The organism is Legionella genomosp. 1 (assembly GCF_900640215.1).
GTDB lineage: Bacteria > Pseudomonadota > Gammaproteobacteria > Legionellales > Legionellaceae > Legionella_C > Legionella_C quinlivanii_A.
This window is the reverse complement of the sequence record NZ_CAAAJH010000002.1, coordinates 1-115343: the sequence shown is the minus strand read 5'-3', so window position 1 is coordinate 115343 and position 115343 is coordinate 1. Positions and strand designations below refer to the sequence as shown.

Sequence of the window (115343 nt, the reverse complement as noted above, 5' to 3'; positions counted from 1 at the left end):
GCTCCCAGAATAATAATACTCGAAATGGCATTTGTAACCGACATAAGCGGTGTGTGCAGCGCGGGAGTAACTTTCCATACGACGTAATAGCCGACAAAGCAGGCCAGAACAAAAATAGTGAGTGTAGCGACGTAGGGGTTGTTAATAAAAACGGCACTAGGCATTTTGAGCCTCCTTCGTGGATTGAAATGGCATATAGGCACCCTGATGACATAGCAAGGCCTGTTTCATAATTTCATCCTGATCATTAAATGACAGGGAGCCTGGTTTATCAGCCATCAGGCGAATCAGATTAAGGACATTGTTTGCATACAGTTCACTGGCTGTCGCCGGTACCAGGCCGGCCATATTGCTGATTCCGACGATGCTAACGTCATTCACTTTGACAACCTGATCTTTTTGACTGCCCTCACAATTGCCCCCTCGTGAGGTAGCCAGATCCACTATCACGGAGCCTTTTTTCATATGCGCGACAGTAGCAGTTTTAATAAGAACAGGGGCTTGTTTTCCGGGGATTAACGCGGTGCAAACGACAATATCAGCCATTTTGGCATACTTATCTATTAATTCTGCCTGGCGTATTTTGTATTCTTCACTCATCTCACGAGCATAGCCGCCGCTGGTCTCCGCATCAGAATCATCGCTGACTTCAATAAATTCAGCACCAAGGCTTTCTACCTGTTCTTTAGCTGCTCGACGAACGTCAAAGGCATAAACGACGGCTCCAAGCCGCTTGGCTGTGGCAATCGCCTGCAAGCCTGCAACCCCTGCACCAAGAATCAATACTTTTGCAGGGTGAATCATTCCGGCAGCAGTCATCATCATCGGAATGGCTCGATGATAATATTGTACCGCTTCAAGAATGGCGCGGTAGCCTGCCAGATTAGCCTGTGACGAGAGACTATCCATGCTTTGAGCACGGCTGATACGCGGAATCAGATTCATGGAGAAGAGGCTCATTTGCTGCTGAGAAGCCCAGCTGATCACTTCGCTATTGGCCTGATTATCATAGGGTCCGACAATGAGAGAATTGGTTGGCAGGCCCACCATTTCCGCAGGAGGCAATTCACTGACACAAACCAGAATTTTAGTCTGTTGCAGCAGCTCCTGGCGGTTAGCGATAATCCTGGCTCCAGCCTGAATGTAATCATCATCGGTAAACCCGGCAGCAGCGCCGGCGTTGCTTTCGCAGCAGACCTCTAATTCAAGCTTGTTGTAATGTTTAACGACACTGGGAGTAATCGCTACTCGCGTATCATGGCTGTTTTCATTTAAAGCGGTAATTATCATAGTAAAGATCCTTTTTACCAGCAGTATTGAAGTCTCTCAATTTTGGAGCATATCCCAGGTAATTGAGCAGTCAGAAACTATTCCTCTTTGATGATACTCGATTTTGTTATGGGTTGACAGAATGATGGCAAAATTTGAGTTTGCAGTTTTATTTGAGTTTCGATAAAGTAGGCGCCAATGGAAGTCCAAACTCAACCTTATGGAAATTCTTTGTTTTTATGCAGGGATTGCGTTTTTCTATACGCATTCTCCCTATGCGGTATTATTTATGCTCATTGGCTTATTATTCAAGGCAAGCCGATGGGTACTGCTTTGGTTTATTGCGGCTATTTTATGGTCATTAATACATCAATGGTGGGTTGCCGAGCAGGGTATTCCTAACACTGACCTGATTGCTAAAGCGACTGTGCGTGGAAAAGTCGTATCGATTCCTTCCGTATCTGAAGAAAAAGCTCAGTTTCAGTTTCTGATAAGTGAACTGGATGGAAAAAAGGCCAGTGCTTATGCCATGTTATCCTGTTATCAGCATTGCCCTGAAATAACCACCGGACAGTATTGGCAGTTCGATGTCAAATTAAAAAAGCCACAGCCGCCGGGTAATCCGGGAGCAATCAATTATCGTCAGACTTTGCAGGCTCGTCATATTCACTGGACAGGTTATTTAAAAAATAAAAATCATAAGCTGCTTCGGGACGAATCAAAATCCTCAAGCGTTTTAAATCTGCGATTCTACCTGTCCGCATTAATCCAGAAATATCTGAATGATCCTGTCTGTGCCGGCATCGTACAAGCCTTGACACTAGGGGTGACGAATCATATTGACAAAGCGGAATGGGATCTGTTTCGCCGTACTGGAACTACTCATTTGATGGTCATATCCGGGGCACATATCGGCTTGGTTGCGGGGTTTATCTATAGCTTATGCCGATGGATTTGGACAAGATTTCCTGGTTTATGTCTTTATCGACCTGCCCAGCAGGCTGGAAGCATTGGCGCTATTCTGGCGGCTTTGGGTTATTCCTTATTGGCAGGCTTTGCAGTACCCGCGCAACGATCGCTCATTGCCTGCACCCTGATGTTAAGCAAAAATTTTGGCAGGCAGCGATTTACCGGCTGGCAAACCTGGCGTTATGCGCTGCTGATTGTTTTGCTTATCGAACCGCATGCCGTGTTATTACCCGGCTTTTATTTGTCCTTCATTGCGGTTGCGACTCTGATTTCTACCAGTCAGCGAATCAGCCATTTGAGAGGCTTGAAAAAAATAATGGCCTTACAAATTGCCTGTTTGCTTGGCTTGATGCCATTGACTCTATTCTGGTTTTCTTATGGCGCAATCAATGGATTACTAGCTAATCTGATTGCTATTCCCCTGGTTGGTTATGCAATCGTCCCTTTGGGATTACTCGGCGTCTTGCTATTGCTTTGTTTTAAAACGGCCGTGGTTTTATGGCCGGTTATTAGTGTAATTCATCTGCTGATGTGGTATTTGCACACTATTAATTCCTTGGCGTGGATGAATTTTGAGTTTGGTCTTAATAATATACTGCAACTGTTTGCCTTGAGTCTCGCCATCAGCCTCGCGGTGTTTCTACCCGATAAAAAACTGATTCTGGCCTTAAGTCTCTTTGTAGTCTGCACAATATTTCCTTACTATCCCAAAGTAAAAGAAGGTGATTTTATTTTGAATGTACTGGATGTGGGGCAGGGCTTATCGGTTGTGCTCAGAACAGCCAATCATACTCTTGTCTATGATACCGGTATGAAGTTTTTTCGGGGAAGTGATATGGCAGAACTCGCTATTAATCCGTATCTTCGTACAATTGGCATTAAGAAAATTGATAAAGTAGTCATTTCTCATCCAGACCTCGACCACCGCGGAGGACTCCCCAGTCTGGAAAAACGCTTTCCCATCGGTGAGTTAATTGTCGATAATATAAAATTTTACAAACGCGGCATGAACTGCCATCTCTATCCTGACTGGGATTGGGATGGTATTCACTTTCATTTTTTTTCTATACAACAAACATTCAGAGATAAGAATAATTCATCCTGTGTATTGCAAATAAGCAGTCGCAATCGAACCATATTATTGACAGGGGATATTGAAAAGAGAGCAGAAAATTATTTAACAGAAACCTATGGTAAGCATTTGGCGGCGGATTTACTGGTCGTGGCTCATCATGGCAGTAAGACGTCCTCCACAAAGGAATTCATTGAGCAGGTGAAGCCCCGGTTCGCAGTAATTTCTGCCGGTTTTGATAACCGCTATCATTTTCCACATCCGCAAACCTTGCTTACTTTAAAGAAGGCCGGAGCCATTATTTATAATACCATTAATTGCGGAATGCTTGAGTGGAATGATACAGAAATGCCAGTTTGCTATCGTAAAGAGGAACTTTCAGAAAAAATTCCTCTACGTAAAACTTAAACGGTTAATGCATGGCTTCTAACGAATTCAGTTTCCCAGGAAGTTATATCATTGCGAAGTGATGTCGTTGTGGGAAATTGTTCGTGCCAGACCAGAGGAAGTCGAGGTTTAGACATTTTATCTATATAGCGATCTAAATCATTTAAATAGCTTTTGACATCAGCAATAGGAATGTCGCTCAGTTTGTTAAATTCGTAAGTTTTAAAGATAACTGAGGCAAGCGCTGAATTGGCTATCTTTTCCTCATTACCCTTATATTCGGCATCAATTTTGATCAACGCATAAATACAGGCACCAGTGATGACGCGAGCCAGAAAAGCCTCTTTTTTATCATGGCGGTCAAACTTTTCCTCTTGTGACATGTCCGGAGTAATTTTGAACTCTTCATCCAAATTACCATAGCCTCCTTTATTGGCCTCAATGCCATTTGCAAGCGCCTCAATAAAGTAAGAGTCTTGTTTACGTTTTTTATTATCTGTTTTGCCGAGAGCCCATCTGGTGATGAAGCTACGATTGTCATCTCTTTGAGAGCGCTCTTCTGCATATACTTCGGAAATGCTTTTTGTTCGAGAGATGAGAGTGGCTAATTTTGGAATATTAAATGGCATAATAACCTCACTGTTAAAAAATACCAGACGGACTGTGTATAGTTTTCCTTCACAGTTACCACATTATGGAAATAGTGTTTTATAGTCAAGTTTTATCGGTGGATGAGGGGAAAACGATACGCAACGAGTTAATAATTGACAATTTAATGGACATATTGTATCATGCGCCAACTTTATGCTGACTGGTAAAATAGAATGCGAGTAGTTTTTTTTCTGCTGGGTTGTTGTCTTTTTTTCAATTCCACTTATGCAGCACAGGAAAACTGCAAGCAGCAACAGTGTATAGCCATTGTTGATGCGGGAAGTACCGGATCGCGCCTGCATGTCTACTCCTATGATTTGGAAGGTAAAACTCCGGTGAATATCACGGAGCGATATTCCAAAAAAATCAAACCCGGTTTAGCAACCATCGAAGCCAACGAACCGACCGTAGATGCCTACCTGACTACTCTTTTTTCCGGCGCCCCGGCTTATCAGATTCCTGTTTATTTCTACTCCACAGCGGGCATGCGCTTGCTGCCACAACCCAAACAACAGCAGATGAATAATTTAGTGCAGCAATGGTTTACCCATCAAAGTCAATGGCAGCTTGTCGAAGCAAAAACCATCACTGGTACGGACGAAGGAATGTATGGCTGGCTGGCAATCAATTATCAGCTCGATACGTTAAAGAACGGCAGCGAAACTGTAGGTACAATGGATATGGGGGGCGCTTCAGTACAAATCGTTTTCCCAGTGAGTGCATCAGAGGCAGATAGCAAGGATATTCGTGAGCTTGATATATACGGACGCCACTTCAAATTGTTCATTCACAGTTTTCTGGGCTTAGGACAAACTGAAGTAACCCACCAGTTTCTCGATGATTCAGTATGCTTTGCGAACGACTACCAAATGCCCGCAGGCGAAAAAGGGCAGGGCGACGCCTATGTGTGCGAGAGTGAAATATCCAGCTTAATGAATGCAGTGCATCACGTAAACCGCGTAGTTCAACCTGCCCTTCAAGCCAATCCAGTAAAAAACTGGTATGTAATGGGCGGCCTGGTTGATTTGGCAAAAAGCCAGCCATTCAGCTACACCGAACAAGAATTCAACAATCAATCCCTACTCGAGGAAGCCAATTCTCAAATATGCCAACAACAATGGGGCGCAATAAACAGCCAGTTCCCAGGCAATGAATACCTATACGGCTACTGCTTATTTCCAGCGTATTACTACGCCCTGATGGTAGACGGATACGGCCTGAATTCCCAACAACCCCTTCACTATCTAGGCGCCGACAAATCCGGCGACTGGACCATCGGAGTAGTCCTGCAACAACCCCAACAGGGCTCGCAAACCGCTTCAAATTAAGTAATAATCATCTGAATGCCGTTGTAGCTCAGTCGGTAGAGCAATTGATTCGTAATCAATAGGTCCGCGGTTCGATTCCGCGCAACGGCATCAGTAAAATCAATTGGTTAGAGTAAATTATCGTTGGGATGAGCTGACTTTATTTTTAAAACGTTCCTATAAACGTTCCTTTTCTCTCTCTGCTAGGCTATTAGTCGTGACAATAACGTATAATTAACGAACAGTCTCAATTTATTGTTTTTTTCAAATTTTGATAATGAGTATAAAATTAAAACAATCTTCAATTTAAAACTTTTACGGAGCAAAATACAATGATTGAAAATAAATCTAATTGTATTTTTGTTTAACTTAAAAAATAATTCAGATAAAAAATAAGTTTTTGGGCCTATCACCGCTGTCACTTTCGTCACTTATCGAATACAGAATTATCTTATATACTTAAGTTATTTATCGCACTGAGAATAATTGAATGGAGTCATTATCAGTTGTCAAAATAGTAAAAGATGCTTTTTTAAAACTTCATGCATACGTATTAAGAAAATTAGGTAAAAAAATTGTTAATTTACATGAGTACAATAATGAAGAGGTTAAAGTGGATATTAATTATCCGACTATTTCTATAAAATGTATTGAAGCAAAAAATAATGGTGCTGCATTTCGCTGGTCAAAAAAAATGAATCCAGGTTATGAGAAATATTTTGAGATTGAAGATAATACGCGCAGATATTTTACTTGGGGTGGTCAGTATTTGTGGATAAAAAGGGAAAAATGAAAGTTTATCAAACGATTTTATGTTTAATGCTAACTGTCAATTTAATGCTTTTTTCTTTGAATAATTATGCATATAGTGAAAACTGTAGCAGAGGGTGTAAAGATTGCTGTTATAGTGAGTATCAATTTTGTACACATCTTCCAGATGCAGCATATGCAATGGCATTTAATTCAACTAAAGAACCTGAAGGGATTAAAAATTTTTTAGAGAATAAATTAAGTAACTCAACTTTTCTTGGCGTAAAAATAATAGATAAGCCTAACATAGATATTTCTAAAATTGATGGGATTTATTATTTGGCTATAAATGATCAAAATGGTGTAATTATTAGAAATAAATTACCTTTGAGATATGTTTGTTCAAAAATCTCCTTCCATTGCAGGTCAAAATGTCTAAGCTAAACTGTTCTTTTCATAAGTGCTGGATTAAGTTTTGTAAGTGGAGTGCTCCTGCTTTAACTTTAATAGGAGTATTTTTAGCAGCATATCTTAATTTCTATTATTTAAATAAATTTGAATTAAATAAGAATTTGTATAGCTTTATAAAAGATTATGATGAAAATTATGAAAAGCTGCTGAGTTGTAAAGAGGAAATAAAAACGAATACTCAGAAATTGGCTTCAAGCTTCTTTTTGAATGCTTCTGATACTATGCTTAACATTAATCAATTAAAAAAAGCTACGAATAACTTTAAATCTGCATTGTTATCACAGGTTATTCACTCTGGTTTGTCTTGCGCATTAACTCAACTTATTGCATATGACAGAAAAACTAGAGAAGGGATAGAAAAAATTTTGCTACACAGCAAAGAAAATCCTCTTGAGCTTATAGACAATCTAGATACATTTGGACAACAGTGGGATAGCTGTTTAATTAAATTTACTAATGATTTTGAGTCTCTCTAAAACAAGCTTAGGGTAGGGAAACATTGGAGCTGTCATCAGTTTCGAATGCTATATCTATTACACCTCTAGGTTCAAACATAGCTATAAAATGTTGGTACATTTCTGACCTTTTTTTACCTCCTGCCAAGCTCAAAAGTAACTCTTGTCCATATTCAGCTATATCTTCAACAATTCGTTCATGGCGATAATAAGCTAAAATTGTTCTGTTTACTTCAGTCTTTCCGTATCCTTTATAGAAAAGGGCCTCTTCGTGTGATTTATTCCAAACATTAGCAACACCACCACCGATAAACATGAGGTCGCGTTCTTTCGGTGCCATGATTGGATCATCCCAATCCACTATATAAATAGTATTATCATTATTCATAAATACGTTACCACCATGAATATCCGAATGGCACAGTACAAATTGAGGTGATTCATTTTGAAGAATCTGAGCTAACTGTTCTGCTCGATCTACCAACCGCCGGATTGTAAGTATATTTTTCTTCATAAAAGCCATCAGATCCAGAGCTACCTTGTCACCTGTTGGTTTAGCTTCAATGTGGGCGTAAAGAGATCGAACAATTTCTCGCCATTTTGATGAAAATAACTCTTTCCTTATTTGTTGCTTGATGGATAAAGGCACATCAATTTCATGAACCTGCCTTAGAGTTTTACCGAGGATTAGCCATTGCTCGTCTGTTAAAGCACGAGTAAAACCATCCTCACCTTCAATGAATGGATACAAAATAAGAGTAAATTCACCAATACTTTGAGTTAGGGATCCCTCGATGGTTTTAATGGGCGGGATAACCTGTTCAATTCCAGCTTCGTGTAATAGCTGCAAAATGGCGATACCAATATTGTGATGGTGGCCACGTTTTAGCTTTACGAAATAAGAGGGGTTATCTTGTGCCTCTGCTTTATATACAGATGCGTTGTTATCTGCACCCAGAGGCAGAAATGTAAGCGTAATAATATTTATGCCGTAATGAGCATGAAGGCAATCAATAATGTATTGATGTGAAAGGAATTGTTCTATGGGCACAGTGAAAACCTTGTAATAATAAATTAAAACTTATTGTTTTTTTTAAATATTCATCACCAGATCTGGGATAATATTATATCTTTATTGAAGTTTGTCGTGATACCACTCCAATCCAAACAGGCATTAACGATTTCTTGGGTAGGATTTAGCTTCCGCGCGCATTCCCAGTCAATCAAAATCGGACTATTGTTTTTATCCCATAAGACATTTTTTTGATCTAGATCCCCATGACTTACAACAATCTGTGTTTTTAGAAGGGAAACTGTATTTTGAAATGCTGTATTGATTCCAATGATATCGTTTTGCAGCTTGATTAGTGAGGTTGCAAAAGGACATTGATAATACTTAGCTTTTTGGAACAATTCTATAAGGCTAGCGTTCGAATGAATATCAAATTCAGGCTCAGTAATTTCTGGTACAGAGAGATTAATTGCGTGCATTTTTGCAAGAATTTCAGCAATTTTCAAAGCATGGTACTTAGAAACCATATCCTTATGGAGAGGAGCAGCATCCACCCATGGATAAATTAAAAAACCAGTATCTTCAAAAATAGTGAGATAATTTTTATTGTGGCTCAAAGCGTATATGGCAGGAATTTCTTGAGCAGAAAATCGAGAAGCAATCTCTTCTGTTAAATTATAATTTTTTACAATAGCTTTATTTTCCAGATCAATATTTGGCGAAAGTTGTTTAATAGCAAGTGGCTTTTTCCGTGTTGGTACGCCACATGGCATGTAGCAATCCTCCATGAATTCTTTCTGGTTCACCTATAGGAATGCCTAGCTTAAACACATCACAAAGGTTTACAAGATGAGTAGTATTCATTTGTTGCCCCGGTGATCCGAAAGGACTTCACCAATGATGCTTAAAGCTTGCTTGGCTTCAACAGCATTTGAGTTAGTTAGGTTTGCAGCACAGATTAATGCTTTCCATAAAGTCCAAGCTCGGCCACGAGCCCATGTGCCTGTATCAAGGTTAATCGCTGAACGAAATGCTTCGCGACTCTTATCTTTAAATAGTGTCCATGAAATAGCTAAATCACAGGCTGGATCCCCTACTGCCAACTGTCCAAAATCAATTACAGCGTTTAATTGCCCATCTTTTACTAGCAGATTCCCCACGCTAATATCACCATGAATCCATACTGGTGAAGTATGCCAGCTAGTCTCAAGAGCTTTTTCCCAAACTTCAGTCGCAGTATTCACATCAATTATGTCTTTAAGAATTCCAAGTGCTTGCCGCGTTTCAGCATCATAGGTTAATAGTGGGCCGCCACGATAGAAACTGTGAGGGCCTGCCAAGGGTCCGTCATTTGAATTAATTTGTTCTAATGCAGCAAGAAACTGTGCCAAACCAATCGCGAAATCCTTTAAATTCTTTATTGGAGCAGATGCTGCTGCCTCACCCTCAATCCAGCGATAGACAGACCAGTGCCATGGATATTCTGCTGCGGGTTTTCCTAACGCTATAGGGGATGGAATTGGTAAAGGTAACTGCGGTGCTAATATAGGAAGCCATTTTTGTTCTTTTTCTACTTGTAAAACATATTCAGCATCACTTGGCATACGCACGAGCATTTCATTGCCTAGATGGAACGTTCGGTTATCCCATCCACTGCGATCAACAGGCCGAATAGGAAGATCCTTCCATTGAGGAAATTGAGTTGCTACTAAATGGCTTACAAGGACATTGTTTATTACTAATTCTTCATTATGACTCATTTAAATTTTGGCCTAATTAAATTTATTTCTAAGGGATGCAAGTTGCAATTTCCCAGCCCTGTAATATAACAATTTCCCTTAAAGAAATATCATAAAACTTCGCTGTCTTATCATTATCAAACGTAACAAAGGCTGGTTGGCAATGTTGTCCATGATCTTTCACGCCAGTTGATAATCCGCTCGTCAGATTTATAAGGCTGGCGTGTTGATTTGATAAATCTTTCCAATGCCAAATTGGTTCATGATGAAAAATAGGGTTACGTAAAAACCTAATGCGGTTTAATTCACGTGATAAATAAGTACGTGTCCTTTGTATTCTTGATAGACCCGGGAAGGTAGGTTTAAGTAATTTGGGCCACAAAACTTGCCCGTGCTCATACCGTACATCAAAAAGTGATGTCCAGAAACCAAAAGATAATTTAGCAACCACATGACCTGCTTTAACTTTTTTATTTTCTTTTCTCAAATCCTCTTTAGCTTGTTCAATCTGTTTTTTCTCTCGCTCATGCAAAAAAGGTAAGTTAAACCAACACTCTGTATTAAAATTTATACTTAGCGATTGGTGCAGAGAATTTCGTAGTGTTATCTCTAATATTTGTAATGCAGGATATAAGGATTGGCTTAATTCAATATTCCATGAGTAAGCGATCAATGCATCAGACTTATTATTGTTGCACTGAGCATGGCTGAGATAACCATCCAATCGCTCTTCGGAAAAGATGATTGATAATTCCTCAAAAAAAATATGATTTGAATCCTGCATTAGTTTTGTCCTATAATATACTTACTGTCCCTGGGCAACTCCTCTCCTTATCTAATAGGTAGGTGATGAATCCGGGGTTTTTCTTTTTTAGTTCCCTATTTTTAATATCCTACATAAAATCTATTAGCTGGTTTAATGTCCTTTTCCATTCTGCAAGTTGTCGGGCTGTCTCTCTAACTTCTGCACAACGAGCACCGTGCTTATAGCTATTCATTCGACTGATAGCTTTTCCTTCTGGAGTTTTTACACCGGCTGACTTCCACGGTTGCCATGTTTAGATCAACTGTGATTGACGAAGTCGTCGCTCTGGCGTCCATCCGTTGCTCATTTTTAACCTCCAATAATTCGTTTGCAAGTTTTCCAGAATTTTTAAATTCAGTTGGTTGGCTATTATTGACCTGCTGATTTATAGCATTGTTCTGTTGTTTTATAAATGTTGCTCTACGTGGATTTTTCAACTCAGCCAATGCCAGCAAGGTTTTTCTTGATTGATTTTGTGCTCGAAACGCTATATTTGCATATGTCTCAATTTGATTTATCATGCTGCAGTCAGCCAGCTGACTTAGCGCATCATAAAATACATAATCAAGGATTTTTGCGTGGGTATAGAGCATCTGCTCGATCTCTTTGGTGTTACCATCAGTAATTTTTTTAGCACCATCAATGTATCCCTGCATTACTGTGGGTACATCAAGTAAACTTCCGCGCCCATGTAGCCTATCAATTGCAAAGGCCGCTTTTGCAAAGCAATTGATCTGAATTTTAGATCTTTTTTCTGCCTGTTCTAGAGCTTTCTCCGTTTCTAATTTTTTATCCACTTTTTTCGTCATTTCAAACTCCATGTATATCATTTAGCAAGCGAATATGGTGATGAAAAAGGCTCGATCAATCATAATTTTTATACTCAATCTGATTGGTCAAAAAAGCCACTTTCCCCACATTCTTTTTCATCACAATAATTTTGCTCATGCCAAGTCGTTTTTGGAAATTTAATTGATTGACTGGGATGAAGCCTCCTTCCTGGCAAAAGTCGCTTGATCTCATTGGGGCTAAAGAGCAAGCAAAGAAAAATTTTAATAACCGGCTGGTCCATAAAAATGCTATTGCCACTAACAACATTCGCTCAGATAATTTTGATATGGATAAAGCGAAAGAGAAAAGTAAGGAGGCATTGACTGCTTTGAATACACAGAGCGGGTTACAGGCTATGCTCGCCTCTCAGATGCTGTCAATTCATGAATTACAGCAAACCACTATGGCTTTTGCGATGGGATGTACCGATCTTGAGACAAAAAGATTTTACACCAATTCTGCAATGAAATTGGCCAATTGTTTTACTCAACAAGCTAACATTCTTGCAAAACTACAAGGCGTTGGTGGGCAAAAGATCACTGTTGAGCGGGTGGATATTCACCAAGGTGGCCAAGCTATCGTGGGTAATGTTCAAGGGGGTATGGGAAATAAGGATAAAATATGAAAACAACCTCAAGAACCGAGAAAAACTATGCGTTTGAATCTGCCCCTCGATGTGGCGCACGAACAAAAAGCAATAATGGTAAGCCTTGTCGCTGCCCAGCTATTAGAGGTAAAGTTCGTTGTCGTGTACATGGAGGAGCCAGAGGCTCAGGAGCTCCACGATATAATCTGAACGCCTTAAAGCACGGAGAAACAACTGCTGAGACTAAAGCCTTTAGAAAAGAGATTAGACTGACAATTCAGCGGGGTAAAAGCTTTGTTAAGAGCTTATCTAGCTAAGTAAAAATGAAATTCAATTCCAAACATTGTCGGATGGTGGGAGGGGTACCCGGGTTTTTTACACTGGATTGGTCATCCGGTAGCGCACCACTCTTCGAAGTTCTCTGCCAGTCAATTTTTCAGGGTAATGGATAATATATTGAAATATAACTACTTTAGACATAAGTTTCGGTAGCCATGAAATTGGTTAGCATTAAATCGCTTACCTTCGCCATTTGAGAGCTTTGTTCTCTTCCCGTCTATTAAAACTACCATGCTACCTTGAATCACTACTACAAGCTCAATAACCTCGTGCTTAGGAGGTGGTGATAAATATTCACGGCTTGGAAGAGATTGGCTAGCCAAAAAGTTGTGATTTCAATTTTACTTTCATTAAATTAAAGAAGAAATGATATCAAAGATTTATCTCTATTCTCTGTTATTTACTGGTTTTTATCAAAAAATACTCCGATACTTAGTATAAATTCTTTATTAATTTGATAATTAGATGGATTAACATGAGAAAAAATGAAACCTTAGGGAGGTATCGTACTATTTTCGAAGATGCCCTGATGGTATGTATATGTTTAATTCTGAAGGCAATTTTTTATTGGTAAATAATCATTTTTGCCAAACACTTGGATACTCATGTGATGAATTATTGCACATGAACATTCGAGACACATATCTTGAATCAGAATTAGATATATTGGAGGAACGCACCAAAAAATTGCATAGTCAAAAGACGGCTATCATAGAACGTTCAGTAAAACGAAAGGATGGGACTTCATTGTACGCACAAATCCATCTTAAAATTATGGATAATGGATGTATACAAGGTATCCTTCGTGAAGAAAAGTCACAAAAAGACATATTAGAGCAATTAGATAATAATGAAGAACGATTTCGTCAAATTACAGAGCATATTCGAGATGTTTTTTTTCTTATTGATTTAAATACGTCTAATTTTTTGTATATAAGTCCAGCTTATGAAAAGATCTGGGAACGACCCATTGCTAGTCTACTAGCCGATCCAACTGCTTGGATGAAATCTATTCACCCTGATGATAGTGAGCGTATGATGTACTTATATCAACAACAGATGAAGACTGGGGTTATTGATACACGTTATCGTATTCTTCTCAAAGATGGCTTAGTACGGTGGATTCATGCTAGAACGTTTCCAATTTATAATAAACATAATCAATTATATCGCAGTGCGGGGGTAGCGGAAGACATTACAGATCAGGTGAGCATTACGCAAGAACGCTCTGATTTTGCCTCAAATATTCAGAGGGGCTTTAATGAACTCATAGCTGCAATGTCTATAGCACTTGAGCACAGAGATGCATATACCGCCGGCCATCAGAATAAAGTATCCTATTTAGCAAAAGCTATCGCCCAAGAGTTGAATTTGTCTCCTAATCAAATTCAATGGATAGAACTCGCTGCTCAAGTTCATGATATAGGAAAAATTGGCATCCCCATTGAGATACTTACAAAACCTACTAAGCTAAGTAAACCTGAGTTTGAATTGATTAAAACTCACTCGGAGGCTGGGTACGATATTTTAAAAGACATACATTTTCCGTGGCCTATCGCAGAAATTATTTGGCAACACCACGAAAGATTAGATGGAAGCGGATATCCTCGTGGACTTAAAGAAAACAAAATTTTACTTGAATCAAAAATAATAGCTGTTGCGGATACAGTAGACGCAATGTCATCTCATCGACCCTATCGACCTGCATTAGGGATAAACGCAGCGCTAGACGAAATTCAGAAGTTTAAAGGAGTTCTATTTGACCCTAGTGTAGTAAATGCTTGTCAAAAATTATTTCTAGAAAAGAAAATTGATCTTTATATGTGAAATTAAATTGGGATATTCTCTTTAATTTAGGGGTACTAGATTTATGTCGGATAAAATTTATGCTAAGAAAATACCATTTAAATCTGTTCTTGATCAGGCAGATGATGTAGTTATTATAACTGAAGTTGAGCCTCTAGATGAACCCTTTGGTCCAAAAATCCTTTATGTAAACCATTCATTTACAACACTTACTGATTATACACAACAAGAGGTTTTAGGTAAAACTCCTCGAATCTTACAAGGAGATAAAACAGATAAAGACACCCTCAAACGAATTAAGATCGCTTTGGAAAAAAAAGAAGCTATACATGTAGAATTATTAAACTATGCCAAAGATCAAACAGAATATTGGCTTGATTTTACTATTATTCCTATTAAAGATAGTAAAGGAGATATTAAGTATTTTGCTGCGATTGAGCATGATATTACTGAGCGAAAAAAACTGGAAGATGCCCAGGCTATGCTTTCTGCTCTTGTGGAGTTTTCCGGGGAAGCAATCATAGGAAAAAACTTGGAAGGGACCATACAAAGCTGGAATAAGGCAGCCGAAAATCTTTACGGCTACTCTGAAAAGGAAGTCATTGGTGCCAATATAAAAATGTTATTTCCAAAGGAGAAGCAGGAAGAATTTCAAGATATCATTCATAAAATCGCCAAAGATGAACACATTAAAGACTTTGAAACCCTAAGGGTACATAAAGATGGCCATGCTATCCCTGTTTCTATTACGATAGCTCCAATAAAAAATGCTCAAGGAAAGGTAATAGGAGCATCAACAACGGCCCGGGATATTACACAACAAAAAATAATCGAAGAAAAATTAAAACACCTCGCGGAGCATGATGTTTTGACAGGATTGATTAATCGCCCTCTATTTGAAGATCGCATGGTTCAAGCACTTGCTATTGCAAAAAGAACAAATTGTAATATGGCAGTGTGTTTTTTAGATATCGATAGTTTTAAAAATATTAATGATACTTACGGCCACCATATTGGAGATTTGTTATTGTGCGCTGCATCTAAATGTATGCAAAAATGTATACGAGACGTTGATACTATAGCGCGGTTTGGGGGAGACGAATTTGCATTAATATTATCCTATCTTAATGAAGAAAATGATGTTATTAAAATAGTGAAGAAGTTAATTCGTTTGTTCTCAAAAGGATTTGTGATTGAAAATTATAACCTGAAAGTTACTTTGAGCATTGGTATTTCATTGTACCCTAAAGATGGCATGAATGATCTTCTTAAGAAAGCTGATACTGCGATGTATTACGTGAAAAAACACGGTAAGAATAATTTTATTTTTTTCAATGCGATTTATAAGGACTAAGTAAGGTTGGTTGCAATATTTTCCTGTAATTATGGATAAACATTCTAGTGGCATTCTAGTGGCACTAGATGACAAGAAACTATGATTTATGGCAACAATCGACAATCATTGATTAGAGTTAATTTATTGATTTTATGATCGTTATTTGTCATGTATCATTGCCATTAATAGCGCAATCTGGGATTCGTAATCAATAGGCCAGCGGTTCGATTCCGCTCAACGGCATAATAAAATCAATGGGTTACATAAAGATCTGAAAATCTCAAATTGTTGTGTCGAATATGTGTCGAAGTTTAAAAACCATCATTAATCGAAATTAAAATAAATAAAAATGTAGCCTTGATGGAGCCGACGGGCGCAATCAAGGTTTTCATATGTCAAAATATTGAGGCAATAATCAGTCGCAAGATTAACTCGCACAAACTCACATTCAGAAGAAAGCAGTAGGTTCTAAAATGGAACCTACTTCAAAGCAAAGAGATGAAATATGACAAAAGAATTAGCAAGACCAGATTGGTATAACGATGAATTTTACAATAAAACCAGAACACCTGAAGAATGGCTATATGAACTTTGGAAGAGAGATACATTTAATCGAGTTAAAACGGGGCTTCCACATTCAATTCGCAAACTTCCAATAAAGGAGCAAGAACAATATTTTATTGATGTTATATTTGAACAAAAAATTGAAAAAATGTTAAGTTTTTTGAAACCCACACCCCCTAAACCAATTAGAGATGTATCAATCAGTGATGTATTCATAATGTATCATCTAGTCACAAATACAGACTGGTATAAAAACAATCCACATCGTGAAGCCTTTGAAAGTGCTATATTTGCAATCACTAATAAAGATAGCTTATCTATGGAACAAAAGATCGCTTTTCATGAAATGCACGAAACACCTTGGTGCGTATTCTATGAAAACTATCAGCAAGATACTTGGTGTCCAAAAAAGGAAATGGAGTATTTGAGCGGTCTTCTCTTCTCCCTTGATCCTGCATATTCAAAGAAAGACATTCTTGCTGTTTTGAAAAAGAAACTTAATGCATCGGTCGGAAAGCTTCAAGACATACAAGTTCAATTCGATCGCTGGCAAGAAAGTAAAATATTAGCAGTTTTTGATTTAATGCTTTGGTTTAAAATACAAGGAGTCAGATTTACAAACATAGGTCTCCATAAGCTCATATGGCCTAAAGGTCGAGTTTCTAGCTCCACCGGTCAGGAGGTAAATCCATATGACGATATTGATCACAGCATAGAGTTGGCGAATAAAGTAATTGATAGAAGCTCAATAAGTTCGCTTTTAATTATGTGTGAAGCCAGGAAGTACAAAAAAGAATCGGTTCTTTAATTGGTCATTAATCTTTCGGAATAAAATCTGTCAGTTTTGATTCCGATATTAATCCATTATTTTTTTGCAAAATTGCCATATGTTCAAACAAAAGGAAAACATTATGGCAGTTATTGATTTAAATGATTTTAACCGATTAGATAACTATTATTTCCCTCGATGTCCCAAAGAATTAAAGGTATTTCCTATTGAAGATTATTTTCAAAACTTAAAAACTGGGGCGGTGTTCGCATGTAATGATGATTCTCCAAAATTAATAATTTTAGAATTTGTAAAAACCAAGAATAACTCTTCAATTTTGGTAATGTGTGAGCGTGAGGGGATAATGTCTGAAAGAGAAGGCTTTAAGCCATGGTTAATAGCTCAAATTAAATTTGAGAATGGCTCTTTTGTTCATTCTAATTTAGGCTCATATTTTGAGAAAGATGAAGTTGACAATGAATTTTGTAGCCTGCAAGGATAAGATTAAGGGGAGCCCATTTGCTTGCAAACGGGAGCTAATTCACCTTATTCATTTGAAAAAATATAGGGTTTTAAAAGCCCAACAAGCCTATGCCTATCCAAAACCCCTGATGCTGCCTGCTCAATAATATCCGGCAAATCACTATTTTCTTCTAAAGCATACCCATTCAAATCAAGAAAATAAGTAGCACTCAAAAAAGCAGTTCGTTTATTCCCATCAGGAAAAGCATGCGCTTTAGCAATACCAATAATATAAATAGCTGTTAATTCAACAATATCATTAATGTTTTCATAATGATGATACTGCTCAGCACGTTTAAGCGCTGATTCAAGTTTCCCTATATCAGTAACAGAAGCACTAGATAATATTTCACCTTGAATAAATACTACATCTTCTACAGTTAAAAAAATTAATTCCATTACTTATCCGCTAGAGCCTTAATGGTTGCAGCATGCCGTTCTTTTAATTTAGCAACAGCCTGAGCACGTTTTTTATGTTTTGCTTCTTCAAGTTGAGCCTCAGTTGGCGTGCCAACCTTTCCTATAATAAAAGGCTTTTGACCTTTACGAGTAAAGCAAATTTGTTCACCATTGGCTATTTTTTCCATGATTTCGCATAAATGTTCGCGCATATGAGTATAAGATACTGTTTGCATGGTTTTCTCCGCATTTCCTGTACATGTACAGTATAGTCTATTTTATATCCTCGTTTCAAGGAAGGAACAAATCGCATCAAACAATATCATTTAATAACAATAAAAATTCTCTATTGACACCCATTTTAAATCAAGCTAATAATCTCCACAGACTTTGAGAAAGCTTTAGTTACACTGATAATGCTTTCAGGAGATTTAAAGTCACCCAGTATTCAGAGCTTGTTGTAGAGTTGTAAGAATGACAACTTTTAAGTTCTGAGTAGTTATCTATCCTAAAATAGATGAACTATAGATATGGAATCGACTGGTTTTCAACAGCACGGATGCTGCTGGCCGGCACTTGAGCCGATTGAAACATCAATTGAAGAGGTATTTCTATGTCCATCAACACACATCTCGGCTACATCTTTTAAGCGAATTTGAATCTGCACCAAATTCAGCGCTTTTTAATCAAAATACCATTGCTGCTGTTCTAAATTGTTCAACGCAATTACTGGAACGCAATCGCTGGGCTGGGACGGGCATTCCTTACATTAAAATGGGAAGGAAGGTTTTATATCGAAAAAGCGAGGTATTAGATTTTCTTCAACGACAAATAACCTATCGGGCAACTTGTGATCAAGAGCAATCATTGACTTTAGTAAACAACTGATAGAAATATAACCGTTCAAGGAGGGTTATTTTTCTATCAACGATCATTAACCTTCTGTGAACTCTCGTTGGAAAGCGTCATGCAACAAAATCAACAATTAACAATAAATCACTCTCAAGAAACCCGCTCTGCCACTTATGGTTACGCAGGCAGGCACTTCCAGTTAACCACTAAAGGTATTTTCTTTATTGGTAACGATAAAGAAGGCAAGTCACTACCGCCACGTTGGATTTGTTCACCCTTGCATGTGGTCGCTAAAACACGTGATGCCAAAAGTGGCGAATGGGGCCGTCTGTTAGAATGGCAGGATGATGATAAAGTAACCCATCAGTGGGCAATGCCTTTAGCACTATTGCAAGGCGCAGTATTGATGTCAGACGTGAATTAGCCCGTTTGGGTTTAAGTATTTCACCAAGCAAGTCAGCTCGTGATTTACTGGCATCTTATTTACAGATTGTCGCAGTGGAAGATAGGGCAAGATGCGTAGATAAATTAGGCTGGCATCAAGATGTCTATGTCACAGCCTCAATGTCTATTGGTCAAAGTAGCGAAAAAGTGGTGTTTCAAAATACCAACAGTATTGAACCCGCTTTGACTGTATCAGGAACAGTAACTCAATGGCGAGATACTATTGGTCGTTTGGCCAGTGGCAATTCACGTTTGGTGTTTGCCATTTCTACAGCATTTTCGCCAGTATTAGCGAGTATGGCCGGGGAAGATTCAGGCGGTTTTCATATACGTGGCGCATCTTCATCAGGTAAAACTACTGCTTTAAAAGTAGCAGCCTCTGTTTGGGGTGAACCCGATAACTATACTCGCCTATGGCGCAGCACAGTGAATGGTTTAGAGGGCTTGGCAGCGGTACATAATGATGGGTTATTAATATTGGATGAGTTGAGCCAGATTGATCCCAAAGAAGCAGGTGAAGCAGCCTATCTGTTGGCTAATGGCCAATGGAAAAATCGAGCATCCAAGCTGGGAGCAATTAAACCATCAAATCGTTGGGCATTAATTTTTCTATAAAATTTGGGATGATGAATAAAATATCTGGGACACGTGGGACAAATTGGGACATCAAGCCCATCAAGGGTTTGCATTGTCCCAAGCGTATAAACTTTTTGGGACAATCTGGGGCAGTAAGAATTAGTACCAGCACGCTGTCCCAGATGTCCCAATTGTCCCAGTGTTTATTTATTCAAATACAACCAAAGCGTGTTAGGAGATTTAATCCCCATTTCCTGACGAATCATCTGACAAGCCTGAGTATATCCGACCTCAGGTAATAAGAGTTATTGTCAAATCTGGTGTATGCCATTAGGCGGCCACTCTGTCTGACTGTTTACTAATTTGTACTCCATCTACAAATTTCACATTATTAATAACCAAAGTTAATAAGTTAAACCCTCTGATTTTAATCCAGCGTTTTTGATTCCCATTACGAACAAATAAAACCTTAATTTTGATTTGACCTTTATCGATGAAGTTTGCTCTCCAATACGGCGTGTAAGTACTAGCATGGTATAGCTCCGGTTATTATTAATTTTTCAGCATCTGCTTCATTGCAGCGAGGTGCAGTTTTGCAGTTTCGAGACTTGATGGGCGTCTTTCCTCTCTCATTCTTTCAGGTTGTGGTACTCTGCGTGCCTGTGCCGCTCTACAACTTTCAGCAAACTGCGGTAGGGAAGGGGGGTAGTTTTTTTGCTCGCGATATACCACCAATACGTCTTTGAAAATTTGGTTATCGAATCGCTTTAAGCCTTCGGACCATTCCTGTTTGGCTAGTAATAGCAACTCTTCATTTCTATAGTTGTTCCACCAAAGTTGTCCATAAATAGCGCCCAAACGTGTGAATAAAATATCTATTCGCAAATCGTAAGTTGATGACGTTTGTGAGTTAATGTTCATGTTATCCCTCTTACTGAATTGCGTTGATGTCATCGAAGTCGAGGTGGGCTCCTTGACCGCAGGATGCCCAGAAGATATCGAAAGTATTTTTTGGTGTATGATTTCGTTGGCTCTTTTCATTTCTTGCTGACTCCCTTGTTGTTTGTACTGTTAGAACCTGATTCCAGCTTTCCTGAGCTAACCAATTGGCAGGGTACTTCCAATTTGGAACCCATTCTCCTTGCTTCTGTAGTTGCTGATGGGCAACGATTTGTTGCTTGAGGGCGTCCATCATTTTGGCGAATAAAACTTTGTCAGGATTGATTTTCAGAAATGCATACCAGGTTTTAAGTTTGTCTGCGGGTTGTGGATAACTTTCCCAAAATTTCTCAAATTGTTCGCCTAAACAAACAAGATTAAGATCTGAGTTATGAGGTGTGTCGGGTTTTACAATTCCACCTGTGTTGGGTTTTGCTGATTGTTGAGTGTAATAACCTGAAATATCGTTATTTTTTCTCTGGTTTACTGTGCCTGATTGCTGTGTCGGCTTTGTGTCGGGTTTATTTTGGTCAGGAATATCTGAATTGGCTAAAAGACACTTTAAAATGAGGTGCATATCAGCAGACTGAATCTGAATTAATTCTGCTTTTTCAAGACCTTTAATAATCCTGCGTAATTGTTATCGACTTGGACTGCCAGAGTTGGTAATGCCTTGATGCGGTTCAACATAAAGAGCTTCAGATAATGACTGATAACTTATTCGCCGTTTAACCCCACCAACAATTAAGGTTTTACGATCCATATAGGGTCTAATGCCAGTCAAATAAGCGACCTGTTGAACATAAGGAAGGCCAGCTAATGCTGATAATTCCTGAGGGTTTATAAATAAAAAATCCATATTTAATCCATCTTTCTTGTTGTTACATTTGATATCAATCAGCATCAATCGATATAAAATAATTAAACATATTGTTTAATTTGTGATTTATATTCGCGTGTTTGATTGCTAGAGTCAATGGATTTTTGAAGGTGTAATTAAATGAACTAAATTGAACTTGAAATTTAGTTCTACGCTGCTAAAGCGAGAAGTAAAAGCCTCAGCATTAAAGTGGAATCCTATAAATCCGTCATTATTAGAGCAAATGGATTATCTTAAAAACATAGGGGATGAAAAAAAGTGGAATGTCGATGGATGGAAAAGTACAGTAAATGCCCATCCAGAGTGCAGGAGTATTAGCAAATTAGGCAGTCCCATAGCATTCGCGTGTGGTTAAGCATAATTTTACTTTGCCATATGAAGATATCAATCCAGTAGAAAGCCATGCCTTATAATGAGTATATCTTTAGAGCCATTTACATATTATGCCTACACCATCCAAAGATAAATTAAAAAATATAGCTGAGCCTGCTCATATTCCAGGCGTAAGTTATGCTTATGTCGAACCCAAAGAAGGAAGCGGGCATGAATTTTCAAGCACTTCACTCGCTGTTGGGAAAACTACAAATGCTGGTAAGGATGAAGTAGATAATGATACTCAATTTCCAGCATCGTCACTTAGTAAAATTGTATTTACATATTTAGTGTTACAGTTGGTCAAGGATAAGCAAATCGATTTAGATGAACCATTACTTTCTATAATGCAACGGAAAGAACAGGAATATGAAAGATTAAAGGTAAACGGTGCATATCCTGAGAAAGCTATGCAATTAACAGCCAGACATGTATTGTCACACACCACTGGATTGCCCAATTTTGGGTCAGGGTCGGATTTATCTTCTCCACTATCCTTTGATGATAAATCAGTTCTAGGCAAGGGATATTCTTACTCAGGCGAAGCTTTTCTTTACTTACAAAAAGTCATTGAAACAAAAACAGGTAAAGATTTAGAAACCTTAGCTCATGAGCATGTCTTTGAGCCTTTAGAAATGAAGCACTCTACGTTTTTACCACAACCAGATAGCAGGGCCAATATTGTATCAGTTCATACTGAGTTAGGAGAACCGACATCAATCTATGAGAGCATCCCAAACCTTAGGTATGATCTTAAATTAATGTCATCATTGTCTGATCTCAGCCAATCTGAAAATGGTAAAATTTATTTATCTGAAAATCCACGAATGTACTATGTAAAAGGCATGAGTGAACTAAAACCCATTCCTCCAGAGATTGATTTAACAAACTTGGCAACAAAACTTAATAATCTTTTATTCAAACGCAATATCTTGGCGATAACATCAAAAGCAGGTCATACCCCTCATCTTAATGCCGCAGGTACACTACTTACAACGGCCGAAGATTTTTCAAAATTCATGACCGCCTGGTTAAAAAATATGGACGATCCTACCTTCCAACAAGCATTTGAGTTTGAAACGAGTTTCGCACTTTCAGATTTGACACTCGAAGAGTTCAAGCGTCTAAGCAAAGCTGAGAGCACTCCAAAATACCTCAAGAATGCAACAGATGATAATTATAAGCATGTTTCTTTCAGCAAAACGGAATTTAATGACCTAAAACGTGTAATAGACGAATCTACACAAGCAGAAATCAAGGCGTTTAGTGGGAAACTTGTGCCAACAAGGATTTACAGCATTACGGAAACCTGCGGGTTAGGTTGGCATATATATAAAAATACAGATAATAAGGTAATCGCTTATCAATATGGTGAAAACCTTAATACACGAGCTTTTATGGCTATCAATGTCACAGATAAGAAAGGTGCGGCATTCTTTACAAATTCTGAACAGGGGATGAGTATTGCAACTCAAATATTGAGTTCTCCTGATTTAGCACCTATTGGTGAGACACAAGCATTATTTGAAAAAATGCCTCAGTATCCCCAAAGTAATGAGCCAGGATGGAAAGAAACGCTAGCGGGTAAAATTGCTGAAGCTAAGGCTAAGAATCGTATTGATATCATGAAAACTAGATTTTATTTTGACAAAGCCGCTAAGCTAGCACCTGACGACGAATCCAAACAACGACGTTTAGAATGGTTCGATTTGGTACAGGAATCCGAGCAAAATAAGAAAGAATTTACCCCTCCATTAGAAACATTTGCGGGAGTATATAAGAACCCTTTCGGCGAGAAGCGAGAAATATACAGCAAAGAGGGCGCTTTAATATGCAAAGAATTCGACCGTGAAATAAAACTGGTGCGAATCTCTGACACTGACTTTTTACCTGAAAAGAATCAAGATTTCAAAATTAGCATTAAGGGAGAACAAGTGACCATCCATTTTATCCATAGCGATCCAAAATTCTTATTTGAACAGTCTTTACCAGAATCTCGAGAGCACTCTTCATTTTTTGCTGCTCTTTCAGAATTGTCAGACCATCAGCCTGCTCATGGAGTGCCGGTACAACCTACTGATAGGGTTGATGTGCCTATTCATGAAACACAAGAAATGGCTAATTTAGAATCCGCTCGGGATTTAAATCAACGATTTCGAGAAGCTGTGGGCAATATTAGATGTGAGGAGGTAAAACCTTCGGCAGCTGAAGAGGTATTAGAAACAAATAGTTCGCCATCCTTCTCTTAGATACTGGAAGAACCTTAAAATCAGAGTGAATGAGCATCGGAAAACTGCCCCAATCAATAAGTAGTGAATTTGTGATTATTTAGTATACTGCCACCGTTTAGTTGATAAATATTTAAACATTTTCTATACTAGTTAAGCAAGATATCTTGCTACAGGAGATACTTATGTCAGAAAAATCTACACCAAAAGATAAAAAACTGGATAAAGTTTCAGATACTGAACTGGAAAAACTCTCAGGGGGGGTTGGCGGAGGCGACCTGGGGGTTGGCGACATGGGGAGTAGCGAGATGTGGCTGAAGACTGGTGGCGGCAAACAGAAAGACAAGAAAAAAAACAAAAAGAAACACAAATAAGCCCCTCTATCCATATTCACTCTTTTGCTTCCGGATTAAGCAGCTCCCGGAGCTATAATCAGATCACTAAAATTCAGGCTAATTACTTACGCGATGACTGAGTAAGCCTGGGTGATCATAAATTGATCAATAAGGCCGCTTATGGTATATTAACCGCTCTTTTTTGACAAAAAAACATCTTAAAGGAAAATTGTTTTATGCCTGAAATCGAATGGTTAGTAGAAGAAAAGGCATTTGAATGGGATTTTGCCAAAAAAATATTAATGCCAGAAGGGAGGCTGTTGCCGGACGGTAATAAACTGCGCAGGAAAGATTATTCCGATATTTTAAATCACTCATTTATAGTTATAGATCGTCAGATTGTGGCTATGTCAGGGAAAGGGAGCTATTTAGGGGCAGGAATAAATGGGCATGCCAAGCTTGCTGAAGAGGAGAGCGGCCATTTAATTGCCTTAAAAGTAGTTACGAGTGAAAAGGAAGCTGCTAATTCTGCTGAGGAGTCGAAAGTGGCTCAGGATTTAAGAATAGCTGGTCAAAGAGCGACACGGACAAGTTGCTCAAAGAAATGCCCTCTAAAGCATTATATTGCCTATCAATTTCTCGGCATCCGTTTATTTGAATACCTTGACAGGCATAAGGCTTCGCTCGATCAGCGATATGAGCTAGCCATTAAAATTGCGCTTGCTCTGCAAGAAATACATACTGGAAAAAACTCTCTTTCACAGACAGCTTATATACATGGTGATATCCATGGAAAAAACATTGTCGTTGATGAAGAGGGTACTCCTCATTTAATCGATTACGGAAGAGCCAGGCGTTATGATGTTGCCGATGCTGAAGCATGGCGAGATGATATTGTTAAAATGCTGCATGTGTTTTTTACCCCTTTTCGAGATCGTATTCGCTGGTATACAGACTGGATTTTCGGGGACTGGCTGGGCGAGTATCAGTTTGAATTTTATCCTCCACCAGAATCCCCCTCAAAACAAACCATATACGTTTACTTAAACCCCAAAGATGTAAGCAAGAGTGGCTACTATTCCTCTGTCTGTTATGCCGTTTATGATTCATGCGGAACATTTCAAAGCAAAATAATTCAACTGGATGCTTTAGGACTTCATCCTTTGGCGCCTCATGATTTTAAAGAGGAATGTCGTTTTGAATCGATTGATGATGAACTAAAAAAAATGGTTGAAATAAAAGTTAGGGAATTAACGGATAAAAGTGGCTATACCACCAGTGTAAAAGATAGGAATAATGTTTTATTTGATCTGTTAAAAAAGCCCAGCGATTTTTATCAAGTCAGGAGTACTCCTACAGCACTTGATGTTGCTGAAATTCTTAGTTTATGTCGTGTTGAACTAGAAGAATATCAGGGACGATTTACGGGATTGTCTGCTGGTGCTCGACTGAGGATTATTCATAATTTAAATGAAGCTGCTGCGGCTATTTTAGCGTTATATAAAATTTTGAATTCCTTATCTGGGCCTCATGATCACATTCATTCGATATTAAAAAAACTTATCGTATCCTGTTGCCTTGTTCAGGATGAAACAGTTTTTAAACATGCTAAAGATAAATTAAATGTCGAACTTGCAACCCTTTCTTATGAAGATGCCAGCAAAATAAAAAACAGTTTAGATGCGATTATCATGTTATTTACGAACAAAAATAGCTGGGTCAACGAGTTACAATCGCCAACAAGTTCTAAAGTAGGGGAGAATAATTGTGCATTTTTCCAAAAAGATAGCTCGACAATGACTAGCGAGGCGCGTTTGTCTATCGTTAAACGGGATAGCCATTTTTCAGGATATGTACAACAACTCTAAAATCAGGTCCAAGACTTGATAACCAGAAAAATTGTTTTTACCAGGGAGACGCTTTTGCCTACCGCGAAACAAGATAGTAATTTTGCAGAGTCTGTTTTGCACGTTATTAAAGATGATGCTGAGAGTAAAATAGAGATTGCGAACGCAGCTCAGAAATTGAGAGCCGTAGTTATTACTCCCATTCTAAATAAACTAGAGACAAGTGTTAAATTGAATGCGTCTGAGGAGAAATCACTGGATTTTCTTATCTCTGAACATTCAGCGGATGATCCGCAGTGGGAAGGGGTGATGCAGGACTATTCTACTGCTGAAATCAAGAGTAGTAAGGAGTTGCTGAAAAAGCTTTTAATAAGATTCTCGGCAATTATGGAGCCCGAAAGAATAAGGAGAACTACCGATGTAAATTGCTTAAGCAAGGTGGTGAAGATGATCACTGATTGCTCTTTCTGCTATGTAGAACAACTGGCACGGACTAAGACTGGTGAAAGCAAACTGGAGTTTGAAAGCATTTACAGGTGGATAATGCCGACCCAGGCAGAGCTCGATATGCGAGTACGCCGCACCCCGGAGCATCTTGCCATAACCCGCGGCCTAGGTATGGAGATTGGCACTGACATCGCTCCACGTGCGGCTCTTCATACTCGGGCTTATAGATCTGGAAAAGCTGCTTTTGTCGCTGCGGATGTTTATCAGAAGGCAAGGGTGGTCGTTGAAAAATATGATGCCGCAGTCGCTGCTGGAAGATTTGAAAACGATATAACTGCCTCTCATAGAACCCTTCCAGAAGCGAACCAGGCGCTGAAAGCTCTTGAAGAAAAAATGGCCTTTTACAAAATCCCTTTAAACCCTGCGGACCGTCCAAAAGATTTTATAAAACGAGTGCCGGTGCCCTATATCCAACATCTCGCAAGCTGGGGTGCAGGAAATGGGTCTTCTTTACCCTTGATTGCCAGTGCGTCATCAACTGCGGCTAGAGTATTTGTTGCGCTGCTTGATCTCGGCTTTTTTCATGATTCATTGGGAGTTTTCCAATCCCGTCCAGCAGGTTATCTAGCGATAGTTTTATGTGGAGTCATTGTTTATAACGGCCACCATTCCGTAATTGAAGTTGGAGAAATATATAATCGTCTAATTGACTACGAAGCTGTTCGGCATCTTGAGACTCTAGCCCCTGGTGAAAATACAGGATTAAGTGAAGAAAAGATGCCCTATTATCATATCGGCGTTTCGGCTACTTTAGTTCCAGAAGCCCTACGAGAGCGTGTTTCTTCTGAATATCACAGAAGAACCCAGACGGATTTAAATGGGGCTATTAAACTAGCTCCTGTTTTGTCTCGCTTCTATGCTTCCAACTCTATGAACAAGAAACACAATACGAGTGATGATTCTCTGGTTGGAAGATTTATGATAATTGATAGCTAGGAATTTTTAGAGAGGGTTCATTAAACTGTGTCATTACTCACAGGCACGCCGTCATCTTGAACGCAGTGAGAGATCTCCCAAATCCTGGTTTGTGCCCGCATTCGGAGATCTCTCACTGCGTTCGAGATGACGTGACACAGTTTGATGAGAGCTTGTTTTCAGTTTTATCTGTCTCCTCATCTTCCTGTTTGGCATGTCGCTCAATATTTAATGCCTTTTCAAGCACTCTCACAACCTGAGCCGTCACGCGCATTGGATCATACATTGTGGTCATTACCCGTTCCAGATTTTTCAGAATCCGCTGTCTTGCAGGTACATCTCTTTTTAAATAAAAGATGGTTTGAAAAAGAAGTTCTGCCTCGGGTTCAGTCGTTTCCAATAAAACTAAAGGCAATTCCTCTGCGGGACAATCATCGAAAACAGGATTGAGCATACGGGTCTTGTTTGAAATCACAATCAATCCGAAACCCATCATGTTAATGATAGTTGAGGCATTATCGCAAAACCCTTTTTTGTCGAATTTAATACCGTAGCGAGATTGATGGCACAATGTTCGGAAAGCCTCCTCACTCACATCGATATGAAATTCAATGGGTAGGGCTTTAGGTCTTTGTTTCGTGACCTGCGACTCCAAATCATTGACTATTTCTCTACATAAATTATTGAACTCGTTTTCATAGTTATCTAAGGATGATAATTTTGCTATTCTGTGCTCTTTTTCAGCGAGCATGCGTTCAAGAGGCTTAAAATCAGCACAAAATCCCAGGCGGTCAGGAAAAGTGGACAATACATATTGTCTGAAGGAACTAAAACCATTCATATCAGCAAGTACTTTACCTACAATTTTAATCTGAATAGTTGATATTCCTTTCTCAGCCAGCAATCGGGCTAAATTTAGCGTGGCGGTGTTTCCCTTGTTTCGTCGGATAGTTCCAAACATCAATATATTATCTGGTCTGTCTGCAGGACCAGGATCATATTTTTTAGCGCTTAGTATAGGGGCTGGAATAAGAGATATTCTTTCTTCCAATGAGAATTTTGCAGGGTATTCATCACCGACCTGAAAAAGAGTCCATGCATTGCTTTTAGCTAAAGACATCTTGTTATCTGTACAGTGATAAAAATTTTTGGTTTCTGCTGTCTTAAGTAAGCCTGCTTTATCTATAGGGTTAAATATAATAACTTGATCAAAAAAAGGAATTAATTGGGCTGTCTGATAATTTCTATCTATCTCGGTAGGTTCCTCTCTATTGCAGCTATGTTCATTAATCAAAGCACATATTTTATATCCTGCTGCTTTTAGCTGAGAAAGATGCTTTGCTGAGAAGCTAAATCCAGTATGAGGAATTCTGAAATGCATGAAAAGAACCGTGTCTTTGGGGATTGTGGTCAAGATATGATGCAGTAATGAGTCGCCAATTTTTTTTAGTGCAGCGTAGATTTCACTTAATCTAATAGAGGTATCAAGCGCTTTACTCACTTCGACGGATAAGCCAAGCTCTTGAGCACGCAGATAAGTTACTTCATGTCCTGAATCTCTTAAACATCTCTCCATCTGACGCGCGTAGCTGATGTCGCCTGTATTTTCGGCCTCGAAAGGAGCGGTAGTTATTAATATTTTCACATATATCGATTTAGTTAACAGGTCTTATTTCTATAGTATATATAATAATCAAGCTGCTGACTTTATTTCCGGTTTTCTCTGCAGGTTGAATTAAAAAAGCGGGCTCTGGCTTTTAATTCTTCTAATTGTACTTGAGCATGTAAGGTATTAAGTTGTATTTGTGTTGTCATTTGCTCGCGTTGATTGACTAAAAATAAAGTACTGTCGCCGCCATAAAATTTTTTTGTTTCTCCTTGCTGCACCTTTTTAGCCAGACGTAACTCTTGTTTTAACAGGTTGACTTGCTGTCTGCTCCTATTAATACCAATCAGTATATTTGCAAATTCATTGTTAAGTTGTTCATAAAAAAATCGCTTTTCTGTTTGAATTTGTCGCAATTCACTTTCAGCCTGAATCAGGTTTCCCCTGGCTTCTCTTTGTAATAAGGGAAACTTAAACGATAACCCGACCATTGCGGCTTGCGGAATTAATAAAGGGTATCCTCCTGTTCCATTTTGTTTGAAGGTGTACGCAGTTGCATCTAATTGAGGCAGGAGTTCGTTACGTGCCTGATCGCGTTTGAGCCTTATCATATTGGCATAATGGTTAAGCTTTTTAATACCAGGGTGTTCTCTGAGCGATGTTTGGATTTCTGTTTTATTGTTTGAAGTGCTGCTCAATGCAGGTAAGGATTGTTCCCCGGGGACCTGCGGGTTTCCCTGTGGGTCCCGAAAATATAGAGATAAATTAATGCCTGCTTGTTCAAATATCATTTGGCCTTGATTGAGTAATTGTTCCCTTTGAATAATTTGCTGTAAATTTTCACTGATGGCAAGTTCTGGCAAATCCCCAAGACGAGCCTGTTTTTCAATTGCCTGTTGCCGTTTTTGTGCTAACAGAAGGAGTTGCTTAAAGGTTTTTATTTGAAGTCCTGCTTCTACCCATTGCCAATAGGCTTTAATTCCCTCCTGGTAAATTTTTATTTTGATTGCTTCGGCGTCCTGTGCCTTCATGAGCATCAATTGAGCAGAAGAAAATAATCCGGTGCGCTCTTTATCGATTAGCCGGTCGCGAAGTAAGGGAAGTGATAACCCAGCTCGATATTCTCCACCTGAGTTCGTCAAATAGTTTTGATAATAAATGGGCCAGTCGCCTTGACCGTTCCGATAGCCTGCAAAAAGTTTCAAACCGTTGTAGAGGGTTGGGATGGTGAGTTGAGTATCGCCAAAATTATTAATATAACCACCGGCGGGTTGTGAGCGGGTACTAACTTCCAAGACGGGGTCAAACTTTCCATTGGCATTAACAAATGCACCACTGGCCTTTATGACTTCGAGACGTGCTATTTTTACTTGAGGGTAGTGAGTGTCAATACTTTGCAACACTTGCATTAAACTCAATTCCTGCGTTTTGGGGGAGGCATAGGACCATGAATACCCCAATAAGAGGCCGATGCCAGTTAGTATAGTGAAAAGCCCGTTTAATGCTAATACCCTCATGAATTCGCCTTTTGTGCTATGCTTTCAGGCGGGAAGCCGTTAAATTGACGCCATAGCTCGTACCATAAAGGTACTTCACCCAATTGAACCCAACCATGAACACGAACTCCCTGTCTTAAAAAGTTTGGATCAGGCCAGGGTTCATCAGGTACAATTACGACGCGAAATAATCCCATGCCATTATCTGTCGGATCTATAAAGGCCACTTTTCCCCCAAAAGTGCCGACGGCGATCTGTGGCCAGCCTCTAAATTGAATCGCCGGCCATCCTTCAAATTGAAGACGTGCCTTTTGATTGAGGGAAACGAATGGGATATCATTCCCATCAATCCAAAGGGCTACCGCTCTGGACTCGGTCACGGGTATAATCTCAGCTAATATCTCTCCTTCTCTGACTACAACGCTTTGTTGTCCGGTCAGGCGTTTGACTATTACTCCCGGGACATGCGCTTTGATGAGCTGAGTCTGTTGTCTGGCAATGCGAACATCGATGCTGACCTTATCAATATTTGCTTGTGCCAGTTCATTTTGATATTTGGCATATTCTATTTGAGCCAGTTCATATTGACGTTTTGAATTTATACCTTGCAGAAACAAATTCTTTTGGCGTTCAACATTGGCTTTTCCTGCGGTTAACGATTGCTGGGCCGCTTTAATGCGAAGCAAAATCGCTTCTTTTTCCATCTCCAATCGTTTGAGTAACTCCGGGTCGTTGTCGCTAATCTCTACAATTGGGTCTCCCGCTTTAACACGGATCCCTTCGTCGACGTACCATTTTTTAATTCTGCCATAGATAGGTGAGTTGACAGTATGTAATCGCTCCGTAGGTGAGAATGCAATCACTTTTCCGCTCCCCAGGGCAAATTGCTGCCAAGGGGTGAAACTCAATAATAAGATTAAGGCAAAAAGTACTAAAAAGATAATCTTGGCGATTTTGCGCGGATTGGGTAATTTGCCAATCATTTGATAGGCATGTAGCTTCATGAAAGCACCAGGCAGTTAGACAAGGGAATGTGATTCGCATATTGAGTGATTATTATCAAAAGCGTTTCATTGAGATTTGCTAAATGAAAGAGCAGTAATTCAATGTCATTTATGGCCAGTCTATCAAAGAGGCTATCGATGATAATAAGCTTGGGTTTTGCAATTAATGCGCGAATCACCATGAGTTGAATGAGCTCGAGTTCAGTAAACACCTGCTCCCAATCATAAATCATGGTCTTTAAGCCATGAGACTGACTCATAATTTTATCCATGAGTCCAAAAGATTTTAAAAGCTCTTTTAATTGCTGTATCGGAAAAGGCGCCTGGTTAAGGCGCAGATTGTCATAAATGCTGCCGGCAAACCAGTCTTTATCTCGAAGTAACAGGGTGTGTTCACGAAGGGAGCGCCTGTATTCCTGATAGCAGAGAGTCTGATTGATATACACGCTGAGATCGATATTATTTTTAAAACCCAATATAAAATCGACAAGCGACTCTTGCTTGAGTGTCTCATTGAAGCAGATAACCAGAGGGTTTCCAGGTGAGCTCGATCCTTTTTCCTGTTCTTTGGTGACTAGCATGATGTTTTTTATGGGATTGATAAGTTCGCTTAACTCGGTGTTGACAGCTTCCGTTGGAAGATTTAATACCAGATCAATTTTATGTTCGGAAGCCAGCAGGTCGTAATAATTTTCTAAAAGGACACCAAATCGTTTGAAAGCATAAATTAACGCGCCAAGTACAATTTCTGCTGCAACGAGCTGGCCCAGGCTTAACTGGTTGTTAATCACAAGATACCCCCCCAGACCGAGTAATAAACTGCTGGCGATTGCTGAGAGAAGATAAAATCCAATCTGATGTTTAATAAGTTGCCTGAAATGGATATTGCGAGCCTTTAAAAAATGAACCAGGCGTCTATCCGTTTGCATAATAGCGTATCGATGATAGCGATTAAACCGAAATAAAAAGCGATTGGTCAGCAGCTCTTCCAGCCAGGCGCCTATTTGGTGTTTTTCAGTACATTCCTTTTCAGCACTTGCCAAACCTTTACGGTAGGGCAAAAAAACAATTAACACAATGCTTAATATGATAAATCCATCGAATATGAGAAAAAGAGGATGATAAAAAAGGAGCAGGATTAAACTAAAAAAAAGCTGCAGACCCAAATTTACTCCATAGAGTAAAAGACTTGATAACGCTTTGTTAATGGTTGCCACTTCGAAAAAGCGATTAACGAGCTCAGGCCCATGATGTGACGAGAAATTATCGAGTGACAAATGAGTAAACTGACGGGTCAGGCTCAGACTTATGTTAACCATTAGTTTCTGTTGAATGACTTCGATGATAACCGTTTGCCATATATTTAAAGCCCCCAGCGCTATCATTAAGACAAGTACGATGATGCTTAGTGTGACTACCGGCTGCAGTAATTTGCCGAAGGCAATCAGATTGACTAACGTTTGGGCTGCAATAGGTATGCTTAAGCTAAGCAGGCTTACGACCACGCTTATCATCACGATTGACGCAATCGTCGCTTTATCTAATACCTCAGCAATCGAACTCATTCCCTGTTTCATCAGTGTTCCAAATCCTTTATTTAAGTCTTAATTTATCCATGATAAAAAATTCAAGAGAATCAATCGCTTTACTTGCAGCCTCTTTTTTTATTAACGATACATGAATGTCTTTCAAAGAGGGAAGAAAATAATCATCGAGTCTATCCAGATAATTGGGAATCATACTACGCTGTATGGCTGTGATTCCTAAGCCCGCTTTGACAGCCGCCATTTTGCCCGCATAACTTGGACTACTAAATGCCAGGCGCCATTTTAGATCATGCTGATTGAGGGATTCAATCACATTACCGCGATAGACACATGGGGTGGGTGAAAGAATCAACGGGATTACTGCTTTATCATTGAGCGCTGGCAGCAACTCTTTTTTGCCCACCCATTCTACGGGCTCATTCCATACATTGACGCCCTCAGAAATCAGATTTTTTTCATTGGTCTTTATCAGGATTAAGTCAAATTCATCCTGATGAAATCGCTTGATAAGATTCAATGTCAAATCGCATTCCACATTGAGCATTATTCTGGGATGAAGCCTGGAAAACTCCACCAGAACTTCAGAAAGCATCATGGAGGCAAAGTCTTCCGGAAGGCCAAATCGAAGCTCGCCCTGTAGCTCCGGTGTCTTAAATCGGTCTAGTGATTCGCGATGCAGCTCGTATATCCTTTTGGCGTAACTTAAAAAAAGCTCACCCTCTGGGGTAAGGGATAGTTCGCGCCCACGGGTAACTAACTGTTTTTCAATTAAATTTTCAAGTTTGGCAATTTGCTGACTTATCGCTGATTGGGTTCGGCCTACACGGGCAGCTGCTTTAGTGAAGCTTTGCGTGTCTGCCACAGCCAGAAAGCATTGCAGGGTTACTGTATCTAGTGACATTAGAATTCCTAATAGAAAAGATAAATATTTTTAATTTCACTTATATCAGTATATCTAATATATTCTCATTGTAACAAAACAATCTCTAATGGGGAATCATGTGAATACTATAGTTTTATTTTTTTTATGTGTCATGTTGTCCAGTCCAATTATCGCGCTTGCTTTAAACTGCAGTTTAATTTCCCGTCCAATGGTTGCAGCGCGCCTGGCAGGTTACAGTATTGGTGGCGGCTTTTTAACTGGGCTAGGGCTGCTCTCCTATTTATCCTTATCTCAGAATTCTGCAGTCTACTTGTTAATTAGCTTCGATACCTTGGGCCTGTTGTTATGCTGTTTAATTTTATTAGTGAGCTTTATCGTGCATCGCTTTTCACTAAGGTATATGCATGGGGATAGGCTCTACAGACGTTTTTTTCTTCTGTTATCAACGCTTACATTTACAGCGCTTATCATGGTGCTTGCCGATGATTTGTTTTTATTCTGGTGTGCCTTATCTGCTTCCAATGTATTCCTAGTACTGCTGATGGTACATAAATCTGAATGGGCGGCTGCAAAAAACTCTGCGCGCCTGGCCTTTTATACACTGGCCTCAGGATGTTTAAGTCTATTAATCGCTTTTATTATTTTAACTGTAACTTATAGATCAAGTTCTATTTCATCCCTGGTGCAGATAACTCAATTCGGCAATCCCTCCTTATTTTCCATTTCAATGGGTCTAATCCTGGTTGGCGCAGTCGTCCAGTCCGGATTATTTCCTTTTCATCGATGGTTAATCAGCTCTTTAAATTCACCAACACCGGTTTCTGCTTTGATGCATGCAGGCCTTGTTAATGGTGGAGGAATTCTAATCGTCAAATTGGCGTCACTGATGATACTTTGCCCTGGCTTGCTAACGCTATTGTTCATAGTCGGTTCTATATCCGCATTACTGGGTACTACCTGGAAGTTGATGCAGCATGATGTAAAAAAAATGTTGGCTTGCTCCACTATGGCACAAATGGGGTTCATGATGATGCAATGCGGCGTTGGCCTATTTGCTGCAGCTATAGCGCATCTGTGCTGGCATGGATTGTTCAAGGCCTATCTTTTTTTAAGTTCAGGCTCTGCGGTAAAACAAAGAAAATCAGAGACTAATTCCTCTAAAGGGTCTCTCATTATGCTTATGATTTCTCTTTCTGGCGGAATAGTGGCAATGGTTTCCTTTGCGTTTGCAACTAATAAGCCCCTTTCCATGTATGAGGCAAGCAGCTTTGTTTTGTTATTTACTTTCATAGCTGGCTCGCAACTCATGTTCACCTGGATCAGGGCCCACCAAACGGCGTCAAGTTTCGTGTTGGCGCTTTTTCTTGCCATGATTTCCGGCCTCATGTACGGCGCGAGTATCCAATTGATTCAGTGGCTAATACCAGGCATATCGCTATTGAAAGCCCCTCAGTTATCGATAATTCATTGGACTATCATGGCCTCCTTTGCGGCGTTCTGGGCCTTCTTTAATCTGGGTCTGCATCAAACAATTGGCCAATCAAGATTAGGCTGTTGGCTTTATATGAGCTTATTTAATTCAAGCCAGCCCTCTGTAAAAACTGTCACCGCTTTACGAAACGATTACAACTACTAAATGTATTAAGGAGTATTTATGACAGCTGCAAAAATATCATTGAAACAGAATAGTGCAATGAACGAAATTAAAAATTCAGATATTAGCTTCCATCATGGAGAAAACAAGGCGCTTGAAATTCAAGCCTGGGTACACAATGCTGCAAAATGTATCGCACCTGTTTGGCCGCTTGAAACGTTTATCGCTTGTAATCCACTACAAGGGTTTGAGGGACAAACGTTTGAAGACGCCCTGGCTCAGGTTAAAGGTAACTTTAAACGCCAAAGGGCTGAACGAAATCTGCAACTGGAGGACGTTAATATTCAAATGATCAAATGGTGTGGCGGCTTTTTTGATGCGGGACAAGGCAGTATTGATATGCCTTTTAGGGAGAAAGGTTTTTATTTTGGATTCTTAAAATTGGCTTATTTTGATAAGCAAGTGCACCAGAATAAAAAAGAAGCAAAGGAATTTCTACAGCAATTACCTGAGTCTGCAGAAGAAGCAATCAGGATCTGTCTGCAAAAACTTCTGGTTCCAGAAGGGCAGGAAGAGGCATTTCTTTCAAAGTCGCTTTCCTATTTACCAGGTTGGGCAGGATTTGTGAAATGGAAAACAGACTGGCAGAACTCAAAAAAACCGGGAGAAACTAATGTAACTCTCACTGATTTTCTGGCAGTGCGCCTGGTGCTAACCTGCATTTTCTGGCCTGACGCTGCTAAAGAAAAAAAAAGTCTCGGCGATGGCTCTTTGGTTAAACAAGTGTTGGCGAAACTAAAAAGCAACGAAAATTCCTATCGGCAAAAGCTATTAAGCCAGCTTTTGCCGGAGGTAGACAAAGAAAAGTCCCATCTTGCGCGAAGAAATGCGCAGTTGGTTTTTTGTATTGATGTACGTTCCGAGCCTTTTCGTCGCGCCATTGAATCCCTGGGCCATTATGAGACCTTTGGTTTTGCCGGTTTTTTTGGTCTTCCTGTGCGTGTGGATGAGTTTGATGGTAATAGAAATAAAGAGTGCTGCCCGGTATTGTTAAAGCCAAAATATGCCGTTAAAGAAATACCGGCTGCCAATAAAGATGTGTTTGAGCATTATCAGCGAGGAAAGGCCTTCGTTGACCGCTGCAAAAGTCTGTATACGCAACTAAAACACAATGTGTCCACCCCCTTTGCCTTAGTCGAGTCCTTAGGTCTTTGGTGCGGTATAAATATGACCGTTAAATCTTTATCGCCAGAATTAAGTAACCATGCAGTTTCGGCTATCAGAACCTGGTTAAAGCCCCGTATGCCGACCAAGGTTGCCTATGAGTCAAGCCAAACTGATGCAGAGCAAGGTTTGTGCTTAGAAGAGCAGATTAGTTATGCTGAAACGGTATTGCGTCTAATGGGACTTACTTCAGGTTTTGCGAAGCTCATTATTCTTTGCGGCCATGGAAGTACTACTGAAAATAATCCCTATGCATCAGCTCTGGATTGTGGCGCCTGTGGTGGTAATCATGGCGGTATCAATGCCCGTTTACTGGCATCGATTCTCAATAAGCCCGAAGTTCGGAAGGGTCTGGAAGACCGCGGTATGCACATCCCTCTGGATACGATATTTTATGGGGCACTGCATAATACAACGACGGATTGTGTTGAGCTTTATTCTGAAGAGGCAGCGAAGACACCTATATATCCTGAACTTCTAACCCAATTGCAAGCCGATTTGAAAGAAGCAAAGCGTATAACCAACCAGGAGCGGGGAACCAAATTGCAGAGTAGCAGGCCCCATAAAGACATAATACGACGGAGTCTGGACTGGTCTGAAACACGGCCTGAATGGGGGTTGGCAAGAAATGCAGCCTTTATTGTGGCACCTCGGCATCTAACAAAAAATATCAACCTTGATGGCCGTTGCTTTCTTCATTCATACCGCTTTGAGCACGACCATGACGGGGCACTGCTCGAGACGATTTTGACTGCGCCCATGGTGGTGGCCGAATGGATAAATACTCAATACTTATTTTCTACTTTAGATAATGTTGCTTTTGGAAGTGGAAGCAAAGTCACTCACAATGTAGTTGGAACCATTGGGATCATGCAGGGCAATGGAAGCGATTTGATGCATGGTCTTCCCCTGCAGTCGGTAATGAGCTCGGATGATATAACATATCATGAACCACAGCGTTTATTGGCAGTTGTTTACGCTCCCAGAAAGATGGTTTCTCAAGTGATTGAAAAACACTCCATTTTAAAAACCTTATTTTTTAATGAGTGGGTGCATTTGGTAGTTATTGATCCGAAGAGTCAATGTGCTTATCAACTATACCCATCTGGGGAATGGCGTTTAGTAGAATTACATCCAATGAATAAAATAGAAATCATAGTATCTGATTTCAACCAAACTCGGGTGTGATGTTTGTTTCTGATGTTGATGTGGCGCGAATGGATTATTCCACTCAATTACTGGAGTTTAATCATGCATTATCGAAATCAGTCGGTTTTACTTGCTTCAAAACATGAAAAAGAAAAAGCAATTGCTAAAGTATTTTTTGATACACTTTCGTGCACATTGGATGTGCACGAATTTGACACCGACCAATTCGGAAGCTTTACTGGTGAAATACCAAGGACATTAAGCCCCTATGAAACCTGTATTTTAAAGGCAAAACGTGCTGCAGAGGATTACGGGTATGATTTAGTCATTGCCAGTGAAGGAAGTTTTGGGCCGCATCCAGCATTTCCATTTACCCCTGTTGATCATGAGATTATGGTATTTATTGATCGCAAAAACAATTGGGTGATTGCTGAGCAATATACTACACCCAAAACAAATTATCGTATGATGACCATAACGGCACAAACAGAGCTAAGCCATTTTTTAGATAAAGCAGGTTTTCCCGAGCATGGGCTCACTTTGCAGACCAATAGTGATAAAAAGGTGCTTGCGAAAGGGATTAGAGACATTACAGCGCTGAAAAATGCTCTCTCTCTTGGGTTTCAACACGAAAAGGAGCTCTTTCTTGCCACGGATATGAGAGCCATGATGAATCCAACCAGAATGAATGCGATTTCTATACTCGCCGAAAAGTTAGCTCATCGAATTCAATGCTGTTGCCCTGACTGTTTAGCTCCTGGTTTTGGATTAAAACAAGTCTCAGGCTACCTTCCTTGCGGTGAATGCTCATCCCCGACTTCATTATGCCAATACGAGATTTGGGGTTGTATCCAGTGTGATTATCAAGAGAAACGGCCAAGAAGAGACGGTGTGAAAGTAGCTGAGCCACAATATTGCGATTATTGTAACCCTTAAAGGTAATTTTGAATAAAACAATTCCTGCAAATAATCAAGCCTGATCTTGCCTGGTTATGAGTTCGATAATTTGTTCAAAGGTCAAAATCGCTTGTAATACCACAGGGGTTCAAGCTTATGGGGAGAATCAATGTGCTGCTATTTTTAACTATTTGGCAGATCAATTTTAATTTCGGACCCAAATGCAAGGCGTAAGGCATTAGCAATCGCAAGGATATCAATGCATTCTTGCAGAATTGCACCTAAAACCGGATTTATGTAACCCGTTGCGGCAAATCCCATTCCAATAAGACTTAAAAGCATTCCTCCTGCAGCACTTTGTGCGGCAATATTTCTCGTATGGATACTTAGATGTAGCAATTCATCTACTTTATTTAAGGTATTTTCCATAATAACAGCGCCTGCAGCCTCAGCAGTCACATTGCTGTGTTGCCCAAAAGCAATCCCTACGGTGGCTGCGGTTAAAGCGGGGGCGTCATTGATGCCGTCTCCCATAAATACTGTAGGGGCGTTTTTTCTTTCTCGGCGCACGATAGCCAGTTTTTGTTCAGGGCTTTGAGACGCATATATTTCTGTAAACGGAATTAATTCCGCCAGATATTTCACCTCGGACTCACGGTCTCCGGAAACCAGCATAATTTTTTTAAATTGATGTGCTGGCTTCAAATGACTGATAAATGATTTGCTTTCTGCCCTTGGTGCATCGTGAAAATGTAGAGTGGCCGCGTATTCGCTATCAATTAAAATAATACATTCTAAACCCGGGGAAACAGGAGGGAGTAATGATTGAGAATCAGGCAATATTTCTAATAGTTTTTTTCGGCTCGTAACGTTTACTTTTCGATGATTGATGATACCGTTTAAACCTTGTCCAGGCTTCTCCGATACATCCGTCGATTCTAATAATAAGATAAGATTCATCCATTGAACCATTTCCCTCAATGACTATGCCATCAACAGGGCAGGTTTCATGCGGATAAATAACAATTTCATCATTAATATGAATGTCAGCTACGGGGATATCAGAAATATCACCATCAATCTTACGATGAGCAAAAGTGGGCATTCGTTTCACCAATGCCAATAAGACAGAAGATGCTTTATGCCGTGCGTAACGTTCTAATGTCTGTCCACTGGCTAACATCAGGATTATTAATGATGCGGCTAAATATTGCTGCAAGATAACCCCTGTGACTAAAGCAATTGCAGCCAGGGAATCCGCACCAAAATTACCATTTAGCAGCTTTAAAAAAATTTGCAGAAATAACGGGATTCCTCCAATGATAATCAAAGCTAATAAAGGAAAATTGGCGAACCCGGAATTAGCTGCGCGTAGTATAAGATAGATACAGATAGCCAGGAGGGAAAGGAGCACGATAAACGATTGCCATTTAGATTGTACAAACTGCGATAGACTGCTTATTGAATTTTCTCTTTTCATCAGCTTTCTTAATTAAGCTCTTGCAAACAGGTAATATATTGATTATAGGTTTTAAGCGGTTTTAGGGCTTAAAGAGGCTTCTTATTACAATGATTAAGACACAGTATAATACAGGTAAAGATTATTGAATCCATTAAAGAGCTTGCTAGACATTTCCTGGCCGATGTAAAACAATAGACCTATTACACAGTGTAATTGGTTGAATAATGAAGTAAAATACATTTCTGAATGCAGGAACGCAGTTGGTTATTTGAATGAGGGAGTCATGAGAAGTTGTTTATTTTTATCTTTAGTTTCCATTTCCACAGTAATTTATTCCCAGCAATTTTCTAATCCATTAGAGGTTGAAAAATTTGAAAAGACAGGAGTTTGTGAGGCTTGTGATTTGAGCAATGATTTCTATCTTTTTACCGATAAGAGTGGCGCTATTACTCTCAGTGGTAGCAATTTAAATCGTTCCAGTTTGAGTATTTGGGGTAATCATCAATTCTCGAAATTTAATCGCATAATGGCCACCGAGTTTTCCCTTGGGGCTGCTGACTTTTCTTATAGTGATTTTAGTTTCGCAAATTTAAAAAAAGCGAGAATGAGTAATAGTAATTTTACATCCTCAGATTTTTCTGGCGCTAATTTATCAGGTGCCAGTTTGGCTGGATCTAATTTATACAATGCGAAGATCACACCGGAGCAGCTTAAGTCCCTGAGTTCTTTTTGCAATGCGATTCTACCCGATGGAAAGATTGGCAGCTGTAATTTCACTCAGAGCTAGACTTGGTGTGCTGGTTATTGTCTTAAATATACCTATTATATTTAGATTCTGCAGTTGGTTTCAAACAGTGGCAAAATGTCAAGACTGGTTCTTTTAAAAAAAAGAGGATACAATGCACTTTCGAAACTTATATTCACCTCATTCGCTTTGTGGATAAGTTTTTTAACCTCTCTTCTTTCTTACTCCTTCTATGTTTCTTTTTTCATGCCAAACCTATAAATACCAAGGCTTTTAAAGTTTAATCTTCTGAAAATAAGTAGGTTGGTTATCCACAAAATCTGTGGATAACGATGTGTATAGAGTGTTAGTGTCGCATGTCGTAAGGATGTATTCACTCTTGAGGAGGCTGGCTTATTTAATGCTAAGGTCATGAAATTTTTGCTGGAGAGTCTCTGTTCGTTCATCTTGTAGCTTTTTAGTTAGCTCCTTAAACAGCAGGGTGCTCGGCTCATAGATATAGAGGCAATATTTTCTTTCTTTGCCGAAAGTGGCGAATCCAGCGGCTGTTTTCCTGATACCAGCATCTGTCAATTTAGCTTTAAATGCAGCCACTTCAGTTTTGTGGCTATCATTATCCATCATAATTATAGCAACTGAATTATTTTGTCTAAGATCGTATTGGGCTGCTTTAGGCATACCATATTCTTTAGCAAGTTGTTTCAAAGCATCAAGAATCTCTTTTCTCGAAGATCGGCTGGGCTTAAAAAATTGCTGAGTTGAGTCTTGTGGAATTAAACAAAAATCCTGAGTAAATGGGCGTGATTCCTCTATCCACGAGTTATAACTTTTTCTCCAGATGAACAGTAAAGGCGAATTATCAAATTTTGCTTTAATTTCTGCTGCCGAAACATATCCCCTGTCACCATAGGGTGTTTGAATCTTCAAGGCCTGTAAATTCTCTGAATCAAAATACATTGAAGAAGCTTTTGTAAATAGGTCGATTGGTTTATCACCATTATCGAAGCTAATACGAACACTGAAAGCTTTTGGCCTATAACTTTTTCGATCAATTATTTCCCCATGCTTTGTAAATAATTCAGGCGGGGCTTCTTTGGTTCGCCAATAATGAATATTATAATCCCAGACCACTATATGGCCGGGTAGAATTCTTTCTTTGGCAATGAAATAGTATATTAGTTGTCCACGATGATTAAGCATCTTCAATTCAAGATTAGCAACAGCCACGGTGTTTCGATCGATATCGAGAAAATGGTAGTCATCAAGACTGATGCACCCATGATCTGCATATGGAGGCGTGGTTTTACGAGGAGCATGTTGCATACAACGCGCTAGATTGCCATAGTTTTTAGCTTGTATTATTGCATAGGTTTGACCTTCAAAATTATCAAAATCCAAGCCGTAATCATTTTTTGATGCAGAAACATTGTTACCAGGCGACATGGGCTTCATACTACCGGCATAAATGATGACTGGTTCACCTGGCTCTATAACTTCAAGAGCGAATACCCCAAGCCCGGTTGCTCCCATTGGGCTTAAACACAGTTTTTTGCTGTTTGAATTAATGGTGCTGAGTAGCTGGCTCATTGCGGCGTCATCATAATGCGGTACGGCATTTTCAATTTCAGGATAAGCTAACACCTGGGTATCTTTAGTAAAAACCAGGCTGTCTGTCCAGGCTTTCATCCCGATTTCTTTAGCAAGTACATCACTTTCTACTTGCTTGATTTCACAATCTGGTTGACTTGGCAATTTATTGCTAATGTTAATTTTTTGAGGTTTTTCTGACAGGATTTGGCCAAGATTGGATTCAAACTTTTTGTACATATCGTCAACTCTTTGGTAAATTTTTGGTGATTATATCAATTGTTTAATATGTGATCAATTAAGAGACGTAATCGCGCTCATTGAGTAAACATGATTAAGTTTTATATGACATTGCCAGATTTTGATTTTCAGATTTTAACTAAGTGTCATGATTGCGAATGGTTTTTATGTATGAAAACCTGAGATCTTTCTGTAAATATTGTATTTAACATCAATAAAAAAGAACGAAAAGAATAATTATTGCTCCTCATATCCTATCATTAATCATAATGGCGGCGCTAAAATCATTGGGTTTGGGGATTGAGTGTGAGCGAAAGCATCGATCAAGGTCGAATTATACATAATGTTAATCAATACCTGGAACGAAATGGTTTTTCAATCAGATTTGATGAAGGAGGGGTGTGCCAAGGTTTGGCAATGATGCATGCCAAGTATTGCATGGAAGGTAGAGAAGCAGATTTTTGGGGGCTTTTGAAAAATATTTCCCATCCGTCATCTGATAGTGCGCTTGAGAATGCCCATATATTTATAACTCAGGTATTGTTAGCATTTGCAGCAAATCAATATAACCAAAATATCAGCCAGGATAATAGTTTTAGTATGCTCAGACTTGAGTCTGGTGGAGAAAGCAAGTCATTTTTGCCTGCATTTAGCTTTGCTCTGGTTGCGGATGACAGAAATTGGGCGAATTGTCTTAGAGAAATCGCGCTGGATGATAATGAAATAGCCCAGGTTTCCAGTATTGATCATGCCATAACAATCAGCAAAAAGAATGGTCAGTATCATGTGTACGATCCCGAATATCCAACAGGTATAAAGAGCTTTTCTACTGAATCAGAGGTTATCAATGAGCTCCATAAACGGGTTTTTAGCTATGAAACAGCTAATATGGGGCTGCAACTTCATCTTTTCAGAAAACCAGATGTAAACCCCAGACAATATCCTGCTGTTACCGACCTCTATGATCGCTATCTGCCTAACGTAAACGCCACAGCAACCGTACGAGGGAATTCTTTCTCAACACTTCGGGCTGCAGCCTCTATAAATTTTGACCCGAAGGTTACTGAATATTTACTTCGGCAAGGGGCTGACGATTCCCGTAATGCAGCAAAAATGGCAATCAATGCAAATAACACCGAAGCATTGTCAGTCTTGTTAACTACATTGCCTGGAGATCAGTCTGATCTGCTCATCTTCGCTTTGACTTCAGGAAAAGAAGCCGCATTTGACCTTTTGATGGAAAATGAAGCCAATATGAATCTTTTCAAGCGAGGTTATGGCTCGATGTTGTTTTTTGCTGCAGAAGGGGGAAATGGTCTTTTACTAAAAAAGTGTCTGGAGATAACGAAAAATGAGATCCAGCGATACTACGAAAAAGCCCCTCCGGATATAAAAGAAAAACTTATAAACGAACAACTATGTCGTTGTTTATCCAATATTGAGCAAGGGCGCGAAGTCAATGTGCTTTCAAATGCAATAAAAAGCGGCGACAGTGAAGCATTTACCTTGATCTGGAATGAATTAAAATCCGCAGGATATAAATTTCAGCCTCAGGATAATATGAATTATTTAGTTGCGGCCATTCAAAATAATAATGCTCTCGTTGTATCCAAACTTGTAAACGAAATCCCAAGGGAATTACTAGAAACGACCACATTGAGTCAGAATGCCTTAAAGCGTGTTAACAATGACATATTGGTTGAGCTAAAAGAGCATGGGGTTTCAGCTCCTTCTCTTCCTTCAAAAACAGAGAGCATCTTCAGCAGGATTTTTCTTTCTTTCCTAAAAACAATATTCGGAGCAAAAGAACAACTGGCAACTGATATTACCGTCACATGGGATAAACAATTGGAAGTGAAATCCACATTTTCACCAGCCAAAAGCCAGGATTTTAAACAACAATTGTTGGAAATGAGAAAAGAGGGCTCTTTGACCAAAGATGTTTCAAAAAATAATTTCAAGGAACAGCTAATGAAAATGAAAGACAGCGCCCCGACAGAAAGCACACCGCAGGTGATAACCAGTCCTAAAATGAGTGTTTAACTGTAATACCTGAATTTAAGGGTTCCTGAAATAGTCTCCTGGTATCATGTGTCAGATTTGACAGTCTGTATGAGCAGACTATACTTAAAGTGTAGGCAGAAGAAACGCGAGAGCGATTTCTGAGCCTGCATCAGAAACCACCTTAGGGTGGTTTTTGTTTTTCTGTCACAGGCATTGGCATTATTACAATAGTGAACCGCTAGTTTGGGGAGATTGCAAAGTGGCACTCAGTTTCAGTGTCTGTTTTTTCCTCTTCGAAGAATATTGATACATCGTCCCATAATAGGGGATGAACCGATTCTTTGGCAGCTTTTAAAGCTTGTTCCGTTTTATTAAAACTGAAGCCTCTTTCATAAATATTGCCAAGCAGATGATGGATATACAAGCGATGTCCGTGTTTAGCTGCCTCCGTAAATAAAGGGGTTAAATCGCAACTATGCCGATAGTGATCAAACAGTTCGATATGACCGTAACAGGCACTGGCTTCAAAGGCTTTTATTCTTCCTTTCCAGGAAGGCTCCTGTTTACTAATCACCAGGTCTAAGAGAGGTGTTTTACCCGCTGCACAGACATTATTTACATCCTCCAGGGACCAGCTAATCCCCTCGAGTCTAGACAAAATGTTTTGATCGCCGCATTGCAGCGATAGTCGTTTAAATGTGAAAAACTCTTCTTCGGATAGTTGCCATTGCGGTGTATTACGATAAGAGGCAAGCAAATCGATGAGCTGAATACTGCTTTTGGTATAGCTTTTCAAGTTTAAAATGCGTGTGTCAATGCAACACTGGGGAAATGACTGCAAGAGCCATTGCACCAGATTCACCTCGCCTGAATGAATTGCTTTAGCCAATAGTTTGTTAGAGGGTGTAAACTTTTGTGATTGGCTTATTGATTTCAAAATGAAGAGATTTCCCGCTTCGGCGGCTGCTTCAGTGACTGTTTCGAGGTCAGCGTTATGCTCCTTAATCCACTGCTGGCAAAAATTGTTTTTTTGCATGTATAACGCGGCTGTAAATGTTAAAAATGACGCTGTCTTGATTTCTTCTCTGCTGAATTCCTCATTACTTAAACGAGATAAGCATTGTTCTTCCTGGGGATTTTGCCAGGCGCAACGAAGAACATCAGGGATTTGCAAATCATTCATCCAGGTTTTTTTCTGAATCAGAAATTGCAGAATTTTTCTTAACTCCGGAGGTTTTGCCTGGTGGTGTACCGCTTTTAAAAAGGGAATGGACTGATTTTGCAATAAGCGTTTGGCAAATATCAGGCAATGATAGGCATCGGCAGCCAAGCCCATATCAATTGCCTGAAGTAGGCTGGGAATCGTATCAGTTTTCCAAAAGCCGTCTTTGCTCGTATTCAAATGCCGCGAAAATTCCGCTGCTTTGGCAATATCCCCCCATCGTCGTCTGCTATTATAACTCAGGTCAAAAGGTAAGAAAATTTCCTGACAGGAGTGCAGTTCCAAATACTCAAATTGCAAGCCCAAATGGCCCATCTGGACAGCATATTCAAGTGTTTCCTGGTGTAATCTTTTTTCGCCTCCTGTCAAAGGGAGCGGAATGAGTTTTTTCAAAATTTCTGCATAAATTTCTGGGCGTGAATTAAGTAAGGGGCGATAGAGATATAAAAAAGCGATGCGAACATCCATAGCTCCTGTTTGATAGGCGCGAGCAATACTGGTTTCATTTTCAGATAAGTTTGAACGTTCAAGTAATAAATCAATAATGATTCGATGACCAGAATTTTGTGCCAGATGGAGGGATTTAGCTCTAACCAGGCAATTTTTATCCAGTAAAAATCGAAGGAGACGAACATGACCAATCTGGCATGCCAGATTAAAATGATAGGGCTCAATCGATTTACCATGATTCAGGCAATGCGCATAAAGTTCTACTTTGCCTGCTTCGGCCAGAATGCCTAAGTCAATCATTTCCAGTGAACAATCATTATGTTCTTTTACAATTTTGCTGACTGCTTCAACATTTCCAGAGTAATAAAATCTGGCGAATAATTTTTTAGCCGGAAAACCACGCTGGTGCAGATAGTCGAATAACTCTGGATCACCCGATTCCAGAGAGTCTAGCGCAAACTCATCCACACTGGATAAATTACCTCCCTGCGCTTTTTGATGTTGATATAATAATTTAACCAGCTTTAAACTACTGGCTTCATAACATACTAAAGAATAATCAATATCCTGAATGGATTGCTGTAGTAAAAAATCAACCAAATCCACATTGCCTGAATTTAAAGCAAGAGTAAAATGTTCTTTAGTTAATCGCGCTGGAAAACGCTCTAATAAATAGTTAACCATTGGCAAATTACCTGCCGATAGGGCGCTATTCAAAAAATATTTGGCAAAATATGGATGCTCATTAAACCATTGTGTACAAAGTTGATTGGCGGGCAAATAAAGCGCTATTTGTATCCACGAGGCGTCCAGTTTACCGGTTCTCAAAACAGCTGAATAATCATCCAGACAAAGTAAATGTAACATCTCAAAATAATAGGGATCCTGCCATTTATAGCGTATCCAGGCGGGTAACCAGTTGGCCTCTGAGAAGCGTTTTTGGCATTGCTGAAAACGGTTCACCATTAATAGCCGATTTTCAGCTGTAATGGATTTAAACAAGTTGTTTTTTTGACCAAAAAACTGTTGGGCATCCGGTTTAGGCATGACATATCCATATATCATTGATGGGGTATAGATTGTATAGATATTCTGACGCATTTGCGATGTATGAAACCATAAGTATTTGATAAAATTTGATGCATAATCTTTTTTCTTGTGATCTTAATAAAACGATATTAAAACGTGGTCTATAATTATACACACTATTAGATACCTGGCACCTATCTATGTTCTTAGTTTAGAGGTTCTAGCCATGACTCAGCCTTTAGCTTTACCTGCTACCGATACACAACTCAAACTATTTGTTGAAAGTTATAACAAGGCGAATGAGAATTCTTTGGACAAGTTATATTACTTGCAACAAATAACCACTTACCTTAGAAACAAGCAGTTTCTGTCACCTAAACTCACCAGCTGGCGAAACTCCTCATCTCAAGACGGATTGGAAGCCCATTTACAACAATATGGGATACATCGCGATGCCTCGGTATTACTGCAAAATATTGAATTTGCCACAGCCGTGAGCCGCTATGCAGGTGCTGATGTATTCGAGACAAACTTGTCTTTATATGAAGCGATGACTCAAGCTAATGCTGTCCTAAGACAAGATTATTCACAGACTGCATTAAATGATTATCTGAATGCCAATCAGGCGATAATGAAAAATTATGAGGCAAACTCCAAATTACAGGAAAAAATTGAAAGACATAAACATTTTTTAGCCTTAAGTTACGCTAAAGTAGAAGCTATTCAGGGGTTTGTTGAACAGGCTTTTCCCGAATATTCGACTAAAGTTCTGGGCAATCCTGCAGGGAACAATAAGAACTTTACATTTAATATTGACGGTGTCAAAGAAGAAGTGGTTATCCGGGTTGAGGACAGAGAATCTTTGGGAAAAGAACCTTTTCTTCAACTCAATGAAGTAAGTGAATATTTTTCGGAAGATTATGTTACCTTGATGGTGCCTTTTGAAAATGAAGAGGAGGAAACTGAGTATAAACCAGTAGTTATCAGTAATTTTGCTAAAGAAGGATCTCTCTTAAATTACGCCCAAGCGCTTAAAGGGGAACAGCCCACAGCTATAGCAGCAGATGCCCAGCGTTTTTTTATTCAATTAAGTGACTTTTGCCTGAAACTGGAAGCGGCAGGGCATTATCATCCTGATATAAAACTATCGAATTTTTTAACCGACGGAGAGCGGATTATTGTTAGCGATAGAAAAACATTAACTGATAAAAAAAATCCTTCAGTTATGGATATTCTAAGCTCGCCCAATTATGCCCCCCCGGAATATAAAGCCTGTTTAAACGAAGAAGGTGACGATCTTGACCCAATTCGGGCGAGAAAGACTAAAGTAGATATGCCGGCATACATGTCGTTTCAATTAGGGAAAGCGTTAAAGGAATTTATGTTTTACGGCTTCGGTAAAATCCAGACCCAGCAGGATGAGGAAGAATATGAAAACTGGAAGCCCCTTAATGCAGGGGCTGGCAACTCAGTCAATGCTATACAGAACTTGTCTGTACTCATTCAGGAGCTAACTCGCTCAGAACCTTCCGATCGCTTACCCATTAAGCATTTACAGACGCTTTTGAATTTTATTAATCTACCTCCACAAGAATTTCTTGCCAGGATTGAAGAGTTAGCACCCCAGTCAGCATTAAGTACTGGTAAAGAAATTGAGTTGTTAAGCAAGGTATTAAACGGGGAAGAAATTACAGCTGAAATGGATACAATGTTCGTGCAGGCATTGCAACAGATTAACGATCCAAGAGTTCCTTCCCTGTCTAAAATGCAGTCAGACAGATTCGATACACAGATAGCCTCAGCCAAACGGCATTTAAGCAAGGTGGAAAAAGCGATTTTACAAGAAGATTTTAACAAGGCAGGCTTCTTCAGGCGGTTGCTGCATACAGTTACAGGAGGATTATACAGAGTACCTGCGGTCAGCTCTGTTCAAGATTTGGTGATTCAGAACAAATTGCCAGAAATGAATCAGGACACGAAATCTAATCTACAGATAGCTTTGATCGTAGGGATAAAGCAGGACTCCAAACTTAATAATCATCAGCGTTTATTATTAAACGAAATGCTGGTTGCTGTTGATACCCTGAATAAACGTAAAGCCCAGGAATCTGTTGGTATACCCGATATTGCCCAGGAGCAGGAGGCAGGGCTTGATCCAGTGTCTGATGCTGGGAATGAAGAGGGGCATGACTCAGTCATTTACAGTTCAGTTATTTATAAAGATCCGCCGGTAGAGGAAAAACCGAGTCTCGATAATCAGACCTCTGAAAAATCAAATGTCAAGGATAGTGATGCTGCTGATAATTCGGTTAACCATACAGATACCCCAGTAGTTTCTGACAATCCCCTCCCTGAAAATCCTGATCCCGAGGATAGCGAAGCGGATCGTGGATCAGTTATCTATAGTTCTGTTGTTTATTCAGATGCGCCAGTGGTTGGGGGATTTGATCCAGCAGATGTAGTATTTGAAGATGAGCCAGCGGCTGAGTCTGTTGAACAATGGAAGCCAAAAGTTGAGGATATTCCTACTACCATTAGCCGAGGAAACAGGCCGGCAGAGAATGAAATACCTACACAACAAAAATTATCTAAATATAATAAAGTTAAACAGTTTTTCAATCATGATAAAACAGATGGCTATGAGCAGCTAGAGAATAGTAGTGACTGTGATAATGAGTTTTCTATAAGCAGAAAAACCAAGTAACACAGAAAAAAAACTATTCAGAATAACTATCCCCTGCACCACTCGATATGAATCAAGTTCCAGAGCGTTTAGAAATAACCACATTCCTGATTCTGATAATTGCAGGAACCAGAAGAATAGCAGCGTGGAACTACGATACAACGATAGCGTGGGTAATAGTAATATTGGGGATTGGGAGCGTAATAGGGATTATAACCATTATAATACCCATTGTAGTATCCCGGGTTATTGGGATTGATGATGATAACCTTTTGCCCTCCCCAATAGCGATGATGATATCCATAGCCATAGCTAAGCGAAGTGCTGGCTAATGCCAGGAATAGACCGATCGCACAACATAACCGGTATTTCATTTCAGCTTCCTGTAACGACCGCATGCCAGGAACAATTTCCTGAGATGCTAGTGGTTAACAAATTATCCTTATTGATTAATTATAGTACTTTTGGGTGGAGGCAGGCTATCTGAATTACTCACGTTGGTGATCCGAAAGAACCTCGGCAATGATGGTCAAGGCTCGCCTGGCTTCCACAGCATTTGAGTTAGTCAGGTTTGCAGCACAGATCAATGCTTTCCATAAAGTCCAGCCTCGGCCACGCGCCCAGGTGGCTGTGTCAAGATTAATTGCTGAGCGAAATGCCTCGCGGCTCTCACCTTTAAAAAGCGTCCATGAAATAGCTAAATCACAGGCTGGATCACCTACTGCCAATTGCCCAAAATCAATGACAGCATTCAATTGCCCATTTTTTATCAGCAAATTACCCAGGCTAATATCGCCATGAACCCATACGGGTGAGCCTTGCCATGTGGTTTCAAGCGCTTTTTCCCAAACGTCAGTTGCTGTTTTCACATCAATAGTGTCTTTAAGAATTTCAAGGGCTTGTCTTGTTTCAGCATCATAAGTTGAAAGGGGGCCTCCACGATAGAAACTGTGAGGACCTGCCCATGGTCCATCCCGTGAATCAATTTGCTCTAAGGCCGACAGAAATTCTGCCAGACTAATTGCAAAACCGTTCAAATTCTTTATCGGTGCAGTGGCAGCGGATTCACCTTCAATCCAGCGATAAACCGACCAGTGCCAGGGATATTCTGTTGCGGGTTGCCCCAAAGCGATTGGTGTTGGAATAGCTAAAGGTAATTGCGCTGCTAATTTTGGAAGCCATTTCTGTTCTTTTTCAACTTGAAAAGCATATTCAGCTCTACTTGGCATACGCACTAGCATTTCATTACCCAGGTGGAACGTTCGGTTATCCCAGCCACTGCGCGCAACGGGTTGAACAGGAAGGTTCTTCCATTGAGGAAACTGAGTTGCCACCAAATGGTATACAAGAGCCTCATTTATTAGCAATTCATCATTATGATTCATAAAATTTTGCCTGATTAAATTATTTTTGTGATGCGATGCACGCGGCAATGCACTGCTTTGTAATATAGCAATTTGTACTCCAAATGTGCGTCATCCTGAGCGTAGCGAAGGATCTCAAACTGCCTGGAACTGAGCCAGATTCAGGAGATCCTTCACTGTGTTCAGGATGACGTTGAGACGTCCCACGTCATCCCGAGCGCAGCGAGGGATCTCCCTGTTGTCCTCCGCAGGTACGTCATCCTGAACGTAGCGAAGGATCTCAAACTGCCTGGAACTGAGTCAGATTCAGGAGATCCTTCACTGTGTTCAGGATGACGTTGAGACGTCCCACGTCATCCCGAGCGCAGCGAGGGATCTCCCTGCAGTGGCATAATCTCTAAAGCAGGGAAGAATACAAATCATCCCACCCAGGATTTGAGGCATTAATCAAATCATTCTTCTTTTTTCGCGACCATCCTTTGATTTGCTTTTCTCGCTCGATGGCCACAATGATACCTGAACAAACTTCATAATAAACCAGGCGGTCTACATTGTATTTTTGTGTAAATCCCTTAACTAGATTATTCTTGTGTTCATATATACGGCGTATCAAATTATTGGTAACACCAGTATACAAAACATTATTGTGTTTATTTGTCAGCAGATAGACATATGACTCCATTTGCATGTACTACTCCTTCTTTTGTTGGACTGTTTTGATATTTCAGATTTCCATAACACAGGGATAGTACCAGAAAAATAGACTATATAGGGTCGAATAGGTCAGAAAATAACGGGTACAGCATGTAACGGAAATAAAATGCTGGTATTGGTTATGTAAATCCGACTATGTGCAGGAATGTAGGGAGATCCCTCGCTATGCTCGGGATGACGTAGGAGGGTTGGGATGACGTAAACTGGAAGTTACAAAATTTCTGAGACTTCCTCTGGAGTAAGAATCTTTTTAATCTCTGGAAGAGCAGACTCAAAGTTAGGGCTATTAAAGCGCTTTATATCATTCAGAATTGTTTTTTTCTCGAGAATATTCGTTGGTGGCAGGAGCTGCTCTAGCATTTCCACAATATCGTTGCTGTTCATATCTTGATAAATGGGCTTGTCGATAGCTCTGATTTCATCATCGCTTGCTCTTTCCAACAACAAGCTTAAAAAGCTTGTTTCTTCTTCATAAAAGTGAATAAGGTTTGAAGCATAAAATCTTCTAAAATCTAAATAGACCTGTTTACCTAGGTGCCATCTTTCCTGTGATGGCAGGTCTAAGAGCGCATTCAACTCGCCAATTATTTGCATGCCAAAGTTCTCAAGCTCAGAGTGATTTGTCAAGAGCAATACCACTTCACTTTTACGAAAGAATTTATTAAATATAAATTCTTCTTCCCATCGGGCATGATTCACAAGTGTGCTCACATAATTTTCAATCTGCTGAAAAATAATTTGGACTTGCTGGGTATCGCGAAAGTCAACTTTGGCTAAGCTAATCAAGAGTTGAGCCCCTCGCTCTTCAAGAAATTTATGACAGGCAAATAAATGTGATTCTCTTTTCATTATTAATGTACTCACGTTGTTACAACTAATTTCCCATTTCTAATATTCGTTTCAGCGATTGATCAAACATATTTTTCAAACGATCAACATGGAAAACAATTTTTTGATTATTTGCCGTGGTCATGGAATGTTTCCGCATAAAGACAATCGTATAAAACAGACGATAGAATTCAAGTCGAAGTTTTGCTTTTTTTTCTAATTCCAGGGTCTTCGCCCAATAATCAGTGTATAGGGTATCATGCCCGTCATTTTCCAAGGCAGAATAGGTGAGGCCAAGAACAAACAAGGGGTCGCCAAAGCATAGCTCATCGACATCGACAATCCCTGAAATTCTTCCCTGATGAACCAGCACGTTTCTCTCGCTGGCATCCCACAAGAAGGGAGTGGCTTTAATTGCAAGAAAATCTTCCTTCATACTGGTGGCAATAGAAATAGCTTTCGATACAGGTACTGCATCAAAAATATTCTGCTTGCTGATAATATCCTTGAATAGATGCAAACGCTGCATCAAAAAGTCATACCATGTTTCAAACTCAGTCCTGTCTTCATAGCTCTGGCTTATCCCAAAGCTTGAGCCTTCCGGCAGCGCTTTTGTGCAGTTCTGAATTGCCACCATTTCCTGAGCCAGGTTTTTCTTGTCTGAATTGCTTAATCCCGAGTAGACATTGCATAAATCATCACCAGGTAAACGCATCATCAGTAAAGCTGGAAACGGGGAATATTTTCCATCTAAATCGCAGCAGATAAATTGTGCCAAAGGCACACCTAAGGGAATCAATTTTTTCTGCCAATACACTGCCGAGATGAAGTGCTTTCTATTAGTCTCCTTCGTCATTCTCAGCACATACTCTGAGTTTGAAGTCTTAACAGCATAAACAAAATGCTGATCGCCTGTTGCTAGTCTGATTGAAGTTAATACTTTTTCATCCATCATGGAGGCGACTACATTTGCGGCTATGTTTTCATTGGGTATTATTGAGGAGATGTTCATCTTAATTCATACTACCTCTATTTCATCAACGATTGGCGGTATTTTCATTCATTGAGATTTCAATGTCTTTTATACTAATACTTCATTTTATAAATTAAAACGATTAAAGGAAATAGTATGTTTGCTGTCATTTACCGTTCATACATAAAACCAGAATTAGAAAATGAGTATCAGAAATTGTGGAATCTGGTCGCAAGTTATTTTATTCAGAATAGGGGGGCAATTGGTTCTTGTCTGCATAAAACAGAAGATGGTATTTGGCTTGCCTATTCAAGATGGCCAGATAAAGCCACTCGTGATGCGTCCTGGTCAAGTGAAAGTAACAGTGTTAACGATTTGCCGGATGAGATAAAGGCAGCAATCACTAAAATGAAGGCTTGCGGTATTGAGGAGTGTAGATTGCCAGAAATTTGCATGGACATTGTTGATGACTTATTGCCAGGATAACCCCGATCTTGAGAGAATACTCATAAGTGAGCTTGGAGTAACCCCTGATTAATAAATGTAATATTATGATCATGAGCGGTTGGATTCTACGTATTTAGAGTTAATGGTGAAGGCAAATACATGTCTACTATTGGATCAATTGATTCAATAATCTGCTGATTTATGGTACTATATGCTTCGTTTACGATCCGCAGTTCTCTCAAAATGGATATTAGCTCCGAAAAAGTACTCCCTGATTGGAAAGAGGAGTTATCTTTTTCTTCTTTAGTTTTACGAAAAGAATTATCTGACAATCTTCTTTCATTAGATTTTACTCAGATGACTCCCATTCAAGCGCAAAGCCTGCCTTTGATGCTGAATAGGACTGATGTGATTGCACAGGCGCAAACCGGAAGTGGTAAAACAGTAGCCTTTGGTTTAGGAGTACTCAATCATTTAAAAACTGAGCGAGTTATTACACAGGCATTAATTCTTTGTCCAACGCGTGAACTGGCTGAACAAGTCAGTCAGGTTCTGCGACGTCTTGCCAGACTCTTACCGAATATTAAAATTCTGAATCTTTCCGGAGGAACCCCGATTAAACCGCAATATGACTCTTTACGACATGGAGCGCATATTATTGTGGGCACACCAGGGCGGGTTCAGAAGCATTTAGATCAGAAAAGCCTGAGCCTGTCTCGTCTGAATACTCTGGTTTTAGATGAAGCGGATCGAATGCTGGATATGGGATTTGCCGATTCCCTGAGGCAAATACTTTCTTACTGTCCATCAAAAAAACAGACATGGTTATTTTCTGCAACCTTTACACCACTTATCAAACAACTGGCACAAGAATTTATGCATCATCCTCAGGAAGTAAAAGCAGAGGAGCAGGAGAGCGTACAAGATATTGAGCAGCGATTTTTTGAAGTACCCAGCCCAAATGACAAATATTCGCTTTTGAAAAAACTACTGACTCATTATCGCCCGGCTTCTACCTTAATTTTCTGTAATACCAGGGAAAAAACGCAGGAGTTAGCCGCAGCGCTCAATCATGAAGGATTTAGCGCTGCTGTTATTAATGGGGATTTGGAGCAGGCAGAGCGGGATCAGGCGATTATTCAGTTTGGCAATGGCAGCCGTTGTATTCTGGTTGCGACAGATGTTGCCGCACGAGGTCTGGATATCAAAGAGCTGCCTGCCGTTATTAATTATGAGCTGGCTTTCGAAGCGGAAGTTCATATACATCGTATTGGTCGTACAGGACGTGCAGGCTGTAAAGGTCTGGCTTTAAGTATAACAACCCCTAAAGATGCCGGGCGCTTATGTGCTATTGAAGAGCTTATGGCAACCGAAATGGTCTGGGGAAGAGAGGATGAATTAACTGGCAAAACCGGCTCAGATCAGTCTCCTGGAGTGGTCACTTTACGTCTGATGGCTGGCAGGAAAGATAAAATTCGACCGGGTGATATATTGGGTGCTTTAACCAAAGATGCTGGATTAAAGGCGGAGGCAATTGGCAAAATTGATATTTTGAGCTCTCATTCCTATGTGGCTATTGAGCGAAGTCATGCGGGGAAAGCCTTTGAACAGTTTCAGAAAGGAAAGATAAAAGGAAAAAAAGTGGGCGTACAACGTCTGCCATAAATAATAAGGTAAATGATGACTCAAACAGGTACAGTACAACGTTTTAATAAAATTAAAGGCTATGGTTTTCTTCTCTCTGATAAGGATAAGCAGGAAGTGTTTGTCCATTTCTCTGAAGTGCTGGGCACAGGATATAAAGAATTAACCATTGGTCAGCGGGTTTCGTTTACCTTAAATGAAGGGGAGCGAGGCGGGTTTGCTACTCAGGTACAAGTAATCGATTAAATACAGATGGGCCGTTTTCTATGTTAGATGTACGCAGTTTAAGTATGGTTTTTGGTAAAAAATCCTTATTCCAGGATGTGGATTTAATTTTATTGCCTTCACAGCGCTATGGTGTGGTAGGTGCCAATGGCACAGGAAAATCAACCTTCTTAAAAATTCTTGCTGGTGAAGAAACGCCTGTTCAGGGTTCTGTGGAAAAGGCGAAAAATTTAAATGTCGGTATTTTAAAGCAGGATCATTTTCGCTATGAAGAAGATAGGCTTATCGATGTGGTGATTCAAGGGAACGCCGTTTTATGGGATGCGCTCACTGAAAAAAATAAATTGTACACTAAAGAAGAGTTTACCGAAGAAGATGGATACCGTCTTGGTGAGCTTGAAGAAATTGTGATGCATCACAATGGCTATGAAGCGGAACATTCGGCAAAAAATTTGCTGCTTGGCCTTGGGATTGCAGAAAAATACCACGATAAGCCGCTAAGTGCTTTATCCGGGGGGTATAAATTAAGAGTATTACTGGCCCAGGTTCTTTATCAGCAACCGGATATTATGTTACTGGATGAGCCCACCAACCACCTGGATATCGTTTCCATCGCCTGGCTGCAGGAATTTTTAAAATCATTTCCAGGACTTCTTATTTTCATTTCGCATGATCGCAGTTTCCTGAATGCAGTATCCACCAATATTCTGGATATTGATTACGATACCATATCCAATTACCCGGGAACCTATGATCAATTTGTGACGGCTAAAGAAGAGCAATTGATATTAAAACAAAGTGAGCTAAAGAATCAGGAAAAGAAAATCAATGCGATGCAAACTTTTGTCGATCGCTTTGGCGCTAAGGCAAGCAAAGCCGCTCAGGCCGCTTCTCGCCAAAAAATGATTGATCGCATTCAATTGGTTGAAATAAAAGATTCCAATATCCAGAAGCCATATTTTAATTTCCAGCAGCGAAGGCCTTCAGGTAAATCGATCATTAATGTTGAAAATATTCATAAAACATTTGGTGAGAAAAAGGTACTAAATCAAGTTGATTTTTCACTTTATCGTAATGATAAATGCGCCATCATCGGACCTAATGGTATTGGGAAATCCACTCTCTTGAAAATTCTTTTGAACGAGCTTTCTGCCGATAATGGGCGCTTTGAATGGAGCGAAACGGTAACGGTGGGGTATTTTTCTCAGGACTACCGTACTTTATTAGATCCTGAAATGACTATATTAGAATGGATGGAAGCGAATGCGGTGGCTACCTCCCAGGAAATACGCAATATCCTCGGCCAGGTTTTATTCCGTGGTACGGATGTAGATAAAAAAATTGCCATGCTCAGCGGAGGGGAGTCTGCACGCCTGGTTATGGCAAAGATCATCCTGGAAAAACCTAATGTACTCATTCTGGATGAACCCACCAATCACCTGGATCTGGAGTCCATTGACGCTTTAATCGATGCCTTAAGCCTGTATCCCGGAACTGTATTATTTGTTAGCCATAATCGGTACTTTATCGATAAAATTTCTACCAGAGTACTTGTGTTAACCGAGCGTTATGGCGCGCAGAATTATTTAGGAAATTATCAGGGATATCTCGAACAATTTGGTCAGGATTATTTGGCGGCTAGCTGACATAGGGGGTGGAGAGAGTGTTCATTTCGCTGTGTCATTACTCACAGGCACGCCGTCATCTCGAACGCAGTGAGAGATCTCCAAAATCTTGGTTTGTGCCAGCATTCGGAGATCTCTCAATGACATGCATGCTTTTCATCAGGCACAAAAACCATTCGGCACCGCCAGGCGGCATACCAAGATATCTTTAATGGAGCTTTTAACGTCTTCCCAGATACGTCATCCTGAGCGTAGCGAAGGATCTCAAGCTGCTTAGAGCTGAGCCAGACTCAGGAGATCCTTCGCTACGCTCAGGATGACGTACCCAGGGAGTTACGTTATTCTTATACAACTCTTTTCTTAAAAAAAGTATTGTAATGTCAAGACTGGTTCTTCCAAAAAAAAAGAGTTAAAATGCATTTCCGAAAAATCTATTCGGATTTATTGTCCTGTGAATAAAATAATTCCTGGCTAATAGTTTCAAATTCTGTAATTTCCTCATCTGTTTATAAAACCCTTACCAGCAAAGGCTTGTCATCCCGAATTTACTTTAAATCATGTGTCTACTTATCCACAAAATCTGTTGATAACTGTGTGAATAGAATGTCAGATACTGGTTAATAGAGCAATCAGGCCATCAGCTTCGCAGTTAATATTCAATTAATGTTGTCAGTATAAAATATTTACATTCCTGTTCGGTGAAAATGAGATACCAAGCCGCTATCATGCCTAAATCAAGATCAGACAAAGAAATTTTCTGCCTCGAAACCAGGTTAACTGCCTTAATTCTTAAAAATCCACAGACTTTGCCTGCTGTAGAAAAGATGTCCAAAACCATTGCGGATTTATTGACTCGCCCGCAAAACCGACGATTTCTCATGGACAATGATATTTTAACCGATCAGGGTGTTAACGATCTTTATAGCGATACGCATTTTGGCACTTTTGGCCCTGCTCTTGATTATTGCCCATTGCAAAGCGAAATTATGGCATTAATTATTGACGATCTGACTACTTCACCGATAACAAACCTTCCGCGAATTATGCATCTGCATCAATTTTTCAGCGAAAAAATTTATGATTTTTTACCTGATCGACATGTGAAGCATATTGTTGAGAAAACCGAGACTAGAAACCTTAGTGTATCACAGCGGGTAGCGAAAAAATTAAGCGCAAGGCCACAGGATATTGATGCCTGCAAAAAGGCTATTCATAAGCAAATATTTCAGGAAAATTTTTTAATACCGCGAATGCGTATTAAAGTAAAGGATCAGGGTCAGAAAGTCCGTACCACAGGGATTGCTGATCCAAAAGAGTGTCCCACAAACTTTGAGATCCAGGAGCATACCAATGTTTTAGGTGTTTTTATTCCACCGCCAGATTCTGCATGGGCTGAAGAAATTTCACGGCTAAACCAGCCATTTCTTGCCGGACCTTCAGGTAGTACAGCCGATTCGTTATTGCAGGCGCTATTGATTGGAAATTTCAATAAGGAAGAGCTAAAGCAGTATATCACAGCAATCTTTGGGTTCATTGGCGGAGGTGGATTTCACACTGCCCATGAAATCATGTCGGTTGCGAAAATAGCAGGAATTGAATATCAACCAGGCTTTTATAATCATTTTCTTGCAGAAGACTTTTTAAATCTTGAGTCTGTTCAAGATCTTATAAAAGAATATCCTCAGTTTTTTAGTCGTACACTTAGTCGAAACGACTCCTCAATAGTATGTTCAAGACATAGCTTTTTCTCTTTGGCAAAAGAAAAAGTTTGTCAGTTAGGTGAGAAACTACTGGAAAAATCATTAGACGTCGCCGCAGATCTGACTGCTGACTGTGAGAGTTATTTTCCTAAACAATATCCAAATTATTGGTCAGCGATTTCAAACCAGTCCTGCGCAATGATTTCAAATACAACGATTAATGCCTCTTGCACTCTGGCTCTCCCTGCTGCTTCAGCCTTGCCTGCTTTGCCCTAGCGTTATGAGTTTTTGGCCTGAGCAAGTTAGGTTAGCTCCCTGCATCTATTATGAATATCAGTTGCGGCGATGGCTGCCTGGCTGGTAGCGACACAGATCTGATTCAGTCCATGAACTACATCGCCTGCCGCATAGAATCCTTTGATTGAGCTTTGCTGGTGTTTGTTAACAATAACGGCACCTTCTTTTAACTTCGCACCCACATCTTTCGCCAGTCGGTTATTATAAACTGAACCCAGCGCTGAATAGAGGCAATCGAAGTTAAGTATTTTTTTATTATCGAAAGTCATTTTGGCCGAGTCAGAAGTTAATTCAATTTCCAGCAAATGATCATTGACTAAAGTGATATCAGCTTTTTTGATTTTTTTAAAATCTGCTTTACTCCATGCTTCTGTTTCTCCAAGGGTCAGTAAAGACAATTTTGGTGTATACTCGCGTAAGAATAATGCTTCCCCTAATCCTGATTTGTTATAACCAATAACAGCTACTTTTTTATCAATTATTTCAAAGGCATCGCAAACCGGACAATGCCTGATTAATCCTTTTTGAATACCATCGTTTATGTTGCCGAGGCGAGGTTCTATATCTTTTACCCCGGTTGCCAGAATAATATTTTTTGCGCATTGAAATCCCGATTGAGTGATTACCTGAAAATTGTAATCACCGAGCACTTCAATGGATTCAACGAATTCATGAATAATGGTTGCCTCATAATGAGATAGTTGCTGTCTTAATCGGGTGAGTAACTCGGGGCCTGAGATACCTTGCGGAAATCCGGGATAATTATGAGAGAGCGGGATTTTCTCAGCCCGGCTGATTCCGCCGTCATAAATGAGTATATTACGGCGATAGCGGCTCAGGTAAAGGCCTGCGGTAAGACCTGCGGGACCCCCGCCAATGATAATACAATCGAGAATATCATTTTTCATTGTTATTCTTAATGGTTAGCTAAGGATAATTATAGTACTTAAGCCTCGTTTATGATTTTCACAAACTGATTAAACTGACAATGAGACTCGCTTATTGAATTTGTATTGTAGATAAATTATGATTGGTGCGCATTAATTGCTCATAAACAAAAACAAAGGTTGTAAAAATGAAAAAGATTTTGTCACTGTTTGCTCTTGGCACTTTGATTTGCAGCTGTGCATCCATTCCGGCCGACCCGCAAACAGCCCGTGTCATTGCTTCGCCAAATCCTGTGCCCAAGGGTTGCAAGTACTTGGGACAAGTGGTTGGCAATCAAGGTAACTTTTTCACTGGAGGCTTTACTTCCAATCGAAACCTGGAAGAGGGTGCAATGAATGACCTTAAGAACAGAGCTGCAAAATTAGGTGCAAACTATATTCAATTAGTGACCAATCGTGCCGGAGTGACAGGTTCAATGAGCGGCTCTTTTGATCGACGCAGTGGATATATGAGCGGGGGTTCAGAACAAACCAATGTTACCAATCTTGGAAATGCTTATTTGTGTCCGCCTAAATTAATTGGACTTGAGTAAAGAGTTCATCAACTGTGTCATGACATGTCAGATTTGGGAGATCTCTCACTGCGTTCGAGATGACGGCGTGGCGTTCGAGATGACGGCGTGGCGTTCGAGATGACGGTGTGGCGTTCGAGATGACGGTGTGGCATTCGAGATGACGGTGTGCCTGTGAGTAAATAGCCAAAATTTGACAGGTCTGTAGTCTGTACTATACTTAAAGTGTAAGGAAAAGAAACGCCAAAGGGCGTCTCTTGAACCTGCAACAGAAACCATCTTTTTAGATGGTTTTTGTTTTTCTGGCGCTTTGAAATCTCCTGATGCCCTATCATTCACTTGTTAATATTTCAATAATCTAAATTCGCTAAAATAACCCTAATCGTTATTTATTGCGAACTGAAATGGTTGCCAGAAAACAGCTCAACATTCCCAAAAGAAATCAGGCGAATGTCATTAAGAATTTGAATAAATATCTGGAAAGTCAGAATTTGCCTGTTCGCATGCCTGTTGATGGCATATGCCGGGGATTAGCAGTTCTGCGTTGCAAATATATTCTTGAAAACCGTGAAAGCGAATATTTTTCAATAATAGATAAAATTGCTAATCTGGAAAAGCTCGATAAAGACTCTATAAATGAAGTAAATCATTTTGTAGTTGAGACTCTCGTTGCCTTTTCTCCCCATCTCTTTGATTCGACCAAAGAACAAAGGCATTCACTATCCAATCTGTCGATTAATGGTCATCCTCTGAAACCTTCTTTGAAAATGAGCCTGATCGCGAAAGATGAGAAGTGGGTTTCAGTACTTCAGGATATTGATCTTAAGCCCAGGGAGGGAATGTTATTAACACTCACCAATCATGCTGTCAGTGTTTCAAGATTGGAAAATGGCCAGTATCGTCTGGCGGATCCTAATGATCCTGAGGGGTTTATCCACTGTGCCGATGAGAAGTCTTTAATAGCAGGTATTCGTGAAATTGCCAGAAAATGCAGCTGGAAAGGGGATTTAGGTCTTGATTTGGAAGTAGTCAGGCACCCCATAGCTGAGATACGAATTCCTGCGTTGCCTTCTTCTGCTGAACTTTTTTCCCGCTATCTCGATGCAGATGCCGTCTGTAGCCGATGGGATAATGAGCTTAAAAAAGAGGAAAAACTTTCCCAACTCATTTTTGCCTGCCGAAAAAACAATGCCAGGGCTGTGAAATTAATTTGTGAAGAGTCGCATCCTGTCGGTACTGATTTGCTCAAGGGATTAACCTATGCCGTAATGAGTAATAATGAAAAAGTGATTGATTATATGCTGGAGAGTAGCAATAAGGAGTTAATAAGCTTGGTTAAACGCCCTGAAATTAGCCGACTGCTTTTTGATTTTGCCTTAATGCGTGGTAAATACGGCAGTTTTAAGTGTTTAATTGAAAATGACGCCACTCAGAATAATTATTTTGATTTAATTTTATCCGGTCAAAATGCCACGCAATATCTGAATCAGGCTGCCTCTGGAGGTAGTCCGGAAATCTTGAGTGATTTACTCAATGACTATCAGCAAAAATCGCACCCAATGTTGTCTAATGAGCAAATGGCTGATCATATTCTAAATAAATATAAGGGTAAGGATGCTATTGAAGCGGCAATTGGAGAAAAAGGAAACTGTGGGATGAGCAACACCAAATCGGTATCTTTGCTGCTTGACCAATTGAAGAAGGCCGACAGGTTTCCTGATGATGAAGTGCTGCTCCATTATACATTGCTTGCCGTGAAGACCAATCAGCCGCATCTGGTAAAATTGCTATGCGATACCATTTCGAATAACCTTGCCAAAGAATCGCGCGAGAGATTGTTTAAATCAATTTATTTAAGTGTTGAGACTGCAAGGGAAACTGATTATTCAGTTTTAAAAGCCCTTGAAGATGCTGGCGCCGATTTTTCTTTCGGAGTCCGTGGAATAATGAAAGAAAAGAGAGGGCAGGCTCCCGGAATACTGCTCAGCATTGGAATTCAACTGTCTAAATTTAGTGATTGGCTGGATGGTATTACCCAGACTAATAATGTCAGCTATTGTAAAGAACGCTTAAAAATGTTTAAGCAGGGTATGGAAAGCGATGAAGCGAGCCCGATACAGGCTATTCCAGCCTTCAGTGGGGCTTAGGTTCAATCGAGTATGGATTGGGTGTTGTTGGCTTTGCCTGTTGAGCTGAATCCAATAGCTCAGTCGCTGCTAAATCAGTTTTTTCAGATTTACTGCCTTGCAAGAGTTCCTTGTATCGATTACTGATATTCTTTGTTTGATAAGCCTCTTCCTTTAAATCGGGTTTTAAACGCTGAGGATTCATCCCATGGAAACTGGTTTCGTCCAGTTCCTTTACATTTCGAGCAAAACCATAAGTTGGAAAAAAATAATTTAATGCAGGGCTTAGCGCTTTGGGTAAAATCTTTTCAGCAAGAATATGCCCATTCGCGCCATTGGCACAATAAACCCGGGTAGTTTGACAACGCCCGGTTTCAGGAGCAATTTCAGCTCCAAATCCTGAGCGCCACTGGTTCATATCCCCCGTGTGATAAGCGCCTACTACCTCCTTATCTTTTATTACAAGCCCGACCCCCAGCCCCCAGCTCACTTGTTTTCTGTCAAGTGCATCTATATTAATATTTTCCACCAGCATATCTTTTGACTGGGGAAAATAATCATTTTCCATCGTATAAATCGGCTCCTGAGGTTTGAAGGCATAATTCAGACGCTCATCATTAATCCATGAGCTCACCAAGGCAGCATAGTCCTCAGCCGTTGTTTTTAAGCTATTCGCAGCAACGGGCTCATCTCCATAACTGCTGTGAGACATATTTAAAGCATGGGACGCAAACACATTTGCCCAGGCCAACGTTTCCAGATCACTGTGAGTGAGTTCTTCGATCGCCGTTTGTAAACAATCAATTCCAGGACCAGAATAAGCATAATAGGCTCCTGGCGCAAACTGAAAGGAGTAGGGCTTTTGCTCCACAATATGCAGGCCAGTCCGATGGGAAAGAATTATTCTTGCATTCAATTGTTTAGCCAGATCCCAATCTTCCGGTTTGAAATTCTTAAGAAAGGGGTTGTCATTATCTGCTAATGTTTCACCGCTCGCATCTCGAAACACTTGATACAATGGAGTATCCAAATCAAATTGGCTATCCGATGAATTAAACTTGCCAAAACCGGGGATCGCCTCATCGGCCTTATTAGCTTCCAAAAGTTTGAGGACCAGATAAGCAAAAACGGGTTTACTAAGTGAGGCTACCCCAAAAGGAGTTTTAGCCGTTGTTCCTATCGACAGAGTAGAAATATGTGCATCGCTATAAGAAGCAATAGCCGCTCCTTGAATGTTTGCCGAACGCATTAATTCTTCGGTGGAGCTGCGAGTGATTTCATTAATAGCATTGACTTCCTCAGTTGTCTCTAATGCCGGCTGTGCCGGGTGTGCCTGAGGCAGGAGTATTGCCAGCCCTGTGGCCCAGGACTCAGCTGTATGGCCACCATTATGAAGCTTGCATCCAATATTTAATTTTCTGGCTAAAGTCATAACCGACTGAGCAAGCGGTTCGTCACCCTGGTTTCTATCGCCTGTTTCATGGGTTCCAGCCTGCAGATAAATACTTAGCTCCCCTTGGGGAACAGTCTGTCTCGACAACTGGTCATATCCTGTATTCAGCATTGTTAATAAGTATTGCTGCTCTTCCTGATTGTTCAAGGGAGCTCGCCAGGTGTCATCGTCTTCATAACGCGCAGGCGATTTATTTTCTTCATTATTCAGGCGTGAGGCAGGAGGGCCCCACCAGACAGCTGGTGATTGAGCAATCACTTGTCCAAAGATTTCAGGATGCATTTTCGCGGTATAAAGTGCCTGAAGACCACCCATGCTTTGACCGCATAGTCCTGTTTTTTTAGGATCGTCAGTCGTTTTCATCCCTGCTTGTTTCAGTGCGCCTGGAATGCTTTTTAGCATTGAATCAGTTTTTAAATCGCAGGCATATTCTCCAAGTCTTGGCATAGAAACCCATTGCCCGTCTTTCTGAGTGGGTGGGGAAGGGGAGACAAAGACGGCAACAATAGGGGGCATGCGGCCGTTTGCAATCAGATTATCCAGAATAGTTTTAGTACCCATACTGTTTCCAAAAGCATCCTGACGCAAATGCATGCCGCCATCCAGCATCACCTCGACTGGGTAATCTTTGGAGTCTGAAGTCTCATATCCCGCTGGAATGTAAACTTCTATTAACTGCTCCCCTGGTTTTATCTGATGATGCTCATCCACTGGTTCACTTAAAATTCCCTCGGCGTTAAGGACTCGCCTTTGGATACTGCCTTTGCTTTCTGTGGGTAACTCAGGATTCTCATAAACCGAAGCTATAATTTTTCCATCCGACAATGCTATTTTGCTTATAATATCGGGTTTCTGAGTTAATTTTCCCGGTTTTACATTCGGGTGCATATAAAAATCGCTGCTCTCATTAGGAGCCATCGTTCTTTTTGCCGTCCATTGGCCATTTTTTTGGAGAGTCATGGGGAGCTGATGCGCTTCTCCGGCGGCATCATGATAGCCCAATAACATTTCATGTGGGGCAGGAGTTGCAGTGTCTGGGGTGTAAATGAAGGCGGCGCTAATCGCTGATGAATCAGTATCGATAAGTATTTCCACTAATCCGGCGCTGGGCCCATCTATTATGATTTTTAAGGATTCTGGCATGTTGAGTCTGATTTAATCTGTTCATTAAATTATAGGTGGTTTGGTGATTTATTCACCAATGCTGTATCGCTTTAGCCTGCGCTGCTACGTACCGCGACTTGTTCGCGGTATCCCATAATAGTAGTCTTGAAATGTCAAGACTGGTTCTTTATAAGAAAATTGGATAAGATGCCCGCCCGAAGTATTATTTTCTCCTTGTGGATAATTTTGCTCTCTTCTTCTGCATTTTCCAGTGCTCCTTTTATAAATAAACCTCATAACCCCCCTGTATTTATTCGTTTATTTTACATTTTCCTCTTTAATTCCTGCAATTTCACTTATCCACAAAAACTGTGGATAAGCATGTGTATAGTTTTCAGAAATGCTGATAATTAAAGGGAATAAGAGACTGCCCAGACATTTCTCAATCTGCTATCACTGTCAGAGTCACAAACACTAGTGAATAATTGTTTTCTTATTTGGAAAGAAATGGTTTCCAAATCAGCTAATTCTATAAAAGTTACTTTTTGATTAAAATAGAACCATTCAGGGTGACTTATAATCAGTTGCTTGTAATGATGAATATTTTAATAGACGAGGGAAACATTATGAGAAGGCACCAATACGAATTTTTTTTCATTGAGCCAGAAGAGCATGGAGAGCCTGATACCAAGTATTTAGTCTTTTCCTCAGCTTTAATCTCCAGCAGCCTCCGTCATGAAGTGTGCCACGGAAAAGATGGTCGGGTACGGGGATTCCATTTATTAAAAGAGAACGAATGGCTGATTCGTACCAGTTCATTAAAAGGGGTATTAACTATCGATTATAAAAAAGACGGGCAATCCTTATCGCTCCGATGCTATTTGACCACGCGGGGCTGGCGCCTTGATGATGGAAACTCAAGCCGGTTTGACTATTGTACCGATCCGGGTATGTCTGTTCTGTATGCCGATCAGCTGCTGGATGTTTTAAATCATTTATCACTATTACAAGGTTTACATCAGGTTCTGCCCGATGACGATATGGCGGCTACAGATGAAATGTTCAGTGCGTATTGCATCCATACTCCCTGAATGCTTTCTGCTTTACACGCCCGTATGCTTTCAATATAATCTGATTAAAGTACAGTTATCAATTGGGCGGATATAGTTGATGAGAGGCGGGAAGCGTGAAGGTTCCGGGCGACCCAGGGGCAGCAACCAGTATGGTGAATCCACCAGGGCGATGCGTATTCCGATGTCTCGCATTGAGGAAGTAAAATGTTTGATTACAGGGGCGAATCCAGCGTCCATTCCTTTATACAGCTGTAAAGTGAAAGCTGGATTTCCTTCACCGGCGGATGATTACATTGAAGCCTATGTCAGCTTAAATGAATTTCTGATTAAACATCCCTCGTCTACTTTTCTGTTAACAGCCTCCGGGGATTCAATGAAAGATGCGGGGATCGTCAATGGCGATCTGCTCGTTGTCGATCGCAGCCTTGAGCCAGCACATGGGCGAATCGTTATTGCGGCAGTCGATGGGGAGCTAACCGTCAAGCGCTTGTCACGCATCAACGGCCAGGTTCAGCTAATGCCGGAGAATTCTGCTTTTTCACCGATTGATATCACTGAAAATCAGGATTTGATTATCTGGGGAGTGGTCACACATGTCATCCATCAGACTTTATAAGCGCTTCCCCAATGTACTACTTCAGTCGCAAGAAGGTGTAGCCTGTTCCATCAAATAGTTTTAATACCAATCTGGTACCGGTAACCGCGCCTTCACCCTGAACTGGTCCATCGTTAATCGATAAAAATCCATTTTCGCATTCCAGTTGATAGGAATAGGTGTTCCCATTTTCAACGTCACCGTGAGCAGTGTAATTGAATCGAAAACTGTTCAATCCATTTTCTCTGGTGAATGAGGCCTGTGCGTCAAATAGGTAAGCGAGATACGGGCTTACATATCGACCTTCACCCTGCCATGAACGGGATAAGCTGTCGCAGGTATTGGCAGCAAAAGCGCTGTTTAAGAATACTAGTAAAAGATGAAATAGCAGGGTTTGGGTTTTTGTCATAATAAGTCCTTTAAAGGTAATTTCCTGTCGTAATATGACAGAAAGTAAAGGGGAGTGTCGAGTTTTTTGTAATGCGCCTGCAAAAGGTGGATCCCCGCCTTTCGCGGGGATGACAGTTTAATATACAATTCAGCTTAACTTAATGGCAGTGTCCTAGCCCAGAGTGAGAGAGGATTTTCTTAAAAAAATCTTCACTAAAATCCTCTCTCCCTCTGGGAGAGAGTTAGAGAGAGGGTTTAAATGACAGGGCCATTACCCTGTAAATCCTTTAGGTTCCAATGTAAAACTCTTGGTTGACTTAAGCTCTTTTATTACTTGCTGCAATTGTGGTAATGGCTCGACGGCATGGGCCTTATCAGTAAAAAACTGGATTCGAGCTTTTCCTTTCACTTCCGTATTAGAGGAACTCTGCGGCAAGGTTTTTTCTTTTTCAGAGCTTGCATGTTTTTGCAGGGGAGAGCTTGAAGATCTTATTCTGCCGAGGTTAGTCAGGCTGCGTGCTCTCGTTAAAAAGCCGTGTTTTGAAGTGCCGACACTGGGTGTGGACTCAGTGGGTTCCGGATTCTCTTTACTTGCCAGGTTCTCTTCTAAAACGACCCGGAAAGTAGTTTGAACGGGCTCTGATTTATATTGCTTATTAAGCCATGCAGGCACATCAGGATGCACATTTATTGTGGAAGTGGAGTCATGCAGTGTAATTTCCATTTGGCTCTTGTCTAGCAATCTTTTTACCTGGCCAATCTGTTTTTGGAGCGGCTCAAGGTCTGCATTTTGTTGTTGTAACTGGGTCTCCAGTTCGGCAATTTCCTGTGACAATTTTACCAGACTGAGTGAATCAGATGGAAAATCAAGAAGAGACGAGCTGTCTTTCCATTTGCTGTACAATTGATTTTGTTTTTGTTTATCAGTGGATTGCATCATTTGTTCAGCTATTTGAAATCTCAGCTGCAGCGCCACAGAAGCTTGTTGCACTTTCCTGGCCTCTTGTTCCAGGCGATTCAATTGATTTTGAAGTTCATGCTTAATGGCTTCGAGTCTTTCCAGTTCTTTGATTGTGTCGAGTTCAGGAGCAATAAACTGGTTCGCGGACTCGGCAATGTTGGCGAATGTTTCGCTGATAAGTCGAGAGCCTGTACTTTGATTGAGCTCAAAAAGTTCCTTACCCAAAATGGCAAATTGTGAAAATATCTGAGCGCAAATAATATGCTTGTCCTGAAGATGTCGGGATTTTAAAGACGGCCAGGCCAGTATTTCCGCTAATCGCTGATAAAATTGGTTTGCTTCTTTGTATTGGCTTAGGGCAAGAGCTGCTGCTTTACGAATGGAAAGAAAGGCAGGCGAAGCAATCAGCATAAGCAGTTTTTTTATCAGCTCGTCTTCTGAATCATCTGGAGTCACCTTAAGATGATTCTGAGTGAAAAATTTCAGTATGGTTTTGCTGTCCAAGGCTGTGTTTGGAGCAATCAGCGAATAAATTTTCTTGAAGGGATATAAATAAATTTCTAACTGCCTGATATCCATTTCATTGAGAAGATTTTCCTTATTAACCTCTCTAAGCACTTCAAAATTTTCTTTATAGAAGGAGGAAAAGACCTCAAGTATTTTAAGTTCTTTTTCTTGTATTTCATTACAAACATTATAAAGTGTTTTCAAAATTCAACCTGAAACAAGCAAAAATGCTCATCATTTTAAGCAGGGATTATTAAGGAAAAATTAAGAATAAAAAATAAGCTGGGTAACGTTTTTCGTAACTCCCCAGGTACGTCATCCTGAGTGTCATGTACGTCATCCTGAGCGTCATGTACGTCATCCTGAGCGTAGCGAAGGATCTCAAACTGCTTAGAACTGAGCCAGCTTCAGGAGATCCTTCACTTTGTTCAGGATGACGTTGAGACGATTTGACAACCTAGGGAGTTACAGTTTTTCTGAAATTATTAAAAAAAGATGAAAGAATTTATTGGTCTCTTTTTGTGCCAACAGATCAATAGTAAATAATTTTAAAGGTCATTTAAAAAATATTGAATTATTTTTCTACAGTGTGTTAACATCGAGTTCTTTTATTTAAGGGGATAAAAATGGCACGTTTTTTTTCAGCCAATTTACTTGGAACTACTGCGCTTCGTATTATAACGGATGACGAGAAAAGGAGAGAGGATCGAGTACTCTTTTATGATAAGTTTGAATCAGCCTCAGACTTTGCATCGCGACTTATCAGTCTGGTCGTTGCTCCCATCATTATTACGACAATATCTGCGGGATTTGCTATATTAGCCACTGCTCAGTTTTTATGGGGCCTTTGCAACTACCTGGCTGGCAATATAAGGGGTGGGAATCACCTAATGAAGGAAGCGCGCGAAAATGCAGGTTTTACCCTGGGTATTTTTCTTGTAGCTGTAGCGAGTGTGCCCTGCAATATAGTTGATTTTGGCGGCGCCTTATGGAATACACTGCCCTCCTGTTCTGAAGAAGAGGACTTAAGTGAAGCTCCAGGCTTAAATTAAACCGTGTATTAAACATCATACTTTCCTTTCCGCGAAAGCGGAGGGGATTTAAACGTAGCCTCTCATATTCCCGTCTCAATTATTAAAAAATGTAATACTCAGATTCCTGGTTCGCTCATACTTCATGTAAGCAAACACAATGAAATTGTTTATATCTTAGCCTAACAGATTAAATATTAATAAAGTAAGAGTTCTGTGAGAAATTTATTGCATTATTTTTCTACAGTATGTTAGAATTGGCTTCTTTTTAAGAATTGAAGAGGATAAATATGAAAAAGCGACATTTTGGATTAAATTTATTTGGAACCACGCTTATTTCCGCGATTAGTCAAAATAGTAGTAACACCCCGGCCGAGAAAAAAATCCACTTGTTTGAGGCCTTTGAATCCGTTTGGGATTTCTCATCCAGACTTTTAAGTATAGTAACCGCTCCAGTTATTGGCACTGTGGTAAGTGCTGGATTGGCTCTGGCTGCTGCAGCTAGTGTTTTCTGGGGACTTTGTAATTACTTAGCCTTCAATAAGGCAGACGGAAATAAGGCAATGAGTGATGCTAAAGAGCTAGCAGTTTATAGTCTGGCTTTTCTTGCTATCACTTTAGTGGGTTCGCTCTTAAATATAGCTGATTTCGCTGGTGCTGCCTGGAATTCACTGCCTTCATGCTCTGAAGAAGATGAGTCTAGCCAACTTTATCAAACTATCTAAATCATAAGTCACGAACATGCTTCCTTCCGCGAAAGCGGAAGGTTTCAAACTAATTCTCGCCCATTCCCACCGTAATTTTTTTTCAAACCTGAAAAAGCCCAATCTTTAGCTGGATCATACTTCATGGCATAATCAAGGATTTAGGACTGATAGTAAGGCGAGGCTTCTGAATGGATAAAAATTATTGGGAAGAGAAATGGCTGGCCAGGGATATTGGATTTAATCAGCAGCAACCCAATAAACTTATGCAGCGCTATTTTCCGTCTTTGAATTTAACTCCGGGTTCTCGTATTTTTGTACCCTTGTGCGGGCAGAGTGTAGATATGCTATGGCTTTCAGAGCAGGACTATCTGGTCATTGGCGTTGAATACAGTCAAATGGCTTGTGATGCTTTTTTTGAAGAGAACAAGATTCCTTGCAGGATAGTCGAAGTCGACAATTTCACAGTCTATAGCAGCGACACCATCACTTTGTTATCAGGTGATTTTTTCGAAATCAGACCGTCTGTTATTGGCAACATCGATGCAGTTTACGATCGGGCAGCGCTGATTGCTTTAACGGCAGAGCTTCGTCAAGCCTATGCCAGGCATTTAACGGAACTGATGCGTCCAGAAACAAAGATGCTCTTAATCACAACATGCTACAAACAGGATGAAATGCGAGGACCGCCATTTTCAGTAGATGAACAGGAGGTGACTGAACTGTACAGTGACTGTTTTGATATAAATCAATTATATAATAAACCTTTTGATGTACCTTCTCATCTTCAAAACCGTGGATTAAAGCAAGGGGCTGAACAAGTCTATTCTTTAACCAAAAATAAATGACCACAGTAGATATTTTCCTTTAAATCCTCTCGCCCTTTAGGGGAGAGAGACAGACACTGCCATTAAGTTAAGGAAATTTTGGTCTTTCCCGCGAAGGCGGGAATCCATTCCTCAATTGGCATTATAGCGAGCTCAGAAATGGATCCCCGCCTTCGCGGGGAGGACAGTTTATATACAACTGAGCTTAACTTAATGGCAGTGCAAGTTAGAGAGAGGGAAATAAAATCAACACTTCCCCTTTTAAAAAGTACCATAAGGCTATTACTCTATTGACCACTTTGGAAATGGACAGACCAGCGACAAATCAGTACAATTGTGCACCGCTCTTGTAGAGATAATGTAACTCCCCAGGCACGTCATCCTGAGCATACCGAAGGATCTCAAACTCCTGGAGCTGAGCCAGATTCAAGAGATCCTTCACTGCGTTCAGGATGACGTTTTGGGGAGTTACGATATAATCATGAATCTTGAGGCATAATCAGCCAAAAGTCAGCAGGCTAATTACAGGCATTTAACAAGGATGGACAAATTTCCACGTGAATGAAGTCCTCGCTTGATGGAGTTTATATAATGTCATTATATAAAATTGCGATACTGGGCAAACCGAATACCGGCAAAACGCAGCTTGTTCGCCGATTGATTGGAAGCTCCTTTCAAACCCAATACCGAAGAACCATTGGTCATGATTTTTTTGAGTATTCTCATGGCAAAAAAAGAGCCCAGCTTTGTGACACAGTAAATGACCCCTTCAATGAAAGCCTGGGAAGTGCCTATCTTAATGGTGTACAAACCATACTATACTGTGTTGACATTTCATTAGACGATCCTCTGGATATAGCCGATTATCAACACAAAATTGACGAAATTATCAGAGAGTATCCAAAATCCAAAATTATACTGCTGGGTACAAAATGTGATATTCAGAATCATGACGCGCTTATCAGTTTTACTCGATGGGCCGATAAAGCCAGGCTCAGACATCTGATAATCTCCTCAAGATCTGATGAGGGGATTGAGCAATTAAAAACTTTTTTGAATGAGCCAATTGTAAATCATGTCAAAAGAACAGAATATCGTGAAATTCTCGAAAAACTGATTTTTAATATCAGTGAAGGGATTAATCGAAAAACGCGCGGCGAAAACTCCGAAAAGCTGCGATTCTTAAAAGAGGTTTTGAGTGATGTTATTGATGAAAGCAAGCATTTTGATGAGGCTGCAATTAAAAACAGAATTAAAAACCTCTGCGAAATGAAACGTCATTTCTGGAACTTTTATAAACCTCATAGTGTAAAAGAGTATGAGGAAATGATTGCTGAAAAGGAAGCGGTACCATTGCCAGGCGGCTAGAACTATGGATGCCCCGACATTTGGGTTGTTGCATAAACAGAAATACTGCCGTCTTTGCGAACGAAGTGAAGCAATCCAGATCGAATCTTGAACAAAGTGAGAAGCTGGACTGCTTCGCGGGCGCTCGCAAAGACAGTTATTTGTGTACCTATCTTCATTAAAAGCGAAGCCAATCAACTCATGTTACTGATTCTGACTGGGTGAAAGCTGGTTACCCGATTTAATGTCAGAATTCAAAATTACACTTTCAAAATTTTGGTCCGCACCTACAGCCAGCAACCCGTTATTAAGCTTATAAAAATAAACACATTCCTCTTTGGCATTAAACCAGTGTTCCCAGGTCATGCAAACACTGCCATCTTCTTTGACCTGCCATGTTCCTTTGTCATTTTGCGGTGCATCAGTAGTTTTTTGAGCAAATCCACCCATCATTTTACCGTCTTTACCGAAATAGCCGGTGAAACTGTCCGGGAGCACTTTACCGTTAAGCGTTGCTGCAGATATGGTGGTAAGCGTTTTATCGCCTAAAGCATCGCTTACTTCCAATTGGCTCATTGAGGAGAGCGTGGCAGCCAGGCCACAGGACGAAACAGACAATAGTATAGCGGCAATGGATAAACGTTTCATAATGTTCTCTCCTTGAATATTCTTATGAAGGCGATTGCAGTTTAGCATTAAACCTTTATCCTCGCTATTTGATCATTTCTCCAGTTCATTAATGAGATACCATAATTTTATCATCATTTCATTTTTTACTCTGAAGCTTGCGAAACTCGATTCTTCCTTGCTGTCAGCCAGATGACTTGCAAAGCGAATAACGCGCCCATCCTTTTCTATCCAGCCCACAAACCACCCATGCTGCAAGTTTAGTTTCTGGCTTTTGTCCGCCGACAATTGTTGTCCACTACCCGTTTTTCCATATAATTTCCAGCCGCCGACCAGCTCCTGAATGAAGAGGATTTCTTTGGTCATGGCATAGGCTTTGTCTTGCAGGGGTAATTGATGATTGATCAGCTTTTGAAGAAAATCGACTTGTTCTTCTGGTGAAATGGCGAGAGAGCTTGATAGCCAGGCATGGGTTAAACCGTTATTTTGTCCCTTATCACCAGAAACATCCTGATTACCGTAGTCGAATGCCTGGACATAGGCTTTAAAACGTTTCATGCCCAGTTGTCTCGTTAACACCTGAGAATACCAGACGCAGGAATCTCTGATCCAGGTACTGGGATTGTGAGGGTACTTCCAGACATTCAGATACAGTTCATATTCCTTTTTATAAGGCCACAGCGGGTGAAGCGAATCTTTTAAAATACCTGAATCAAATCCCATAAGACTTAATGCAATTTTAAAGGTCGATGCGGGTGCATAGCGTTGATTACAGTCCTCTCCTTCCTGTTTAAGGATCCTTTGATTTTCCTTGATCAGAAAACAGCTTCTCTGAGGCAAAAGTGAAGAGCCAAAAGCTAATACAGGTAAAAGAAGCAGCAAGGCGTATTTTTTCATTAATTATTTCTCTGATATTGGATACGTCATTCCTCTGCTAATGCAGAGGGGAAGATTATTTTGTAGCGTTTAAGGCCAGACTTTCAATTGCAATCTGACGGAATACGGGAGCCGCGAGTTCTCCGCCATTCCTCAATACCTCGCCATTTTTAGTCAGATGACCTTCTTCAATGATGACGGTAATTACATAGCGGGGTGCATTTGCAGGAATATATCCGGCAAAGAGGGCAAGCTGAAGTCCCTGGGAATCCTGAGGATTTTCCAGAAGTGTTCCCGTTTTACCAGCGACTGGAATACCTGGAATATCAGCAAGTTTTCCTGTTCCTTTTTTCACCACGTTTTCAAGCATATGATTGACAGAACTGGCTGTTTGTTCTGAAATCACTGCTGGCCTGGCGGTAGAAAACAGATGACCTTTGTTTGCCAGAATGGCGTAAGATTTAGTTAGCGATTCAATTGTCACCGGGATATTTTCCCCCACAGCAGTCTCTGCAAGCTGAAGCCTTTCATTTTCGCCAGATTGCCAACCGGTCTTTAGGTCAAATCCAAACTGGCTTAGTTTTTCTTTGATAATCGAAACTCCCGTTTGTTCGCTCACTTTAATCAGGCACACATTAATGGATTTCGCAATAGCTTGAGACAGGGAGACCGTAGTTACGCTTCGATCGCTGTTGCTAAACATTTTCCCATTTACAGAATAGGGTGAAGGGCAATCATAGACTTGATTTTCCGAGCTTTTGCCAGAATCAATTGCTGCGGCAGCAATAAAAGGTTTAATGGTAGAACCAGGAGAGAAAATACGCGATTTCCAACTGGGATATTGCTTATCCTGACTTAGTTCAGCAAAAGCAATTATATTTCCTGTACTGGCATCTGCAATAGCAACAACAGCCGATTTTGCATGGTACTGATTAATCGCTTTGCTGACCTCCTTTTCTGCAATCGTCTGAATTTTTTGATCGAGCGCAGATAAGTCCATTTCTTTTATTTGCGTCGCGCTTAATGTGCCGCTAGCGGAATAGGCCACGCAGAGTGGCAGCAAAATGGAAAATGCGGCAATTGCCGTTCCCGATATCATTTTTCGGGATGTATTGCCTGAGTATTGGTTTAGCATTGAAATTCTCCTGATAATAAAAGTGGAGTCTTTATTTTCTTTGCTTAAAGCCATACCTACCGTGCAGGCAAACGCAGGAATTGATTGCAGAGAATTAGAAGACAAGTTTTGTACAACATGCAAAAGGCAGCGGCCATAATCGAGTGCTAAAATGTTGCGGCGACCGACTACTTTTTCGTCACAGGCGCATTCCTGTAAATCGCTTAATACACGCTGCCATTGAGCGATGCCTGGATTGGCAAAGAAAACAATCCTTAAAACTTCAACGACATAAGCCCATACGCAATCTCCGTTACGATGATGCTGACCCTCATGAGCAATCGCAATTTTTGCGTATTTCGGAGTAGACAATAATGAAAGCGGCAACACTATATAGGCTTTTCCAAACAGATTGACTGAAAAGGGGATATGGCATTGGTGAGAGACTTTCACCCGCAGTCTACCAGCGCTTCGATAAGAAATGGCCTCGCTTAAAAGCCTTCTTAATGTAGTCCAATGCGACCATACCCGATAAATGCGAATGGAAATAAATAAACCAAATAGAAGAAGAAAAAGGTTTAGATAACTTAGCTCGGTAACTTTGGGTATTGGGGAGTCAAGACCTGATTTGATTAAGTCATTGCTTACAACAGGCTGCTTTATATAGTGTTGAAGACTGTCCAGTGAGACGAGTTTTGGCAGTTTTATATTCGGCGCTGAAGGAATGCTTTGAATTATCAGCGGCGAAATGACGCAACTGATTAATAAAAGACGGGTGAGCTTAAGCTTGAGGGAGGGTTGCTTCGCAAACCAGGGGAGCCGGATAAACCAGGAGCTTAACAATAACAGGCTATGAATGCTTAATACAATTTCCAGAAATAACATTATTCAATTCCTGTCAGGTTTTCATTGGTGCTTAACTGTTTTAGCGCTTTTTCAATCGCCAGAATATCCTGCTGTTGCAGTTTATTGGCGACTAGCAGACGTTGAACAAGTGCCAGGGGCTCCCCATCAAACACATTGGTGACTACATGATCAAGACAAGTGCTTTCATAATCAGATTTTGAAACAACGGGGATGAAAATATGGGCATGAGTGCTTTTCTCACATTTGAGAAAGCCTTTCTTTTCCAGCACCTTGAACACAGTAGCGACTGTGGTGTAGGCCAGGGATCTTTTTGTGGAAAGCTGTGAAACCACTTCTTTAATCGTGGTATTGCCTAAAGTCCAGATGATATTCATCAGTTCAAGCTCTACTTCAGTGAGAAGGCGTTCATGAGCCATAGTCGAATGTGCGGGCATTGATTACTCCGATAGTTATAAATGGATTTCGTATAAAGCGATGTTGTTGCATGAATAAAGATACCTGTACCAAAACTGTCTTTGCGAGCGTTAGCGAAGCAATCCAATTCCTGATTTAGTTCAAGACTCGATGTGGATTGCTTCACTTTGTTCGCAAAGACGACATGTTTTTCATTATGCAAAAATATCGCAAGCGCCGAACCTGGAAATTTAGTTAAACATATCCCTACTATATTTTTAGTAGATACTACTATAAAAATAGTAGACAGTGCAAGCCCCCAGGCTTTAGAAAAGCAGGACTTTAGTTTCAAAACTCACAAAGATGGATTGGCCGCCGTTTCTACAGGGGGAGAGGAGGTTCTTTCAGACTGTCTTCTCGACAAGGCATATATTCCCACCTCCCTGACTGCCGCAAGGCTTAATAGGGTGTTGATCGATTTTCTAAGTTTTAAAGTTTGCTCAAAAGGGTTAACAGGGATATAGGGTTTAAGCTCAGCTTGATTAAGGGATTGTGCTGCGAATCGATAAAGAATGGTCTTTCTGATATCATTTACCGCCTGCATGAGTTCCGCTTTGCCTGTTTCTGGATATTGGGGAGGAACAGGCAGCGTTTCGTCATAAAGATACAATGCAAAATATAAACCTGACAGATAAGCAGAATAAGAGGACTCTATTTTACTTGGAGCTAATCCGTTTAGATCTAAATCCCGCCCTGAACAATAGTATATGCAATCTTTTTCACGCGAAGACTGTTTCACATTCTCACTATCTTGATGGCGTGTAAAGGCAGGTTTTTTTAACATGGAGGATAAAGCAATGCATAGACTTCTCAGGAGATAATAGCTTTCAAACAGCAGGGGCTGATAGCTTCCCTGTAATAATCCATCGTTTTGTTCAAGAGGCGAAATGACAGTTGAAAACTCCAGATCCTGGAAGTTTAAGCCTGCGGAGATAGTTAAAGTTTCATAAAGCAATTCCTCATAAGAGAGGAAGTTAATATAAATAGAATGTAATTCATTAGTCGGGAGCAGATTAATATCCAGCAAATTTCTCATTTTAAGGAGTTGCTGATTAATTTCTTTTATTGTCAATATGGATGTTCTAATCGTTTCAATGGGCGAGTTATATATTTTTTTTGGCATATCACTCAGTGATTTCCTGGTATCTTCATTAAAAAAACCACTGAACTCCTGTTCGATTTTAATTTGTTTTTCCAAAATTGAAATCATGGCTTCACTACGATAGCTGGGGAGAAGAAGTGAGAGGGCAGGATAGTCTTTTGTATTTTCCAGTGTTCTGTTAAGTGCCTGAATTGATGGGTCTTGTGGATAGGGATAAAGACTTTCGGTGAGATCAAGATGATGCGGGGCAAGTTTGTGAACCGCCTTAAAAATCAATAATAGCTGATGACTGCTTTGCGATGCGCAAAGCCTGGATATTTCAGCATAATCAGGTTGATACTGATTTAAAAAATGATAAACACCCAGAATAAAACTTCCGAATTGTTCTGAGGATAACTGAATAGCATTCTCTTTATCAAAAACTGAGGCTGGTATCCTAAGTGAAGATTCCCGGCCGTACTGATAATAATAGTAATTAAGCTCTTTGGAGTCGCTTGCCATCTCTGTAATTTTTTTCAAAGGAGACGATTGGACAGTGGGTATTTCTTCCAGCTTTTCCTCAACCAGCTGATTGAGATATCCAACCTGATAATATACATCTGCAACAAGCGCTTGAAAACTCGCGTACAAATAATGCCATTTTCGGGTATCTTCGGGCCGATCGAGGACAATGATTCCCAAGGGATTTTCATTGAAAATATGAAATTTTGTAACGTGGTAGATAACCACATCGGACTTGTCTATAAGCCACTCATGGATGCGCTGAAAGTTGGCCTTGATGTAGCTTTTCTGGTTTTGAAACAGCGTACTATCAATCTCGATAAAATCCCTGGTAACTTTATCCAGATATTGAATTAATCGATGAGCCTTCTCAATTTGTTCCAGACGCGCTTTACCTGCTTTTCTCCAGTCGTTCTCAGAAGTGTTACGGTAAAAGAGGTACAATCCGGGAATAAATCCTTCAATATTCACCCTCAAATCTCGTACAAGAGCCATTAATTCTGATTCCTTCATCGACGACTATCCTTTGTCAGCGTTTGATTTATTATTTTGGTAACTCCCAAGATTGTAGCGTCATCCTGAACGCAGTGAAGGATCTCCGGAGTCTGGCTCAGTTCTAAGCAGTTTGAGATCCTTCGCTACTCTCAGGATGACGTACCTGGGGAGTTACTTATTTTGTATCATAAGTTATCTACAGAGGGATAGATAAAGGGGTTGTAAGCTCTAAACATATTTCTTGATACTATCAGACAATTTTTTCATATTCTGGCTGGTAAAATCTTCTCTCTCTACTGTTTTATCTGATCGTTCAATTAATTCAATAAAATAACCGCCCAAATCTTTCACAATAAAAAACTGTTTCAATCCACTGACGGGATCCGTAATAATCTCTGTTGAGGTTCTCGTAATTTTATTTGCTTCACAAATATTCCAATTCTCTGATAGATCATCCACTTTGTACGCGATATGATGAATTCCCTCGCCAAATTTTCGGTGATATTTTTTGAACACCGTTTCTTCATTCATTCCCTGAGTAATCACACAAAAAATAGCCGGATTAGCGGGCAGAGTCAGAATATAATTGGTCATGTCATATTCGGGATCAACAACAGTTCCCGAATTAACATGTTTAATATACTGGAAATTAAATCCCAGCAGATTAATATGAAAATCGGCTACTTTCTCTGCATTTTCCACAATCAGTGTGTAATGATCAATTTCCCCGAGAGACAGCTTTGCGTTTTTAAACGGATGGTCAGGAATCATACACCTCTTCCCGAATAGATGAATTAATGAACAATTTTAAATATAGTCATACAGGCAGTGGTTTGCAAAAATCAGATGTCAGTTCATCGAAAAATCATAATTTATTTCGTAACTCCCCAGGTACGTTATCCTGAGCGTAGCGAAGGATCTCAACCTGCTTAGAACTGAGCCAGATTCAGGAGATCCTTCACTGCGTTCAGGATGACGTTGAGACGATTTGATTGAATTAAAATCAAACTTGTCCACAACCTGGGAAGTTACTTTATTTCTCTGGAGGAATGATTGGAAAATTGCCAAGATTTAATCTTTCAATCCGGGAAAACCATTATTTCCGGCCGAGTTCCAAATAACAGGATCATTCAAATTGATTTCTTCACTTTGGCAGTATCGCCTTAATAACATCCTAATAATTTCTTAATAATCCAGTGATACTATTTTCACACATTCACTCATTAATAACTCTTTATGACAAAAAATGCCTATATTATGGGGATGGGGCCTGCCGGATTGGCTGCTGCTCTGAGCTTGTTAACTAAAGGCTATTCGGTTCATTTGATTGACTCCAGGCGAGAAGATCAATTGTTTAGCCGTAGTCAGGGAGTGGTATTGCAAGAGCAAACCATTACTGATTTCTTTAATCTAAGCTCACTTAAAAATAAAGCATACTTTTTAGATCAGAGGGATTTCAGATGCCAGTTAATTGCGCCGCAAGAGCTTCCCGAGCTTAACGAAGAAGAGCGTCTTGATCTGGCGTTTTTTAAGCTTATCGAGAAAGAGCGAACTGTAATTGCTATTAGTGATTTGCAACGCTATCAGTATGAAAAATTACAATTTATCTATGCGAAGAGAGCGTATTCTTTTAAACGAAATACAATCCAGTTTTCAGACGATCAGCAATTGGTTTTTCACAAAGGAGACACTCAGGTTATCGAGGCCAGAGGAAAGGAGCAGGAGCTGGTTCTTGAAATCGATGGCAAGCAGCAAAATGTTCATTTTGACCTGCTGGTTGATGCGTCGGGAAAAACTGCTAAATCCTATACACAAATTTGGAATAGACAAAATCCGGAGTTTGCGATTTCCTATGAGCCGATTGAGAATCCTGAATATAATGCCTTTGGTATTATCAGTCTGGCCATTGAGAATGCTCCTTTTGAGATGATGCGTACCCCGGTAATGACTCCATTCGATTCCAGTATCATTTTGTCTCCGGAGCAGATATCCGAACTAAAATCTTTAGGCTGGAAGCTTGAACGTTCTCCGGTATTCTTTATAAAGTATTCAAAGCAGTCTGAAACCGTCTATGCTACTGGTGAAGTGCCTGAGGAAATCTTACAAAGTAAAGACACCGGGGAACTAAAAAAATGGTTTGACCGTATCATTCAATTGTTAATGAAGAATGAAAAATTCAAAACCAGGGCCTTAAACCTGTCTTCAGTGTTCAAAATGGATCTCGAAATTGCCAGCCATCATGCGATGGGTCTTCCACAGGGTGGATTTTATTGCCTGATAGGGGATGCGTTTATGCCTGCCAATTTTCTATTGGGATGCGGAATAGAGAATGCCCTGGAGGATGCGGCTGAGCTTTTTAATGGAGTGGAAAACCAGTTCGCCGAGCAGAGTGATTATCGGAAAGAACGTGCTGAGGACTATATAGAATCTCTTGAGCATTTTAAATCACTGATTAGCCACCGAGAAAAAATCTCCCGTCTTCGATATGAATTACAGCAGTTAAGCACGCAATCTCCGCCTTAAGTCCTTGCTTTATTCACGTAGCAACGCTCGCGGCATTTCCTCACACCACGACGTTCCCCGCTTTATGCGGGGAATCCAGTTAATCTACGAGTTTCCTGGATCCCTCGGACAAGCCCTGAGGAATCCCCTCATTTTTTCATTTAAAAAATACATACATTATCAGGTCAAACTGACTTTAAATAGTGTCGTTTCCGCGTAGGCGGAAATCCATCTTGCAAACAAAGTTAGGAATTACCTTGAGAAATAGATTCCCGCCTTCGCGGGCACGACACGATAATAGACTTATTTGAGCAAATGTTAAGTCATCCGCTGACTATATAAAAAATGAGGGGAGCCCTCAGGGACAAGCCGAGGGACGCAGACGCTAGAGGCAACCCCGACACTGCTTTTGCCATGAACTATAATTAACTCACATTTCACGGCTGATAATCCATTATAACTATGGGGGTTAGGATGGCTATTTCGCGAGCTGATTTCTATAAAGCATCTCCTGAAGCACTTAAAGCCATGTTGAATCTTGAGCGATTTGTGAATGAATCCGGATTGGACAAGCGCTTGCTTGAGTTGCTAAAACTGCGAGTTTCTCAAATCAATGGCTGCGTATTCTGTGTTGATATGCATTGTGTTGATGCTTTAAAAGCAGGGGAAACGCAAAGACGTCTGAATGCTGTTGCCGTATGGCATGAAGCGCCATTCTTCACAGAGCTCGAACGTGCGGCTTTAGCCTGGGCTGAGGCAATTACTTTATTATCAGAAACTCATGCACCTGATGAAGTCTATGAGGAATTGCTGAAGCATTTCAGCGAAAAAGAAGCAGTTGATTTGACAGTTGCTATCATCACCATCAATGGCTGGAATCGACTTGCAGTAGGCTTTCGCAAACTGCCCGTAAATAATTAGAAGTAGCGCCTTTCACTTTCATGAAAGGCGCTGGCCAGATAATTACAGAGTTCTTCCGGGAGTTTCAAATTCCTTCAGGGAGTGGTTGATTGTATCTTCCACTTTGCGCATGGTCCGGTTACCCTGTGCCTGCCAGAACATCGGTGACTTGCCTGTTACCAGAGAATAAGCACCTAAAACTGCCAGGCCAGGGAGCACACCGGTAAGCGCTATCGCCAGGATTTTCAGCGAATTTGAAGCAAAACGTGTCCAGGGACCGTCACGATGCGATGAAAGCATCTCTTTGTCTGCTTGAGTTAGCCTTGTTTGATATTCCTTCATTCTATCTACTGCCAGAGGAATTTTAACCTCGTCAGTTAAGATGGCTCTCAGGTTTGACACTATTTGCTTTTTCTGTTCGGCAATAGGATCTTTTTTATTATTGAGATGCTCCAGATACCCATCAATGAGGGGTATGAGTTCATCGCTAATGGTATTCAGACATTTTCTTTGGGTGTCACTGTTTAAAGCCCTGAGAAGTTCAACACGTTTAGCTTCATCTTGTAAAGACTGGCCTGCTCTGGCCTGAGCAAGTTCTTCCTCAAGCTGGGCCTTCTCAGTTTCTAATCGTCTGACATCGCTCTCCTGAGCTTCGTTTCTTTCCGTCGCTTGATTCAACTCTGCTGCCAGGCGTGAATTCTCTGCACTAAATTGAGCCATTTGCCGCTCTGCCGATTCTTTCGCTTGAGCTGATTGATTGCGTAGATCGCTATTTTCAGACTTTAAGGCCTCGTTTTCACGAGCTGCTTCCTGCTGGAATCTTCGCGCCTCCTCCATTCTACGGCTTTTCGCTTCAATTTCGGCACGCAATCTGGCATTTTCATCGGCCAGGCTTTGGTTTTGCTTATCTAACTCCTTGCGAGTATTTGTAATGACTTCCAGTTGAGACTTTAGTTCCAGATTTTCGTTGGCGGCAGCAGACAGTTGCCGGTCTTTTGCCTGAGCTTCCATTACCATCTCGAATTGCTGTGCAACGGCCTCGCTTTTCTCCCGCTTTAAGACAGCAACTTCATCCTTGAGCCTGTCATTGCCTAACTGAAGTCCCTGATTGTCTTTAAGCAATGCCTGAATGTGTTCATTCATTCCTTTAAATTTAGATAATGTTGATAAAAGCTCTTTATTCTGTGCATCCAGCCTGTCTTTTTCAGAGGATAAAACATCAATTTTTTGAGCATAACTTGATATTTCTTGTCGAAGACTTTCAATAGTATTTTGCAAATCAGCTTTTTCAACAGTTAATCCCTCTTTTTCTTGAGTCCGGGCTTCAAGCTGATTTTGCAAAACTTGGGTTTTTTGTTGAAAAGCTTCTATCTGTGCTGTCAAAGTTTCCATCAGCAGGAGTGAGGCTGCATTTTCAGATTCCAGAACTTTCATTCTTTCTTCTGCGTGAACTCTGGCCTGAGATAAACGCTCGTTTACCTCTGACAGGTCTTTATTCTCAATGAGAAGATTAGCAAGCGCTTTTTCTAACAGGTGATATTCACCCTGGAGTTTTTCAATCGAAGGAAACTCATCTTTTCCTGCAAGAATTCTGAAGCATCTCACTTGTTTAGCGAATTCTGAGTCACCGTCTGGAGCAGGCAAATACCGGGCAGCACAATCACACAATGCATTCAGATTCAGTTGAAGTTCATGCAGGTATTCATCGGTAGGTAATATCTCAACGGCTTTGAGATCTCTTTGAAAATTAATTAATTTTTCAAAGAGCAATTCAAAGTCAGACCAGGTGGGTTCAGTATCGAAATATTTGCTTAATAATTCGGAATCAATAGAGTCAATCGCTTCAGCATTTTCCCCTGATAAACCATAAATCTCGATGATATCGCCTTTGATTAATGGCCAAAGCAATGCAATAGTCTCTGGATAATCTGAATCCTCGACTCCGGCTACGCGTTCCTCCAGCGCGGCAAAAAAGCGTTTGTCCTCTTCGCTATTAATTTCCGTGGTATCCGCATTCTTTTTAACAATTGAAAAAGCTATTTTCGTAAAGCCATTTACCAATTTGTCATGTTTGGGTGTTTTGATGGTAGCAACTATGTTCTGAAGCTCGTGTTCGAGATTTTGCTGATACTGAGCAAATGTTTTTACTAGAGACGACTTCGCATCCTCTTTAACCTCTCCCAGCAGCTTGGACAGCTCACTCTGTTTATTCTGCGCGGAGCTGGTTGCGGCGATTGCGCCGGCAGCCATTGCACCGATTGGAACAGGTAAAGACGATTGACTTTCTTCGCTGCTCTTTAAGCTAACCAGTGTTTCTTCAAATTGATTAAATGCACCCACAATTGCCTGATAAAGGGTCCATCGAGTGGCGGGATCTAATCCAGCGGATAAATAGCTCTGGCTGATTTTTTCAACCACCGCGGAGAATCCTTCCTTAATCATTTTCTGGCCTGATTCAGTTGCCAGCAGATTAGCCACTGTGGAAGGCATGCCAGCTGGTTTCTCAGCAGGGATTAAATTAGTCCAGCTCTCGGTTATCGATGATGAAACAGAGAGGTCAACCGCGATGGCATTTAATTGTTTTTCTGGTTTGGCAACTGCTGCTAAAAATCCTGACACAAGAGTCTGTGTCGCCTGAGTCAGCAGATGATCAATGGACGAGGTTGCATCGATACCAAAATCCTTAAACAATTTTTCTCGGGCAATGTTGGCATGTTCTTCATTAACAAAGCCTGATACGGGTGGTATGACACTGGATAAGGGAACATATTTACCATCCTGTAAGGCTTCGCGAAACGTTTTATTGCGCTGGCCAAGCCAGGCATAATTGGTGTTGTTAAACACTTTATAGGCTAGTTCATTATCCTGCATTTTATAGTAGGAATGATAAGTGGCAGGAACCAGACATTCAGAATTAATTACTGTTTCAATTGGCTCGCCTTCAGTCTGTTTTGTGGAAACCAGAGGATGGTCTTTATCGGTCAGCTTGTGTTTATTAAGAGATCGAATCACTCGGTTAAGCAAACCTTTTTCCGGCGCATTTGCAAAACTGTTCATGTCAAACTGCACTTGATTATTATTTAAAAACCGAAGCAGTTTTAAAAATACTAATTTGTGAGCCTCTTTTGCATTGGCATTGCCTTCACCTGATTTACGTGGTACAGCAGGAACAGGCTTTCCCGTCTGGTCACAGTTATTTCCGGAAGATCCGGTGCCGTGATGCCCCGGAATAGTAATGGCCGAAAACTTTGCGCCTTTGTGAACAGGTGCTTTAGGCATGATGGGTGTAAATCCCCAACTCTTTTCGTTTTCGTAATAAACGATTTCTGCCTGATCAACAATTTCAGGAAGGGGTTGATAAAATAACTTGTCATCCCATCCATAAATGGGAACGTCGCCAGGAACTGGATCCAGAACAAAAATACTTAATTTAAGATCGATTGTTTGCTTTTGCTCATAAACGGCTTTCAATTGAGGAAACACTTCCTGCTGCAGTTTGTGAGTGATCGTTGCATTTGCTAAAAAAGGACCGACAACCGGATCGGCTTTTAGCAAGGTTATGAATTGTTCGTAATTAGAACCTTTATTCTGATTGAACAGGTTTTTGATTGCATTCATGTAGTGGGTGAGCAGAATGGTTTCTACCCCTCCGCGGCTATGAGCAATAATAGCTGCCCGGTCGTCACCGCGAAGAATAGCTTTGAGAAGGGATTCCATCTGCCGGGCGATACGGCTATAAACGGCCTTACCCAATGTATCGGGACCGATGATAACTTCTACTTTATCAGAGACATAGGGGCTTTCATCATCACGACGAACGCCATTTGAATCGACTAATTGACCGGCGACACTTAAGGCTTCACCGTCAGGATAATTAACGGGATCTTCCTCTGGGGTCGGGGTATAATAAGTATCTGTACCAAGATTAACCTGTACAAATACCTTCTCTTTCTTCTCTTTCATGCTATCACCTACAACAAAACTGCGAATCCGTTTATTTACAGAAACATAAGTCCATTTAGTCAGATTAATAGTTGAATTATACGTGGTTAAACTTAACGTATTCTTAAAGAATCGATATTTTTTAAGTGCTAAATCATGCTAAGACTCCTCTCAGAGGAGAGGGATTTTCTCTTAATTTTCCTCAAAGTCCTCTCTCCCTTTGGGAGAGAGTTAGAGAGAGGGTTCAAAATCAGCTCTCTTCCCAGCCTGGATTCTCTAATTACAAGCCCAAAGGGCATGCTGTACGTTCTTGATCTTTTTCGGTAAGTTCTTCTGCCAAGTCATTAGATTTGCTGCTGAAATTAATCATCTCCTGAATGGCGGCGATCTGTTTTTGAGACTTTTCGTAGTATTCCGATGTAGCCGGAATTGTTTGATACAGCTCTTTTAATAGTTCCAGATTTACAGGGCCATAATTAACTAAATAGCCTATTTTTTCATATAAACGAAGGGGTTGCGCTGATCTATAAGTTTGTTCAACAGGAGGATAGGTTAAGTCTCTCAATAAACTGACTAACTGGAACATCAAATCATGATCCTTATTTTCTGTCTGTTCCCTCTTTGCTTTCTCTATTGCCAGCATGAGGTTACCCTGCTTAATTAAGCTATGTTTGAGATTTACGCATTGCACTTGGCGTTCTCTTAAATAAAGTTGATTTTTTTTTAAATAACCGTCTTTTAATGCATCCAGTTGCTTAAGCAGAGTCGCATAGGAAGGGAGGGTATAAGGCATAATTGCTCTTTAATTGTGAATTTTATTGGCGTATTTTAAAGAAAAAAAATTAAAAAAATAGCCCGGTTTATACTTATTTATCCTGGTATGATTGCGGGCAATTGTAAGTCGTCAGTAATTCTGATTGAATGAATATCCAGGATCATGAATATTCAGGGAAGATTGGGATCATGACTATCAATTTTTTTAGAAAAATAGATGAGTATCAATTATTATTTGCCGCGGTAGAGAAGAACAATCTTCATGTGGTGGAGCAGGTGCTTCCTCATATTTCAGATATCAACCGATATCAGCAAAGAGGCGAGATCCTCTGTACTGCACTGACTGTAGCAGTACAAAAAGGCTATGTGGAAATGACGCGTCTCTTGCTTGAACATGGCGCTGATATCAATTCGCCAGTACTGCAATCGTTGTTCTCCTTTCCTGATGGTAATCCAGTTATAGTTTCGGATAATGAATTACAGGACGGGGAGTTGATACTTCGTTATCCGGTTATTTCCCGGCCATTAATGATTGCCGCTGAGATGGGACATAAACCAGTATTTAATTTACTGAAAGAGAAGGGCGCCGAACTCCATTTTATGACGCATGAAGGCAGTCCTGTCTTTGCAGGAGTCGAGAAAGGGAATCTGCAAATGGTCGCCTTGTTTCTGGAGGCTGGAATCAATGTCAATGAGAAGAATGAGAATGGAGACAGCCTGCTGCATCGAAGCGTCAAATCATCACATGCAGCGCTTACGCAGTTATTATTGCGTTACAAAGCAGATTGCGAAGCGCTGGACTCTTCAGGGAAAAAGCCTGTCTATTATGCCAAAAACGAAGAAATTAAGAATTACATCGTATATGGTCCGGATTATTCCCCATGCCCTTGCGTGTTAATGTAGAGTTGTTATATTACGAGTTTTGCGTTTGGATGCATAAAAAAAAACGTCTTTGCGAGCGTTAGCGAAGCAATCTGGCTTCTTACTTTGTTCAAGCTTGGATGTGGATTGCTTCACTTTGTTCGCAAAGACGATGGGTTTATCTAGGCAACAATGCCTTCGCGGGAGTGGAAAAAACATGTCAGGATGAATTGATGCGGACTTTTATGGAGGGGAAAATGCGCTTAGGAAATAGGCTATACTCGCTTCAACGAATAGTTTGCGTACTTCTCATGATGGGTTTTGCTTCAAATGAAGCAACAGCCAATCAGCCGCCTGAACAGCAAATTAAGCAGTTTGTATCGGCCCATCAGCAAGAGCAGCTTTCTTTATTAGAGCAGCTGGTGAATATCAACAGCGGTACCAGCAATATTTCTGGTGTTCGCAAAGTGGGTTCAATCTTAGCGAGCGAATTCGAAGTCCTGGGTTTTAAACTGCGCTGGGAAGAAGAACCTCCCTCTATGCAGCGGGCGGGTACACTGATTGCCGAGCATCCCGGTAAAAAAGGGAAGCGTCTGCTTTTAATAGGTCATCTGGATACAGTTTTCCCTCTTAACAGTCCTTTTCAGCAATTTAAGCGCGAAGCAAATTTTGCAATGGGGCCCGGCGTTGTCGATGATAAAGGAGGGGATATCGTTATCCTTTATGCTTTAAAAGCCTTACAAGCGAACAACCTTCTTAATGATGCCAATATTACCGTGGTGTTAACCGGTGATGAGGAAGACTCCGGCAAGCCGACTTCTATTTCAAGAAAGCCGCTTAAAGAAGTTGCTCAACATTGCGATATTGCTCTGGATTTTGAAGGAGCAGTCACTATGGATACTGCAACAATTGCCCGGCGGGGAATAACCAATTGGGTAATGACTAGTCAGGGTACTGAATCGCATTCTTCACAAATTTTTCAGCAGGGTGTCAGCTACGGTGCTATTTATGAACTGGTACGAATTCTGGATACCATGCGTGAGCAGCTAGCTGGTGAAAAGTATTTATCATTCAATCCTGGCTTTATTTTGGGCGGTACCAGTGTTGACTATGACAATAAGGATTCCCGAGGGGAGGGTTTTGGTAAAGGAAACGTCATTGCCAAAGCGGCAGTGGCAAATGGGGACCTGCGCTTTATCAGTGAACAGCAAAAAGAAGCCGCTCAGCAAAAAATAGCAGCAATTATTAACTCCCACCTGACCGGTACCAATGCCACTATCCGATTTCAGGATGGGATTCCTGCCATGTCTCCTACTGAAAGCAATTTAAAATTACTGGAAAAGTACAGTCAGGCAAGCAGCCAGCTTGGTTATGGAGCGATTAAACCACTGGATCCTGTCTTGAGAGGAGCTGGGGATATTTCATTCATTGCATCAGAAGTCGAGGCGTCATTGGCTGGCCTCGGACCAGCAGGTTCAGGTATTCATTCAGAAAAAGAAACCCTGGACATTGCTTCTTTGGGAATTCAAACCGAACGTGCTGCTTTATTAATCTACCAGCTGACACAGGAAAACTAGGAGAGTGTTAATGCGAATCTGCTTTGTATTTTATAATGAGATGACAACTCTCGATAGTATTGGGCCGCATGAAGTTTTAGCGCGTTTACCAGGAGTTACTGTGCAACGTGTGGCCAAACAGGCAGGAAGAGTACAGACCGGTTTGGGTCTGCAGTTGATAGCGGATTATGCCTTATCGGATGTCATGGAAACCGATATTCTGGTGATTCCCGGAGGCTGTAAGGCAACCAGTCTTTCCCATGAGCCAGAAATACTCGACTGGATAAAATCAATTCATAATACGACTCAGTGGACAACTTCCGTCTGTACGGGCAGTTTAATCCTGGGAGCGGCTGGGCTCTTGCAGGGCAAGCGTGCCACTAGTCATTGGGCCGTTTTGGATAGACTAAGGTATTGGGGTGCTGAACCTGTTTCGGAGCGGATTGTCGAGGATGGCAAAATTATCAGCGCTGCGGGCGTGTCGGCAGGAATTGATATGGCTTTACTGCTGGCCGCTAAAGTGGCGGGCCGACAAGTGGCTGAAACCTTGCAGCTTGGCATCGAATACGATCCTGAGCCGCCTTTTAATGCAGGCTCGCCAGAAAAGGCTGGGCTTGAAATTGCCCGGCCTTTACAGGAACGTCTGCTTCAATTATTTGAGCCTGTATAGCATTATTTGCCTAAGGTGGTTTCTGTCGGGTCTATTGCGGCATCGTTAGCTGCTTTACTGCCCTCAATCGGAGTTTGAGGCGCTGGTTTAAACAGTTTGAAATACTGTTTATACGATTCCGGATTGCTGGGCTGACAGGCCTTATATGCCTTGCGCTCTTCCTCAACTGAAATATCTGTTTTCTGATGCCTATCAAGGGATTTTTCAAGTTTGCGATGCATGTCAATACGCAGGGCATTCATTTTATTAACAGACATTTCTTCATGATCAACTTTCTCTGCCTCTTTTATCAATTTGGCCATGCCCGGATTATTTTCAATTTTACGAGGTTCTGCACGAGCAGTCGTAATACTATTGACCACTACTTTTATCGGCATCAAGACCGCGGTAAGAGCCAAAGTGATTCCTACACCCAATTGCCCAAATCCGTCTCCCATCCTGCCTACGGTTGCCGCAAAACTGGATTTTACCTGTTCCCAGCCAGTTTTAAGTTTTCTGGTGCTGAATAAATTAATCGGTGTTGCTATCAAAAACATCAGAGGCGATAAGCCAATTTTTAAAGCCCCCTCAATAATATTTTTTACCGCATTGAGTGGCTGTAATAAATCTTTGTAAAGGTAATTATTGGATTTATACGTCGTAAAAAACTTTTGGAAATGTTTGCCAATAGTTTTCATGTGCTCAGAAACGGGTGTGGGGGTGGTATTGAGTACCGACATAAAGTAGTTGCTGCGATGCGGATAGGGGGTATTCAGAATGTCCTGTGAGGCGCCATTTTTTTGAACTTCCCGCTGATTGCCATGATATAAATCAGCAAAACGCTCAGCCTGCGCAGTATTCATTGCAAAATCACGTCCAAGCAATCGGTTTAAGAAAGCAAAAATCGCAACAGGAAGACGCGCGCCGTATTTGCTGTACTGGGCTACTTCATTTACTTTTCGAGGTGCTAAATCTTTATCAAACCATTCTGAATATTCCTCGAGTTGTTCAATGCGTTGCTCTGGTGAATCTGTATTAAGGGCATTCAGTGCATGAGACGCATTTTCCAGACAGGCATCTACCCCTTTAAAATAAGAAAGGCCTAGTGCCGCATCCCCAGCCAGCATTACTGTGACTTTCCGTTCGCCGACTTCTTTATACGTAAGAACTGATTTCGCCCTTGTTGCAGGGGCCTCATTAACGCTCAGACGAACATCGCTCATATCGATGTGTTCGCCTGCATTGTTATTTGTATAATGCGCAAGCCGTAAACCAAGATAGCCTTTCACTTTCTGCATGATTTCATCAGGAACTTTGTCCAGTTTGGTTTCGGCGTCATTAAAAGGACGAATAGGTGTTTTTGATGTGGCATGCGGAGTCAAGGCATCAAAATCTTCCTTGGAAATCATGATCTGCATGGTAATCGGTGTTTTACCATCCACTGTTTTACCCATTACTTCTTCACCAGCCACACCATAGGCTTGTAAATAAGAAGGCCAGCTGGGTAAATCGATGGCATTTGGCTTTGGACCGGTTACCTCAAATCGTACCTGGAGCACATAATCAAAAGAGTGCTTAATCTGGTTATCTTCGCCAAACACCTGCTTGGAAACAGTGCTATGAGTCCCATCAGAACCAATCAGCAAATCAAGGTTAGGATACTTCTCAAATACTTGCGACTGAACATCCTTGACTTCGTCATATTCAATTTCAGCGCCCATTCTCAATGCAGCTTTTTTTAATATTCCTTCAAGTTCATTAATTCGGATTGCTGGATTTTTCTTAAGACGTTTTACCAGATCAGTGAGTTCCGGTATGTTTTCTCCGCCTATTGTTTTTATATACTCTTCCAGTTTGGAATATTTAAAACGCACCACGTGATTTCGCGTGTATTCTTCGCGTTTTTCCAATATCAGAATCTGTTTCTGGGGGTTTTTTTGAAGCAGTCCAATGGCATGTAGTAGACCTGATGGGCCAGCGCCTACAATCAGGGTGTCGACTTCTTCTCTTTTCATAAAATAAACGCCACATAAAATGCATGTTTAAGTGAATTATATTGTAAAAATATTAACAAATTGTTAATAAAATGAGTTTTGTGAGAATTAGATCTATATTTTAAGTAAGATTCCCTTACTGATTTGTAAAAGATGAAAGATAAGAAAGAGCTGCGCGCCAATTGGGTAGCTAAATCTAATTCCAAAGCAGCCTATGCCTTTGAAGAAATTATCGCCAAGGCTGAAACGGCTTACGCCAGTTTTAATAAACTTTCTGACTTTCTCAACAGGGTTAATGAAAATCATGAAATGGATTCTTATATTAAAGAGATTGATGCCTTAATAACCGCCTATGAAAAAATCGAAATTGACAAGCTTATTACCAGTGAAGAGGATAGCCTGGAAACAGTGGTTGACCGGTTAGCGGAGCTTATTCAAAGCCCACGTTTTGCTGAATTTATCAGCCGATTGGAAAAAGCTGCATTGATCCAGCCGGAATATAGTCAGGAAGTCGAAAATGCAGTCAAGACCTATAACGAAGCGCATTCTGATGTGAGTCAGCAAATCTCTTTAAATTCGGTAGAAAATGTGGCAATAGTTCCAATGCAGCATCTTATGCGCTACCCCCTCCTGATTGGAGCCCTGCAAGGGCAGGCAGTAAAAAGCTCTCAGTCTGAAAATTTAAATGCAGCACTTAACAGCTCTTTAGATAAAGTGATGGATTTTGCCGAGCATTTTGAGAATGCTAAAGCAAAAAAAGATAATTACCTGAATATTATCGACCAAAATCTCGAACAATTGAAAAAGGAAAGTATGCGCCTGTCGAGCAGGAACAGTGTTGCCGGTGAACAAGCTGTAAAACTTTCAAATACTTTATCTGAGTTGCGGGGACGCTTTGCCAAGGCTCAAATAACCCCTGATGAGTTTAAACAGGAAACCACAAAAGAAATTGAAGCCGCGCAAAAAACCGAGCTAGGAAAACATAGAGGAATTCTTGATTGTCTGGCCCGTTTGTTCCATGCTGTTACAGGAATAAACCTGCAAACGAAGTCGGTTGCAATTACAAACCAAATGAAAGCTTCTCTGGCTCAGATAAAGGATGAAGTTAAGCCAGAAGCGAATGCTGAGCTTGATGCATCCGAAACAGCGAGCATCAGCGGGCCTTGACAGTTTGACTAGGAGTAAGGATGGATTTCCGTCTGTACGGGAAAAAGGAATACTTAATTAAGGATAATCATGAAGCTGTTTCCAAGGGGCTTATGTTATGTGGGATATGCGATTGCGGCTTTATTACTTTTATCTTGCAGCGAAAATGAAAAGAACAATAAAACCACTGCCCAGGCACGACCGGTCAAAGCCATTCAAATAGGAAACGCCACAGCACTCGATGGCCGATTTTTCCCAGGGAAGGCCAAAGCGTCTCAGGAAGTTGATCTTTCGTTTAATGTAGCCGGATCACTCATTGAACTACCCGTTAAAATCGGTGACAAAATAAAAAAAGGGGACCTGGTCGCCAAGCTGGATCCCAGGGATTTTCAGGCGAAGGTAAAGGCTGCCAAGGCGGAATTCATGCGCGATAAGCAAAATTATCAGCGCGCTAAGGAGCTGGTAGGAAAAGGTCACATTTCCAAATCAGATTATGATTTGGTCGAGTCAAAATGGATTATGGCTCAATCCAATCTAGAGTTAGCCGAAAAAGCATTAGTAGACAGTGTTATCAAGGCGCCATTCGATGGTCAGATTGCTAACTTATATGTTGAAAATTTCCAGACGATTTCCAGTCACCAGCAGGTAGCAAGGTTGCTTAATATTTCAGAAATTGAAATGGTGATTCAAATTCCTGAAAGTGCCATTAGTCTCATGTCCTCAGTAAGCAATATCGTAGTGCTGTTTGATGCATTTCCCACGCACTCCATTCCCGCTCAGATTAAGGAAATCAGCAACGAAGCCTCTCCGGATACTCGCACCTACCCTGTAACCCTGCTCTTGCAACAGCCAAAAGATATTGAAATTTTGCCAGGTATGGCAGGCAAGGCGAAGGGGGTAATCAAGAAAAAAAATACACAGTCTGAATTAACAGTGCCCGTATCAGCGGTATTGACGGTGGGAGACACTAATAAAACATTTGTCTGGCTTGTTGATCCGGAAAGCGGCCGCGTTCATCAGCAGGAAATTCAGATAGGCGAGTTGACTCCAAGCGGACTATCGGTCCTGAAAGGCATAAAAGCCGGGGATTGGCTGGTGATTGCTGGAATCCACAGTCTGAAGGAAGGCGATGTGGTTAGTATTTTAAATCAAGAAGATAAGAAAAAATGAGCTCACTGGCTAATAGTGCCGTTAAAAGTAAAAAAGTAGCCTGGTTTCTTGTGTTGTTATTAACCATTACCGGCACTGTCTGCTTTTTCAATCTTGGTCGTTTAGAAGATCCTGAGTTCACAGTAAAAACTGCGATCATCACTACCCATTATCCAGGTGCCAGTGCTGAGCAGGTGGAACTTGAAGTAACCGATTTACTTGAGAAAAAAATTCAGGAAATGTCTGAGGTGAAGGATATCTCTTCCATTTCAAGACCCGGACTATCCATTATCAAAGTAAATATTAAAAACGAATACTGGTCTGATCGCCTGCCGCAGGTGTGGGATACGTTAAGAAAAAAATTAAGAGATATTCAGGACAAGCTGCCGCCGGGGGCTAGTCTGCCTGTAGTCGGAGACGATTACGGCTACGTGTTTGGGTTTTTACTGGCAGTGAGTTCAGACGGATATAGTTACGCGGAATTGGAACATTACACCAAAATTTTGCAAAAAGAATTAAGCATTGTCCCGGGTGTGGCTCGTGTCGATTTATGGGGGGTTCAGGAAAAACGGATTTATCTGGACATTTCCAATACCCAGTTGTCACAGCTGGGGATTACAACGGCTGATCTCGAGAGAACCCTGAAATTACAAAATCAGGTTGTAGATGCCGGCTTTGTGGATTTTCAGGAGCAGCGTCTTCGAGTTGCACCAACCGGTGAGTTTAGTAAAGCCGAGGCAATTGGCGATTTAGCCATCACGCCGGAGTTAAAAGTTAAAGCGGGTAAACAAAGCGATGAGATCATCCGTATTCGTGATTTTGCCGAGGTGAAAGAAGAATACATCGATCCGCCCAAACAATTAATGCGCTATTCGGGACTCCCCTCAATTGGAATTGCTTTAGCCCCCTTATCTGGAGTTAATGCGGTAGAGGTCGGCAAGGCAATTGATGCGCGTATCAATGAAATTCAGAGCGCTTTGCCGAAAGGAATCGAAATACACAAAATTTCCTGGCAATCCGATATCGTTGCTGAGTCAATTAATGCTTTTTTAATTAATTTACTGGAAGCGGTTGTTATTGTACTGATCGTTCTCACCTTTACTATGGGTTTTACTGCGGGAATGATCATAGGGGTCTCCGGGCTTATTCTGGCGATTCTGGGCACATTTATCGTGATGCAACTATTACACATCGATCTCCAGCGTGTTTCATTAGGGGCGCTAATCATTGCGATGGGAATGATGGTGGATAATGCCATCGTCGTTGCAGATGGATTTATGATTCGTGTGAAAAAGGGAATGGATCGCGAAACCGCAGCCATTGAAGCAGCCGACATTTCAGCCTGGCCGTTGCTTGGAGCGACTCTTGTTGCCTCGATGGCGTTTTATCCTATATTTGCCTCAAGCTATGACACAGGAGAATACGCTGGCAGTCTGTTTACTGTGATTGCAGTTTCATTACTTTTAAGCTGGGTATTGTCCCAAACTGTTACACCGCTTTTATGTATTTCTTTTATGCCGCAACCCAAGGAAACCGGGGATGATAACCAACAATACAACAGCCGGTTTTACAAAGTTTACCGCTCTCTACTTGAAGCAGGTATTCGTTATCGTTTAATTTTTTCTGTAACCATGATTGCTTTACTTATATTATCTATCGTTGGTTTTCGTTTTGTACCGATTATGTATTTTCCTGATTCCTCGCGCTTTCAGGTCATGATTGATTATTGGGCGCCGGAAGGCACAAGAATTCAGGATGTTTCAGCTGATGTTAAAACCCTGGAAAAAAAACTACTGGACGATTCGGGTGTAGTCAGCGTCAGCAGTTTTATTGGTCAGGGACCGCCCCGATTTTACTTACCTGTTGAATCCGAATTTCCTTACTCTTCTTACGCGCAGATCATAGTGAATGTTAAGGACTTGCAGGAAGTCGATAAATTAGTTGCCAGTTTACCGGCATGGAATGAAAAAACTTTCCCTCAATCGCTGGTAAGAGTGAGGAAGTACGCGGTAGGCGCATTTAACAACTGGAAGATTGCAGCCCGTTTTAGCGGTCCTGCCAATGCTGATCCGGCCATACTGCGCAATCTCGCTGATCAGGCGATGGCAATACTAAAAGCAAGCCCTTATGCGATTGACGTGAGGACTGACTGGCGTGAGCGCGTTTTACAAGTGGTTCCTGATTATCAGCAGGAGCGTGCCCGTTGGGCAGGTATTTCTCGTCCCGATCTGGCACAGGCTTTGAAAAGAGCCAGTGACGGGATACCCATTGGGCTTTATCGGGAAGAAGACAACTTGATTCCTATTATTTTACGTCAGCCTTTGGTAGAACGAGAGCGTGCAGCAGTTGATCTGCCTGCTCAGCAGGTGAGTACCGCACTCTCAAGCAAAACAATTCCTGTGGCGCAGGTAATTGATGGTATTGAATTATCCTGGACTGATCCCATTATCTGGCGCTGGGATCGCAAACGGGCTATTACCGTTCAGTGTTCTCCTTATCAGGTAACTGCGAGTACATTGCGAAACAGTATTTTGCCGCAGTTTGAAAAAATTAAACTGCCTCCTGGTTATACACTCACCTGGGATGGTGAATACAAAAGCAGTAATGAGTCTGCAAGTGCCTTAAAGCCAGGATTATTTCCGGCAGTTGTGATCATGTTAATGATTATTGTGATGCTGTTTAATTCGTACCGGCCCCCGCTAATCATTATTGCAGTTATTCCGTTTGCGATGATTGGTGTGACCGCAGGTTTACTGATGACCGGGGTTCCTTTTGGGTTCATCGCATTACTGGGTGCAATGAGTTTATCAGGGATGATGATTAAGAACTCGATTGTTCTTCTTGATCAAATCAATATTAATCTTGCGGAAGGGATGAAGCCCTATGAAGCGGTGGTCTCGGCAGGTGTCAGTCGGCTGTCGCCAGTAGTCAATGCCGCCGTAACTACCATTTTGGGCGTGATTCCTTTATTGCAGGACGTTTTTTGGGTTTCATTGGCAGTAACCATTATGTTTGGTCTGACGGTGGGCACTATCATTACCATGTTCCTGGTTCCTGCCTTTTATTGCATTCTGTACAGGATTCAAAACGGCGGCCAGAAAGATAAATCATTGGGAGTCGGGGCTTATGAAAGGCCGTAGCGTATAGGAAAGCTTTAATGCCACTGTCATTAAGTTACGGAAATTTTGTCATTCCCGAGAATGCGGGAATCCATTTCTCAGTTGGCATTATAGCGAGCTCAGAGATGGTTACCCGCTCTCCGCTGGGATGACAGTTTAATATAAATTTACGCTTAAATTTAACTTAATATCAGCGAGCCCATACAACAGCAACAAAAAGGACATCCCTTGGAACGTGCAAAACTGATTATTGTCGCAATCCTATTGGCAATCGTGGGTGCAGTAATCCCCATTCTTGTTGTGCTGTATCTATCAATTGAGCGTGCCATTCAAACTGAGCAGAAGCATTTGTCGAATATTACCCATGAAGTCGTTAAGCGCGCCTCGCATACAGCAGGCCTGGCCAGGGAAACTTTATATGAGCTGAACAGGTTGAAAATCCAGCCCGTTTGCTCTCCTGAGCATGTAAACGTCATGCGAAAAATGACTGTCGATAATCCGGTAGTGGAGGAAATCGGCTTTTTTGAGAATGGCTTGTTAAAATGTTCCATTTGGGGTGCTTTTAACACTCCTGTTTCCCAGTATGCACCGGATCTGATTACAATAAGAGGATTTGGTGCTTCTTTCAACATACAATCGACGGTAAGAAATAACAAGTTATTAATAGCCTTCCAATATGGAAATTACTATATTCTGGTAGACCCTCTTCGTTTTCTTGATATTCTCGTTGACCATTCAATACAAATAGCCCTGACCACTCAAAAAGGCCTGTTAATTGCAGAGCGCAATCAGCCAGATATGAAGCTGGTAAAACAGTTTTCGCAGGATCATGAGCAAGTCGACGATAAAATTATCGCTGATACCTCAAGTGATGAAGGTTTCGTTGCGACTGCAATAGAGTCGCGAGAAGTATTATACAATGAGTTGAGAAATGAACTGGGCTTGTTATTGCCATTAGCTATTGCAATCTCCGCATTTATTATTGGTTTGGTTATTTATCTTTCACAGCATCGCCTTCAATTGCCGGCGAACTTGCCTCAGCAATAAAAAATAAAAAACTCCACCTGCTTTACCAGCCTATTGTAGCCTTGAAAACAGGCCAATGCGTTGGCGCTGAAGCTTTAATCCGTTGGCCTCGTGCCAGCGGCAAGGAGATATCTCCTGAGTTGTTCATACCGATTGCGGAAAATGAGGGATTAATTACTCAGATCACAGAACAGGTGATCGACCTGATAATCACGGATTTAGGCAAGCTACTATCAGTTGATCGAGACTTGCATATTTCAATTAACTTGAGTGCGGCTGACATAAAAAAAGGGCAGATCCTTAAAATCCTCGAGGCTAAACTTGCTAATACCTTTATTTTAAACCGTCAGATCTGGTTAGAGATTACCGAGCGTGCTTTTGTTGAATTGGCTTTTGCAAAAGAAATGATCCAAAACGCCAGAAGTCTGGGTTATGTGGTGGCTATTGATGATTTCGGAACGGGGTATTCAAGTCTCTCCTACCTTCATAATCTGGAATTGGATGTTTTGAAGATTGATAAATCCTTCATAGCCAGTATCCGCACCAACTCAGCGACCAGCAATGTGACCCCTCATATTATTGAGATGGCAAAAACTTTAAATCTCAAAATATTGGCAGAAGGGATAGAGCTGATTGAGCAGGCTGAATATCTGGATTCAAAAGAGGTCGAATACGGACAGGGATGGTTCTACTCCAAAGCACTTAACGTCGATGATTTTATAGCATTTTATAAAGAAAAAAATAAAAAGATCTAGTTGTTTTTATCAACTATACTAAGCATACACAAGGAGCAGTTACACGTTTAAAGGAATTCCCATGTTGTTCAATCCACTCGATAATCGTTCTTTGTATAATGCCTATGATTGGCTAATGCGAGCTATTCAACCCCTGTCTGATTACAGTCTGACCCTGTCCAAACGCTGCCAAAGAATTGCGAACTCTCTGGATTTGCCGGTGACGCTTCCCTATTTATCTGAAACGCAGACTGATGCAATCAGCCAGTTCACTCAGGGGGCTGTTAAAAACTACCGGGAATTAGCCGGATATTTTTATGTATACCACATGGTCACCAATATTTATGAAAAGCCTGAATTTGACATTAAAGAAGTTCAGATAGGCGATGATTATTTTGATGTGTTTGAAGAGATTATTGATGATAAAAGCTTTTGCAATTTGCTTCACTTTAAAAAACGAAACATAGGAGAAACGCAGCCTAAGATGCTGCTGGTAGCACCCATGTCGGGTCATTATGCCACATTACTCAGAGACACGGTCAAAGCCTTGCTGCCATTCTATGACGTCTATATCACCGATTGGAAAAATGCACGCGATGTGCCGCTGAAAGAGGGTGCTTTTGACTTGAATGATTTCATTGACTACGTCATTTCCTATTTCAGACAACTAGGTCCTGATCTTTCTGTAATGGCGGTCTGCCAACCGACAGTACCTGTTTTGGCCGCATTGGCTTTAATGTCCACCGATAATGATCCGCATCTGCCTCATTGTGCGATTTTATTGGGCGGCCCCATTGATACGAACCAATCGCCTACGGCAGTAAACCGTCTGGCAGTTTCAAGAGGGGATGACTGGTTTCAGCAAAATGTGATTTCAATGGTCCCCGGGCATTTTCCGGGTGCAATGCGGCTCGTTTACCCTGGATTCATGCAGCTTTCCGGTTTTATGAGCATGAATATGCAACGGCATATCGAATCGCTTTTATCGGCTGTTCATGATTATGGAGCAAATCAGAAAGATAAAGCGCTTAAAACAATCCAGTTTTATCTTGAGTATTTCTCGACTATGGATTTGACTGCAGAATTTTACATGCAAACCATTCATACCGTTTTTCAGGAGCATCTGCTTGCCAGAGGTCGATACAAATCAAGAGGGAAAGACATTCGATTACAGGATATAACAAAGACATCCATATTGGTCATCGAAGGGGAGAATGATGATATCACCGGCCTTGGCCAGACCAAATCTGTAATCAGCTTATGCAAAAATCTTCCTGATTCGATGAAACAATATTATCTGGCCCCCAAGGTTGGCCATTACGGCCTCTTCAATGGCAGTAAATTTCGCAATACGATTATTCCCAGAATACAGAATTTTTTAAGTTCCCATTGTTCACTTCGTTCAGGATGATGTTGAGACAATTATGATTAACAATGACAAGTGGAACAGTTTAAGCGAGTGGATGGAGAGACTTGGAATCAGTGACAGCGATTTGCAGGAAAAATTTATTATTGGCAGCGGCAAGGGCGGGCAAAAATTACATAAAACAGCTTCGACGGTTTATCTTAAACATCTGCCCTCTGGTATTGAGGTCAAATGCCAGGATGCACGAAGCCGCGAGGACAACCGCTATTTTGCCAGGATGAGAATCTGCGAAAAATTAAATGCCTTAATCAGCGATGAGAAATCAAAAAAGCAGCAGCATATTGAAAAATTAAAGCGGCAGAAAAGGCGGCGTTCACGGCGCTCAAAGCAGAAAATGCTGGATGAAAAGTCCAGACAGGGCCAACTTAAACAATCCAGAGCCAAGCCTCAGTCTTTTGATTAGCCATAGCTTGTCAGGTGTTGTTGCATGAATAAAACTAATGAACTAACCTGTCGTCTTTGCGAACAGAGTGAAGCCACCTCCCCAGGTACGTCATCCTGAACGCAGTGAAGGATCTCCTGAATCTGGCTCCGTTCCAAGCAGTTTGAGATCCTTCGCTACGCTCAGGATGACGTACGCTACGCTCAGGATGACGTACGCTACGCTCAGGATGACGTACGCTACGCTCAGGATGACGTACGCTACGCCCAGGATGACGTACGCTACGCCCAGGATGACGTACGCTACGCTCAGGATGACGTAAGCTACGCTCAGAATGACGTACGCTACGCTCAGAATGACGTATGCTACTTCAGGATGACGTACCTGGGGAGTTACGTTCAAAGTTCGAGCTGGATTGTTTCTTTACCTAATAACTGGAGTATTCCATGCATCTGCAAGCCGGGGAACTGATTTTCTCTCCTTCCGATTTAAGTCTTTTTAGCAAAAGTCCTTTCGCTTCCTGGATGGAGCATCTTCATGTAACCCATCCTGAGTTATCTCCGGAGCCGGATGCCAATGATTCGATGACTGCCGTTTTGCAGAAAGAGGGAGTGCTTCATGAATTAGGGGAACTGCTGAAATTTGAAGCCCAGGGTCTTCGTGTGACGAATCTTGCGGATAGCAATCGCATAGTGGATAGCATCGAGGCGATGCGCGCCGGTATCGATGTCATCTATCAGGCACCACTGGAATTAATTCCCTTCAAAGGGCGTGCTGATTTTCTGGTCAAGGTCACCGGACAAAGCGTATTGGGTGACTATCATTATGAAGTCTGGGACAGCAAGCTGGCAAAATCGTTGAAGCCAGAGTTTATTTTACAGCTCTGCTGTTATTCTGAAATGCTGGAAACTATCCAGGTAAAAAGACCGGAAAATATCGTTGTTTCTTTGGGTTCAGGAGAACATAAACGCCTTGCACTCAGGGAATATATTTATTATTACCTGCATTTAAAAAAGAAATTTCTGGCGGCACACTCAGGGTTTAATCCTGACCAATGTCCTGATCCTTCTCTGTCAGGCTCTTATGAGCGATGGAGCGCCTATGCAAAGCAGATATTCTTCCAGCAGGATCATCTGGCCCAGGTTGCCAATATTCGCAAAACCCATATCAGAAAACTGCAGAAAGCAGGGATTTCGACCATGCAAAGTCTGATTGAGTCTGGAGATAATGTGAAAGGAATCAACAGGCAAACATTGGCGCGTCTAAAAGCTCAGGCCGCTATTCAGAAGGCCAGTCAAAATAAAGAAATTCCCTTGTTCAAGATTCTGGAGCATCCTGAAGATACGGGTTTCTATTTACTGCCGCCAGCCTGTAAGGCCGATGTGTTTTTTGATATCGAGGGCGATCCCTTATATGAGGGCGGATTGGAATACCTTTGGGGAGTCACTTATTTTGCTGAAGATGGCAGCAGACAATACAAGGATTTCTGGGCGCATGACGCAGAAGAGGAAAAGGATTGTTTTAACCGCTTTATACAATGGGTGTACCGGCGATGGATTCAGGATCCCGCCATGCACATCTATCATTATGCCAGTTATGAAATCAGTGCCTGCCGTCGTTTAATGGGACGTTATGGCATTTGCGAATACGAGGTGGATCAACTCCTTCGTAATGGGGTTTTTGTCGATTTATATAAAATTGTGAAAAATGCACTGCTGGTGGGCGAGCCACGCTATTCGATAAAAAATATAGAACATCTTTATCGACCCAAAAGAGAGACTGAGGTGGCGAGTGGCGGCGATTCAGTGGCAGTTTATGAGCATTGGCGAGAAAATCCTGATGGCCATGACTGGCAGTCCTCGAAAATCCTGAAATCGATTCGGGACTATAATCGCGATGATTGCGATTCAACCCAGGAACTGGTGGACTGGTTAAGAGACAGGCAATCAGCAGCTGGAATTAATTATTCCGGAAACAATGAATTGGTGGATCCTGAACTTAAAGAGGCAGTGACGCAGGCGATTACACTGCGTAATGAATTGCTGGATCATTCAGAAACACTGATACAAAAGGGCCAGCCTCAGGAAGCCGCAATCGCGAGATTACTCGCATGGTGTCTCGAATTCCATCGTCGGGAAGCAAAACCGCTTATCTGGAAGCTGTATGAACGAATGGATATGGATGAAGAAGAGCTGCTGGAAGATATTGAATGCCTGGCTTTATGTTCGCGAACCGGGAAAGAGCCTTACTTACCCACACCAAGATCACGAAATCTCGCTTATGAATACCAGTTCGATTTAAGACAGGAGTTTAAGCCCAACTCAAGTGTTTATTATGTGTTAGGGAAAAAGGGCGCTGATGGAAAAAATCTGAAAGTGACTCTCGAAAAGGAAGGCAGCCGCATCAATGAGGGATTTATCACGCTGCAGATGAAGGAAGCTCTTGATGAAACCATTACGCTAATCCCGGATGATTATATTAATCCCGATCCAATTCCTGCTGCCATTTATGCACAGGCCAGCAGGTTTATAGAGAATCAACTCTTGAATACGGCGATCGGGGATTTTTTAAGCCGAGCCTATCCTCGAATAAAAAACAGACTCCCAGGACAGGCCATCGCGCCAAGCCATGAGCCAGCAACTCGATTAAATCAAATAATTGATGCAGTCTTAAATCTTGATAACAGTTATCTGGTTATCCAAGGTCCGCCAGGAGCAGGGAAGACCTATACTGCCAAACATATCATCGCTGAATTGCTAATACAGGGAAAAAAAATTGGAGTGACATCCAATGCTTACAAGGCTTTGAATCACTTGCTTTGCTGTAGCGCGGAATATTGTCAGGAAAAGGGGATTGCAGGGCATTTTGTTTCCACGAAGGAAAGTGATGGTATGCTGGAGCGATTAAATATTAAACTGGTAAAAAATAAAGAGATGATTGATGAGCTGCAGGACGCTTGCGTTATCGGCTCAACCGCCTGGGGCTTTTCCAGAGCCGAATTGGCGGAGCAATTTGATTATCTGTTTGTTGATGAGGCAGGACAGGTGAGCGTCGCTAATTTAATCGCAATGAGTCAGTCCGCCCGTAATATTATTTTAATGGGCGATCAGATGCAATTGCCCCAGCCTTGCCAGGGGAGTCATCCGGAGGAAAGCGGTTCTTCCATTCTGGATTATTTACTCCATCATAGCCCGACGATTTCGGAGGAATGCGGTATTTTTCTTGGTACGACCTATCGTATGCACCCGGCTGTCAATGCGTTTATCAGTGAAATGATTTATGAGGGGAAGCTTGAGACCGCGCCTTTTAATCATAAACGCATTATTGAAGTGCCTGAAACCTATGAAGGGATTTTAGATAGAGAGGCGGGAATTATTGCGGTGCCCGTTGTTCATGAAGGCAATACTCAGGCGAGTGAAGAAGAGGTAGAGGTTGTTAAAACACTGGCTCAGCAATTATGCGGACGAACCTATATTGAAACTGATGGTACACGAAGAACCATTAGCTGGAGCGATATGTTATTTGTGGCACCCTATAATCATCAGGTCAATAAACTTCAATTCAGTTTAGGGCCAAAAGCCAAAGTGGGAACGGTGGATCGCTTCCAGGGGCAGGAAGAAGCCATTGTATTTCTTAGCATGTGCGCCAGTGATGGGGAAGAATCACCACGGGGATTAAACTTTCTGCTGGATAAGAATCGGCTCAATGTGGCGGTATCAAGAGCTAAATGTCTGGCAATCGTTGTTTACTCCCCTTCGCTACCTGATGCGAGTGCCGTTTCACTTGAGCAGCTTAAGCAAGTTAACTTGTTTTGTCGATTACTAACGTAAACCCTCGGTTATTCCGAGCTAAACCCAGGTTATTCCGAGCTAAACCCAGGTTATTCCGAGCTAAACCCAGGTTATCCGAGCTAAATCCAGGTCATTCGAGCTAAACCCAGGTCATTCGAGCTAAACCCAGGTCATTCGAGCTAAACCCAGGTCATTCGAGCTAAACCCAGGTCATTCGAGCTAAACCCCCGGTCATTCGAGCTAAACCCCCGGTCATCCCGAGCGAAGCGAGGGATCTCCAACAGATAACAACTCTGATATTTTAAGTACTTATCGCACCAATTTTTTGCTTTGTGTTATAATTTAAGGCAATTGGGTTGATGGATTTATTTATGATTGACACGCTTTCATTTGATGACAAGGTGGTTGATGAAATAACAAAACAACACCCGGAAGTACCCATCTCTGCAATTCTCGAGTTTATCGTGTTTTATGAATTGAAAAAGCATTATGCAATAGAGGATTGGGATTTAACAGATGCAGCCTGTGCAGATTATCAGAAGATTATCTCGCTTTACAATGGGCTAAAATCAACCATTCCTCTAGTCGTTCAAAATGACAGGTTCAGCAGAATCATTCTTGATAAAGTCAGTCTTTTTTTTGCACTTGTGAAAGCGGCTGAGGGATTACTTAAATCAACTATTACTGTTACCGCTTCCATGGACACGGTAAAACGTCTCCCAGGCAATACGCCTTCAGGCAACAGGATAAAAGAAGAGTCGATTCAGGGAAAGCTTTTGCACGCCAAAGCGCTGATAACAATGGCATATGATTTAGTCAGTACCAAGGAAACTTTGTCGAGAAATCATTTTGAACAACTGGTAAAAGTAGAATCAGAAGAAGATAAAGAGCTGTTAAAGGGCGACAGGATGACTTCTTTTTATCAATTACCAAATCATCTTTTTTTAATCAATATGCAGCTGTGGAAGTCCGTATACGCTAATACGCCTCAGATGATAGCGATTTTCAATAGCCCCAGGACTCAAACTCCTGTTGCGCCTGCTCAACCAGTTACTAAAGAAAGAGAAACGGTAGAAGAAAAAGGCGCGGCTGCGGTTGTCATTCAACCAGAAGTACAGGAAATCCAGGAAGTGATAGAGGAGATAGGTGATAAAGATCAAAGCCCTGCTCCTGCAAAAGAAAGTCCGCCTTTGGTGTCATTAGATAAGGAAGTTGATTTCGGCAGGCTTGCAGGTTCAGACTTTAAAGAGCCCGCGGTATTCCACATGGACATCGAGGGCCATCAAAAGCAGTTGGCTGCAGAGGAAAATTTTACCTATAAGCATAATGACGCCGATCTGGACTCCAAACTGGATGTCACTGGTATCAATTTGTTATTCGGAGGGAAAGGCGTTCTGGCCAGAACAAGAATAAAAGCCAAAGAAATTTTCTGTGTCTACGAGGGCGCGAAAATTACTGAAGATGATGCAAACAGCATCCCAAAAGAGGAGCTCAATACGCATTATTTCATGCGGCTTGGCCAATCAAAAACGATTATTGATGCCAGGCTTTCCGGAAACGTTGCCCGATTTTTCAATGAGAGTAAACATACACCGAATGCGGAATTTCGCAAGCGTCCAATCAGGACAGAAGATGGAAAGGTTAGTTTTGAAATAGTCGTGATGGCGATAAGGGATATCGAGCCTGGAGAACAGATACTGGTTAATTATTCAGACGACTATGATTATGGGGATATCCAAAGAGTCTTCCTGCATCATTCCGATGGGCCCTATAATTCAAAGCAACTGCTTCACAAATACCAGCAGGAATATTCAAAAACAGCCGTTTTATTTCATAATAAAGGCGAGAACCAAGAGACAAACACTCCTGGTGAATTAAATGGTTTGTATTTGGATGTGGTCGAAAGAGCAATCCTGCCTATCGCTTTAGCGGATATTCTGGCAGAGAAAAAAGAGGTAAGAGCTCTCGAACATCCAGATCTTCCTGTTTTGTTTATCACCCCCGAAAATGAATTGCAGGAAAATAGCACCACAGAGCGGCTCAGCAGTTTAATGATAGCTTCCTATCTGGGGCTCGCAGAAGGAGTCGAGGCATTATTAAAAATGAAGGCGGATCCTGCCATGCAGTCTCGAAGAGCTGGCTTATCCAGTTTTCATATGGTAATGGCCGGGGAATATTTTGGAGTGAGTTCCGGTGATGCCAAATCAAGACGTAAAATTATTGAATTATTCAGAAAAGAAAAAGTCAATCTCATGCTTGAAGATGATGATGGGCTCACTGTTTTTGACTGGGCATTGCGGCTAAAAACGACAGATTGTCTTGAAGAGCTAATAAAGGATATGAGGCCGTCCGCATTATCCAAACTGCTTGAGCACAAAAGCAGTGCCTCTGAAAAATTTTCTTCACTGATAGCAGAGGAAAAATGGGCGCACTGCCAGGTGATCCTGAATAAAATTGCACAAAAATCCTTCGTCTATTCGGCGGAGATTAATAAGCTATTGAAAGAATTGACCCAGCATGACAAGCTTAAGAGCAGCAAGGAAACGTCGCCTGCAACAACTCAGACGAAAGAGGAGGGCAATGTTCCACCACGAGAAGCTAAACGCCAACGTACTCCTGGCCGACACAATACTGACCCAACGTTTTTCAGTGGACAAAACAAAAAAAGAAAGCAGGCAGCTAAAAAAGAATCGAACTTGCAAGAGCCGCTCCAAACCGAATCCCCTGCGTCCATTCAAGCAAATGAGAGGGCCGCGCCAGTAAGAACACGCCAAAAGATACATAAAGAAATACCCCCCGATTACAGCCCTGGTCGTAAATAGGATTCATGCAATTCTTTAAGGCTTTGCTTTCTGCTGTAATCGGTTCATGCTACAGTAAATTACAAACCGCTGCTTATGAAAAACTATGGATTGGAATAAGAATCGACAGGATTATGAAGCCAGACTTCGCGATATCAGGCCATTTTTGGAAAATGGCAAGATTACCTCTATCAAAAATATTCTGCCTTTGCTCGAAGCGGCCATCAGGCCATACGACAAAGTCTGTCTGGAAGGAGATAACCAGAAGCAGGCTGACTTTTTAGCACGCAGTTTATGTGCGGTGAATCCGGAAAAAGTGTATAAGCTGCACATGATTCAATCGGCAGTAACGCTGGCGGAGCACCTTGATTTATTTGAACGCGAAATCGCTGAAAAAATTGATTTTGCCTTTGCCGGACCGCAGGCAACGCGTCTTGCGATAATGATCCAGCGAAGCCAGCTAAAAATTGGCAATATTCATACTTATAATGAGCTTTATGCCCGCTATGCGATGGATTTAACGCCCAATGTCGCACTGATGACGGCCGACAAAGCGGATCATGCGGGCAATTTATACACAGGGCCCAATACTGAGGAAACGCCGAGCATTGTCGAGGCAACGGCCTTTAAAAATGGCTTGGTAATTGTCCAGGTCAATGAAATTGTCGATCAATTGCCCAGAGTCGATATTCCTGGCGATTGGGTGGATGTGATTGTCAAGGCGCCAACGCCTTCCTACATCGAACCTTTATTCACCCGCGATCCCGCTCAAATTGATGAAGTTAAAATACTGATGGCAATGATGGTGATTAAGGGGATTTACGCCCCTTATCAGGTGAATCGTCTGAACCACGGTGTCGGTTTCAATACCTGTGCTATCGAGCTTATCCTTCCTACCTATGCAAATGCTTTGGGCTTAAAAGGCCAGATATGCCAGCACTGGATGGTTAATCCTTTACCCACCTTAATTCCTGCTATCGAGAGCGGGTTTGTCAGTTCTATTTTCTGTGTAGGCGGTGAGGTAGGGATGAACGACTATGTGCGGGCGCGTAGCGATGTGTTTTTTACGGGCCGAGATGGTTCATTGCGTTCCAATCGCCTGTTTGGCCAGTTAGCTGGTCACTATGCCTGCGATGTATTTATTGGGGCGACCCTGCAAATGGATGCACAGGCTAATAGTTCCACTGCTACCAAAGGACGCATTGCCGGATTTGGCGGCGCACCCAATATGGGCTGCGATACCCTGGGGCGGCGTCATTCTTCCTTTGCATGGCTTAAAGCGGGTCAGGAAAAATATAGCCATGATTCTCAGGCGATGCCCCGTGGACGCAAACTGGTGATTCAAATGGTGGAAACATTTCAGAGTGCCGGAAAGCCGACTTTCGTTGAAAAACTGGATGCCTGGGAATTACAGAAAGAAATGAATGCCGATTTACCGCCTATTATGATTTATGGCGATGATATCTCCCATGTCGTCACAGAAGAGGGGATAGCGAATCTTCTTTTATGCCGAAATGCGGATGAGCGTGAGCAAGCGGTTCGCGGTGTGGCCGGATATACCCCAATGGGATTAGGACGCGATAAGACGAAGGTGGATGAACTTCGCTCGCGCGGTATTATAAAGCGCCCGGAAGATCTCGGTATTTCCTTAAAAGAGGCGGATCGCGATCTTTTGGCGGCTAAAAGTATTCATGATTTGGTTGAAATTTCAAAAGGACTGTATTGTCCTCCCAATAAATTCAGAAGTTGGTAGGAATTATGGAAAAGTATCAATATACCTTTAATCTGTCACAAACGCTTCCAGAAGCCCCATTAATTAAAGCAGGGGTTGCAGGTTCTGGAAATCTCGAGGTGATTGTCAAAGCGGCTGCTAATAATAAACAGACTACGATTGAGGTCAACACCGCCGTCTCTGGTTTTAAACCGACCTGGGATGCGGTTATTGAGCGTTTCATCGAGGATTATCCCTATGCCGGGGTTACTATTTGCCTGAATGATGCCGGTGCCACCCCTCCTGTGGTTTCATTACGCCTGCGACAGGCAATCGAAACCTATCAAACCGGCTATCAAACTAAAGATAATTATGCCGAGGCAACAGCTCGTTACCGTATTTATTCTCTGGTAGATAAAAACAGCTTCGAGGAGTTTCTGCTGGAGCAAAATACGCCGAGCCCGACATTGCCACAGCTTGAGATACAAGTCGAGAGTGATGACGGTCTGGTGATTGGAACAGCCTCAATCGATGGGGAGAGAGTAGCAATTGCTGCCCAGCAAAAAGATTTTCTTGGCGGAGCAGTAGGGGAAGTACATGGTGCGAAGCTCATTGGACTGATTCGTTATGCTATCAAGCAGGGGCTGTCAACCATATTGTTGTTAATCGACAGTGGAGGTGTTCGCTTACAGGAAGCCAATGTCGGTGAAATTGAAATTTCAGAAATCATTCGTGCCATTCTTGACGCCCGAACTGCAGGAATAAAAACAATTGGTGTGATTTGTGGAAATAATGGGGCCTATGGCGGCATGGGCATTATCAGCGGCGCACTGGATTCATTAATTGTCAGTCAGAATGCCCGTATCGGTGTGTCCGGTGCAGAAGTTATTCAGGCAGTGAAAGGAGCTGAGGTCTTTGACAGCGGCAACCGCCCCCTGGTATGGCGAGTTTATGGTGGTCGAACACGATACCTGCAAAAAGCGGCTCAGGAATACAGCGGCCATAAAATGTCAGCGGTTTTAGACGCTATCAAACGATGTATGAAATCAGCTGATAGGCAAGGTCTGGATTTGAATTCCCTGCTTGCGGAGCATGAATTTCTGCAAAAACGAATTTCATCTGCGGGTAATTGTCAGGAAGAAGGCGAGTGGCTAAAACAATATCATCCAGACGTTTACGCGCATGATGTGTTTAATTGTTCGGATGAGCAGTTTTTAGCTTTGGCTAAGGAAGATCAACATGTCCAGCAATAAAATTTCATTGAAAGATCTATTGGAAAAATGCTTTGACAGCAGCGAAACAGAGATTAATCAACATGTGGTTCATGGGAGCGGAATCATTCAAGGCAGGCGATTTAATATACTGGGTACGGTAGAGGACACGGATTTCGGTGTCGATGAGGCGATGGAAATGGCAAATCATGTCCTTGCAATTGTCAAGAGCAATAATACCGATCCCATTGTGTTACTCACCAATGTGACAGGACAAAAATTATCCATGCGGGATGAATGGCTAGGAATGTATGCCTGTTTTGCCCATTTGCTAAAGTGTTTGCATTTGGCGCGTCAAACGGGCAATCCCTTGATTACTCTGGTCTATAATCAGGCGATTGGAGGGAGTTTTATCGCTTTTGGCATGATGGCTGATCGTATCTATGCTTTGGAAGGAACTCAACTCGCAGTTATGTGGCTGGAAGGGATGGCCAGGGTCACTAAAATCGATATCGATATACTAAGAAAGATTAGCGAAAATTCCCCTGTTTTTGCTCCGGGAGTTGAGAATTTCCACAGTCTGGGAGGATTACATAAGGTGCTGGTTATTGATGATGTTGCCAGCGAGTTGTTAAATTGTTTGCAAGATCCAGAGATTAAAGAAGATAACCGCGCGAAACTTGGCAAATTATACGGCGGGCGAAAAGAAGCTTACGATATTATAAAAAGTATTGAAAATTTATGAGGTATCTAAGACATAATTTATGCTATCTCGATAAGCAGGCAGTGCCGGATATCAATTGTTCACCGGAAAACCTACGCTTGTTTAAGCATTGGCTAGAATGCGGCTATCCACTAATTATGACCCGCCAGCCTCCAGATCTTGCTGTCCATCAGATCCAGCTGGCCATTCCTTATTTTCAGACTGAGCAGGTAAAGAAAATACGCGCCAGTTTCATTCTATCTTGTTCAGCGATAAGCCGAGTCAGCGAGCTGCCTGACTTAAGGGAGCTTTTTCCGGATTTGGATTATGAAATTAAGGTCTATGGCTCCTATTGCTGGCAGTATCTGACAAAAGAGCCCTATGTTCAAGCGGTGTCCGATCTGGATTTGTTGATCGACTATAAGGAGCAGTCCTTATCGGATTTAAAAAGCCTGTACGCCCAATTACAGGCGCGATTTCCACAGCAAAGGATTGACGGAGAAATCCGTTTTGCGGGACTAGGCGACTGTTCCTGGAGGGAGTTATTGCAACAATCTGGGGAATCCCTCTTGTTTAAATCAATCCATGAGTTGAGCCTGCTAAAAAGAGACAATCTGTATGCCTCATTTCCATCACTCCTTAACTAGCATCTCGCAAATTGCCCGCTATTTTGCCAAAATGGCGGTTCGAGCCTTATATGATGAAGTGGCTTTATATCCAAAACCAGGACTGGTAAGTTTTGTTGACAGCGGTGCGCATTCGGATATGGATGGCAGTTTATTCTTTCGCAGTTTGTTCGGTTTAAGACATTATTTTGTTCATTTAGGTTGCCATGCTGCCGAGGATTTAGCTCCGCGGAATCTGGTACCGCTGGGAATCAAGGCGGAAAAGACCATGCAGTCGATTACCGGAGGAATTAATACCCACCGTGGTGCAATTTTCTCAATGGGTATTTTGTGTGCGACCATTTGCAATCTGAGCCGGCGTTTCCGCCAGTTTTCTTTATGGGATCTGCAATCGGCAATAATCGAACAATGGGCTGAATATTTGCAGAAAGAGCATACTAACCTGAATACTCACGGTGTTGTGGTCAGACAAAAATATGCAGTCAATGATGCAAGACAAATAGCCATCGATGGGTATGCCCTGGTATTTGATGCTTATGCAGAGTTATTTCCAATCCAGGGAGATAGCCTGTTTTTTGGCTTGCTGGCCTATCAGCACTTTTTGTTGAACCTGGATGATATTAATGTGTTGTACCGCACAGGTCCTGAGGGATTGGCTTTTGCCCGTGGCCATATCCGGCAAAGTATTTCAGCGAATAATCGTGAACAGTCTATCCGCGCAGCTGATGATTTGCATCGCTTGTTTTCAAAGGCAAATATTAGTCCAGGGGGAGTAGCCGATATGTTGGGTTTGCTCTTTTTTCTTCGGCAGATTTTTGGAAGGCAATCGTGAGAATTCTATTCCTTTTTGCGGGGCAGGGGTATCAGAACAATACACTTTTTGATTTTTTTCAACAGGATGATGAGGCTGACGATTTACTGAGAACCTTTTCTTCTCTGGCGCAACTTGATTTATTATTACAGCCTCTCCCTATTGATAATCCTCGATGGGTACAGATTATTATTGGCTGTTATCAACTGATTTTATTTTCAAGAATACAATCCCTGCTGAATAATCATCAGGTCGAACTGGCTGGCTACAGTCTGGGAGAAGCCAGCGCATTTTTAGCAAGCATCAATGCCAGTCCTGAACGAATAATAGAACTGCTTCATCATCGAAGCCAGTTAATGAATACCTTAGTCTCTGGAGCAGAGGATTATGATTTAATCACCGTTAAAGGAGAGTTTGACTGGAAGGCTATTCAAATATTGATAGCCGAATATCATTGCTATATAGCGATTATCAATTCGCCTCAGCATCTGGTAATTGGTGGAAAATGTGTTGATTTAAAACGCCTTGCTTCAAGGCTATCAACAGAAGGTCTGAGGCTTATAAAATTTTTAAATATTCAGTTGCCCTCACATACTCCCTTCTACAGGCAGGCCAGTGTCGAGTTTCAGCATTTTTTAAATGGTAATTTTCAGGCTGATCTCATGCAATATCCTGTTATCAGCCCTTTGAAGTTAAGGAAAATTTACAAAGCTGAAGAGGAAAGGGATTTGCTGAGTCTGGAGTTGCAGGAATGCCTGGACTGGTTTAATGTCTGCAACTTAATCAAAGAATATCAGTATGATTTGATTGTGGATCTGGGACCTGGAGACTCTTTGAGTAAAATTCTGAATGCTTCAGGCAAGACTTTGACTGCTGAACTTCTTACGGCCTCACGCTATCATAGTCTGAACGGGTTTCTACAGGCTTTTCAGAAAATCGTGGAAAGTTGATTTTAAACCAGGAAGCCGTCGTCTCGAACGCAGTGAGAGATCTCCCACATCCTGGTTTGTGCATTCGGAGATCTCTCACTGCGTTCGAGATGACATGACACAGTCAGATGAAGACTCTCGTGAAAACCCTCCAGGTTGAGGAGGTTAGGCTCACTGCCATTAAGTTAAGCTCAATTGTATATTAAAATGTCATCCCCGCGAAATTAAGGGGATCCATCTCTGAGCTAGCCACAATGCCGACTGAGGAATAGATTCCCGCCTTTCGCGCTGAGGAATCCTGTCATTTAATTGAGCAGTTATGTTTTTAAGGTTTGCTCAATAAGGACGAGAAAAGAATTGAAGTGCATACGAATTCATGATCAAATTTGTTTACGAAGCAAAACCGACCGGAAAA

At 41.2% G+C, this 115343-nt stretch carries 96 protein-coding genes, 1 tRNA gene and 2 pseudogenes (1 of these 99 running past the window's edge); 58 read left to right on the top strand and 41 right to left on the bottom strand.

What is annotated here, in order from left to right:
* Both E1O89_RS02715 and E1O89_RS02710 read right to left on the bottom strand, forming a co-directional pair.
* Positions 1-164 carry the 5' portion of a proton-translocating transhydrogenase family protein gene (locus E1O89_RS02715; RefSeq protein WP_058509017.1) on the bottom strand. It extends 133 nt beyond the left edge of the window, so only the first 164 of its 297 coding nucleotides appear in the window; its start codon is at positions 162-164; its stop codon lies off the left edge, out of view.
* Positions 157-1290: an NAD(P) transhydrogenase subunit alpha gene (locus E1O89_RS02710; protein WP_112218163.1), complete on the bottom strand. Its 1134-nt coding sequence runs from the start codon at positions 1288-1290 to the stop codon at positions 157-159. The genes E1O89_RS02715 and E1O89_RS02710 overlap by 8 nt, the downstream gene beginning before the upstream one ends.
* A gap of 199 nt (positions 1291-1489) precedes the next feature.
* Here E1O89_RS02710 and E1O89_RS02705 point away from each other — a divergent pair, with 199 nt between their 5' ends.
* Positions 1490-3718 (top strand): DNA internalization-related competence protein ComEC/Rec2, encoded by a 2229-nt coding sequence (locus E1O89_RS02705; RefSeq protein ID WP_133138838.1) that lies wholly within the window; start codon positions 1490-1492, stop codon positions 3716-3718.
* Here E1O89_RS02705 and E1O89_RS02700 read toward each other — a convergent pair.
* A complete protein-coding gene (locus E1O89_RS02700) occupies positions 3715-4326 on the bottom strand; it encodes a hypothetical protein (RefSeq protein ID WP_133138837.1) in 612 nt (203 codons plus the stop codon). The genes E1O89_RS02705 and E1O89_RS02700 overlap by 4 nt on opposite strands.
* 195 nt (positions 4327-4521) lie before the next feature.
* On the opposite strand from E1O89_RS02700, the gene E1O89_RS02695 reads away from it, so the two are divergent.
* The 5 genes from E1O89_RS02695 (at position 4522) to E1O89_RS02675 (ending at position 7352) form a co-directional block, all read left to right on the top strand.
* Entirely contained in the window at positions 4522-5676 is a 1155-nt protein-coding gene (locus E1O89_RS02695) for a multidrug DMT transporter permease (protein ID WP_133138836.1), read from the top strand.
* A gap of 17 nt (positions 5677-5693) precedes the next feature.
* Positions 5694-5766 (top strand) — tRNA-Thr (locus E1O89_RS02690).
* Positions 5767-6145: 379 nt separating this feature from the next.
* Positions 6146-6448 carry a hypothetical protein gene (locus E1O89_RS02685; protein ID WP_133138835.1) on the top strand — a complete coding sequence of 101 codons (303 nt, stop codon included), beginning with the start codon at positions 6146-6148 and terminating at the stop codon, positions 6446-6448.
* Positions 6445-6849 carry a hypothetical protein gene (locus E1O89_RS02680; RefSeq protein ID WP_133138834.1) on the top strand — a complete coding sequence of 135 codons (405 nt, stop codon included), beginning with the start codon at positions 6445-6447 and terminating at the stop codon, positions 6847-6849. The genes E1O89_RS02685 and E1O89_RS02680 overlap by 4 nt, the downstream gene beginning before the upstream one ends.
* Positions 6837-7352 carry a hypothetical protein gene (locus E1O89_RS02675; RefSeq protein ID WP_133138833.1) on the top strand — a complete coding sequence of 172 codons (516 nt, stop codon included), beginning with the start codon at positions 6837-6839 and terminating at the stop codon, positions 7350-7352. Before E1O89_RS02680 ends, E1O89_RS02675 begins: the two co-directional genes overlap by 13 nt.
* A gap of 7 nt (positions 7353-7359) precedes the next feature.
* Here E1O89_RS02675 and E1O89_RS02670 read toward each other — a convergent pair whose 3' ends face one another.
* From E1O89_RS02670 to E1O89_RS02650, 5 genes are all read right to left on the bottom strand, one after another.
* Complete coding sequence (locus E1O89_RS02670) at positions 7360-8376, bottom strand: phosphotransferase enzyme family protein (RefSeq protein ID WP_262337392.1); 1017 nt, start codon at positions 8374-8376, stop codon at positions 7360-7362.
* 59 nt (positions 8377-8435) lie between these two features.
* Positions 8436-9116: an aminoglycoside phosphotransferase family protein gene (locus tag E1O89_RS02665; protein WP_165483043.1), complete on the bottom strand. Its 681-nt coding sequence runs from the start codon at positions 9114-9116 to the stop codon at positions 8436-8438.
* A gap of 87 nt (positions 9117-9203) precedes the next feature.
* Complete coding sequence (locus tag E1O89_RS02660) at positions 9204-10103, bottom strand: aminoglycoside phosphotransferase family protein (protein WP_133138830.1); 900 nt, start codon at positions 10101-10103, stop codon at positions 9204-9206.
* Positions 10104-10131: 28 nt separating this feature from the next.
* Complete coding sequence (locus E1O89_RS02655) at positions 10132-10866, bottom strand: Abi family protein (protein WP_133138829.1); 735 nt, start codon at positions 10864-10866, stop codon at positions 10132-10134.
* A 206-nt stretch (positions 10867-11072) separates the two neighbouring features.
* Positions 11073-11696 (bottom strand): hypothetical protein, encoded by a 624-nt coding sequence (locus tag E1O89_RS02650; RefSeq protein WP_133138828.1) that lies wholly within the window; start codon positions 11694-11696, stop codon positions 11073-11075.
* Between the two features lie 176 nt (positions 11697-11872).
* Here E1O89_RS02650 and E1O89_RS02645 point away from each other — a divergent pair, with 176 nt between their 5' ends.
* Both E1O89_RS02645 and E1O89_RS15715 read left to right on the top strand, forming a co-directional pair.
* Positions 11873-12343, top strand: coding sequence for a hypothetical protein (locus E1O89_RS02645; RefSeq protein ID WP_262337378.1), 471 nt, complete (start codon positions 11873-11875; stop codon positions 12341-12343).
* Complete coding sequence (locus tag E1O89_RS15715) at positions 12340-12621, top strand: HGGxSTG domain-containing protein (RefSeq protein WP_133138827.1); 282 nt, start codon at positions 12340-12342, stop codon at positions 12619-12621. The genes E1O89_RS02645 and E1O89_RS15715 overlap by 4 nt, the downstream gene beginning before the upstream one ends.
* 150 nt (positions 12622-12771) lie before the next feature.
* Here the strand turns inward: E1O89_RS15715 and E1O89_RS15740 are convergent, their stop codons facing one another.
* Positions 12772-12891 (bottom strand): hypothetical protein, encoded by a 120-nt coding sequence (locus E1O89_RS15740; protein WP_410054754.1) that lies wholly within the window; start codon positions 12889-12891, stop codon positions 12772-12774.
* A gap of 277 nt (positions 12892-13168) precedes the next feature.
* Between E1O89_RS15740 and E1O89_RS15615 the strand changes: the two are divergent.
* From E1O89_RS15615 to E1O89_RS02615, 5 genes and pseudogenes are all read left to right on the top strand, one after another.
* Positions 13169-13429, top strand: a pseudogene (locus E1O89_RS15615) (PAS domain S-box protein); the annotation flags it as partial.
* Positions 13418-14470 carry an HD domain-containing phosphohydrolase gene (locus tag E1O89_RS02630; protein ID WP_262337391.1) on the top strand — a complete coding sequence of 351 codons (1053 nt, stop codon included), beginning with the start codon at positions 13418-13420 and terminating at the stop codon, positions 14468-14470. The pseudogene E1O89_RS15615 and the gene E1O89_RS02630, both read left to right, overlap by 12 nt.
* 43 nt (positions 14471-14513) lie before the next feature.
* Positions 14514-15803: a bifunctional diguanylate cyclase/phosphodiesterase gene (locus E1O89_RS02625; RefSeq protein ID WP_133138825.1), complete on the top strand. Its 1290-nt coding sequence runs from the start codon at positions 14514-14516 to the stop codon at positions 15801-15803.
* 487 nt (positions 15804-16290) lie between these two features.
* The gene (locus E1O89_RS02620) at positions 16291-17157 is read left to right on the top strand and encodes a hypothetical protein (protein WP_133138824.1); all 867 of its coding nucleotides are present in this window, start codon (positions 16291-16293) and stop codon (positions 17155-17157) included.
* Between the two features lie 103 nt (positions 17158-17260).
* Entirely contained in the window at positions 17261-17620 is a 360-nt protein-coding gene (locus E1O89_RS02615) for a hypothetical protein (protein ID WP_133138823.1), read from the top strand.
* A 44-nt stretch (positions 17621-17664) separates the two neighbouring features.
* Here E1O89_RS02615 and E1O89_RS02610 read toward each other — a convergent pair whose 3' ends face one another.
* Both E1O89_RS02610 and E1O89_RS02605 read right to left on the bottom strand, forming a co-directional pair.
* The gene (locus E1O89_RS02610) at positions 17665-18039 is read right to left on the bottom strand and encodes a type II toxin-antitoxin system death-on-curing family toxin (protein ID WP_133138822.1); all 375 of its coding nucleotides are present in this window, start codon (positions 18037-18039) and stop codon (positions 17665-17667) included.
* Entirely contained in the window at positions 18039-18275 is a 237-nt protein-coding gene (locus E1O89_RS02605; RefSeq protein ID WP_027220969.1) for a hypothetical protein, read from the bottom strand. The genes E1O89_RS02610 and E1O89_RS02605 overlap by 1 nt, the downstream gene beginning before the upstream one ends.
* Positions 18276-18636: 361 nt before the next feature.
* Between E1O89_RS02605 and E1O89_RS15610 the strand changes: the two genes are divergently transcribed.
* Complete coding sequence (locus E1O89_RS15610) at positions 18637-18927, top strand: helix-turn-helix domain-containing protein (RefSeq protein WP_133139015.1); 291 nt, start codon at positions 18637-18639, stop codon at positions 18925-18927.
* Positions 18928-19006: 79 nt separating this feature from the next.
* A pseudogene (locus tag E1O89_RS02595) lies at positions 19007-19947 on the top strand (DUF927 domain-containing protein); the annotation flags it as partial.
* A 516-nt stretch (positions 19948-20463) separates the two neighbouring features.
* Here E1O89_RS02595 and E1O89_RS02590 read toward each other — a convergent pair.
* The 3 genes from E1O89_RS02590 to E1O89_RS15605 form a co-directional block, all read right to left on the bottom strand.
* Complete coding sequence (locus E1O89_RS02590) at positions 20464-20832, bottom strand: Vir protein (RefSeq protein ID WP_133138821.1); 369 nt, start codon at positions 20830-20832, stop codon at positions 20464-20466.
* A 10-nt stretch (positions 20833-20842) separates the two neighbouring features.
* Positions 20843-21427, bottom strand: coding sequence for a hypothetical protein (locus E1O89_RS02585; protein ID WP_262337375.1), 585 nt, complete (start codon positions 21425-21427; stop codon positions 20843-20845).
* A 63-nt stretch (positions 21428-21490) separates the two neighbouring features.
* Positions 21491-21709: a hypothetical protein gene (locus tag E1O89_RS15605; RefSeq protein WP_262337374.1), complete on the bottom strand. Its 219-nt coding sequence runs from the start codon at positions 21707-21709 to the stop codon at positions 21491-21493.
* A gap of 464 nt (positions 21710-22173) precedes the next feature.
* Here E1O89_RS15605 and E1O89_RS02580 point away from each other — a divergent pair, with 464 nt between their 5' ends.
* The 4 genes from E1O89_RS02580 (at position 22174) to E1O89_RS02565 (ending at position 27955) form a co-directional block, all read left to right on the top strand.
* Positions 22174-24351, top strand: coding sequence for a serine hydrolase domain-containing protein (locus E1O89_RS02580; protein WP_133138820.1), 2178 nt, complete (start codon positions 22174-22176; stop codon positions 24349-24351).
* A 164-nt stretch (positions 24352-24515) separates the two neighbouring features.
* A complete protein-coding gene (locus E1O89_RS02575; RefSeq protein ID WP_133138819.1) occupies positions 24516-24704 on the top strand; it encodes a hypothetical protein in 189 nt (62 codons plus the stop codon).
* 197 nt (positions 24705-24901) lie between these two features.
* Complete coding sequence (locus E1O89_RS02570; RefSeq protein ID WP_133138818.1) at positions 24902-26533, top strand: phosphotransferase; 1632 nt, start codon at positions 24902-24904, stop codon at positions 26531-26533.
* Positions 26534-26587: 54 nt separating this feature from the next.
* Positions 26588-27955, top strand: coding sequence for a hypothetical protein (locus E1O89_RS02565; RefSeq protein WP_133138817.1), 1368 nt, complete (start codon positions 26588-26590; stop codon positions 27953-27955).
* A 112-nt stretch (positions 27956-28067) separates the two neighbouring features.
* Here the strand turns inward: E1O89_RS02565 and E1O89_RS02560 are convergent, their stop codons facing one another.
* From E1O89_RS02560 to E1O89_RS02540, 5 genes are all read right to left on the bottom strand, one after another.
* The gene (locus E1O89_RS02560; protein WP_133138816.1) at positions 28068-29579 is read right to left on the bottom strand and encodes a hypothetical protein; all 1512 of its coding nucleotides are present in this window, start codon (positions 29577-29579) and stop codon (positions 28068-28070) included.
* A 62-nt stretch (positions 29580-29641) separates the two neighbouring features.
* A complete protein-coding gene (locus tag E1O89_RS02555; RefSeq protein WP_133138815.1) occupies positions 29642-31057 on the bottom strand; it encodes a TolC family protein in 1416 nt (471 codons plus the stop codon).
* Positions 31054-32040, bottom strand: coding sequence for an HlyD family secretion protein (locus E1O89_RS02550; RefSeq protein ID WP_133138814.1), 987 nt, complete (start codon positions 32038-32040; stop codon positions 31054-31056). Before E1O89_RS02550 ends, E1O89_RS02555 begins: the two co-directional genes overlap by 4 nt.
* Entirely contained in the window at positions 32037-33620 is a 1584-nt protein-coding gene (locus tag E1O89_RS02545; RefSeq protein ID WP_187347025.1) for an ABC transporter ATP-binding protein, read from the bottom strand. The genes E1O89_RS02550 and E1O89_RS02545 overlap by 4 nt, the downstream gene beginning before the upstream one ends.
* A 13-nt stretch (positions 33621-33633) precedes the next feature.
* A complete protein-coding gene (locus tag E1O89_RS02540) occupies positions 33634-34488 on the bottom strand; it encodes a LysR substrate-binding domain-containing protein (RefSeq protein ID WP_112218142.1) in 855 nt (284 codons plus the stop codon).
* Positions 34489-34588: 100 nt separating this feature from the next.
* Between E1O89_RS02540 and E1O89_RS02535 the strand changes: the two genes are divergently transcribed.
* The 3 genes from E1O89_RS02535 to E1O89_RS02520 all read left to right on the top strand — a co-directional run bounded on the left by E1O89_RS02535 (position 34589) and on the right by E1O89_RS02520 (position 39373).
* Positions 34589-36106 carry a proton-conducting transporter membrane subunit gene (locus tag E1O89_RS02535; RefSeq protein WP_133138812.1) on the top strand — a complete coding sequence of 506 codons (1518 nt, stop codon included), beginning with the start codon at positions 34589-34591 and terminating at the stop codon, positions 36104-36106.
* 18 nt (positions 36107-36124) lie between these two features.
* Positions 36125-38476 (top strand): DUF2309 domain-containing protein, encoded by a 2352-nt coding sequence (locus E1O89_RS02530; protein WP_133138811.1) that lies wholly within the window; start codon positions 36125-36127, stop codon positions 38474-38476.
* 63 nt (positions 38477-38539) lie between these two features.
* Entirely contained in the window at positions 38540-39373 is an 834-nt protein-coding gene (locus tag E1O89_RS02520; RefSeq protein WP_133138810.1) for a DUF6671 family protein, read from the top strand.
* Positions 39374-39517: 144 nt separating this feature from the next.
* Here the strand turns inward: E1O89_RS02520 and E1O89_RS15600 are convergent, their stop codons facing one another.
* Positions 39518-40285 carry an HAD-IC family P-type ATPase gene (locus tag E1O89_RS15600; RefSeq protein WP_262337390.1) on the bottom strand — a complete coding sequence of 256 codons (768 nt, stop codon included), beginning with the start codon at positions 40283-40285 and terminating at the stop codon, positions 39518-39520.
* Positions 40167-40814: a hypothetical protein gene (locus E1O89_RS15595; protein WP_262337373.1), complete on the bottom strand. Its 648-nt coding sequence runs from the start codon at positions 40812-40814 to the stop codon at positions 40167-40169. The genes E1O89_RS15600 and E1O89_RS15595 overlap by 119 nt, the downstream gene beginning before the upstream one ends.
* 199 nt (positions 40815-41013) lie before the next feature.
* On the opposite strand from E1O89_RS15595, the gene E1O89_RS02510 reads away from it, so the two are divergent.
* Entirely contained in the window at positions 41014-41583 is a 570-nt protein-coding gene (locus tag E1O89_RS02510) for a pentapeptide repeat-containing protein (protein WP_133138809.1), read from the top strand.
* A gap of 351 nt (positions 41584-41934) precedes the next feature.
* Here E1O89_RS02510 and E1O89_RS02505 read toward each other — a convergent pair whose 3' ends face one another.
* The gene (locus tag E1O89_RS02505; RefSeq protein ID WP_133138808.1) at positions 41935-43368 is read right to left on the bottom strand and encodes an SET domain-containing protein; all 1434 of its coding nucleotides are present in this window, start codon (positions 43366-43368) and stop codon (positions 41935-41937) included.
* Between the two features lie 306 nt (positions 43369-43674).
* On the opposite strand from E1O89_RS02505, the gene E1O89_RS02500 reads away from it, so the two are divergent.
* Complete coding sequence (locus tag E1O89_RS02500) at positions 43675-45411, top strand: ankyrin repeat domain-containing protein (protein ID WP_133138807.1); 1737 nt, start codon at positions 43675-43677, stop codon at positions 45409-45411.
* Positions 45412-45610: 199 nt separating this feature from the next.
* Here E1O89_RS02500 and E1O89_RS02495 read toward each other — a convergent pair whose 3' ends face one another.
* Entirely contained in the window at positions 45611-48091 is a 2481-nt protein-coding gene (locus E1O89_RS02495; RefSeq protein ID WP_133138806.1) for an ankyrin repeat domain-containing protein, read from the bottom strand.
* A 208-nt stretch (positions 48092-48299) separates the two neighbouring features.
* Between E1O89_RS02495 and E1O89_RS02490 the strand changes: the two genes are divergently transcribed.
* A complete protein-coding gene (locus E1O89_RS02490) occupies positions 48300-50777 on the top strand; it encodes a hypothetical protein (protein ID WP_133138805.1) in 2478 nt (825 codons plus the stop codon).
* A 68-nt stretch (positions 50778-50845) separates the two neighbouring features.
* Here the strand turns inward: E1O89_RS02490 and E1O89_RS02485 are convergent, their stop codons facing one another.
* The 5 genes from E1O89_RS02485 to E1O89_RS02465 form a co-directional block, all read right to left on the bottom strand.
* Entirely contained in the window at positions 50846-51130 is a 285-nt protein-coding gene (locus tag E1O89_RS02485; RefSeq protein WP_112218131.1) for a hypothetical protein, read from the bottom strand.
* A gap of 114 nt (positions 51131-51244) precedes the next feature.
* Positions 51245-52141, bottom strand: coding sequence for an aminoglycoside phosphotransferase family protein (locus tag E1O89_RS02480; protein ID WP_133138804.1), 897 nt, complete (start codon positions 52139-52141; stop codon positions 51245-51247).
* 376 nt (positions 52142-52517) lie between these two features.
* Entirely contained in the window at positions 52518-52808 is a 291-nt protein-coding gene (locus E1O89_RS02475; protein ID WP_222845416.1) for a GIY-YIG nuclease family protein, read from the bottom strand.
* A 236-nt stretch (positions 52809-53044) separates the two neighbouring features.
* Positions 53045-53683: a hypothetical protein gene (locus E1O89_RS02470; protein WP_133138803.1), complete on the bottom strand. Its 639-nt coding sequence runs from the start codon at positions 53681-53683 to the stop codon at positions 53045-53047.
* A 25-nt stretch (positions 53684-53708) separates the two neighbouring features.
* Entirely contained in the window at positions 53709-54674 is a 966-nt protein-coding gene (locus E1O89_RS02465) for an aminoglycoside phosphotransferase family protein (RefSeq protein WP_133138802.1), read from the bottom strand.
* Positions 54675-54791: 117 nt separating this feature from the next.
* Here E1O89_RS02465 and E1O89_RS02460 point away from each other — a divergent pair, with 117 nt between their 5' ends.
* From E1O89_RS02460 to E1O89_RS02440, 5 genes are all read left to right on the top strand, one after another.
* A complete protein-coding gene (locus E1O89_RS02460) occupies positions 54792-55121 on the top strand; it encodes an antibiotic biosynthesis monooxygenase family protein (protein WP_133138801.1) in 330 nt (109 codons plus the stop codon).
* Between the two features lie 204 nt (positions 55122-55325).
* Complete coding sequence (dbpA, locus tag E1O89_RS02455; protein ID WP_133138800.1) at positions 55326-56747, top strand: ATP-dependent RNA helicase DbpA; 1422 nt, start codon at positions 55326-55328, stop codon at positions 56745-56747.
* A 12-nt stretch (positions 56748-56759) separates the two neighbouring features.
* Entirely contained in the window at positions 56760-56972 is a 213-nt protein-coding gene (locus E1O89_RS02450; RefSeq protein ID WP_133138799.1) for a cold-shock protein, read from the top strand.
* Between the two features lie 20 nt (positions 56973-56992).
* On the top strand, positions 56993-58597 hold the full coding sequence (locus tag E1O89_RS02445) for an ABC-F family ATP-binding cassette domain-containing protein (RefSeq protein WP_133138798.1): 1605 nt from the start codon (positions 56993-56995) through the stop codon (positions 58595-58597).
* Positions 58598-59301: 704 nt separating this feature from the next.
* Entirely contained in the window at positions 59302-60552 is a 1251-nt protein-coding gene (locus tag E1O89_RS02440) for a hypothetical protein (RefSeq protein ID WP_133138797.1), read from the top strand.
* A 26-nt stretch (positions 60553-60578) separates the two neighbouring features.
* Here E1O89_RS02440 and E1O89_RS02435 read toward each other — a convergent pair whose 3' ends face one another.
* Complete coding sequence (locus E1O89_RS02435) at positions 60579-61481, bottom strand: NAD(P)/FAD-dependent oxidoreductase (protein ID WP_133138796.1); 903 nt, start codon at positions 61479-61481, stop codon at positions 60579-60581.
* Positions 61482-61648: 167 nt separating this feature from the next.
* On the opposite strand from E1O89_RS02435, the gene E1O89_RS02430 reads away from it, so the two are divergent.
* Positions 61649-62053, top strand: coding sequence for a DUF4156 domain-containing protein (locus E1O89_RS02430; RefSeq protein WP_112218121.1), 405 nt, complete (start codon positions 61649-61651; stop codon positions 62051-62053).
* Positions 62054-62436: 383 nt separating this feature from the next.
* Positions 62437-64179: a hypothetical protein gene (locus E1O89_RS02425; RefSeq protein WP_133138795.1), complete on the top strand. Its 1743-nt coding sequence runs from the start codon at positions 62437-62439 to the stop codon at positions 64177-64179.
* Here E1O89_RS02425 and E1O89_RS02420 read toward each other — a convergent pair.
* A complete protein-coding gene (locus E1O89_RS02420; RefSeq protein WP_133138794.1) occupies positions 64166-66754 on the bottom strand; it encodes an alpha/beta hydrolase-fold protein in 2589 nt (862 codons plus the stop codon). The two genes, E1O89_RS02425 and E1O89_RS02420, sit on opposite strands and share 14 nt — an antisense overlap.
* 587 nt (positions 66755-67341) lie before the next feature.
* Between E1O89_RS02420 and E1O89_RS02415 the strand changes: the two genes are divergently transcribed.
* Together E1O89_RS02415 and E1O89_RS02410 are read left to right on the top strand one after the other, a co-directional pair.
* Positions 67342-67806, top strand: coding sequence for a hypothetical protein (locus tag E1O89_RS02415; protein WP_133138793.1), 465 nt, complete (start codon positions 67342-67344; stop codon positions 67804-67806).
* 76 nt (positions 67807-67882) lie between these two features.
* A complete protein-coding gene (locus tag E1O89_RS02410) occupies positions 67883-68404 on the top strand; it encodes a LexA family protein (RefSeq protein ID WP_410054751.1) in 522 nt (173 codons plus the stop codon).
* A 16-nt stretch (positions 68405-68420) separates the two neighbouring features.
* On the opposite strand, the gene E1O89_RS02405 is transcribed toward E1O89_RS02410, so the two are convergent.
* A complete protein-coding gene (locus E1O89_RS02405) occupies positions 68421-68792 on the bottom strand; it encodes a hypothetical protein (RefSeq protein WP_133138791.1) in 372 nt (123 codons plus the stop codon).
* A gap of 252 nt (positions 68793-69044) precedes the next feature.
* On the bottom strand, positions 69045-70445 hold the full coding sequence (locus E1O89_RS02400) for a hypothetical protein (RefSeq protein WP_133138790.1): 1401 nt from the start codon (positions 70443-70445) through the stop codon (positions 69045-69047).
* 422 nt (positions 70446-70867) lie between these two features.
* On the opposite strand from E1O89_RS02400, the gene E1O89_RS02395 reads away from it, so the two are divergent.
* From E1O89_RS02395 to E1O89_RS02380, 4 genes are all read left to right on the top strand, one after another.
* Entirely contained in the window at positions 70868-71293 is a 426-nt protein-coding gene (locus E1O89_RS02395; RefSeq protein ID WP_133138789.1) for a hypothetical protein, read from the top strand.
* A gap of 269 nt (positions 71294-71562) precedes the next feature.
* Positions 71563-71997, top strand: coding sequence for a hypothetical protein (locus E1O89_RS02390; RefSeq protein ID WP_133138788.1), 435 nt, complete (start codon positions 71563-71565; stop codon positions 71995-71997).
* A 170-nt stretch (positions 71998-72167) separates the two neighbouring features.
* Complete coding sequence (gene tmpT / locus E1O89_RS02385; protein ID WP_133138787.1) at positions 72168-72824, top strand: thiopurine S-methyltransferase; 657 nt, start codon at positions 72168-72170, stop codon at positions 72822-72824.
* A 570-nt stretch (positions 72825-73394) separates the two neighbouring features.
* Complete coding sequence (locus E1O89_RS02380; RefSeq protein WP_165483041.1) at positions 73395-74171, top strand: GTP-binding protein; 777 nt, start codon at positions 73395-73397, stop codon at positions 74169-74171.
* Between the two features lie 183 nt (positions 74172-74354).
* Here E1O89_RS02380 and E1O89_RS02375 read toward each other — a convergent pair whose 3' ends face one another.
* From E1O89_RS02375 to E1O89_RS02350, 6 genes are all read right to left on the bottom strand, one after another.
* Positions 74355-74798 carry a hypothetical protein gene (locus E1O89_RS02375; RefSeq protein ID WP_133138785.1) on the bottom strand — a complete coding sequence of 148 codons (444 nt, stop codon included), beginning with the start codon at positions 74796-74798 and terminating at the stop codon, positions 74355-74357.
* Between the two features lie 72 nt (positions 74799-74870).
* Positions 74871-75674, bottom strand: coding sequence for a class D beta-lactamase (blaOXA, locus tag E1O89_RS02370; RefSeq protein ID WP_133138784.1), 804 nt, complete (start codon positions 75672-75674; stop codon positions 74871-74873).
* A gap of 55 nt (positions 75675-75729) precedes the next feature.
* Positions 75730-77652, bottom strand: a complete 1923-nt coding sequence (locus E1O89_RS02365) for a M56 family metallopeptidase (RefSeq protein ID WP_133138783.1) — start codon at positions 77650-77652, stop codon at positions 75730-75732.
* Complete coding sequence (locus tag E1O89_RS02360; RefSeq protein WP_133138782.1) at positions 77652-78068, bottom strand: BlaI/MecI/CopY family transcriptional regulator; 417 nt, start codon at positions 78066-78068, stop codon at positions 77652-77654. The genes E1O89_RS02365 and E1O89_RS02360 overlap by 1 nt, the downstream gene beginning before the upstream one ends.
* Before the next feature lie 314 nt (positions 78069-78382).
* A complete protein-coding gene (locus tag E1O89_RS02355; protein ID WP_133138781.1) occupies positions 78383-80203 on the bottom strand; it encodes a hypothetical protein in 1821 nt (606 codons plus the stop codon).
* 210 nt (positions 80204-80413) lie between these two features.
* Positions 80414-80956, bottom strand: a complete 543-nt coding sequence (locus E1O89_RS02350) for a VOC family protein (protein WP_133138780.1) — start codon at positions 80954-80956, stop codon at positions 80414-80416.
* A 465-nt stretch (positions 80957-81421) separates the two neighbouring features.
* Here E1O89_RS02350 and E1O89_RS02345 point away from each other — a divergent pair, with 465 nt between their 5' ends.
* The gene (locus E1O89_RS02345) at positions 81422-82708 is read left to right on the top strand and encodes an FAD-dependent monooxygenase (protein ID WP_133138779.1); all 1287 of its coding nucleotides are present in this window, start codon (positions 81422-81424) and stop codon (positions 82706-82708) included.
* Positions 82709-83161: 453 nt separating this feature from the next.
* The gene (locus E1O89_RS02340; protein WP_133138778.1) at positions 83162-83608 is read left to right on the top strand and encodes a carboxymuconolactone decarboxylase family protein; all 447 of its coding nucleotides are present in this window, start codon (positions 83162-83164) and stop codon (positions 83606-83608) included.
* Between the two features lie 42 nt (positions 83609-83650).
* Here the strand turns inward: E1O89_RS02340 and E1O89_RS02335 are convergent, their stop codons facing one another.
* Positions 83651-87550: a hypothetical protein gene (locus tag E1O89_RS02335; RefSeq protein ID WP_133138777.1), complete on the bottom strand. Its 3900-nt coding sequence runs from the start codon at positions 87548-87550 to the stop codon at positions 83651-83653.
* A 259-nt stretch (positions 87551-87809) separates the two neighbouring features.
* The gene (locus E1O89_RS02330; protein WP_133138776.1) at positions 87810-88322 is read right to left on the bottom strand and encodes a hypothetical protein; all 513 of its coding nucleotides are present in this window, start codon (positions 88320-88322) and stop codon (positions 87810-87812) included.
* Positions 88323-88492: 170 nt separating this feature from the next.
* Between E1O89_RS02330 and E1O89_RS02325 the strand changes: the two genes are divergently transcribed.
* The 3 genes from E1O89_RS02325 (at position 88493) to E1O89_RS02315 (ending at position 91390) form a co-directional block, all read left to right on the top strand.
* On the top strand, positions 88493-89206 hold the full coding sequence (locus E1O89_RS02325; protein ID WP_165483040.1) for an ankyrin repeat domain-containing protein: 714 nt from the start codon (positions 88493-88495) through the stop codon (positions 89204-89206).
* 215 nt (positions 89207-89421) lie between these two features.
* Positions 89422-90741, top strand: coding sequence for a M20 family metallopeptidase (locus tag E1O89_RS02320; protein WP_262337372.1), 1320 nt, complete (start codon positions 89422-89424; stop codon positions 90739-90741).
* Between the two features lie 10 nt (positions 90742-90751).
* The gene (locus tag E1O89_RS02315) at positions 90752-91390 is read left to right on the top strand and encodes a DJ-1/PfpI family protein (protein WP_133138774.1); all 639 of its coding nucleotides are present in this window, start codon (positions 90752-90754) and stop codon (positions 91388-91390) included.
* A gap of 2 nt (positions 91391-91392) precedes the next feature.
* On the opposite strand, the gene E1O89_RS02310 is transcribed toward E1O89_RS02315, so the two are convergent.
* Positions 91393-93384, bottom strand: a complete 1992-nt coding sequence (locus E1O89_RS02310) for a hypothetical protein (protein WP_133138773.1) — start codon at positions 93382-93384, stop codon at positions 91393-91395.
* A 132-nt stretch (positions 93385-93516) separates the two neighbouring features.
* Here E1O89_RS02310 and E1O89_RS02305 point away from each other — a divergent pair, with 132 nt between their 5' ends.
* The 15 genes from E1O89_RS02305 (at position 93517) to E1O89_RS02235 (ending at position 114949) form a co-directional block, all read left to right on the top strand.
* Positions 93517-94530 carry a hypothetical protein gene (locus E1O89_RS02305; RefSeq protein ID WP_133138772.1) on the top strand — a complete coding sequence of 338 codons (1014 nt, stop codon included), beginning with the start codon at positions 93517-93519 and terminating at the stop codon, positions 94528-94530.
* Between the two features lie 69 nt (positions 94531-94599).
* On the top strand, positions 94600-95679 hold the full coding sequence (locus E1O89_RS02300; RefSeq protein ID WP_133138771.1) for an efflux RND transporter periplasmic adaptor subunit: 1080 nt from the start codon (positions 94600-94602) through the stop codon (positions 95677-95679).
* Positions 95676-98798 carry an efflux RND transporter permease subunit gene (locus E1O89_RS02295; protein ID WP_133138770.1) on the top strand — a complete coding sequence of 1041 codons (3123 nt, stop codon included), beginning with the start codon at positions 95676-95678 and terminating at the stop codon, positions 98796-98798. The genes E1O89_RS02300 and E1O89_RS02295 overlap by 4 nt, the downstream gene beginning before the upstream one ends.
* Before the next feature lie 207 nt (positions 98799-99005).
* A complete protein-coding gene (locus E1O89_RS02290) occupies positions 99006-99824 on the top strand; it encodes a CSS-motif domain-containing protein (RefSeq protein ID WP_165483039.1) in 819 nt (272 codons plus the stop codon).
* Between the two features lie 41 nt (positions 99825-99865).
* Complete coding sequence (locus E1O89_RS02285) at positions 99866-100558, top strand: EAL domain-containing protein (protein WP_262337371.1); 693 nt, start codon at positions 99866-99868, stop codon at positions 100556-100558.
* 61 nt (positions 100559-100619) lie between these two features.
* Complete coding sequence (gene phaZ, locus E1O89_RS02280) at positions 100620-101948, top strand: polyhydroxyalkanoate depolymerase (RefSeq protein ID WP_133138767.1); 1329 nt, start codon at positions 100620-100622, stop codon at positions 101946-101948.
* A gap of 13 nt (positions 101949-101961) precedes the next feature.
* Complete coding sequence (locus E1O89_RS02275) at positions 101962-102366, top strand: peptide chain release factor family protein (protein WP_133138766.1); 405 nt, start codon at positions 101962-101964, stop codon at positions 102364-102366.
* A gap of 425 nt (positions 102367-102791) precedes the next feature.
* A complete protein-coding gene (locus tag E1O89_RS02270) occupies positions 102792-106175 on the top strand; it encodes a TM0106 family RecB-like putative nuclease (protein ID WP_133138765.1) in 3384 nt (1127 codons plus the stop codon).
* 332 nt (positions 106176-106507) lie between these two features.
* Complete coding sequence (locus tag E1O89_RS02265) at positions 106508-108958, top strand: SET domain-containing protein-lysine N-methyltransferase (RefSeq protein WP_165483038.1); 2451 nt, start codon at positions 106508-106510, stop codon at positions 108956-108958.
* Positions 108959-109043: 85 nt separating this feature from the next.
* Positions 109044-110690, top strand: coding sequence for a malonate decarboxylase subunit alpha (gene mdcA, locus E1O89_RS02260; protein WP_133138763.1), 1647 nt, complete (start codon positions 109044-109046; stop codon positions 110688-110690).
* Positions 110691-110695: 5 nt separating this feature from the next.
* A complete protein-coding gene (gene mdcD, locus E1O89_RS02255) occupies positions 110696-111901 on the top strand; it encodes a biotin-independent malonate decarboxylase subunit beta (protein ID WP_133138762.1) in 1206 nt (401 codons plus the stop codon).
* Entirely contained in the window at positions 111888-112604 is a 717-nt protein-coding gene (gene mdcE / locus E1O89_RS02250; protein WP_133138761.1) for a biotin-independent malonate decarboxylase subunit gamma, read from the top strand. The genes mdcD and mdcE overlap by 14 nt, the downstream gene beginning before the upstream one ends.
* Positions 112601-113209: a malonate decarboxylase holo-[acyl-carrier-protein] synthase gene (gene mdcG / locus E1O89_RS02245; RefSeq protein ID WP_133138760.1), complete on the top strand. Its 609-nt coding sequence runs from the start codon at positions 112601-112603 to the stop codon at positions 113207-113209. Before mdcE ends, mdcG begins: the two co-directional genes overlap by 4 nt.
* On the top strand, positions 113181-114020 hold the full coding sequence (locus E1O89_RS02240; RefSeq protein WP_133138759.1) for a triphosphoribosyl-dephospho-CoA synthase MdcB: 840 nt from the start codon (positions 113181-113183) through the stop codon (positions 114018-114020). Before mdcG ends, E1O89_RS02240 begins: the two co-directional genes overlap by 29 nt.
* Positions 114017-114949, top strand: a complete 933-nt coding sequence (locus E1O89_RS02235; RefSeq protein WP_133138758.1) for a malonate decarboxylase subunit epsilon — start codon at positions 114017-114019, stop codon at positions 114947-114949. The genes E1O89_RS02240 and E1O89_RS02235 overlap by 4 nt, the downstream gene beginning before the upstream one ends.
* Positions 114950-115343 lie beyond the last annotated feature (394 nt).

Excerpts from the sequence above, each read along its gene's own strand:
- E1O89_RS02710 (WP_112218163.1), bottom strand. The coding sequence starts at position 1,290 with ATGATAATTACCGCTTTAAATGAAAACAGCCATGATACGCGAGTAGCG.
- E1O89_RS02705 (WP_133138838.1), top strand. The coding sequence starts at position 1,490 with ATGGAAATTCTTTGTTTTTATGCAGGGATTGCGTTTTTCTATACGCAT.
- E1O89_RS02700 (WP_133138837.1), bottom strand. The coding sequence starts at position 4,326 with ATGCCATTTAATATTCCAAAATTAGCCACTCTCATCTCTCGAACAAAA.
- E1O89_RS02695 (WP_133138836.1), top strand. The coding sequence starts at position 4,522 with ATGCGAGTAGTTTTTTTTCTGCTGGGTTGTTGTCTTTTTTTCAATTCC.
- E1O89_RS02685 (WP_133138835.1), top strand. The coding sequence starts at position 6,146 with ATGGAGTCATTATCAGTTGTCAAAATAGTAAAAGATGCTTTTTTAAAA.
- E1O89_RS02680 (WP_133138834.1), top strand. The coding sequence starts at position 6,445 with ATGAAAGTTTATCAAACGATTTTATGTTTAATGCTAACTGTCAATTTA.
- E1O89_RS02675 (WP_133138833.1), top strand. The coding sequence starts at position 6,837 with ATGTCTAAGCTAAACTGTTCTTTTCATAAGTGCTGGATTAAGTTTTGT.
- E1O89_RS02665 (WP_165483043.1), bottom strand. The coding sequence starts at position 9,116 with ATGCCATGTGGCGTACCAACACGGAAAAAGCCACTTGCTATTAAACAA.
- E1O89_RS02660 (WP_133138830.1), bottom strand. The coding sequence starts at position 10,103 with ATGAGTCATAATGAAGAATTAGTAATAAACAATGTCCTTGTAAGCCAT.
- E1O89_RS02655 (WP_133138829.1), bottom strand. The coding sequence starts at position 10,866 with ATGCAGGATTCAAATCATATTTTTTTTGAGGAATTATCAATCATCTTT.
- E1O89_RS02650 (WP_133138828.1), bottom strand. The coding sequence starts at position 11,696 with ATGACGAAAAAAGTGGATAAAAAATTAGAAACGGAGAAAGCTCTAGAA.
- E1O89_RS02645 (WP_262337378.1), top strand. The coding sequence starts at position 11,873 with ATGAAGCCTCCTTCCTGGCAAAAGTCGCTTGATCTCATTGGGGCTAAA.
- E1O89_RS15715 (WP_133138827.1), top strand. The coding sequence starts at position 12,340 with ATGAAAACAACCTCAAGAACCGAGAAAAACTATGCGTTTGAATCTGCC.
- E1O89_RS02630 (WP_262337391.1), top strand. The coding sequence starts at position 13,418 with ATGGATAATGGATGTATACAAGGTATCCTTCGTGAAGAAAAGTCACAA.
- E1O89_RS02625 (WP_133138825.1), top strand. The coding sequence starts at position 14,514 with ATGTCGGATAAAATTTATGCTAAGAAAATACCATTTAAATCTGTTCTT.
- E1O89_RS02620 (WP_133138824.1), top strand. The coding sequence starts at position 16,291 with ATGACAAAAGAATTAGCAAGACCAGATTGGTATAACGATGAATTTTAC.
- E1O89_RS02615 (WP_133138823.1), top strand. The coding sequence starts at position 17,261 with ATGGCAGTTATTGATTTAAATGATTTTAACCGATTAGATAACTATTAT.
- E1O89_RS02610 (WP_133138822.1), bottom strand. The coding sequence starts at position 18,039 with ATGGAATTAATTTTTTTAACTGTAGAAGATGTAGTATTTATTCAAGGT.
- E1O89_RS02605 (WP_027220969.1), bottom strand. The coding sequence starts at position 18,275 with ATGCAAACAGTATCTTATACTCATATGCGCGAACATTTATGCGAAATC.
- E1O89_RS02590 (WP_133138821.1), bottom strand. The coding sequence starts at position 20,832 with ATGAACATTAACTCACAAACGTCATCAACTTACGATTTGCGAATAGAT.
- E1O89_RS02585 (WP_262337375.1), bottom strand. The coding sequence starts at position 21,427 with ATGCACCTCATTTTAAAGTGTCTTTTAGCCAATTCAGATATTCCTGAC.
- E1O89_RS15605 (WP_262337374.1), bottom strand. The coding sequence starts at position 21,709 with ATGGATTTTTTATTTATAAACCCTCAGGAATTATCAGCATTAGCTGGC.
- E1O89_RS02580 (WP_133138820.1), top strand. The coding sequence starts at position 22,174 with ATGCCTACACCATCCAAAGATAAATTAAAAAATATAGCTGAGCCTGCT.
- E1O89_RS02575 (WP_133138819.1), top strand. The coding sequence starts at position 24,516 with ATGTCAGAAAAATCTACACCAAAAGATAAAAAACTGGATAAAGTTTCA.
- E1O89_RS02570 (WP_133138818.1), top strand. The coding sequence starts at position 24,902 with ATGCCTGAAATCGAATGGTTAGTAGAAGAAAAGGCATTTGAATGGGAT.
- E1O89_RS02555 (WP_133138815.1), bottom strand. The coding sequence starts at position 31,057 with ATGAGGGTATTAGCATTAAACGGGCTTTTCACTATACTAACTGGCATC.
- E1O89_RS02550 (WP_133138814.1), bottom strand. The coding sequence starts at position 32,040 with ATGAAGCTACATGCCTATCAAATGATTGGCAAATTACCCAATCCGCGC.
- E1O89_RS02540 (WP_112218142.1), bottom strand. The coding sequence starts at position 34,488 with ATGTCACTAGATACAGTAACCCTGCAATGCTTTCTGGCTGTGGCAGAC.
- E1O89_RS02530 (WP_133138811.1), top strand. The coding sequence starts at position 36,125 with ATGACAGCTGCAAAAATATCATTGAAACAGAATAGTGCAATGAACGAA.
- E1O89_RS02520 (WP_133138810.1), top strand. The coding sequence starts at position 38,540 with ATGCATTATCGAAATCAGTCGGTTTTACTTGCTTCAAAACATGAAAAA.
- E1O89_RS15595 (WP_262337373.1), bottom strand. The coding sequence starts at position 40,814 with ATGAAAAGAGAAAATTCAATAAGCAGTCTATCGCAGTTTGTACAATCT.
- E1O89_RS02505 (WP_133138808.1), bottom strand. The coding sequence starts at position 43,368 with ATGTACAAAAAGTTTGAATCCAATCTTGGCCAAATCCTGTCAGAAAAA.
- E1O89_RS02495 (WP_133138806.1), bottom strand. The coding sequence starts at position 48,091 with ATGCCTAAACCGGATGCCCAACAGTTTTTTGGTCAAAAAAACAACTTG.
- E1O89_RS02490 (WP_133138805.1), top strand. The coding sequence starts at position 48,300 with ATGACTCAGCCTTTAGCTTTACCTGCTACCGATACACAACTCAAACTA.
- E1O89_RS02485 (WP_112218131.1), bottom strand. The coding sequence starts at position 51,130 with ATGAAATACCGGTTATGTTGTGCGATCGGTCTATTCCTGGCATTAGCC.
- E1O89_RS02480 (WP_133138804.1), bottom strand. The coding sequence starts at position 52,141 with ATGAATCATAATGATGAATTGCTAATAAATGAGGCTCTTGTATACCAT.
- E1O89_RS02475 (WP_222845416.1), bottom strand. The coding sequence starts at position 52,808 with ATGCAAATGGAGTCATATGTCTATCTGCTGACAAATAAACACAATAAT.
- E1O89_RS02470 (WP_133138803.1), bottom strand. The coding sequence starts at position 53,683 with ATGAAAAGAGAATCACATTTATTTGCCTGTCATAAATTTCTTGAAGAG.
- E1O89_RS02465 (WP_133138802.1), bottom strand. The coding sequence starts at position 54,674 with ATGAACATCTCCTCAATAATACCCAATGAAAACATAGCCGCAAATGTA.
- E1O89_RS02460 (WP_133138801.1), top strand. The coding sequence starts at position 54,792 with ATGTTTGCTGTCATTTACCGTTCATACATAAAACCAGAATTAGAAAAT.
- dbpA (WP_133138800.1), top strand. The coding sequence starts at position 55,326 with ATGGATATTAGCTCCGAAAAAGTACTCCCTGATTGGAAAGAGGAGTTA.
- E1O89_RS02450 (WP_133138799.1), top strand. The coding sequence starts at position 56,760 with ATGATGACTCAAACAGGTACAGTACAACGTTTTAATAAAATTAAAGGC.
- E1O89_RS02445 (WP_133138798.1), top strand. The coding sequence starts at position 56,993 with ATGTTAGATGTACGCAGTTTAAGTATGGTTTTTGGTAAAAAATCCTTA.
- E1O89_RS02440 (WP_133138797.1), top strand. The coding sequence starts at position 59,302 with ATGCCTAAATCAAGATCAGACAAAGAAATTTTCTGCCTCGAAACCAGG.
- E1O89_RS02435 (WP_133138796.1), bottom strand. The coding sequence starts at position 61,481 with ATGAAAAATGATATTCTCGATTGTATTATCATTGGCGGGGGTCCCGCA.
- E1O89_RS02430 (WP_112218121.1), top strand. The coding sequence starts at position 61,649 with ATGAAAAAGATTTTGTCACTGTTTGCTCTTGGCACTTTGATTTGCAGC.
- E1O89_RS02425 (WP_133138795.1), top strand. The coding sequence starts at position 62,437 with ATGGTTGCCAGAAAACAGCTCAACATTCCCAAAAGAAATCAGGCGAAT.
- E1O89_RS02420 (WP_133138794.1), bottom strand. The coding sequence starts at position 66,754 with ATGCCAGAATCCTTAAAAATCATAATAGATGGGCCCAGCGCCGGATTA.
- E1O89_RS02415 (WP_133138793.1), top strand. The coding sequence starts at position 67,342 with ATGAGAAGGCACCAATACGAATTTTTTTTCATTGAGCCAGAAGAGCAT.
- E1O89_RS02405 (WP_133138791.1), bottom strand. The coding sequence starts at position 68,792 with ATGACAAAAACCCAAACCCTGCTATTTCATCTTTTACTAGTATTCTTA.
- E1O89_RS02395 (WP_133138789.1), top strand. The coding sequence starts at position 70,868 with ATGGCACGTTTTTTTTCAGCCAATTTACTTGGAACTACTGCGCTTCGT.
- E1O89_RS02390 (WP_133138788.1), top strand. The coding sequence starts at position 71,563 with ATGAAAAAGCGACATTTTGGATTAAATTTATTTGGAACCACGCTTATT.
- tmpT (WP_133138787.1), top strand. The coding sequence starts at position 72,168 with ATGGATAAAAATTATTGGGAAGAGAAATGGCTGGCCAGGGATATTGGA.
- E1O89_RS02380 (WP_165483041.1), top strand. The coding sequence starts at position 73,395 with ATGTCATTATATAAAATTGCGATACTGGGCAAACCGAATACCGGCAAA.
- E1O89_RS02375 (WP_133138785.1), bottom strand. The coding sequence starts at position 74,798 with ATGAAACGTTTATCCATTGCCGCTATACTATTGTCTGTTTCGTCCTGT.
- blaOXA (WP_133138784.1), bottom strand. The coding sequence starts at position 75,674 with ATGAAAAAATACGCCTTGCTGCTTCTTTTACCTGTATTAGCTTTTGGC.
- E1O89_RS02365 (WP_133138783.1), bottom strand. The coding sequence starts at position 77,652 with ATGTTATTTCTGGAAATTGTATTAAGCATTCATAGCCTGTTATTGTTA.
- E1O89_RS02360 (WP_133138782.1), bottom strand. The coding sequence starts at position 78,068 with ATGCCCGCACATTCGACTATGGCTCATGAACGCCTTCTCACTGAAGTA.
- E1O89_RS02355 (WP_133138781.1), bottom strand. The coding sequence starts at position 80,203 with ATGAAGGAATCAGAATTAATGGCTCTTGTACGAGATTTGAGGGTGAAT.
- E1O89_RS02350 (WP_133138780.1), bottom strand. The coding sequence starts at position 80,956 with ATGATTCCTGACCATCCGTTTAAAAACGCAAAGCTGTCTCTCGGGGAA.
- E1O89_RS02345 (WP_133138779.1), top strand. The coding sequence starts at position 81,422 with ATGACAAAAAATGCCTATATTATGGGGATGGGGCCTGCCGGATTGGCT.
- E1O89_RS02340 (WP_133138778.1), top strand. The coding sequence starts at position 83,162 with ATGGCTATTTCGCGAGCTGATTTCTATAAAGCATCTCCTGAAGCACTT.
- E1O89_RS02335 (WP_133138777.1), bottom strand. The coding sequence starts at position 87,550 with ATGAAAGAGAAGAAAGAGAAGGTATTTGTACAGGTTAATCTTGGTACA.
- E1O89_RS02330 (WP_133138776.1), bottom strand. The coding sequence starts at position 88,322 with ATGCCTTATACCCTCCCTTCCTATGCGACTCTGCTTAAGCAACTGGAT.
- E1O89_RS02325 (WP_165483040.1), top strand. The coding sequence starts at position 88,493 with ATGACTATCAATTTTTTTAGAAAAATAGATGAGTATCAATTATTATTT.
- E1O89_RS02320 (WP_262337372.1), top strand. The coding sequence starts at position 89,422 with ATGCGCTTAGGAAATAGGCTATACTCGCTTCAACGAATAGTTTGCGTA.
- E1O89_RS02315 (WP_133138774.1), top strand. The coding sequence starts at position 90,752 with ATGCGAATCTGCTTTGTATTTTATAATGAGATGACAACTCTCGATAGT.
- E1O89_RS02310 (WP_133138773.1), bottom strand. The coding sequence starts at position 93,384 with ATGAAAAGAGAAGAAGTCGACACCCTGATTGTAGGCGCTGGCCCATCA.
- E1O89_RS02305 (WP_133138772.1), top strand. The coding sequence starts at position 93,517 with ATGAAAGATAAGAAAGAGCTGCGCGCCAATTGGGTAGCTAAATCTAAT.
- E1O89_RS02300 (WP_133138771.1), top strand. The coding sequence starts at position 94,600 with ATGAAGCTGTTTCCAAGGGGCTTATGTTATGTGGGATATGCGATTGCG.
- E1O89_RS02295 (WP_133138770.1), top strand. The coding sequence starts at position 95,676 with ATGAGCTCACTGGCTAATAGTGCCGTTAAAAGTAAAAAAGTAGCCTGG.
- phaZ (WP_133138767.1), top strand. The coding sequence starts at position 100,620 with ATGTTGTTCAATCCACTCGATAATCGTTCTTTGTATAATGCCTATGAT.
- E1O89_RS02275 (WP_133138766.1), top strand. The coding sequence starts at position 101,962 with ATGATTAACAATGACAAGTGGAACAGTTTAAGCGAGTGGATGGAGAGA.
- E1O89_RS02270 (WP_133138765.1), top strand. The coding sequence starts at position 102,792 with ATGCATCTGCAAGCCGGGGAACTGATTTTCTCTCCTTCCGATTTAAGT.
- E1O89_RS02265 (WP_165483038.1), top strand. The coding sequence starts at position 106,508 with ATGATTGACACGCTTTCATTTGATGACAAGGTGGTTGATGAAATAACA.
- mdcA (WP_133138763.1), top strand. The coding sequence starts at position 109,044 with ATGGATTGGAATAAGAATCGACAGGATTATGAAGCCAGACTTCGCGAT.
- mdcD (WP_133138762.1), top strand. The coding sequence starts at position 110,696 with ATGGAAAAGTATCAATATACCTTTAATCTGTCACAAACGCTTCCAGAA.
- mdcE (WP_133138761.1), top strand. The coding sequence starts at position 111,888 with ATGTCCAGCAATAAAATTTCATTGAAAGATCTATTGGAAAAATGCTTT.
- mdcG (WP_133138760.1), top strand. The coding sequence starts at position 112,601 with ATGAGGTATCTAAGACATAATTTATGCTATCTCGATAAGCAGGCAGTG.
- E1O89_RS02240 (WP_133138759.1), top strand. The coding sequence starts at position 113,181 with ATGCCTCATTTCCATCACTCCTTAACTAGCATCTCGCAAATTGCCCGC.